The following is a 104,078-nucleotide window of genomic DNA, read 5'->3' on the forward strand; positions in this document are numbered from 1 at the left end:
GGAATCACGGCGCCAAAGCGCGTAATTCGAGTGAGGACACAATCATGCTTTACACAATCGCTGTCATTCTGATCGTCCTGTGGCTGCTCGGCCTGGTGACCTCGTACACCATCGGCGGCTTCATCCACATCCTGCTGGTCGTCGCCGTGATCATGATCCTGGTGCGCCTGATCAGCGGACGGGGCATATAGCCCTTGCCACAATTTCGTACTATCCGATCCGTTTCGCAGTCGCGCCCTGGCGGGTGCGATTCCGAAACGGATTTTTGCTTGTTTCGTAAGGAGAACATCATGCATACCAAACTCACCAAATCGGCGATTGCCGCCACCATCGTCCTCATGACCGCCACCGGTTGCGCCGACATGAGCCCCACCCAGCGCGGCACCGCACAGGGCGCCGGCATCGGCGCAGGCCTGGGCGCCATCCTGGGCGCCACTACCAGCGGCGGCGGCGGCGGCCGTGCCACTCGCGGCGCCGTGATCGGCGGCGCCCTTGGCGCGGTCGCCGGCAACGTCTGGTCCAAGCGCATGGAGCAGCAGAAGCAGGCCATGGAACAGGCCACCCGCGGCACCGGCGTCCAGGTCAGCCAGACCTCCGACAACCGCCTGAAGCTCGAGATCCCGAGCGACGTCTCGTTCGACACCGGCCGCTCGGACATCAAGTCCAACTTCCAGCCTGTGCTCGACCGCTTCGCCTCCACGCTGCAGGAAAACCCGGCCACCCTTGTTACCATCATCGGCCACACCGACAGCACCGGCACCCCGGACATCAACCAGCCGCTGTCGGTCGACCGCGCGGCGCGCACCCGCGACTACCTGTCCAACCGCGGCGTGAACCCGAACCGCATCACGATCGAAGGCCGCGGCGAGCGCGAGCCGATCGCCTCGAACAGCGATGCGTCGAACCGCGCGCGCAACCGCCGTGTCGAGATCTATGTTGCGGAGCGCGGCCAGGGTTAAGCACACCGTTCCCGCCCGTCTGCATCAAAGGCCGGCCTTGCCGGTAATGCCGTTCAGTCAAGCTAGTTTCTTGACCTTTCGGACGGCATAGCGCTGTGGCGTTGCCTTGACGGCCCGGTCGCATTTGCGACCGGGCCGTTCGTCTTTCAGGAGGCTGACCAGCCTTTCCCGGAGGTGCTTCATCGAGGCAGGCAATTTGCCGTAGGACCTGGTGACGCCAGCCCAGTGCAGTTCGAACTGAATCATCGGCAGCCTGGCCGGCGGCGACATCGGCCTGGCCTTTGGTCGCCTGCCGCTACGACAAGTACCCGACTGAATCGAGCTTCGTGCCGAAGGTTGGCGCCAAGTTCATCGTCAGCGACAAGCTGACCTTCCGTTCGTCCTGCGCCGAAGGCTTCCGCGCCCCGGCCCTGTCGCAGATCGCCGAAGGCGGCGTGCAGTCGTTCTCGACCGTCGTCGACACCAGCCGATAAACCCCCCTACGGAGCCCGGCAACGCTGCGATTAACTCGCTTTGGTGAACGCCAGGTACAATTCCCGCGCACGGCGCGCCACCGGCCCCGCGTCCATCGTATGTTCTTCGAACCGCGTGCACGGCGTCACCTTGCCGTAATTCCCGGTGCTGAAAATTTCGCGCGCCGTCAAGAGTTCTTCCGGCTTCACGATGCGCTCTTCCACCGTCACGCCCTCTTGCGCCAGCAGCGCAATCACACGCGACCGCGTGATCCCGGCCAGGAAGCTGCCATTGAGCTTCGGCGTCACCACCGCGCCATCTGCCGCCACGATGAACAGGTTGGACGACGCGAATTCCGCCACATTGCCATCGGCATCGAGCACGATCGCCTGGTCGAAGCCGCGCGCCTTGGCTTCGCGCATGGCGCGGGTCGAGTTGGCGTACAGGGCCGAGGCCTTGGCGTCGGTCGGGGCCATGGTCGGCTGCGGGCGCAGCAGGGTCGACAGGCAGGCGGAGAAGCCGGCAAACGGCGGCAGCGGCGCATCGAACAGCGTCAAGGCGAACTGGCTGGCCTCGGGGACGGGAATCAGGAAACCGTCGGTGCCGAACACCAGCGGGCGGATATACAGTTCGGCATCAAGCGGGAATTTGGCCACGCCTTCGCGCACCAGCGCTTCCATCTCGTCGGCACTCAGGGGGCAGCGCAGGCCAAGCTTTTCAGCGGACGTGATGACGCGTTCCAGGTGCGGGCGCAGGTCCGGCAGCTTGCCGGCCATGGCACGGGCGCCGTCGAATACCGACGAGCCAAGCCAAAGGCTGTGGTCCATCGCGCCATAGAGCGGAACGTTACCCTCGTTCCAGTTGCCGTTGAAGTAAGTCAGGTACATGGGTTCCCCAAAAGTTCGCGTATTGCACAGCGCACCAGTGTAACCGAGAGGCCAATCCATTGTTCGGTGGCGTACAAAGTTTCATTGATGAGTCGCGTACACTAGGGCTTTCTCGGCCAACATTGCCTATGCTCGACATTCTCGAACGGATCGATCCCGACAGCGAACGTATTGACCTGCTGGTCGACCTGGTCGATTGCCTGCGCCCGCGTCACCGCTGGGTGTGGCAAACACCGGACGATCCTGCCCAGGCCGTGCGTACGCTGACCCAGCTGCTCAAGGGTAATCCGGAACAGGCCTGGTCGCTGCGCCACTACATCACGGTGCTGCTCGAGAAGCGCCGCCATACAAGCCTGTACAGCGACATCGGTATCCTGTCCAACGACGGCTTCGTCACCGAACTCAAACGCCGCATCACCTACCGCTTCCTGCCGCCGGCGCTCAACGACCTCTACCTGTCGGACGCGCTCAACCAGGTCCTGTACGCGGAGAACGACTACGAGTGGATCCGCGCGGTGCCCAACGCCGACTGGATGGAACTGTTCGACGTCATCGCCGACGCCCCGCCCCCGCTGGACGCAACGCCCGACCGCGCGCGCCACGTCACCGTGGTGGGCATTTTAGACGCGATCCGCACCCTGTCCTGCCGCGTCTGCGCCCTGGGCCTGGAGCCGCGCCTGGTGCACAGCTACAGCGAGATCGAAGACTTCGACTCGCCCTTCCTGATGCAGAACATCGAGGTCAACCACTACCTCGACGAATACGGGCGCTTCCTCGACGGCAAATGCAGCGAGCCCGAGCCGGCGCGCCACCTTTTGGTCATGCTGGACCAGTGCGAAGACGTGGTGCTCAAGATCCGGCGCGGCGCGCAAAGCAGCGGCACCAGCGTGGCGCTGACCTACCTGCTGGTAGCACTACAGCAGAGCATCGACCGCCTGCACAAGCTGCTCTACCTGGTGGACGTCAGCGGCGCGCTGCCCTCCGCCCCGACCGTGGACCTGGACGCAGTGGCCAGCACGGTCGCTACGGCCGACGGCGCAGTGGCCAGCGACCGGCGCCTGGCGGCGATTGCGCTGGCCGAAGAACTGATCGAAGCCCACAACACCAAGTACCAGGTGCGCGGCCTGATGCGCGCGAATGTCGACCTGCTGGCGCGCAACGTCACCGAAAACGCCAGCCGCACCGGCGAGCACTACATCGCCGAAACCCGGCGCGACCTGCGCCACATGTTTACGGCTGCCGCCGGCGCCGGCTTCATCGTCGGCTTCATGGCGATGTTCAAGATCATGCTGGGCTACCTGCGCACCGCGCCGCTGGTCGAGGCCTTCCTGTTCAGCATGAATTATTCGCTGGGCTTCATCCTGATCTACGTGCTGCACTTCACGGTGGCGACCAAGCAGCCGGCCATGACGGCCCAGCACATCGCCGCCTCGCTGCACAATGCCGAGAACGGGCGCGGGATCGACGTCGACAGCCTCGCCATCCTGGTCAACAAGGTGTTCCGTACCCAGATCGTGGCCGTGCTCGGGAACGTGGCGCTGGCCTTCCCGGTGGCCTGGGCCATCGCGGTAGGCTACAAGGCCATCAGCGGCCAGCACATGGTCGACCCGGCCAAGGCCCATCACCTGCTGGCGGACATCGATCCCCTCCATGGCCCGGCGCTGTTCTACGCGGCCATCGCCGGCATCTGGCTGTTCGTGGCCGGCCTGATCTCGGGCTACTACGACAACAAGGCGCTCTATACCCGCATCGGCCAGCGCGTGCGCCAGCTGCGCCGGCTGCGCCGCCTGCTCGGCGAGGCGCGCCTGGGGCGCTTCGCCGACTATGTCGAGGACAACCTCGGCGGCCTGATGGGTAATTTCTTCTTCGGCTTCATGCTCGGCATGACCGGCACCATCGGCTACCTGCTGGGCCTGCCGCTCGACATCCGCCACGTGACCTTCTCGACGGCCAATTTCGCCACCGCCCTGGTCGGCCTGGAGTACCAGCTGCCGGTCGACGCCATGCTCAATGCGGCGGCCGGGGTGGCGCTGATCGGCACCGTCAACCTGATCGTCAGCTTCGGGCTGGCGCTGTGGGTGGCCATGCGCGCCCGCAAGATCCGCTTCAAGCGCGGCATCCTGCTGGTGCAGGCCCTGGGGCGGCGCCTGCTGGCCGCACCGCTCGACTTTTTCCTCGGTCCAAAAGACCTTCCTCAAAGTATCGAACAACGCAGCGAACTCATCGTGAGGGACACGAAATGAACAACCTACGCCCGGCCAGAATGCTTGCCTTCCTCGCCTTCGTCTGCGCCCTTGCTTCGTGCAAGTCGCTGCCCGATGCCGAATCCCTGCCGGACGCGCCCATCAAGCGCACGCCCACGCTGGCGACCCAGCGCGGCATGCTCGACGCCAAGCAGGCTTCGCAGCTGCTGTCCAAGCGCTGGTCGAACGCGACGGCCGACCTCAAGCAGCTCGCCGTGCTCGAGGAACAGGCCACCGGCGCCCCGCTCATCCCCGGCAACAAGGTGACCTTGCTGTTCGACGGCCCGGCCACCATGCGCGACATGATGAATGCGGCGCGCGAGGCGAAAAGCTCGATCAACCTGGAAACCTATATCTTCGACCAGGACCCGGTCGGCCTCGAATTCGCCGAGGTCCTGATCGAGAAGCAGCGCCAGGGCGTGGTGGTCAACATCATGGCCGACGGCGTCGGCACCCTGGCCACGCCGAAGGAGTTCTTCGAGCGCCTGCGCGCGGCCGGCATCAATGTCCTGATCTTCAACCCGGTCGATCCCACCAAGCGTCCCGGCAACTGGCAGCTGAACAACCGCGACCACCGCAAGATCATGATCGTCGACGGCAAGGTCGGCTTCACCGGCGGCATCAACATCAGCGAGACCTATGCCAACAGCTCGCTGTTCCGTTCGAAGAAGAAGGCCAGCACGGCCGACAGCAAGAAGGTAGGCTGGCGCGACACCCATATCCGCATCGAGGGCCCGGCCGTGGCCACGCTGCAGTGGGCCTTCATCGACAACTGGGTGCGCCAGGATGGGGGCGAGCTGCCCCAGGTCGACTACTTCCCGCGCCTGGCCCCGATCGGCGACAAGATGCTGCGCGTGCTGGCCACGACCCCGGACCGCGATTCGGAAATCTACAAGTCCCTGATGATCGCGATGAACGAGGCGAAAAAATCGATCCACATCACCTCGGCCTATTTCGTGCCGGACCAGCAGATCGTCGACGCCCTTATCGCGGCGGCGAAACGCGGCGTGGACGTCAAGCTGGTGCTGCCGGGCGTGTCGGACCACGACCTGATCAAGTACGCCGGCCAGGCCTTCTACGACCAGCTCCTGGCGGGCGGCGTGAAGATCTTCCAGCTGCAGGTGGCGGTGCTGCATGCGAAGACCGCGGTGATCGACGGCATCTGGTCGACCATCGGCTCGGCGAATATCGACCGCCGCAGCTTCATCCACAACTATGAGTTGAACGTGGTGGTGCTCGACCCGGCCTTCGGGCAGGATATGGAGAGTGCGTTCAATGAGGATTTGCGCGACTCGAAAGAGATCACGCTGGAGCAGTGGAAGCACCGGCCGTGGAAGGACCGCTTGCGCGAGTGGATGGGGCGCCTGGCCGAGTACTGGATCTAGTCCGGGACTCGTAGCGTGGGCGGGTAATTTCGGGCAATGTCCGGAATGACGCCCACGCGGTCAACCAACGCATGCACGTCGAAACCTGCGTTTGCCCGCCGGCGCGCTACAACCCCGCCGCCATCAATCCATCGTTATGCGCCGTCCACACATTCCCGCTGCGCAGGAATTTGTCGGTATCCACCAGCTCGAAATGACCGTGCACCGAATCCCACCCGTAGCGGTCGATCTCCACCTTCTCCGATTCCACCCGTACCACGTTGAATGAATTCACCTCCCCACGCCCGCGGGTCGAAGTTGCCGTGCCGGCCTGGATCACCAGCGCCGCATACTCGCTGATCTGGTAGCGCTCTGCCGTGCTGCCCGCGTGGCTGGCGTGCATGTGTCCGCCCATCAGGATGTCCACGCCGCTTTCCGCAAACGCCTTCATCGCCCGCGGCGCCCGGTCCACCAGGTCCTGATCCGCGAAGTGGTCGGGAAGATCGAAGGGGTGGTGCCCCACCACGATGCGCGTGACCGAGGCCGCCACCCCGGCCAGCTGCTGCCGGATCACGGCCAGCTGCTCGCGGCTCACCCGGCCATCCTTGATGGTCAGCGAGCGCGCCGTATTCACGCCCACCACCGCAATCTCATCGTCGATATACACCGGGTCGAGGTCGTCGGTGATGTAGCGCTTGTAGCGCGCGAGGGGTTTGACGAAGCGGCGGAACACGTTGTACAGCGAAATGTCATGGTTGCCCGGCACGATGATCTGCGGCCCGGGCAAGGTGTCCAGGTAGGCCCGCGCTTCCTCGAACTGCTCGGCCTTGGCGCGCTGGGTCAGGTCGCCCGAGACCACCAGCACGTCCGGGTCGATCCGCTCGATGAGCGTGCGCAAGGGGTCGAGCAGGGTGTGGTCGACGCGTCCGAAATGCAGGTCCGACAGGTGTACGAGTGTGCGCATCCGTTTTCCTCAATGGTTCAAATATCCTGGGGCTCGACCGGCTCCCCTTCGCGCCGTGCCCGCGCGCGGCAGCGCCGGTTGAAGGTGGCGGCGCAGGCGACGCAGATCGCCAGCCAGCCGCAGCCCTCGGCGGCGGCGGCCAGCACGTCGGACAGATAATGGACTCCAAGATACATCCTTGAGAACGCGACCGTCGCCACGATGAGCAGCGCCAGCACGAAAGGCAGCACCCTGCCCGCCCAGCTGCGCGCGTGGCGCGATGCGTAGCAGGCGATGAAGCCGTACAGCACGGTGGCCGCCATCGTATGCCCGCTGGGGAAGCTGTAGGTACTCAGTTCCAGCAGGGGCTCGGCGAAATGGGGGCGCGCGCGCTCGAAGGTGTGCTTCAGCACCACGTTCAGCACCAGCCCGCCCGGGACGGCACTGGCCAGCGCAATCACCCAGTAACGATGGCCGCGCCGGACCAGCCAGATGCCGGCAATGAGCGCCAGCACCAGGATGCCCGGCGTGCTGTGCACGTGCGTCACCGCCATCAGGAACTGGCGCGGGCCGCCATTGGCGCGGGCATGTGCGTGCAGCCAGTTGGCCACTTCCGCATCTAACTGGGTGATGGGCGCGCCGGCGACGACGGCGCCGGCAAGCTGGGCGAAAACGGCAGTGGCGATGACCAGCATCGCGATGCCGAGGGTCAGGTGCAGGCCGTATTCGCCTTCGGGCGAGAAGCGGTCGGCGGCGAAGCGTTGAAGTCGGAGGCGGAGTTTGGTCGGCATAAGCCTCGATATAGAGCCAGTTTGCGAAAAAACTACAGAAATAAATTTTTACTGTACATCCGAACAGTAACTGTGGATTCATACAGTAGCTGTGCTATTCTTTAGTTACTCCAACGAATTTAATAAAAGGAAAACGCAACATGACCACTCTGAACAGCTCCTTCGGCCTGGAATATGCCCCTGTCCCTTTTATGCTGCGCATTGGCCAGCGTGAACTCCTGATCACCCGCGACTTCCGCAAGCGCTTCTATGCGGTGAACCCGGTCATTGAATGCGATACCGGCATCGAAGCTGGCCATGTGGAAATCCTTCTGTTCCGCCGGTGGTTGCTGATCCTGTCGAAGGCGCACTAAGCGGCAAGATTCAAAAAACGAGTATTGTTAAGCGAATAAATTCGTTCCTTCAGGGGGAACTGAGCCGTAGTCTACAGGTTCCAAACTGCCCTCTGAAAGAACGACATGCTCCGCAAAACTTTCCTGCACTCGCTGGCCGCAACTGCGCTGCTGGCACCGTTGCTTGCTGCACACCCAGCCTTTGCCGCGGACGTCACCCTGCTCAACGTGTCCTACGACCCGACCCGTGAGCTCTACCAGGATGTCGACGCCGCTTTTGCCCGCCACTGGAAAGCCAGGACCGGCGACAGCGTCACGGTCAAGCAATCTCACGGCGGCTCGGGCAAGCAGGCGCGCGCCGTGATCGACGGCCTGCCGGCCGACGTGGTCACCCTGGCGCTGGCCTACGACATCGACGCCATCAGCGAAAAAGGTCTGATCGCGCAAAACTGGCAACAGCGCCTGGCGCACCGCAGCGCGCCCTACACCTCGACCATCGTGTTCCTGGTCCGCAAGGGCAACCCGAAGGGCATCCGCGACTGGGCCGACCTGGTCAAGCCGGGCGTCGCCGTCATCACGCCGAACCCGAAGACTTCCGGCGGCGCCCGCTGGAACCACCTCGCGGCCTACGGTTATGCCCTGCGCAGGCCGGGCGGCTCGCCCGCCACCGCCAAGGATTTCCTGGGCAAACTGTACAAGAACGTGCCGGTGCTCGATTCGGGCGCCCGCGGCGCCACCACCACGTTTGTGGAGCGCGGCATCGGCGACGTGTTGCTGGCCTGGGAAAACGAAGCCCTGCTCGCCCTGCGCGAACTGGGTCCGGGCAAGTTCGAGATCGTGGCGCCTTCGATCAGCATCCTGGCCGAGCCGCCGGTGGCCGTGGTCGACAAGACCGTGGACAAGCGCGGCACCCGTCCGGTGGCGCAGGCTTACCTCGAGTTCCTGTACAGCGACGAGGGACAGGAGATCGTTGCCAAGAACTACTACCGCCCGGTGGTCGAGCGCTTCGCCAGGAAGTACGCGTCGCAATTCCCGAACATCAAGCTGTTCCCGATCACCGAACTTGGTGGCTGGACGCAGGCGCAGAAGGCCCACTTCGCGGATGGCGGGCTGTTTGACCAGATTTACGCGCCCGGGAAGTAAGGACCTAGACAGGATCGCAAACGTCGCATCACATTAGCCCGTAGGGTAGGCGTAAAACAGTCCACCGGACTGTTTTGCCTACCCACGCGTTCAAACCGACAGATCCACCGGCAACAGTTCGACGGATCCTATTTGCGGCCTTCACCCTGTCCGGGCGGCTGGCTCGCCAGGAAGTCGGTGTCTTCCTCGGTCAGCGGCAGGTCGGGGATGGAGATGATCTGGTCGGTGTCGATATCGGCACCATCCCTGGACACCGTATCGCGGCCGGCCGAGGCACGTTCGCCGGTGCCGCCCATGTCGCTGTCGCTCGAGAAATTGGCATCGCCAACGTCAGGGCCGGCGGTGCCGTCGGCGTGGCTCGCTTCCATGTCGGACGTGGTGCCGCCGTCGAAGTCGAGGATCTGGTCGGGGTCGAGCGCATCGGCAAAGCCGGGGCCGCCTACGACGTCGCTGCCGGTATCGGAAATATCGCTCGGGCCCAGGGCGCCGATGCCATGGCCCTTGCCGAGACTGCGGTCCGGGCCTTCCGGGAAGTTGTCCGGATCAAGTGTGCTGCTGCCTGTCATGCTGCCTCCAGAACGTTAATGAGCCATGGTGTCAGGCTACCGTTTTTTGCAACATTGCGTCGCCGCGCACGGCTGGTGAACGCGTCAGGCGCACGGCTCAGAAACCGCGCCGCATCCCGACGTTGATCGCCCCGCCGCCGCCCGCGCGGATGCCGGCGTCCTGCAGGCCGGCGGTATGCCGGATGTGCGAGTAGGCCGCGTAGAAATCCATCCGGCGCGAGACCGCATAGGTGGCGCCAATGGCCAGCTGGCGCGCGTCGCGGTTGGCCGGGTCGCGGTCGTTCTTGCGGATGAAGGAAGCCAGCAGCGTGGTGGCGTGGCCGAGCGGCACGGCGACGCCCGCCAGCACGTCGCGGCTATTGGTCGACAGGGTCGTGGAGATCACGCCGGCGCCGTAGGGATTGTCGGGATTGAACAGCGGCGAGCTGCCCCAGCCGCGGTTGGCGCTGTAGGCGGCGTAGGCCGTGCCCCGGCCGAGCCGCAGGTTGGCGGCGATGATGGAATTCTTGGCCGCCATGCTGATGCCGGTCTGGTCGTAGCGGGTGATCTTGGCCACGTTGCGGTTCTGGTGCGCCGCGCGGATCGTGAACGGGCCGGCGTTGAAGCCGACCGTCATGCCCCAGGCGCGTCCGGAAGGCGAGCCGTCGATGTCGCCCTTGCCCCAGGACGAACCGGCCATGAAATTGCTGTATCTGCCTTCGTACTTGACGCTGTCGTCGGTGCGGCGGGCGCCCGCGGCACCGGTGGCGCTGCCGGCCAGGCCGCCGTGAAAGGGGTCGCCGACGTCGTTCAGTGCCTCGTAGTCGAGCGTGTACTGGCGCCCGACCGTCAGGATCGAGGCTCCGTTTGCGCGCCGGGTTTCGGCTTCCTGCGCCGTTTCCCGCATGAAGATGGCCGGCGCCTCGCTCGGAATATTTCTCACGGCCTGGGCAGGCACGGTCTTGCTGCTGGCTCCAGCAGGCGGCGCACACCCTGTGCTGCAATCAGCTTCTCTGGCGACCCCGGCACTAGCGCTCGCGTCAAGCGCGGCAACATTCTGGGCCGAGGCGCATGCCGCACTCGCTCCGAGTACGGCGCATGCGACGATGGACATCTTCATGGCGTCATTCCCTCTCTGAAGCTCAGTTATCCGCTTCTTCGACGAACTGATCTGTCTAATACCGCACATAAAACAGCACCAGGCAGGTAAAACCGGTGCAGCGTGCATGGCTGAGCAGAACTTTCCCAGCCATGCCTTGTTCTACACCGTAGAATGAGCGGGCACAAGAGGCTTTCACAAAATTCGAGGAGACCGATGAAGACAATTTCCCTTTCCCTGTCCGCCCTGGCGCTGTGCGCCACGCTGGCGCCCCTGCCCTCGCTGGCCCAGCAACCCGCCAAGAGCGCCTCGATGACGCATGCCGCCTGGTCGAGGAACGCGAACATCTACGAAGTCAATATCCGCCAATACACCAAGGAAGGTAGCTTCAACGCTTTCGCCGCCCACCTGCCGCGCCTGCGCAAGATGGGTGTCGACGTTCTGTGGCTGATGCCGGTGCAGCCGATCGGCGTGAAGAACCGCAAGGGCACGCTCGGCAGCTATTACGCAGTACGCGACTACACCGCCGTCAATCCCGAATTCGGCACGATGGACGACTTCAAGCGCCTCGTGAAGCAGGCCCAGGGCCTGGGCATGCGCGTGATCATCGACTGGGTCGCCAACCACACCGCGTTCGACAATCCCTGGACCGTCCAGCACAAGGACTGGTACCTGAAGGATGCGAAGGGCGAGATCTTCCCGGTGACCTACACGGAAGGGGCGGAGCCGGAATACTGGACCGACGTCACGGGCCTGGACTGGAAGCAGCCGGGCCTGTGGAAAGGCATGAGCGACGCGATGGCCTTCTGGGTGCGCGAGGCCGGCATCGACGGCTTCCGCTGCGACGTCGCGGCCAAGGTGCCGACCGCGTTCTGGGAACAGACCCGCGTGGAACTGGAGAGAATCAAGCCGGTCTTCATGCTGGCGGAAGCCTGGCAGCCCGAGCTGCACACCAAGGCCTTCGACATGACCTATGGCTGGGATACGGTGACCATCTTCAAGGACATCGCCAAGGGCAAGGCCGATGCCAAAGCCCTGCGCGCGCTGCTGGAAAAGCCGCCGGTAGCCTATCCGGACCACGCTTACCGCATGCGCTTTACCAGCAATCACGACGAGAACTCCTGGCACGGCAGCGACAAGGAGCATTACGGCCCGGCCTTCAAGGCGATGGCGGTGCTGGCGGCCACGCTGCCGGGCATGCCCCTGATTTACGGCGGCCAGGAAGCGGGCCTGGACAAGCGCATCGAATTCTTCGAGAAGGACCCGATCGAATGGAAGGGCTATCCGCTGGCGCCCTTCTATGCGGGCCTGCTCAAGCTCAAGCACGACAACCGCGCGCTGTGGAACGGGCAGTATGGCGGGCCGGCCGAGGTGCTCGATACCGGCAACGACAAGGTGTTCGCCTTCCGGCGCGAGAAGGATGGCAATCGGGTGCGGGTGACGGTCAATTTGACCGGGGCGCAGCAGCAGTACAGCCTGCCGGGGGGCGGGTCGAAGCGTTCGCTGGGGGCGTGGGAGTATGTGGTTGATGCGGCGGTGAAGTGAGGCGGGTCGCTGCGCTCTGCGGGTTCGAGGGGGCGCAGCGAACTTGGGTTACCGCGAAGGCGGGAACCCAATTTGCACGCGTTGGAGTTTGCCCCACACGCAGCCACGCAAAACCCTCACCTCCTCAACCCCGCAAACACCGCCGGCTCCCACTCGCGCAGCGCCAGCAGCAGCCCGGTCCCGCGCCGCTGCGGCAAGGGCGCAGCCAGGCTCTCGTCGTGCAGCTGCGCGAAGCGCGCGCGTAACTGCCGCAACTCCAGCTGCAGCTTGGCCCGGGCGCTTTCCGTCAGCATCCCGTGCGCGAAGTCCAGCGCATCGCCTTCCCCGCCGAACGTGCTGCCGATGAAATCCGGCATGCCCTGCTCGCGGAAATAGCGGCGGATCGGCCCATCCACCAGCCAGTCGAAATCGCGCGCCACGTTCAGACGGATGCGGTTGCCCGGCAACAGGGTGATCAAGGCCAGCCGGTCCAGGCGCAGCAGCTGCTGCACGCACTCGGCCTCGGTGAGCCGGTAGGCCTGCAGCATCTCGGCCATCGTCCAGTGGTTCAGCGCGCACACCGCCACCAGCAGCAGGCGCGCATCCGAGACCAGCTCGCGCTCCTGGGCGGCCGTGAGGGTGCGCAGCCGCTGCTGCACCTGCCCTGCTTCCTGCGCCAGCTCGGCCAGTGTCAGACCCAGAAGGCTGCAGATCTCGACCAGGCGCTCGAGCGTGAACTGTTCTGTGGCGAACAGCCGCTTGACGCTCGGTTCCGACAGGCCGAGCGCCGCGCCGACGTCGCGGTAGGTTTTGCCCTGCTGTTTGAGCTCGCGCTTGAGCGTGGTGATGAGTTGGGTGATCTCGGACATGCGGCGCCAGTCGAATGGAGGTGCGCCGATGGTAGCAGCCGGGCCGCCCGGCGGGCAAGACGCGATCCTACGCCGATGCCGCCAGCGCGACCCCGTTCTTGCCGGTGCGCTTGACCGCATACATCGCATGGTCGGCGCGCGCCAGCCAGGCATCGAGGTCCGGCTTGTCTTGCGGCGCGTGCAGCGCCACGCCGATGCTGGCGCCCACCGTCACGGTGGCGGTGCGCAGCACGAAGGGTTCCTTCAGTCGCGCCAGCAGCTTGCGCGCGGTGTCCTCGCCGTGCGCAGCGTCGGTCAGCATCTCCAGCACCACGACGAATTCATCGCCGGCCGGGCGCGCCACCATGTCGGTCTTGCGCACGCCCTGCAGCAGGCGCCCGCCGAACTGGCGCAGCAGCTCGTCGCCCTCTTCGTGGCCGTGGTTGTCGTTGACGGCCTTGAAGCCGTCCATGTCGAGGAACAGCAGCGCACTCGGACGTTCCACGCGCCGCGCGCGGCTCATGGTCTCGGGCAGCGCCTCGAGCAGCGCGCGCCGGTTCGGCAGGCCGGTGAGCACGTCGCGCAGCAGCAGCGCCTGCAGCTCGGCGGTGCGCTCGGCCACCGCGGCCTCGAGCCGCCCGTTCAGGGCAATCAGGGCTTCGCGGTGGGTGGTTTCGCTGCGCACCAGGTCGCGCAGGGTGCTCGACAAGATCTGCGCTTCCAGGAAGCCGTCGATCTGCGGAATCGGCGGCTGCTCCTTGCCGGCATCGGTGGCGGCGGTCACGCGCTCGATCGCTTCGCGCAACACCGCCATCGGGCGCGTCAGGCGGCGCGCGAGCACGACTGCGGCGCAGGCCAGCACGAGGCCCAGCAGCGCGCTCCATCCGAGCATGCGCGCCTTCAGGTCGACCGCGCTTTCCAGCGCCTTGTCCTCGGTCTGGCGCACCAGCACGGTCCAGCGCAGCGAGGACGGGTCGAGCATGTCGCCGGTCTGGCTGTAGCCGGTCAGGTAGGCGCGGCCGTCCGGCCAGACTTCGCGCAGCGAGCCGGTCATGCCCTTCTGCGCCAGGCGCAGGCTGGTGGTATTGAGCTTGTGCTCGACCAGCGACTGTGGGCCGAGCATGACGGTGCCGTCGTCGCGGATGACCAGGATCTCAGCCCCGTATTCGCGCAGCGCCGGCGTGAGAAGCGTGCGTGCATGGCGGCGCGCCCAGTCCCAGCTCAGGTGCATGCCCAGCACGCCCACCGTCTTGCCCTTGCCGTCGAGGATGGGGCCGGACACGTCCACGAAGCGCCACGGATCTGGCGTCCTGGGCAGGATTTTTTCGAGCAGGACGGCGGGATGGTAATCGGTGGCGTGCACGCCCTGGATGCCGGCCACGAACCAGGGCCGCTTGCCCACATTGGCGCCTTCCAGCATGCTGCCGGTGGCGGCCGTGACGGCGCCGTCGATGTCGGCAATGCCGATCCAGGCGTAGTCGGGAAAGGTGCCCTGCAGGCTTTCCAGCACGGCGCGCGCTTCTTCGGGATTCTTGGCGTGCCGCACCTGCGGCAGCTGGGTCAGCAGCCTGGCGTCGCCGGTGGCTTGCTCTATCACGCGGTTGAGCGAGTCGCGCATCTGCCAGGACAGCTGCTGCAGGCGCAGCTCGGCTTCCTCGGACGACTGGCGCACGGCGAAGTGATTGACCAGCGTCAGCTGCAAGGCGACGGTCAGGGCCACGGTCGCGCATACCGCCAGGGTCATCAGGCTGGACAGCCGCAGTTTGCCGAAGAAGCTGTTCATGGACGAAAAATTAACTTGAAGAGTTTAATTGTCGCACATTGTAACTAACTTCCTGCCTTGAAATAAATACACACAGGCATCAATTGTTGCCGAACTAGCCATTTTCGGCATGCTTACAACAGGCCACTCGGGTTCGGGCATCGCAGCCCCGCGGACGAAGCGCCACGAGCAAAAAGCGGCTCAGTTGCCGAAGTAGCGGCCCGGGCGATGCCAGGCCATGACCATGCTGCTCATGGCGATTGCGCTAAGGCACGACCAGCCTACCAATTCCGGCGTGACGATCGCCAGCGCTGCCAGCAGGATGACGGCATCGATCAGCACCTGGGTGCGGCCGGCATTGATGGCGTATTTCTTCTGCAGCCAGAGCGTGACAATACCAGTGCCGCCCACGCCGGCGCCATGGCGCGCGAGAGCCAGGATGCCCATGCCGCAGAAAGTTCCGCCACCCAGGGCTGCCAGCATCGGGTTCACGTGTCCGATGACCAGGCCATAGGGCACGAGCTTGAGCATCGTCATGATGAGCACGCTGACCGCGAGCGACTTGATGGTGAAGCGCGCACCCATGAACAGATAGCCGAACAGGAAGAACGGCAGGTTAATAAGCATGAACAGCAGGCCGACCGCATAGCCGGTGGTGTAGGAAAGCAGCAGCGAAATACCCGCCACGCCGCCCGTGATCAGCCCGGCAGCCTGCAGCAGCAGGACGCCCATGACGACAAACAGCACGCCCACGGCAATCCCGTAGAGATCGTCCAGGAAGGAATGCGGCTTGACGGACACCGGACGGTTCGCCTGCACCCGTGACGATGGCAAGGTGCCCTGCATCATCGCACCACCGCTGCAGGCAAGACAGAGGCTCGAACGGCGTCCGTAGCGCGAGGAGAAGACAGGGAGCCGGACAGCAGATGGTAATTCATTTTCCTCATGGTTCTCAGAGTGGCTGCCGCAATGCTGAAGATGGCACGTGCGATAACAAAAGACGGGAACGTGGATGGTACTACCAGGTATATCCACCCATTATTACCCATGTTGCAGCGCAATGTAAGACGACGAAACCGTATGTCGGTCATTCGGAAAACGAATAACCGTGACTGGTGGGGTATGGGATGGGAGTTCGATTCGTGACGTCAAACCAGCTGTGACTCGTAGCGTGGGCGGGTCCTCCCGCCCACGCGGCGATCGCCATCGGCTCCGCTTTGATGCCCGGTGATCTGGCTGATAACGATCACCGCGTGGGCAAAGAATTTGCCCACGCTATGTGTCAGACAGATCTTACTTGTACAACACACCCGGCAGCCACAGGCCGATTGCCGGGAAGGTGTACAACAACACAATCCCCACGACCTGGATCGCCATGAAGGGCAGCATGCCCATGAAGATCTGGTTCAGGGTGACATGCGGCGGCGCCACGCCCTTCAGGTAGAAGGCCGACATCGCCACCGGCGGCGACAGGAAAGCCGTCTGCAGGTTCATCGCTACCAGCAGGCCGAAGAACAGCGGGTCGATATTGAAGTGGGCCAGCAGCGGCACGAAGATCGGCATGAAGATGACGATGATCTCGGTCCATTCGAGCGGCCAGCCGAGCAGGAAGATGATCACCTGCGCCAGCAGCATGAACTGTACCGGCGTCAGGTTCATCCCCAGCACCCAGGCATTGATGATCTCCTGCCCTCCCAGCAGCGCGAAGGCGGCCGAGAAGATGCTCGATCCGACGAACAGCCAGCACACCATGGCCGTGGTCTTGGTGGCCAGGTGGGCCGACTCGCGCAGCAGATTGAAGTTGAAGCGGCGGTAGGCAATCGCCAGGATCAGCCCCCCGAACGCGCCCATCGCCGCCGCCTCGGTGGGCGTGGCCAGCCCGAACACGATGCTTCCCAACACCGCCAGGATCATGATCGCCAGCGGGAACAGGGACCCGAGCAGCATCTTGAAGATCTCGAGCCGCGCGAAGCTGAAGAAGATATAAAACACGAGCATGGCGGCAGCGCCGACCGCCAGCACGATCCAGAAGGTGGTGGAGGCCGGCCTGGCCAGCGGCTCTTGCGCCGGGATGCTAGCCGCGGCCTCCAGCGCCTCGGGGCCAGCGGGGGCGGAAGGCGCGGACACCGTCGGCGGCGTTGCGGCGGCGCCGTCGCCTGGGGGCTCGGCCAGGGCGCCTTCGCTTGGCGGCTCGGCCAGCCCCCCCTCCGCGGGCGGCTCCTGCAAGCCCCCGCTGTCGCCGCTCGACGACGCCTCGACGTCCTGTTGCGCGCCCATCTCGACCAGTTCGGTGGGCGCTGCTACCGGCGCCGTGAGCAGCCGGTAGCTCACGCCCATGACCAGGGCGAAGGCCAGTGCCGGCAGCAAGGCGATGAACAGGTTCGAAACCAGGGTGCGGCTTGGCACGTTCGCGGCGAGCGGCCCCTTGATTGCGCCTACCAGGCCGCGCACCGCGCCCTTGTGGTAGGCGCCGGGAATGGCCTGCGTATAGGCGGGCAGCGCGACGATCCGCTCCGCCGCCGGCAGCGGCGGCGCCCAGGCGGGTTTGAGCTTGGCGACGATCAGCACATAGGCCACGTACAGCCCGGCCAGCATGATCCCCGGGAAGAGCGCGCCTGCATACAGCTTGACCACCGAGACCCCGGCCGTCGCACCGTACACGATCAGGAGCACCGAGGGCGGAATGAGGATACCCAGGCAGCCGCCTGCCGTGATGCAGCCGGCGGACAGCTGGGTGCTGTAGCCGGCCTTGAGCATCGCCGGCAGCGCCAGCAGGCCCATGAGCGTGACCACCGCGCCGACGATGCCGGTGGCGGTGGCGAAGATGGCGCAGGTGACGATGGTGGCCACCGCCAGCGAGCCGGGCACGCGGGCCATGGCGATATGCAGGCTCTTGAACAGCCGCTCGATCAGGTTCGCGCGCTCGACCAGGTAGCCCATGAAGATGAACAGCGGGATCGAGATCAGGACGTCGTTGGCCATCACCGAATACGCGCGCTGCACCATCAGGTCGAGCGTGAGCTGGATCGCCTGGCCCGGGTCACTGCTGTGGAAGGCGAACCACGCGAACATCATGCCCATGCCCATCAGGGTAAAGGCGGTCGGGAAGCCAAGCATGATGGCCACCACCACCAGCGCCAGCATCAGCAGGCCCAGGTGGCCGTTGGTCATGTCGGCGGGCGCCGGCATCAGGATGAACAGGCTGACGACGATCGCCAGCAGGATCGACAGGCCGAACCAGATTTCCTTCCTCATGGCGTTCTCCCCTCGTCCACATGCACCATGGCTTTCAGTTTGTCGACGTCGACTTCTTCGACATCGGGCTCGCGCGGCGGCCAGTCGCCATTGCGCAGGCAGACCACGCAGCGCACGATCTCCACGAAACCCTGCAGCAGCAGCAGGATGCCGGCGAAAGGAATCACCATCTTGAAGGGATACAGCGGCGGGCCGTTGGCGGTGAGCGTGGAATGCTCGCGGATCGCGAACGACTCGGCGGCATAGGTGTAGCCGGCCCAGCACAGGGCGACCACACCGGGAATGAAGAAGACGATGTAGAGCAGCAGGTCCAGCCCGGCCTGGAGGCGCGGCGGGAAGAAGCTGTACAGCACGTCCCCGCGCACGTGGCCGTTCTTGGCCAGCGTGTAGGCGCCAGCCATCATGAAGGCGGCCCCGTACATCATGATCATCAAATCAAACGCCCAGGGGTTGGGCGTGTTCAGCGCATAGCGCGAGAATACTTCCCAGGTGATGAGGAAGGTCAGCGCCACGATCAGCCAGGAGAAGGCCTGGCCCACCAAACTGCTGACCCGGTCGACGAAAAACAAAACGTTCTGCATGAAGCTGCTCCGGTCGCGAGAAACAGCCACCGCGTTTGGTACGGGGTGGCGCATGACTACTCGGGATCTGGTTGAATGTTTGGGTCGCGCACATGCGGGTTTCACACGACGAGTCCCGCGGCCCCTGAACCGTCGTCCCGGCGACGTGCTGAGGGCGCCGGACTCACGTGCGAAGTGCGCGGGATCACGTGCGAAAGGCAAGAGACCCACCTGCGACGCAGATCTCAGCGCAAGTCCCGCCCTATCAATCAGACCCTGCCAAACGCTTACGCCTTCTTGGCCGGCGGTCCCTTGCGACCGAAGTAGTGGTTGTAGGCCATGCGGCGCGGGTTGTTGGTATCCATGTCCCACTTCATCGCGCGCTCGGCGAAGGCGCGCATCGACGCCTCGACTTTCTTGAACAGCGGGTTGTCGGCGCCCTTTTTGGCCACCACCTGGTCCCAGATGGCGAGCTGCTGCTGCAGGATCGCGTCCGGCGTCTTGTAGAACTTGACGCCATCCTTGGCCTGCATGTCGCGGTAGTCCTTCGAATAGCGGTCGACCGCTTTCCACGACATGTCGGACGATGCCGCTTCGACGGCGTTCTCGATGATCGACTTTATCTTGGCCGGCAGCGCGTTGTACTTGGCCTTGTTGAAGGTGATCTCGAAGGTCTCGGAGCTCTGGTGGAAACTTTGCAGCATGCAGACCTTCGACACGTCCGGGAAGCCGAGCAGGCGGTCGGAGCTGGCGTTGTTGAATTCGGCGCCATCGAGCAGGCCGCGGTCCATGGCCGGCACGATCTCGCCGCCCGGCAGCGCATTGACCGCCGCGCCCATGGCCGTGAACAGATCGATCGCGAGGCCGTTGGTGCGGAACTTCATGCCCTTCAGGTCGTCCGCCTTGCTGATCGGCTTCTTGAACCAGCCCAGCGGCTGGGTGGGCATCGGGCCGGTAAGGAAGGACACGACATTGGCGCCGATCCCGTTATACAGTTCCGCCAGCAGCTCCTTGCCGCCGCCGTATTTGTGCCAGGCGAGGACCATGTTGGCATCCATGCCGAAGGCCGGGCCCGAGGTCCATAGCGCGATCGCGCTCTGCTTGCCGTAGTTGTAGCCCATGACGCCATGGCCGCCATCCAGCGTCCCTTTCGAGACCGCGTCCAGCAGGCCGAAGGCGGGAACCACGGCGCCGGCAGGCAGTACCTCGATTTTCAGTTCGCCGCCGGTCATGTCATTGACCTTCTTGGCGAAGTCCAGCGCGTACTCGTGGAAGATGTCCTTGCTCGGCCAGGTGCTCTGGAAGCGCATCTGCTTCGGCGTCTGCGCATTGGCGATCATCGGGAAGGCCAGCGTGGCGCCGGCAGTGCCGGCGGCTGCGTTGCCCAGGAACTTACGACGGCTAGGAACTGACTGCTTCGACTCTTTATCACCCTTTTTCATGCTTATGTCTCCTGTCTAGTTTTTAAATACATGGACTGAATCGATACACGCACAAATTCTGGCTTCGAGAAAAAAGACCCTCCTCGATACGACGCCTGCACATACGTGTGGAGAATGTGCCTGTTTCCTTACGGATTGCTTACGCAGTACATACTCAGCATCTTATCGTTTTAATGTTGTGTCAAGAACATGTTTGCGGGTCACGCCCCGCACGCGGCGCGGAGGCGCATCTAAGGAACCAGCAGGTGGGGGCCGATCTCTTCAACCGACTTCACGCCGGTGAGGACCATGTTGGTGCGCAGGTCCTTTTCCATGATGGCCAGCAGCCGCTCGACGCCGGCCTGGCCCTGCACCGCCAGGGCGTAGACGAAGGCGCGCCCAAGCAGCACGCCATCGGCACCGAGCGCCAGCATGCGGAATACGTCGGTACCGGTGCGCACGCCGCCGTCGGCGAAGATCGTCATCTTGCCCTTCACGGCTTCCGCAATCGACGGCAGCGCCCGGGCAGTGGACAAGGCGCCGTCGAGCTGGCGGCCGCCGTGGTTGGAGACCACGATGCCGTCGGCGCCAAAACCGAGTGCAGCGTAGGCGTCGTCGGCGTCGAGGATGCCTTTCAGGATCAGTTTTCCCTTCCACTCGTCGCGGATCCATTGGAGGTCTTGCCAGGCGATGTCGGGGTCAAAGTTCTCGCCCAGCCAGCCAATGTAGTCTTCCAGGCCGGTGGCGTGACCGCGGTAGGCCGAGATATTCCCGAGGTCGTGCGGGCGGCCATGCAGGCCGACGTCCCAGGCCCAGCGCGGATGCAGCATGGCTTGCATCATGCGGCGCAGCGGACCGTTCGGGCCGCTCATGCCGCTGTGGGCGTCGCGGTAGCGGTTGCCGGGAACGGGCATGTCGACCGTGAAGACCAGGGTGGTCGCGCCCAGTTCCCAGGCGCGCCGCATCACGTCGCGCATGAAGGCGCGGTCTTTCAGGACGTAGAGCTGGAACCAGATGGGTTTGGATGCCTGGGCGGCGACTTCGGACAAGGGGCAGACCGAGACGGTGGACTGGATGAAGGGGATGTTTGTCTTGCACGCTGCCCGTACCGCCTGCACCTCGCCGCGGCGGGCGAACATGCCGGTCAGGCCGATGGGGGCCAGGGCGATGGGTAGGTCGTAGTGTTGGCCGAACCAGTTGGTGGTGAGGTCGAGATGGGACGAGCCGCGTAATACCTTTTGCCGCAGCTTGACTGACTGCAGGTCGTCGACGTTGGCGCGCAGGGTTTGTTCGGCGCCGGCACCGCCGTCCAGGTAGTGAAACAGGAAGGGAGGCAGCCGGCGGCGGGCGGCTTCTCGGAAGTCGGTGGCGGAGGAGATGATCATGGGAAGGTCAATCCTTGAGCAGCCATGTAGGCTGATGGGTGAGAGACGCTGGCCGGCAGCAGGCGGCGCGATCTCGCCGCATCTGTTGGCAGTTTGCATCCTGGTTCGCCAGGTGGAAAGTCACGCGATGTCGACACCCAGCCTGGCGATTTGCGCCGCCACGGTGACGTCCCAATCTTGCAGCCAGTCCGGGCGCAGTCCACATGCTAAATGAACCCGAGCGTCAAGCCTTTGAGCGTTGCAGCCGTCCTGGTCGAGCAATCCAGTTTGCGGAAAATGCTCTCGACATGGGTGCGCACCGTAGAAGGGCTGATCTGTAGCTCGCGCGCCACTTCCTTGTTGCTTTCGCCGAGGCTCAACCGGCGCAGCACGGCCGTCTCGCGCTCGGATAGCAGCGACTTGCGCTTGGCCGCCGTGTCGCCCGCCGCGAGCAGGCTGCCGTCCGCCGCACCCAGCACCGCGTTCACGGCCTGCAGGTCGAACCTGCCCGCTGCCGCTTCTGCAGTCAGCAATGCCGCCGCTTCCGGTGCCGTCAAGGCCGCGCGCCAGGGGCGCGGCATGTGCAGGGCCGCATACGCCGCAGCCGCGGCCAGGATCCGGTGCGGCATGGTGAGCGTGTCGGCATCGAGGTCGCGGTAGTAGCCGCTGCCATCGAGCCGCTCGTAGACATGCGAGGCCAGCGCCGCCTCCGCCCGCAGCGACGGAACCTGGACGCCGGCACGCGCGGTCCAGTAGGGCACCAGGCGCAGCTTCTCCCAGTCTGCCGCATCGAGCTTTCCGCTGCGCTGCCAGATGGCGTTCGGCACGGCCGCGCGGCCGATCCCGTGGATCAGGGCGGCGCGTCCCAGGCAATGCTGCTGCTCCGGCGCCAGGCCCGCCAGCAGCGCAGCGCGCTCGGCCAGCTCGGCGACCCGGCGCGAATAGCCGAGCAGCCAGGGCAGCTTCAGCTCGATCATGTCGGCCACGATGGTCAAGGGCACGCGCGCGGCCAGGGCCGGGACCGGCGCCGGGCAAGGCGGGGCCTCGCCTGCCGCCAGCCACTCCTGTGCGTGCGCGGCCAGCAGACGCACCAGCACGGCCGGATATTTTTTGTCCGAGCGCGCGGCGATCATGCGCAAGGCTTCGTCGATGCCGTGGGCGCGCGCCAGGATGTCGAGGTCCCCTGCCAGGTTGGCGTAGTACACCATGCGCGGAATCTGCGGAGCCTGCAAGCCTTCCGGCATGCCCCCGCCATCATGGTGCTCCCACACGCGCCGCAGCCCGGTTTCGACTTCGATCGGCAGGCCCATTGCCTCGGCGATCGCGCCCGACACTTCGCAATGGATGCGGGCCAGCGGCGCCACGCTGGTAAAGCTCATGCGGGTGCCCGGCGGCAGGGTGTGGGTGAGCATGGCGTCGCGCCCGCCCACGTCGTCGCCCAGCAGGGCGGAAAAGCCGCTGGCGTTGGCGGTGCAGCCTGACCAGCGCAGCAGCGTGACCAGCCGCGCATGGGCGCAGGCGCGTTCTTCCGCGCCATCGGCCAGCGCCAGCCGCTCGGCCAGGCGCGCCGAGCGGATCGAGCCGTCGGTCGGCTGGCCCATGCTCAGGTCGCCCACCATGGCCAGCACCTGGACGGCTTCCTCGACAGTGACAGTGTGATCTAGTTGCATTTTTGCACTGTAATGGAGAAGCACGCGTCGGGCAAGACCGGGCCGCCGGCGCCCGGCCGGCTTACAGTCCGTGCCTGGCCTTGACGAGGTCCGCCGCGCGCTCGCCGATGACCACGCAGGGCGCCATCGTGTTGCCGGTGGTGATGCGCGGCATGATCGAGGCGTCGGCGATGCGCAGCCTGTCGATGCCGTACACCTGCAGGCTCGCGTCGACCACCGACATGGCGTCGCGGCCCATCTTGGCGGTACAGGACTGGTGCCAGTAGGTGACCGCGGCGCTGCGCACCCAGGCCTGCATCTGTTCGCGCCCCAGCTTGCCAGGCATGGCCTCGCCTGTCACCAGTTGCTTAAAGGCGCCGGCATTGCCCAGCGCCCGGCACATCTCGACGCTGGCCAGCGCCGCCCCCATGTCCGCGGGATCGGACAGCGTATTGGCGCGAATGATCATGGCATCGTGCACGCCGGGCCCTGACAGCAGCAGCTCGCCGCGGCTCTTCGGGTGCGCCAGGCCGGCGAACATGGTCCAGCCGTGGGCCGGCACGCCGCGCGCCGCGGTCTCGGCGCTCGGCACCGGGAACTCGACCTGGCAATGCAGCATGTCGGGGGCGTCCAGCGCGGGATTGCTCTTCCAGTACAGCGTCGCTTCGGACCCGCCATTGCCCACCTGCTGGGGCTGGGCATACTCCCAGATGCAGCCGAAGGACACATGGTCCTGGTGGTTCTGGCCCACGCCCGGCAGGTGCTGACGCACGGGGATGCCGTGCCGCCCGAGTTCCTGCTCCGGACCGATCCCCGACTGCATCAGCACCTTGGGCGTGTTCACCGCGCCCAGCGACAGGATCACTTCGCGGCTAGCGCCGAACCAGCGCGGCTGTCCGTCGACCAGGGCCTCGACGCCGGTCACCTGGCGGCCATCGAAGCTCAGCTTCGCCACCAGCGCGCCGGTGAGCACCGTCAGGTTCGGCTGCGCCATGCGCGAGTAGGTGTAGGAGCGGAATACCGACAGTCGTTTGCCGTCGCGGATGCGCAAGTCGTTGATGGCGGCGCCGCCGTCGCCTTCCATCATGGCGCCGTTCGGGCTGTCGAAAGTCGGCACGCCCAGCGAGCGCGCAGCCTCGAGCATGAGGGTGGCGGCGGGCTGCGGCGCGTGCGCCGGCGCCACGTACACCGGCCCGCCCTGCCCGCGCCGTTCGGGATCGCGCGGGCCGTGCCAGTCCTCGATGCGGCGGTAGATCTTCAGGACGGATTCGTAGTTCCAGCCGTCGTCGCCGGCCTGCGCAGCAAAATAATTCCAGTCGCTGCGGTGCCCGCGCGCCCACAGCATCACGTTGATGCTGGAGCCGCCACCGAGCACCCTGCCCATGTTCATCGGCAGCGCGCGGCCGCCCAGGTGCGGATTGGGCTCGGCCATGAAACCCCAGTCGCGCTCGGACCCCAGGTTGAGGGGCCACTGCGCCGGATCGATGACGCTGGCGACCTCGTCGCTGCCGCCCGCCTCCAGCAGCAAGACCTTTACGTCCGGATTGTCGGCCAGGCGCGCCGCGACGACGCAGCCCGACGAGCCTGCGCCGCAGACGATGAAGTCGTAATGGGTATCGAGCGCCGCGCGCAGGGCCGCCTGGTTGCGGCGCACTGCTCCCGCGAAGGCGTGTTCATTGGTTTCGGTGTCGTGCATGTGCTGTTTGTCTCAAGTTGAAAATGCCGCCGCCCGATGGACGGCGGCAGGGTAAAAAAGCTAGACGGTGGGAAGCGTGCCGCCGTCGATCACTAGCTCGGCGCCGTGGATCGACGCTGCCAGCGGCGAGAGCAGGAAGGCCACCAGCTCGGCCACTTCCTCCGGCCTGCCGGGACGCCCGATCGGGATGCCGCCCAGTGAATCCATGAGCTGCTGCATTGCCTCGTCCTCGCTGCCATTGCGGTGCGCCGCCATGCGCCGGACCAGCGCCTGGGCGGCCGTGGTCTCGATGAAGCCCGGTGCGACGCTGTTGACGCGGATGCCGCGCGGCCCGAATTCATTGGCCAGCGATTTGCTGTAGTTGGTCAGCGCCGCCTTGGCGGCGGCATAGGCCACGGTCGACTCGAACAGCGGCAGGCGGCGCTGGATCGACGTTATATGGACGATGGCGCCGCTGCCGCGCTCGAGCATGGCCGGCAGGAAGGCGCGGTCCATCCGCACCGCCGACATCAGGTTGACCTGCAGCGCCGACTCCCACATGGCGTCGCTCAAGGCCAGCGCCCCGCCGCTCGGTGCGGACGACGCCCCGACGTTGTTGACGAGATAATCGAGGTGGCCGAATTCGCACCCCACGACCTCGGCCACATGCGCCGCGCCTTCCGGCGTGCCGATGTCTGCCTCGATGTAGCGCACCGTGGCGACCGGATCCTGCGGCAGGCTGCGCGCCGTCGTGATCACCGAGGCGCCGCGTGCGGCAAGCAGCCGCACGATCGCTTCGCCCATGCCCTTGGTGCCGCCGGTGACCAGCGCATGCTTGCCTGCGAAGGCCGCGCCGCTCATGGCTTGATCTCCAGCGCGGCGATGGCGCCTGCGCGCAGCACGAACTGGAAGTCCAGCTCGATCGGGCTGCCCGGGAAGTTTCCGCGCACGGTGGCGCGCAACAGGTGCGCCTCGTCTGCCATGCTCAGCCCGAGGGGCTTGATCGTGGCCTGGTAGCGCGCGCTGCTTTCGGCAGCCCATTCCTGGATCTGCGCACGGCCCTGGTGCACATGGCCTTCATCGACCACCTTCGCATCCGGATGGAAGCAGGCGGCGACCCGATCGGGGGCCTGCGCGTTGGCGGCGTCGATATAGGCCGAAATGGCCTGCGGTAGTGTGCTCATTGCGGTTCTCCTTAAAAGTTGTGTAACCAGTGTAGGTTCAGGCATCATGTTTAAAAACTAAGGAAATGGACATGCGCTATGAACCAACAGTTCACAATGAGGTGAGATGAGTTCGCTCGATCTGATCCGGCTGTTCCTGGCAGTGGCGGAGGAACGCAGTTTTACCCAGGCCGCCAGGCGCCTGAACATCACCCCGACGGCGGTGAGCAAGGGCGTGCGCGCCCTCGAAAAAAAGCACGGCGTCCAGCTGCTGGTGCGTACGACCCGCAGCGTCTCGCTGACCGAAGCCGGCACCGCGCTGCTGGGCGTGCTCAAGCCGGCCGTGAGCCAGATCGAGCAGGCCTTCTCCGAGCTGGCGCACTACCAGACCCGCCCGTCGGGCCACCTGCGCATCACCGCGCCGCGCAGCTTCGGCTTCCTGCTGGCGCGCTTGCTGGTACCCCGCATGCGCGCGGCTTATCCGGAGGTGAGCTTCGACCTGTCGCTCGACGACGGCCTGGTCGACTTGGTGGCCTCCGGCTACGACGCCGGCATCCGGCTCGGACAGGCGATTGCACAGGACATGGTGGCCATTCGCTTGAGCCGGCCCTTGTCATGGTCGCTCGTGTCCGCCCCCGCCTACTTCCAGCGCGAAGGCATCCCCGCGCATCCCCAGGACCTGCTGCGCCACCGCACGCTGCGCTACCGCTTCTCGACCTCCGGCCTGCTGCCGCCGTGGCGCATGCGCAGCCCCGAGGGCGATGTCCTGCTCGACGCCAAGGCCGCCCTCACTGCCGACGACACCCAGATGCTGGCCGAATGGGCGCGCCAGGGCCTGGGCATCGCCTACCTGCCGGACCTGGAAATCGCCGACGACGTGCGCAGCGGGCGCCTGCAGCGGGTGCTGGAGCAGGACGTGCCCGAGACCTCGGCGCTGTTCCTGTATTTCCCGGTGCGCACCCAGAACCAGCCGAAGATGCGCGCCCTGATCGAACAGGCGAACCGGCTGGCCGAGGAAGGCGCGCTCGATATCCGCTGCGGCGGCTAGGCATTGCCGGATGTGCTTAGCGGGTTGCGGCGACGGCGTCGAGGATCACCTTGGCCACCTCGGCCGGGCGCGACTGCTGCGGCACATGGCTGGCCGGCAGTTCGGTGGTCTTCGCACCGATCTTGGCCGCCATCGCGCGCAGCAGGCCCGGGTCGATCATGCGGTCGCGCGAGCTGACGATGAACCAGGAGGGCTTGGTCTTCCAGGCCGCGACGCTGACCTTGTCGCTGAAGGCCTTGGCCTGGATCGGACCCTGGGTGGCGGTCATGACGGCGGCTTGCGCCTTCGAGACGTCCTGCGCGAAGTCTTCGCGCATCGCCGCTTCCGGCAGGCTCAGGAAGCCTTCGGCGTCGGCAACAAGGCGCTTGATGCCGGGCGCCGTCGGGTAGCCCTCGCCCGTCTCAGCGGTCGATTTGCCGGCATCCGGGGCAAAGGCGGCCACGTACACCAAGCTGCCGACCTTGTCGTGCTGGCCGGCGGCGGTGATCACGGTGCCGCCCCACGAATGCCCCACCAGCACCACCTTGCCCGGCTGGGCCGCGATCGCGCGGCGGGTGGCGGCAACGTCGTCGGCCAGGGAGGTCAGCGGGTTCTGCACCGCGGTGACCTTGATGCCCTTGGCTTGCAGCAGCGGGATGACTTTGGCCCAGTCGGAGCCGTCGGCGAAGGCGCCGTGAACGATCACGACGGAAGGCTTGGCGCTTGGCTCGGCGGGTGCGGCATTTGCGTTCGCGTGGGTTGCGGTGGAGGCAGCGGCGAAGGCGGCGGCGATGGCGATCTGGCGGAGCGTGGTTTTGGTGGCGGTCATGGTGTTCTCCTTCTGGTGTGGTGGGTTAATGAGACCAGTGTAGGGAGATCGGGGATGGGGCGGTATCGGTTGAATGACCGATACGGATGGTGGCCCGGTCCGCGCACAGCATCCCGTGCGACTTACCTGCGATCGCAGACCAGATCGATTGCCCTACAGCAGCACACTTCGGCTTACAATTGATAAGTCGACAAACCATACCGAAGCTCACGTGCAGACCATTCCTCACTACGATCGGAACGCCGAGCAGCTTGTCTCCCAGTACGAATCACTGACTTTCGAACATGTGCACCCTGCCCTGCTGGATCTGCTGCCGGCGCCCGGCGCGACGATTCTGGACGTCGGTGCCGGCTCCGGAAGAGATGCCGCCTGGCTTGCGGCCAAAGGATACGATGTCGTCGCCGTTGAGCCCTCGGAAGCGATGCGCTCCCTTGCGCGCCAACGCCATCGTTCGCCACGCATCCACTGGGTGGCGGACAGCCTGCCAGACTTGGCCCAGGCACGCCGGCTGGGACTTACCTTCGATCTGATCCTGCTCTCAGCGGTCTGGATGCACTTGCCGCCGGCTTCACGCCAGCGTGCCCTGCGAAAACTGGCAACGCTGCTGTCGCCAAATGGACGTATTGCCATCAGCCTTCGCATCGGTCCACCCGATACCGATCGGGCGATGTACGAGGTGACCCTGCCTGAGCTGACGGCGATGGCCCAGCAGTTCGGCCTCAGGCTGGTACGCACCGACGACAGCCCCGACAAGCTGGGCCGGCCAGGCATTTCGTGGACGACTGCGGTCCTTGGGCTACCCGATGATGGCTTGGGCGCACTCCCGCTGCTGCGCCACCTGATCCTCACTGACGGAAAGTCATCGACCTACAAAATTGCACTGCTTCGCATTCTCGCCAGGATCGCCGATACCGCGGCGGGCGCGGCACGCCATGAGTCGGAGTCCGTTGTCCTGCCAATGGGCTTGGTGGCGCTCTTCTGGCTACGCATGTACAAGCCCCTCATCGAGGGCGGGCTCCCTCAGATGCCACCCAACCGGGCCGGAAAAACGCCGGGCTTCGTGACCAATGACTTTACCGGCTTGCGTCCCATTCGCCCAGTGGACCTTCGTGTGGGGATGGCGCTCGACGACGACATGGCGCGGCACCTTCACGGCAGCTTGTGGGATATTTCGAGGCTAATCCGCGAAATGCCGGTCAAGTACCTGCGCTGGCCAGCGAGCAACGAGAACATCTTCCACATTCGGCACCAGCGTCGCACGTCGACACCGTCTAGCCTGCGGATCGATGACGCTTTCCTGTGGAGCTTCGGCGAGTTCCACGTTCCGCTCCAGATCTGGGATGCGCTCAGCCACTACAACGTGTGGGTCGAACCGGTCCTCGTGGCGGAATGGGTTCGCCTGATGGAGTCCTACGCCGGACAGCTCGGCCCAGTGATCAGTCAGACCGCCTATTCCCTGCTTGCGTGGGCAGATCCCGAACGCGACACGAGCTTCGCGCGTGCCGCCGTCGAACGGCTTCGCACCCAAGGCAAGTCCATCTACTGCGTCTGGTCGGGCCAGCGACTGCGGGATGACTACGATATCGATCACTGCTTTCCCTTCGCTGCATGGCCTTGTGGCGACGCCTGGAACCTGTTGCCCGCATCAAAGCGAATCAACAACGAGAAGTCGAACCGCCTGGTGACGCAAATAGCTCTGGAGCGTGCAAGCGACCGGATCACCGAATGGTGGGAAGAAGCGTTCCTGTCAGCGGGAAGCGGTGCGCGCGAACGCTTCTTCCTTGAAGCCGAGCAAACGCTTCCGATGCTGGAGAACTCCGCTTCTCCGATGGAGCTCATCGATGCGATGAAAGTGCAACGCATCCGCCTGGCTAAGGATCAGGGCCTGCGCCCGTGGGAGCCAGTGCCACCCGACAGGAAAATGGCGCCTGACTCTACGTTTGTCTGACTGCACTACCACCGACGAAAAAAAGCCCCAACAAGTGGGGCTCTCCTTCAGGAACTTTGGCGGAAGCGGTGAGATTCGAACTCACGAACGGGTTCCCCCGTCGGCAGTTTTCAAGACTGCTGCCTTCAACCACTCGGCCACGCTTCCTTGAGGAACCGGCATTATACATAAATCATCCCCGCAGGACAGGACAAATCCGCCGCCGCGCCGCGCGCCCTCAGCTCACCAGCAACCAGTTCTCCCGCAAGCTCCGCTCGAAATCAAACGCCGGCACCGGCTTGCTGTACAAGTAGCCCTGCACCTCATCACACCCCGCCTCGCGCAGGAACTCGAGCTGCTCCAGGGTCTCGACGCCCTCCGCAATCACCCGCAAATTCAGCTGGCGCGCCATGCTGACGATGGTCCCCGCAATCGCGCAGTCGCTCGGGTCTGACGGAATCCCGGTCGTAAAGGACCGATCGATCTTAAGCGTATGGATCGGGAAGCGCTTCAGGTAAGACAGGCTCGAATAGCCGGTTCCGAAATCGTCCAGCGACAGCGACACGCCCAGTTCCGTGATGCGGTCCATGATGGTGGTCACGCGCTCGAAGTCGTGCATCAGCGTGCTCTCGGTGATCTCCAGCTCCAGCCACGACGCATCCAGTTGGTAGCGCAGCAGCGTGTCGGCCACGCGCGCCGGCAGGGTTGGGGTGAATTCGCGCGCCGAGACGTTCACCGCCAGGCGGAACGGCGGCACGCCGCCGCGCTGCCAGATCGCGGCCTGGGCGCAGGCCTGCTCCAGCACCCACTCGCCCACCTGCACGATCAGGCCCGTGGTTTCGGCCAGCGGGATGAAGTCGCACGGCGGCACCAGGCCGCGGGTCGGGTGCAGCCAGCGCACCAGGGCTTCGGCGCCGACGATGCGTCCGCTGCCGATCTCGAACTTCGGCTGGTAGTACAGGATCAGTTCACCGTTGCCCAGACCGTGGCGCAGCTCCGATTCGATGCGCATGCGCTCCTGCATGCCCTGGTTCATGTCCTGGCTGAAGAAGGCGACGCTGCGGTCCGGGTTGTCGGCAGCCTGCTTGGCCCGTTCCATGGCGATGTCGGCCAGGCCCAGCAGGGTCTCGGCGTCGCCGCCGTCTTGCGGATAGACGCTGATGCCGATACTGGCGCCGACGCGCAGGTCATGGCCGGCGATCAGGAAGGGCGCGTCGAGCGAAGCCTGCAGCTTTTGCGCCACCGTGGTCGCTTCGAAGTGCTGGCGGATGTCGAACAGGCCGACGGCGAATTCGTCGCCGGACAGGCGCGCCACGACGTCTTCGTCGCGCAGGGTGCTGCGCAGGCGCTGAGCGACCTGGCGCAGCAGTTCGTCGCCGATGCGGCGTCCCAGGGTGTCGTTGATGCGCTTGAAGCGGTTCAGGTCGACGAACAGCACGCAGCCGGTGGCCTCGTTGCGTTGGGCGACCATCAGGGCCTGGTCGACCAGGCGCCCGAACAGGGTGCGGTTCGGCAGGCCGGTGAGTTCGTCGTAATAGGCCAGGTGGTGGAGCTGCTCCTCGGCCTGTTTGCGTTCGGTGATGTCGGTAAGGTAGGCGATCAGGCCGATCGGGCGCTCGGCCACGTCGCGCAGCAGCGACAGGGACAGGCTGGCCCAGAACACCTCGCCCGACTTCTTGCGTCGCTTGACTTCCATCATGCGCCCGCCCTGCTCCGCGAACACGTCGTGGAAGCCCTCGTCCTCGTCGGCGTACAGGAACAGGATGTTGCGGCCGATGGCTTCCAGCGCGGTGTAGCCGAACAGCTCTTCGGCGCCGCGGTTCCAGCTGGTGATATAGCCCGTCTGGTCCATCGTCAGCACCGATTCGTGGATCTGGTCGAGAATTTGCGACTGGTGCGCGAGCTGGGCTTCCATCTGCGCGTAGGCGTGGGTGGAGCGCTGGGCCAGCGAGTGCACCTGCATCAGCGATGCGGTCAGCTGGGCCAGGCCCGCGAGCTGCTGCGCGTCTTCCTGGGAATAGCTGGCCCGCCCTGCCACTTCATAAATACCGAACTGCTCCGACACGCCTGCCACGACCTGACGCAATACGGGGCTGGCGCCGATCGGTGCGCCGACGCCGGCGCCGGGCAGGAAGTGGCCCAGGGGGCTGGCCAGGAGGCCTGCCGCGATCCGGCCCAGCGTCTCGTGCAGGGCGGCGCCGCGCAGGCGCATGACAGCCTCGCATACGGCGTTCGAGCCGCCGATGAAGTCGGGCGATGCGTCGAGGGAGAGGGCTTCGGGCATGTCAGACATTCCGGCCGACCTGGATTGCCCAGTGATAGGCATTCAACTGGCTGGCCCACCAATCGGCGGGGGCGATGCCTGCCGCTTCGAGCGCGTCGCCGGACGGATGGGATTCGGTCATGCGCAGCCAGGCGCCCAGCTTGCCGCTACGCGCGAGCAGCGCGCCGGCGACGTGCTGCGGCAGGTGGAGTTCGGCGACGATGTCCGTCATCGGCATGTGCAGCAGCCGGTCGAGCAGCGAGAACACGCCGGTCATGAAGGCCAGGTCGCAGGCGTCGCGCTGGCCGCCGTCCATCTTGCACAAGGCCTCTAACTGCGCGCCGCGGCGCGCGGCCAGCGGCAGCAGCAGGTTCGGCAAGCCGTCCGGCTGCTGGCGCGCGTACAGCAGCAGTTGCAGCCAGCGCTGAAGCTGGCGCCGTCCGAGCAGGCTGATGGCCTGGTTGAAGCTGGTAATCTGGGTACTCACCGCAAAGGCCGCCGAATTCACCAGCTTGAGCAGGTGGAAGGACAGCGCCGGGTCCTGCTTGAGCTGCAGTTCGATCTCGCGCGAATCGGCGTCGCGCGACAGGAGGCCGAGCAGCGCCAGGATGCGGCGGCGCGAGGTGCCGTCGTGGGTTTCGCTGCCGGCGAGCAGCGGGTCGTAGGGATAATCGCCGCTGAACCAGTCGAAGCCGGCGGCTGCGCATGCCTCGAAACGCTGGGCGCTGTCGACACGGCGCGCCAGGTGCGGGCCGAACAGCGCCATCAGCCGGCCCGGCGGTGGCGCATCGAGGGCGCAATCGCGCGCGCTGCTGCGCAACGAGGAAGGCAGCGCCACAGCTGCGGGCGCTGCGCCGTCGAGCCAGATGCGGTAGCCAATCTCGTGCAGCTCGGCCAGGCGGCGCGGCACCCCCTCCTCCACCAATGCGCTTGCGGCGATGACGAAGCCGATGCGGTTGGCCGGCATCAATGCCAGCACCGGCGGCGTCAGGGCGGATGGATGGTCGAGCATGACCAGGCCGTCGAGCGGCGCGATCGCGGCCAGCAGGTCGGGCGTGCCGAACAGGGCCTGCAGGTGCTGCGACGGATCGCCCTCGCCTGAAACGTGCAGGCATAGCGCGACCCATTCGTTCTGACCATTGGCGACCGGATCGACTGCTACCAGCGGAAATGGGTGGGGGTCCAGCTCGGCCATGTATGGGCTCTCAGTGATATTCAGTCAATCTTATTGCACCGATTATCAGAAAGCAACACCTTTTGTTTCCATACGGATACATTTCACGACAAGTTGTTGCATACTCAGGCAGATTCATCGAATCCGGCTCGCTGGACCGCGAAACGGATGAGCTCCGCCTGCCCTTCGATGCCCAGTTTGCGCTTGATGTTGAGTCGGTGGGTTTCCACCGTGCGCACCGACAGGTCGAGGTCGCGTGCGATCTGCTTGTTCGACTGGCCGGTGGCGATGTGGCGCAGGACTTCCTGCTCGCGCAGGGTCAGGCTGCCGGGTGCGGAGCTCGAGACTGGCGCCAGCGGGCCGGCGAGCTGGCGCGCCAGCGCGGCACTGTAATAGATGCCGCCGCCCATCACGGTGTCGATCGCCAGCACGATGTCCTTGCCCGGTGCGTCCTTGAGCACGTAGCCGCGCGCGCCGGCCCCCATCGCCTGGGTCACGTATTCCGGCTTGTCGTGCATCGAGAGGATCAGCACCGCGATGCCGGGATAGCGCCCGGTCAGCAGCGCGCTGGCCTCGATGCCGCTGCCGCCGCGCATGTTCACGTCCATCAGCACCAGGTCGGGCCGGCACAGGCCCACCTGTGCCAGGGCCTCCTGGCTTGATCCGGCCTCGCCCACCACGCGCAGGTGCGGCGCCGCTTCCAGGCGGGCGCGCAGGCCGTCGCGCACCAGGGGATGGTCGTCCACCAGCAGGATGGTGGTCTCGTGCTGGTTCATGCGTGTTCCTTCAGGTCGATGCTGGCCACCACGCGGGTGCCCTGGGGCGACGAGTCGATGGTCAGAATGCCGCCGATCGCCTCCATGCGTTCCATCATGTTGCGCAGGCCGATGCCGCGCTGGGGGTGCACGGCCACGCTGTCGGCGTCGAAACCGGCGCCGTCGTCCGCCACGGTGAGGCTCAAGCAGCGGCGATTGCGGCTCAAGCTCATTTCGATGCGGCGCGCGCCGGCGTGGCGTTCGGCATTCGTCAGCGCCTCCTGCGCGATGCGAAACAGCACCGTGCCGGCCATCTCGGGCAGCGCGTCGACCGCGCCTTCCACGTGAAAGCGCACCGGGGTGCCGCTGTGCTGGCCGAATTCGCCGGCCAGGTGTTCGAGCGCCGGCGCCAGCCCCAGGTCGTCGAGCAGCGCCGGGCGCAGGTCGTGCGAAATGCGGCGCACTTCGCCCAACACCGATTTGACCTGCTCGACGGTGCGGTCCAGATTGGTGCGGGCGGCCAGTTGCTGCTGCTCGTTGCCGGCCAGGCGGATGATGCCGGCTTCCAGCTGCAGCTTGACCGAGACCAGCGCCTGGCTGATCCCGTCGTGCAGGTCGCGCGACAGGCGTGCCCGTTCTTCTTCCTGCGATTCGACCACGCGCTGGGCCAGGGCTTTCAGTTTGGCGTCGGCCACGCGCAGCTCGCGCAAGTTCAGGGCCAGGCCGGCGCCGGCCACCGCGCATGACGCCAGGATGGCGAGCCCGGCGATCCACAGCAGGGTTTCTTCGATGTTGCGCGACTGCTGGGCGTCGACCTGGGCGAGCGCGGCTTCCACGTCGTCCAGGTAGATACCGGTGCCCATCACCCAGCCCCAGTTCGCCACCGGCACCACGTAGCCGAGCTTTGGCGCCTGGGCGTTCGAGGATGGCTTGGCCCAGGTATAGCGGTGAAAGCCGCCGCCGGCGCGGGCGCGCTCGATCAGGCGCTGGATGGTGGGAGTGCCGCTGGCGTCGACCCAGTTCCACATCTCGGTGCCGACCAGCTCGGGCTGGCGCGGATGCATCAGGTTGCGGCCCTGCATGTCATACACGAAAAAATAGCCGTCGCCGCCGAAGCTCAGGGAACCCAGGATGCGCTTGGCCTCGTCCAGGGTGGCGGGATCGCTGCGGCCCGAGCCCACCAGGTGGCCGATCGACTGGCTGGCCAGCGCCACGTAATGGCGCAGTTCGGCCTCCTTGCTGGCCAGGTAGGCGCGCTGGATGGTGGCGCGCTGCTGCTGGGCCAGCTCGGCGGCCTGCTGGCGCACGAACAGGGCGATCGCGCACAAGGCCACGATCAGCGGCGCGATCGCCAGCACGATGACCTTTTGCCTCAGCCGCATGTTTCCCGCTCCCATTACCCTAAGCCATCTATTCTAAGACGGATCGGGCCGGGCGGACTGCGTACTACTACGCAGCCACTGCGTAATCTTGCGCTTGTGGCGCTAATAATCGTGAAACATACTTCAAGGTACGCTGTCAAAAAACCGCCGGCCGTCGTGACGCATCAGCTCGTGTTGCCGGTCAAAACAAGAATCATTCCATCTTCGGAGGAGCACCATGAAACGAATGTCGAGCACGCTCGGCTGGGCCGCGCTTGCGGTCCTCGGCGCCTTTTCGCTCGGATTCATCGCAGTCAAGCGCGGTGAAACCATCAATGCGATCTGGATCGTCGCCGCCGCCGTCTGCGTCTACCTGATTGCCTACCGCTTCTACAGCCGGTTCATCGCCTACAAGGCGCTGGGCCTGGATGCCACGCGCCAGACCCCGGCCTACAAGTACAACGACGGTTTGGACTATGTCCCGACCAATAAATACGTGCTGTTCGGCCACCACTTCGCCGCGATTGCCGGCGCCGGCCCGCTGGTCGGCCCCGTGCTGGCGGCCCAGATGGGCTATTTGCCGGGCATGATGTGGATCCTGGCAGGCGTCGTCTTTGCCGGCGCCGTCCAGGACTTCATCGTGCTGTTCATGTCCACCCGCCGCGACGGCCGCTCGCTGGGCGACCTGATCAAGTCCGAAATGGGCGAGATCCCGGGCCTGATCGCGCTGCTGGGCACCTTCATGATCATGGTGATCATCCTGGCGGTGCTGGCGCTGATCGTCGTGAAGGCGCTCACCGGCTCGCCGTGGGGCACCTTCACCGTGATGGCGACCATCCCGATCGCGCTGTTCATGGGCCTGTACTCGCGCTATGTGCGCGTGGGCCGCATCGGCGAGATCTCGATCATCGGCTTCGTGTTGCTGATGCTGGCCATCATCGGCGGCCAGTGGGTGCACGAATCGCCGACCATGGGCCCGATGTTCACCTTCACCGGCACCGAACTGACCTGGATGCTGATCGGCTACGGCTTCGTCGCCTCGGTCATTCCCGTGTGGCTGCTGCTGGCGCCGCGCGACTACCTGTCGACGTTCCTGAAGATCGGCACCATCGTGGCGCTGGCGATCGGCATCCTGATCGTCGCCCCGGACCTGCGCATGCCGTCCGTGACCAAGTTCATCGACGGCTCCGGCCCGGTCTGGTCGGGCAACATGTTCCCCTTCCTGTTCATCACCATCGCCTGCGGCGCGGTGTCTGGCTTCCACGCGCTGATCTCGTCGGGCACCACGCCCAAGATGATCGAGAACGAAACCCATGCGCGCCTGATCGGCTATGGCGGCATGCTGATGGAATCGTTCGTGGCGATTATGGCCCTGGTAGCCGCGTCGACCATCGACCCGGGCATCTACTTCGCCATGAACAGCCCGGCCGCCGTGCTGGGCACTACCGCGCAGACCGCTGCCGCGGCCGTGTCGCAGATGGGCTTCGTGATCACGCCTGAACTGCTCGAGCAGATGGCGAAAGACGTCGGCGAGCACACCATCATCTCGCGCGCCGGTGGCGCACCGACCCTGGCCGTGGGCATGGCCCACATCCTGTCGAACGTGGTCGGCGGCCAGGCCATGATGGCCTTCTGGTACCACTTCGCGATCCTGTTCGAGGCGCTGTTCATCCTGACCGCCGTCGATGCCGGCACCCGCGCGGGCCGCTTCATGCTGCAGGATTTGCTGGGCGCCTTTGCCCCGTCGCTCAAGCGCACCGAATCGCTGCCGGCCAACCTGCTGGCCACCTGCCTGTGCGTCGCGGCCTGGGGTTACTTCCTGTACCAGGGCGTGGTCGATCCGCTGGGCGGCATCAACACCCTGTGGCCGCTGTTCGGCATCGCCAACCAGATGCTGGCCGGTATCGCGCTGATGCTGGGTACCTGCGTGCTGTTCAAGATGAAGCGCGCACAGTATGCCTGGATCACGGTCGTGCCGACCCTGTGGCTGCTGGCCTGCACCCTCACCGCCGGCTGGCAGAAGATCTTCGACGCCAACCCGAAGGTCGGCTTCATGGCCCACGCCAACAAGTTCCAGGCCGCGCACGACGCCGGTACGGTGCTGGCGCCGGCCAAGTCGCTCGAGCAGATGGAACGGGTGATCTTCAACGACTACGTCAACGCGACGCTGGCGGGCTTCTTCATGTTCGTGGTGCTGGCAGTGCTGGTCTACGGTGTCCGTACCGTGCTGGCCGCCCGTAACACCAACGGCCCGACCGCGAAAGAAACCGCCTACGTCGCCGTGCCCACCCCGCAGGTCCAGTGATGTTCAGCGACCTGGTAGATGCCGGAGTCCAGGCAACCAAGCAGGCAGGCAAATACCTGGGGCAGAGCATGCGCCTGATGGTCGGCCTGCCCGAGTACGACACCTACCTGGCGCACATGGAACGTACCCATCCGGACCAGACGCCGATGAGCTACGAGGAGTTTTTCCGCGAGCGCCAGGAGGCCAGGTATGGGGGGAAGCGGGCTACCTGTTGTTGAGGGCCTGCTGATAGGTAAATGAGGAGGGACGCTGTGGCGTCCCTTCTTTTTTCTGCACGTATTGCGCTTCCATCATTTTTTCTACCAACCGAAAAACCGTCATACGCGCCACTGGCGCCTACGACTCCCGGCGCAGGCCGGGATGACGGTCTTTAAGCTGGTGGGGTCAAAACGCACGGAGCGGATGGCCTCGCGCGACAACACTTCGGCAACGCCCTTCACCCTCCCTACGTTGACTTCCATCAACGCCCCCCTCCCCCCTTAAACGTATATTTTTTTCTTGCGGGAATTTGCATTCCGCAAAGGAGGTTCTGTTTCGTCCGAAGCAGGACCGCTCCGCCGTGCCTGCGGGATCAGAATGCCGAACTTCGAGCGCTCCAGCCTGAACCAGAAGCTGACCATCATCTCGCTGCTCTCGACGGCGACCGCGCTGCTGTGCGTGTTCGTTGCGTTTGCCGCGACCTCGGTGGCCAGTCATCGCAAGACCGAGGCCATGCAGCTGGCGACCTTTGCCAAGGTGATCGGGGCCACCAGTGCCGACGACCTGCTGCTGCGCGACCGCAAGCGCGCCACCGCCGCCCTGGCCGCCCTGGGCGCCAAGCGCGAGATCTCGTCCGCCGTGCTCTACGACCGCCACGGCCAGCCCTTCGCCTGGTACCCGGTCGACACGGACGCCAAGCCGGACGGCCTGGAGGGCAGCGACAGCGCTGCCCTGGACGGCGCCAACGCGCAGGGCCAGCAGCTGGTGTCGCGCAAGCTCAGCCTGTACCAGCCGGTGCTCGACGGCGAGCTGCAGGTGGGCGTGATCATGATCGAGACCGACCTGGTCTCGACCTGGATCGACATCCTGGCCGGGCTGGCGGTCATGGGCCTGGCCATGCTGGCGTCGCTGCTGGTGTCGATCGCGATGGCGGGCCGCTTCAAGCGCGCCATCGCCGAGCCGGTGACCAAGCTGATTCAGGCAGCGCAAAAGGTCTCCACCAGCCAGAACTACAGCCTGCGCATCGCCCACCAGCGCACCGACGAGCTGGGCCAGCTGATCGACAGTTTCAACACCATGATGGCCCAGATCGAGGATCGCGGCGCGGCCCTGCTGCACCACCGCGACGAGCTGGAACGCCAGGTCGGCGTGCGCACCGAGCAGCTGGAAAGAGCGAAAAATGCCGCCGAAGCCGCGAGCCGCGCCAAGAGCGCTTTTCTCGCCACCATGAGCCACGAGATCCGCACCCCGATGAACGGCGTGCTCGGGATGACGGAAATGCTGCTCGCCACGCCGCTCACCGACGCCCAGCGCAACTACACCACCCTGGTCAAGCGCTCGGGCGAGCACCTGCTCGTGATCATCAACGACATCCTGGACTTCTCGAAGATCGAGGCCGGCAAGCTCACCATCGAGTACATCAACTTCAACCTGTGGGACCTGCTGGACGACATCCACAACGTCTACACCCCGCAGGCGGCTTGCAAGGGCATCGGCTTCGACTTCGACATCGCCAACGACATCCCGGTGGCGATCTGCGGCGACCCGAACCGGCTGCGCCAGATCATGGCCAATTTGCTCGGCAACGCCATCAAGTTCACCGACCAGGGCCGGATCCTGGCGCGGGTGCGCGTGGCGGGCGAAGACACGCAGTCGGTGGTGCTGCGCTTCGAGGTGCACGATACCGGCATCGGCATCTCGCGCGAGGCGCGCGCGCGCCTGTTCGAAGCGTTCTCGCAGGCCGACGATTCCACCACCCGGCGCTATGGCGGCACCGGCCTGGGGCTGGCGATTTCGAAGCAGCTGGTGGAGCTGATGAAAGGCGCCATCGGTGTGGACAACGCGCCCACGCGCGGCTCGATCTTCTGGTTCACGGTCAGCTTCGACAAGCGCCGCGTCGATCCCGACGCACCAGGCCACCGCCAGCACACCCTGGAAAACCTGCGCGTGCTGATCGTCGACGAAGACGAATCGAGCCGCCTCGACGTGGTCCAGCAGCTGCAGGCGTGGCGCGCAACCGCCGACGGCGCGGCCACCGCAGCCGGAGCCTGCGAGCGCCTGCAAAATGCCGCCAAGGCTGGCCGGCCCTACGACGCGGCGGTCCTCGACATGGAACTGACGCACACCAGCGGCCTGGCGCTGGCCGCCTCGATCAAGGCCGAAGCGGCGGTGCGCGCCACCCACCTGGTGCTGATCAGCCCCGAACGCCAGGCGGCCGACCCGGTGCAGCGACGCAACGCCGGTGTGGCCTACCAGCTGGTCAAGCCGGCTAGAGGCGCCGACCTGTATGCCTGCCTGGCAGCCTGCGCGGCGCGCCTGCACGCACCGTCGGCGCCCGCGCAGGCCGACGGGCCGGCGTGGTCGGTCGCGCCGGCCACCAGCGCCCACCTGCAGCGCGCCGCGCCCCCTGAAGGCACCGCCGCACGTCCGGCCAAGCGCGCACGCGCGCGGCGCGTTCTGCTGGCCGAGGACAACCCGGTCAACGTCGAAGTGGCCAAGGCCATGCTGGAGAGCCTGGGCATGGAGGCGCATTGCGCGCGCAACGGCCAGGAAGCGCTCCAGGCGGTGCGCGACGCCAGCTGGGATGCGGTGCTGATGGATTGCCAGATGCCCGTCATGGACGGCTTTGCCGCCACTGCCGCGATCCGCCGCCACGAGCGCGAAGCGGGCCGCGCGCGCACGCTGCCGGTGATCGCGATCACGGCCAACGCTCTGCAGGGCGACCGCGAGGCCTGCCTGGCCGCCGGCATGGACGACTACCTGTCCAAGCCCTTCACCCAGCAGCAGCTGGCGGCCGTGATCGGCCGCTGGCTGGCGGTGCCGCTGGCAGCCACCACCCACCACGACGACCTCCCGCCGCGCCTGCCGCCGGAAAGCGTCGAGGTGATCCAGCGCGAAGCGGTCAACCGCGCGGCGCTGGAAAACATCCGGGCGCTGAGCCGCGACGGCGGCGACGCGCTGGTGCAGAAGGTGATTGCCGCCTACATGGGCGACACGCCCAGGCACCTGGCGACGCTGCGCCAGGCCGTCGCCGGGGATGACGCCGGCAGCGTGCGCCGCGTGGCCCATGGCCTTAAGTCGTCCAGCGCCAACATCGGCGCCGCGCGGCTGGCGACGCTGTGCAAGGAACTCGAACGACTCGGGCGCGCCGAGACTGTCGATGGGGCCGACCGCATCCTCGCCGACATGGAGCACGAATTCCAGTCGGTACGCCATTCGCTTCACGCCATGCTTGAAAAGGAAACCTGAGATGCGATCCTCCTCTCCCCTGAAGCGCGGAACGGTACTGGTCGCAGACGACGATCCGGTCATGCGCCTGCTGATGCTCGAGATGCTGGCCCAGGTCGGGCTGGACGCGATCGAGGCGCCCGACGGCGCGGCGGCGGTCGAGCTGGCGCAAAGCCGCTCGCCGGACTTGATTTTGATGGACGTCGAGATGCCGCGCATGGACGGCTTTGCCGCCTGCGAAGCGATCCGTTGCAACGAGGCTGCCATCGGCGGTGACGGCGCCAGCGTGCCGATCGTGATGGTCACGGGCGGCGACGACCTGGAAGCGGTCACGCGCGCCTACGAGATGGGTGCGACCGACTTCGTCTCCAAGCCGATCAACTGGCCGATCCTCGGGCACCGCGTACTCTACGTGCTACGCGCGAGCGACGCCATTGCGCGCCTGCGCATTGCCGACGCCCAGAACCGCGCGGTGCTGGCCGCCATTCCCGACACCTTCTTCCGGCTCGATCGCGACGGTTTCTACCTCGATTACGAGCCGGGGCAGGAGCGGCCCGGGCGCGGGCGCGCTCCGGCCCAGCGGCAGGCGCAGCACTGCATCGGCAAGCATATCGGCGACGTGCTGCCAGCCGATATCGCCACCCGGATGCTCGAGCAGATGCGCGCCGTGCTGACCACCCAGCAGGTGCGCTCGGTGGAATATGAACTCGAACATTGCGGCGAGTCCCAGCATTTCGAGGCGCGGCTGGTCGCCACCAGCACTTCGCAGGTACTGGGCCTGGTGCGCGACATCAGCGAGCGCAAACGCGCCGAAGAGCAGATCCGGCGCCTGGCCTATTGCGACAGCCTGACCGGCATCCCGAACCGCCAGGCCTTCCTGGAGACGCTCGAGCGCGAGCTGCAACGCTCGAAGATCGGCAACAAGAAGTTCGCGGTGCTGTTCATGGACCTCGACGCCTTCAAGCGCATCAACGACACGCTCGGCCACAATGCGGGGGACGCGCTGCTCAAGATGGTGTCGGAGCGCCTGCGCGAGACCACCCGCCCCAGCGACCTGGTCTCGCGCGGCGAAAGTGCGGCAAACAGCGCCTCGAACCTGGCGCGCCTGGGCGGCGACGAGTTCACCATCCTGATCCCCGACCTGGAGCGGGTCGAGCACGCGTTGAACGTGGCTACCCGCGTCAAGGAAGCGATGCGCCGGCCCTTCCTCATCGAGGGCAACGAGATTTTTGTGACCGCCAGCATCGGCATCTCGCTGTTCCCGGAAGACGGCGACGATTGCGGTTCGCTCCTCAAGTTCGCCGACACCGCGATGTACCACGCAAAGAACTGCGGCAAGAACAACGCCAAGTTGTACAGCTCTTCGCTGACGATGCAGATCATGAGCCACGTGAAGCTCGAAGTGGGCTTGCGCCGCGCGCTGCAGAACGACGAGCTGTACCTGGTCTACCAGCCGCAGCGCGACGTGCGCACTTCCGAGATCGTCGGCGTGGAAGCCTTGGTGCGCTGGCGCCATCCCGAGCGCGGGCTGGTGCCGCCGACCGAGTTCATCCCGCTGGCCGAGGAGACCGGCCTGATCGTGCCGATCGGCGAATGGGTGCTGCGTACCGCCTGCCGCCAGGCCCGCACCTGGCAGCGCCTGTCGCAGCGCACGCTGCGCATGGCGGTGAATCTGTCGGCGCGCCAGTTCAAGGACGAGAACCTGTCGCAGATGGTGCACTCGGCGCTGCTGGATGCGGGGCTGGAACCGCGCCTGCTGGAGCTGGAGCTGACCGAGGGCACGCTGATGGATGACGCGCGCGCCACCATGGTCACGCTGGAACGCCTGCGCGGGATCGGCGTCTACCTGTCGATCGACGATTTCGGCACCGGCTACTCGTCGATGAACTACCTGAAGCGCTTCGACGTGCGCGCTTTAAAAATCGACCGCAGCTTCATCAACGGCCTGCCGCAGGATTCGGAGAACGCGGCCATCACGCGCGCCATCATCGCCATGGCCCACGGGTTGAAGATGGTGGTGGTGGCCGAGGGGGTGGAGACCGGCGAACAGCTGCTGATGCTGGAGCAGTATGGCTGCGATATGGTGCAGGGCTACTTCCTGGGGCACCCGTCGAATGCGGATGACATCACCGGGATGTTGAAAACGCCCTTGTTGCTGCCGGAAAGGCTGGCGCTGCCGGCGAAATAGTTAGCTCGTAGCGTGGGCGGCTTCGCCGCCCACGCGTTCAAATCACGGTACTGCTGCCCGCGCAGCTGTTCAGCCTCTGACTATCACCGCGTGGGGTAATCCGGGCCAGTGGCCCGGATTACGGGCCGCCCACCCTACGGGATGAGCCGCAAGGTATACCGCGCCTCCCCCGGCAACAGCGGCACCGGCTTCGCCGCCGCCCATTCCTTATGCCCCGCCAAAAAGAACGGCGACAGCGGATGCCCGCTCTGCCCACCCGGCATGTTGTACAGCCCCTCCTCTTCGCGCCCCGGCGACACCGTCATCCGCTCCGATTGCCCGAAGGTCGGCCCCGCCACGCGCGGCATGTTGGCGTCCCCCGCAAGCTGGTCGGCCGGCGCGGACAACCAGGATTTCAGCACCGGCACCGCCATTCCGATCGGGTGCCCGATCGACGCCGTATTGCGCGCGCCCCAGGTGGCCTCGGACAGGGGCTTGCCGTCCTTGGTCAGGTCGCGGATCACCCGGTCCACCGCCGCCAGCTCCACCGCGCGCCAGTCGGCATACCCCGACGGCAGCCAGCCGGCCGGACGCGCCTCCAACAGGCGCGCAATGACGTCCGGCCAGCGGCTCGATGCCGACACCGGCGTGACCATGCGGCCGAGCTCACGCATCGCCTTGCCGGCGCCGCCGTAGAAGACGTCGTGCAGCCCCCACATATAGCCGCGCGCCAGGCGGAAGCCCACGGAATCGACGCTGGCGCGGCCGTCCCAGCTGGTCTCCAGCAGGCGGCGGAATTCGGCGCGCGCCGGATGGCCGTTCAGCGCCTGCGGGTCGAGCGCGGCCAGGGCCCGGTCGCGCCAGCGCGTCACGAACAGCGCGCGGTCGTCGAGCGCCACGTCGAACACCTGGCGCACGCCGGTTTTGGGCCCGAGCGCGCGCAGGGCTTCGAGCAGCTGGCGGTTGCGGGCGCCGATGTCGAAGCCGCCGTCGCCGATCAGGGCCGCGCCCTCGTTCATCAGCTGGCGGCTGTTGGCGGTCGAGAGCTGGCCGTCGGCGGGGTTCACCACGCGCGGATAGCGCGCGGGCGGCAGCAAGGCATTCCAGGTCGCGACGGGTCCGTCGGCAGCCAGCGGGAAGGTCGTGTCCAAGGGCGCGGTCACGCGCTGCGGCAGCAGGCCGGCGATGGTCCAGCCGATGTTTCCGAGCGCGTCGCCAGCCACGAAATTCTGCGCCGGGATGCCGTCGATGGCGGCGATCGACAGGGCCTCGTCGACGCTGGCGGCGGTTTCCAGCTTCAGGTGGTTGAGGTTGAGCGCGGCCGGATCGTGCGCGATCCAGTGCAGCGCGTACTGGCGGGCGCCCACCTCCCGGATGGGACCGAGCGAGGTGTCGCGCACCACGAAGCGCTCCGCCGGCGCGCCCTTTACGGCGATCATCTCGGCGTGAACGGCCGGGGTCTCCCAGCCGTTTGGCGTGCGCACCTGGCCGGGACGCGCCGCGTCGAGGCCCAGCGCCACCAGGTCGACCAGGTCGGCATAGCTGTTGGTGAAGGCCCAGGCGACCTGCCCGTTGCTGCCGACGATGACCGCCGGCGGCGCGCCCGCCAGGCTGACGCCCACGATGCGGCGCTGCCTGCCCTGGGCATCCGGGTAGCGCAGCGCGACGCGGTACCAGATGTTGGGCAGCTGCAGGCCCAGGTGCATGTCGTCGGACACGATGGCCGCGCCGCTGGCGCTGCGGCTGCCCGCCACCGCATAGTTGTTGCTGCCGACGGAGTCCACATACGTGGCGCCGGCAAGCTGCTGCGATGCATCGAGTGCGGCGGCCTTTCCCCACCAGGCCGGGGCGCGGGCGGGAATCGGGGCCGGCGCGGGCGCGGCGCCACCGTCGAGCGTGGCGTCCCAGCTGCTGGCCTCGGGCAGCAGGAAGGCCAGCTGGGCCGCATCGCTGTGCTCGCGCAGCCAGCCGCGCGCCAGCTCGCGTGGCTCCTGGTTGTTCTGCAGGTCGAGATACATCGCCCACACCACCAGCAGCGAATCGGCCGCGCTCCAGGGGCGCAGCCCGGCGCCGGTCAGGGCGTATTCGAAGGGCCGGGCGCCCAGCGCCTTCACGCCGTCATTGACGCCGGCGACATAGCGCTCCAGCAGAGCGCGTTCGGCTGCCGGCAGGCGCGCCAGGGCGAGCTGCGCACGGGCGCGAAAGCGGTGCAGGCGATGTCCGCGGTCCATCGGGACCGCGCGCGGGCCGAACAGCTCGGCCAGCTCGCCGGCCGCCGTGCGCCGCAGCAAGTCCATCTGGAAGAAGCGCTCCTGCCCGTGCACGAAGCCGGTGGCATAGGCGACGTCCGCACGGCTGGCGCCGCTGATCAAGGGCACGCCGGCGGCGTCGCGCGCGATCGTCACTTGAGCGGACAGACCGGGGACGCGGCGCTCGCCCTCTAACTGGGCCAGGCTGGCGCGCAGGTAGAGCCAGGCGCCGGCGGCCGCCAGCAGCGCGAGCAGCAGCAGGCCGGCCAGGGTGCGCAGGGTCCAGGTCTTCCATCGGCGCTGACGCATGCGTGTTCTCCATGTTTTAGGGGGAATATCTTGCCAGAAAATCCCTTGTCCGGGCGGACAGAGAGCGTCACCAAGGCCGTGCACGATTGATTTACCCGCGACGGGTCACGGCCCGCAGCCCTATACTTGAATCGCATCGCCAGGACGGCGGGCAAAGGAGGCAATCATGCGATTTTCGACAATCCCCGTATTGGCTTTGACGCTTGCGTTGGCGGCATGCACCACGCCGCAACAGCGTGCTGAACGCATGCAGGCGGAGATGGCCCAGATGATGGCAATTTACGGTCCGGCCTGTTCGGGCCTTGGCTATGCGCCCAGCAGCGACCCATGGCGCCAGTGCGTACTGCAGCTCAGTACGCGCGAGGAATTGCGCCAGATCGGCAATAGTCCGTCCTTTTATGGCGGATGGGGCTCGCGTCACTGGCGTGGCGGTGGCTATTGGGGACCGTGGTAAGACATCCCTGGGCAAAAGCAGCCTTGGTCATGGCGGATCGCCCCGCCAGCAGGCGCGCGACCGTGGCCTGGGCATGGCGCAGCAGGCGCGGATAGCGCACATCCGGCGGATGCAGGCCCAAGCGGATCAGCGGCTGCCCGGCCAGGGCGAAGGCCAGCAAGTCGGCCAGCACGGGCGAGGCCATCCGCCCGCCGCGGTTGCGCGCGGCGTAGACCAGCGAGGGGGACAGCACTGATGGCGGCAGCGGCAGTTGGCGTGCCTGCGATTGTGGCTGCTGCGCTTGCGAAGCCACCGGAGCGGTTTCCGGCCGATGCTGCAGCAGGTGGAAGCGCCTGAAGGTCGTCGTGTAATCGAAGTCGAAGCCGCGCAGGGCTTCCCAGGCGCCCTCCCCCATCAGCCAGGCCGGCGGCACGAATCCGCGCACCGGCCAGCCGCGCTCGGCGAACCAGTCCAGGCCAAGCCCGATGCGGCGCGCCGCTTCACCGGCGTCGAGGGCGGCGAACTCGCCTTCGTGGGTATAGGCACCGCGGAAAAACCGCTCGGCCACGCCATGGCCACGCGGTGCCGTGTCGAGATGGGTGTAGCCGTGCAGCGCCAGCTCGTCACCAAGTGCCAGCATGCGTTCCAGTCCTGCCTCCATCCGCGCCAGCTCGCCGCCGGCGCGGTGGTAATGCGGCACCACCAGCCAGGTCAGCGGGATGTCGGCAACTTCGCGGAGGGCGCCGGCCAGGCGGGCACACTCGTCCCAGGTAGCCGGGGCCACATCGTGGATCGACACGCACAGCGCCCTCAGGCCGGCGCCAGCTGCTGCATGGGTATGCGCAGCTGCATAGGTATCGACCCCGCCGTGCATCTTCGTATGCATGGCAGCAATCACCTGCGGATCCCGGCTTTCAGTCGCTGACACAGAAGCGCTCCACGGCCTGCGGCGCACCCGGACGCGCCGCCAGCAGGCTGCCGTAGCGGTGCATCAGTTGCGGGAAGATCTGTTTCCAGTCGTAGTGTTCGTGCGCCTTGCGCCTTGCGTTGGCGCCGAGGCGCGCCATGTCGCGCCCGTAGATGGCTTCGATCGCGCCGGCCAGGCTGTCAGTGTCGTTGGGGCGCGCCAGGATGCCGGTGTCGTCATCGACCAGCTCGGCCACCCCGCCGGCACGGGTGCCCACCACCGGCAGGCCGCAGGCCATGGCCTCCAGCACGATCAGGCCGAAGGTTTCGCAGTCGCCCGGATGGACCAGCAGGTCGCAGCTGGCCAGCATCCGCGCCAGCGCGCGCTGGTCGCGCTTGAAGGGCAGGATGCTCAGCTGTGGACGCGCCGGCAGCGGCGCCCCGCCCCCGACCAGCAGCAGGTGATAAGGCTGGCCGAGCTTGCCCACGGCCTCGACCAGCAGCGGCAGCTTCTTGTCGGCGGTGAAGCGCCCCGCGTAGACCAGCAGCCGCGTGTCTTCGGGCAGGCCGAGTTCGGCGCGCAGGGTCTCGCTGCGGCGCTTCGGGTGGAAAATCTCGCTGTCGATGCCCAGGGGCTGGTGCAGCGCATGGGTCACGCCCATGTCGGCCAGCTGGTGCACCATCAGCAAGCTCGGGGCGAGCACGGTGTCGAACTCGCGGTAGAGGTGGGCCAGGTATTTGCAGCTGCCCTGGGAAATGGTGTCGCCGAAACGGTTCTGCATCAGGCGCGGCAGGTCGGAATGATAGAAGGCGATGGCCGGGATGCCGAGTTCCTGGCGCAGGCGCAGCGCCGCCCAGGCACTGTGGCCGGCGTCGCCCGCTTCGATCAGGTCTGGCCTGGCCGCGCGCAGGCGGCGCGCCGCGGCCGCCACCGACACCGGCATGCGGTAGCCGTTGATGCCGGGCAATGACACCGCCGGCACCCGCACCAGCTTGGGCAGGCCGCAGCCGTCGTCGTCGTCGCTGACGTTGGGACTGCAGATGGTGTGCCGCGCCCAGCCATAGCGCGCCAGCCAGCGTGCCTTGGCGTTCAGGTAGGTGCTGACGCCGCCGCCTTCGGCCGCATAGAACATCGTGATATCGACAAGATGCATGGTGGGTCCGCTGAAAGTGCCAAGATAGCAGCGGTCCGATGGCCAGGCTTGCGCGCACGCAGGCACGAAGTCGCGCTACCCAGGTGCGGCAGCTGCAAGCGGGGTTCAGCGGTCCCTGCTACCGGGTCGTCATGCAGTGGATTATGCGCTGCGGCGATCGAGCATGGCGCGCGCTATCGTGCCGGCGTCGACATACTCGAGCTCGCCACCGACGGGCACCCCGCGGGCCAGGCGGCTCACCTTGAGTCCGCGCGCCTTGAGCATCTCGCTGATGTAATGGGCGGTCGCTTCGCCCTCGTTGGTGAAATTCGTGGCCAGCACGACCTCCGTCACGACGCCGTCGGTGGCGCGCCCGACCAGCTTGTCGAGGTGGAGGTCGCGCGGACCGATGCCGTCGAGCGGCGAGAGCCGTCCCATCAGGACGAAGTACAGGCCCTTGAAGGTCATGGTCTGCTCGATCATGAGCTGGTCGGCAGGCGTTTCGACGACGCACAGCAGCGCACGGTCGCGCGCTTCGTCGGCGCACAGCTCGCACACTTCGGTGTCGGAGAAGGTATTGCACATGGCGCAGTGGTGCACGGTGTCCACTGCCTGGTAGAGCGCGCGCGACAGCATGGCCGCGCCTTCGCGGTCATGCTGCAACAGGTGGAAAGCCATGCGCTGCGCCGACTTCGGACCGATGCCCGGCAGGCGCCGCAATGCCTCGGTCAGGAAGTCGAGCGACTTGGACATGGATGCTCGTGCCCGCTCAGAACGGCATCTTGAAGCCCGGCGGCATCGGCATGCCGGCGGTCAGGCCGCTCATCTTTTCGGCGGAGGTTGCCTCGGCCTTGCGCACCGCGTCGTTGAAGGCGGCCGCGACCAGGTCTTCCAGCATGTCACGGTCGTCGCCCAGCAGCGACGGGTCAATGGTGACGCGCTTGACGTCGTTCTTGCAGGTCATGACGACCTTCACCAGGCCGGCGCCCGACTGGCCTTCGACTTCGATCAGGGCCAGCTGCTCCTGGGCTTTCTTCATGTTGTCCTGCATGGCCTGCGCCTGTTTCATCAAGCCTGCGAGCTGGTTTTTCATCATGGTCTAGGTCTCCAAAAAGTTCCGGATGGGTTGAATAAGGTAGGTCTGAATGGGATCAGGGCGCGGGCGCGGCCGGCTTCACCGAGCCGGGCACGACGAAGGCGCCGAAGGCTTGTTCCATGGCCTGCACGAAGGGCTCGGCGGCGACGCTGGCTTCGGCCTGGCGCTGGCGCTCTTCGCGGTCAGCCTTGGCTTCGGCCGCGGCCGTGTACCAGGTCGGGCCGATCTCGGTATCGAGCGCCACGCGCACTGAAGGGAAATGTTCCTGCAACGCCGCGGCCAGCTTCTCGCTGTTGCCGCTGGCGCGCAGGGTGTCGACCGGCACGCGCAGGCGGAAGGTCGCCGCGTTGTCGTGGGTGACGCATTCGATCAGCTCGGTCTGCAAGGCCAGTTGCTGCGAGACGCCCCGCAGCGGCAGGCTGGCGGCCAGGGCTGGCCAGTTGCCATCCCAGCCGATCGCCGGGACCGGGGTGACGACATAGGCATGCGGCGCCTTGGCCGGGGTGCGCACCGGCGCCGCCGATTGCACGGGTGCTGCGGCCACTGCCTGCGCATCGGCGGCCAGCGCCGTATCGTCGGAAAACTCGGTGACCCAGGACGGCGGCTCGTCTTCGGCGGGCACGGTGCCCATGCGGGCCTGGGGCTGCATTGGTGCGGCAGCTTGCGGCTGGCCGCTGTCCCATGGAGGCGCGGCAGCCGGGACCGCGCTGGCGGCCGGGGCCTGCGGCATGCCTGCCGACGGGCCGGTCGCCGATGGCGGCGCGCCTGGGGCCGGCGCGGCAGCAGGCGCCGGCGCCGGCGCTTCCGGCGCAGGACGGCGCGCGCCGCCACCGCCACCGGGACGCCCGGAGGCGGCGCGGGCCGCTTCCAGCGCCGCATTGATCGCGGCGCGGGCCGAGGTCATGGCGGGCGCCGCGCTCGAGCCTGGGGCCGCAGGCGGCGCCGATGGCGTTGCCGGTGCCGGACGAACTGGTGTCGGCGCCTGCGCCGCAGGCGGCGCGACCGAGGCCGGCGCCGGCCTTGCCGGCGCGACGGCCGCGTGGCTGGCTGCGGCGACTGCCGCCGCGCGTGCCGCCGGCGCGGGGGCCGGTGCGGCTACCGCGGGCGGCTCGCCGCCGCCCTGACCCGGACGGAAGGCCAGCATGCGCAGCAGCGTCATGGTAAAGCCCGCGTATTCGTCCGGCGCCAGGCCGATCTCGTTGCGGCCATGGACGGCGATCTGGTAATACAGCTGCACTTCCTGGGCGTCAAAGCTACCCGCCAGGCGCAGGATATCGGCGAGTTCCGGCAAATCTTGCGGCACCGCCGCGGGCACCGATTGGGCCAGCGCGATCCGGTGCAGCAGGGTGCCGAGGTCTTGCAGGGCGCCGTTGTACGACAGGCTGCGGCTGGCCATTTCGTCGGCAACCGCCATCAGGTCGGCGCCGTCCTGCGCCAGTAGCGCGTCCAGCAGGCGCACCAGGTAGGACTGGTCGAGCGCGCCGAGCATGCCCTGCACCGCTTCAAGCGTGACCTGGCCGGCCGCATAGGCGATGGCCTGGTCGGTGAGCGAGAGCGCGTCGCGCATCGAGCCGTGGGCGCCTTGCGCCAGCAGGCGCAGCGCCGGCTGCTCGAAGCTCACGTCTTCTTGCCCGAGGATGTACTCGAGGTGGCCGACGATATGGCCTGGCGGCATTTGCTTGAGGTTGAACTGGAGACAGCGCGACAGCACCGTGACCGGGATTTTCTGCGGGTCGGTGGTGGCCAGGATGAACTTGACGTGCGGCGGCGGTTCCTCGAGCGTCTTGAGCATCGAGTTGAACGCGTGGTTGGTGAGCATGTGCACCTCGTCGATCATATAGACCTTGAAGCGTGCATTGCTCGGCGCGTATACCGCCTGTTCCAGCAACTGGGCCATCTCGTCGACGCCGCGGTTGGACGCCGCATCCATCTCGATATAGTCCACAAAACGCCCGGCGTCGATCGCGCGGCAGGCTTCGCAGGCGCCGCAGGGCTCGGGCGTGATGCCGCCCTGCCCGTCCGGGCCGACGCAATTGAGCGATTTGGCCAGGATGCGCGACAGCGTGGTCTTGCCGACCCCGCGCGTGCCCGTGAACAGATAGGCGTGGTGGAGGCGGCCGGTTTTCAACGCATGGGTCAGGGCACGCACGACGTGCTCCTGGCCAACCAGCGTGTCAAAGTTCCTGGGACGGTATTTGCGGGCGAGGACTTGATAGGACATGCCGGGATTTTACCGCAGTTGGCGGCCGCCGCGGACAATCCGCGGCGTGCCCGGCAACAACATCAAGGGTGCTTCAGCGGATCGCCAGTGCCGCACTGGCGTCCAGCCCATTGAGGCGGAATACGCTGACCACCTCGGCCAGGTGGCGCGCCTGCTCTTCCAGCGAATCGGCCGAGCTGGCCGCCTGCTCGACCAGGCGCGCATTGTCGCGGGTCGAGGCGTCCATCGCATTGATGGCGTCGCCGATGGCGGCGATGCCGCCCGCCTGCTCGCGGCTGGCATTGCTGATGCCGGCGATCAGCGCCGACACCTGGCGCACGCTGCCGACCACCTGCTCCATGGTGGCGCCGGCCTGGCGTACCAGCTCGCTGCCGGACTCGACCTCGGAGACCGATTCGCCGATCAAGGCCTTGATTTCGCGCGCCGCGGTAGCCGAGCGCTGCGCCAGGTTGCGCACTTCGCTGGCGACGACGGCAAAGCCGCGCCCCTGCTCGCCGGCGCGGGCTGCCTCGACCGCGGCGTTCAGGGCCAGGATATTGGTCTGGAAGGCAATGCCGTCGATGACCGCGATGATGTCGGCGATCTTGCGCGAAGATGCGTCGATGGCCGCCATGCGTTCGACGGCGCGGGAGACGGCGTCGCCGCCCTGTGCGGCAACCGCGGCGGCGGCGCCGGCCAGTTCGTTCGCCGCCAGGGCGCGGTCGGCGTTCTCGCGGACGGTGCCGGTCAGCTCGGCCATGGAGCGGACGGTCGCATGGATGGACGCGGCCTGGGCCGTCGTGCGTTCCGCCAGCTCGGCATTGCCTGCGGCGATCTCCACCGATGCCGCGGCCGTCGTCCGGACACTGTGCTGGACGCTCGACATTGCCCTCTCGAGCAGGCCAACGACGTCACGCAGGGCGCGCCCGCTGTCGCTGGCTGCCGGCAGCGCGCCGGGACGCAGGTCGATCTTTCCGCCTGCGTTGGACATGGCGGCCACGCTGACCCGAAGCTCGGCCGATTGCAGTGCCTCGCGCTGGAGCACCAGGGCCAGGAAACACAGCGCCGCGCTTTCGGCAACGACGTAGGCAGCATGCGCGAACACCAGGCCGAAGCCGGGCTCGCTCAGGCAACGTACGCCGAAGCCGAGCTCTTGCAGGTAATTAAAAGAGAAGTGGTGCACGGCGATGATCGCGGCGGCCGCCACGATCACCGTCCAGTCGCGGTAGCACAGCAGGAAAGCGAGCAGCACGAAGATCCCGAAATGCAGCTCGGTGCGTCCGGCCGCCTGGTGAATGTGCAGCGCGCAAAACACCATCATCGCCACCGCCACCGCGATACGCGACAGCCGCGAGCCGCCATGCAGGACGATGGCCAGCGTTGGAAGCAGCGCCGCCGGCAAGCCCACCAGCAGCGCCCACTGCATGGTGTCATGCATGCCGGACAATCCGAGGGCCAGGGCAAACAGCGCCCAGAGGATCCCGCACATGAAGCGGTCCGCACGGCAGTACCCCGCCTTCAGTACCTGCCCGACGCTGTGTTCTTGCACGCTAGTCTCCTGATGAAGTCGCAAAGATACGTATTCAATCAGATTCGACAATTTCCATGTGGAAATTTATTGAAATCGTCGAAACAAAACCGGTTCGCGTCGTCGAAGCACAACGAACATGGCGGGAGAAATAGACAGCTACGTGGACACCGCCTCGGCAGAAAAGCCGGGCGCATGCAAAAGGAAAGGGTAAAGCAGGAAGAAAGGGAAAGAGGCGAGCCTGATCTGCGGCACTTGCGGTGAACGGCTTTGGCTGCTTCGTTCCCGACCTGACCAGGTTAACCATGCCACAATGCGCAGGGGCCCGCCAGCCGCCATTATACCGCACGGCGGAGAATATGGGGGGCCACCGCCGTGGGGTGATTTACGGCCGAATCATTTCGTGAACGACCAACATATGGTTGACCTTGAAACCGTCATCCCGGCGAAGGCCGGGATCCAAGTTCGACGCGCAACAGCAGCGGCAGCGGCGGCGGGGCGGCAGCGGCATCAAATCCCCAACTCCCCCCACAGCCCATCGATCCGCGCCTTCACCTCCGGCGTCATCACGATCGGCGTACCCCACTCCCGGTTGGTCTCGCCCGGCCACTTGTTGGTGGCGTCGATCCCCATCTTGCTGCCCAGCCCGCTGATCGGCGAGGCGAAGTCGAGGTAATCGATCGGCGTGTTGTCGACCATGACCGTGTCGCGGGTCGGGTCGACCCGGGTCGTGATGGCCCAGATGACTTCCTTCCAGTCGCGCACGTCCACGTCCTCGTCGACCACCACGATGAACTTCGTATACATGAACTGGCGCAGGAAACTCCAGACCCCGAACATGACGCGCTTGGCGTGACCCGCGTACTGCTTCTTCATCTGCACCACCGCCATGCGGTAGCTGCAGCCTTCCGGCGGCAGGTAGAAGTCGGTGATCTCGCTGAACTGCTTCTGGAGCAGCGGGATGAAGACTTCGTTCAGCGCCACGCCCAGTACGGCCGGCTCGTCCGGCGGCTTGCCGGTATAGGTCGAGTGGTAAACGGGATCGCGCCGCATCGTGATGCGGTCGACCGTGAAGACCGGGAAGCTGTCCTGCTCGTTGTAATAGCCGGTGTGGTCGCCATACGGGCCTTCGAGTGCATGCTCGAAGCCGGAGGGGTGGTTCGCATCCGGGTAGATATGCCCTTCCAGCACGATCTCGGCGGAGGCGGGCACGCGCAATTCGCTGCCGATTGCCTTGGTGAGCACGGTGCGCTGGCCGCGCAGCAGGCCGGCGAACTGGTATTCGGACAGGCTGTCCGGCACCGGCGTGACCGCGCCCAGGATGGTGGCCGGGTCGGCGCCGAGCGCCACCGCGACCGGGTAAGGCTGGCCCGGGTTGGCCAGCGCGTGCTCGCGGAAGTCGAGCGCGCCGCCACGGTGGGCCAGCCAGCGCATGATCAGCTTGTTCGGCCCCAGCACCTGCTGGCGGTAGATGCCGAGGTTCTGGCGCTTCTTGTGCGGCCCCTTGGTAATCACCAGCCCCCAGGTAATCAAGGGCGCGATGTCGCCCGGCCAGCAATGCTGGATCGGCAACCTGGCCAGGTCGACGTCCTGCCCTTCCCAGACGATGTCATGGCAGGGGGCCCCGCGCACTTCTTTCGGCGCCATGTCCCACACCGCCTTGACCAGCGAGCCCATGCCCATGATGTCCTTGAAGCCCTTGGGCGGCTCGGGTTCCTTCAGGCGCGCCAGCACGTGGCCGATCTTGCGCAATTCGCTGACGTCGTCCGCCCCCATGCCCAGCGCCACCCGGCGCGGGGTGCCGAACAGGTTGCCCAGCACGGGAATCGTGTGGCCCGTCGGGTTTTCGAACAGCAGCGCAGGCCCGCCGACGCGCAGCGTACGGTCGCAGACCTCGGTCATGTCGAGATGGGGCGATACCGGAATGCCAACACGCTTGAGCTCGCCCATTTTCTCGAGCTGAGCCATAAAGTCCCGCAAATCTGAATATTTCATCAAGTTTTGATCGTTATCTCGACCGTATAAGGTTGTTCAAGGCACCATCACAAGTGACTGATTTGACAAGCATTTTCAAAATTTTGGCCAGACAATCAGATCTAAAAGTAATAAGAGCGGATCGTGCTAGGGTTGACTTGGTATAAGCGAGCCCCTACAATCCGTCCTACTTGATGAGGCAGGCAAAACGTTTCGACATGATTTTAGCTTGTTCTCATGCATTCACGGGGTCGGGGCCCCACATGACATTTTAAGGAGTGTTCTCACTGGGCGTCTGCCCAATCCCCGAGACAGTTGTTGAGCCACTGGATCTGCCACCTCCCTTCGGGCCTGGTGACCAGCTGAAGCAAAGCAATGACGGCGTTAGTCGGCCGCTACGCGGCGACCTACGATATTTCTGATGCACGGCAATCAGTCCAGACACAGCGCGAATTTCTATGAGCGCCGTGACGGGAATCTTTTTGCCGCGACAAGGGGAATTCGATGATCCATCGTTTCATCACGAGCGCAAGGCTCGTGCAATCCATGGCCACCCAGCCAATGAGCTGGTCTTCCATGGGCAAGGCAGTACGCGGCGCAGCAAATGCCGCACGTAACACCCTGACCGTATTCGGTCTCTCGGCAATCGCGATGCTCGCGCTGCTCTATACCAACGAAGGCGTGGCCAAGCACGTCTCGGACGTGCTGGATCCCCAGCCTGACATCGTTGCCGTCGCGCCTGCTGCGCCGATGGCTGCCTCGACCGCCGAAGTCGCGGCCGAAGCGCCCGTCCCGGTTACCGCCCAGAACGCGGCCCGTAACAGCAAGCAGCAGCAATTTGTCACCTCCTGGCTGAGCAAGCGCTACCGTGTTGCCAGCGATGCCGCCAACATGCTGGTCTCGACTGCCTACACGACGGCGCACGAGGTCAAGATCGACCCACTGTTGATCCTGGCGGTGATGGCGATCGAATCGGGCCTGAACCCGTTCGCGGAGAGCCCGGTGGGCGCCAAGGGCCTGATGCAGGTCATGGCCAAGGTCCACCACGACAAGTTCGAGCAGGTGGGCGGCCAGAAAGCAGCCCTCGATCCGGCCGCCAACATCCGTGTCGGCGCCCTGATCCTGAAGGATTACGTCAAGCGTACCGGTTCGGTCGAAGGCGGCCTCAAGACCTATGTCGGCGCCGCCGACATGGAGAGCGACCAGGGCTATGGCTCCAAGGTGCTGGCTGAGTACCACCGTCTCAAGCAAGTGGCGCGTGGCCAGAATGTGCCGACCCGCACCCCGCCGTCGCTGCCGGCACCGATCATGGTGAAGCAGGCGCCAGCTAGCGCTCCTACGGCGGCTCCGGTGGAAGCACCGGCTGCTGCGCCGGCCGCGGCTGAGAGCCACACGGCGGAGACGCTGGCGACGCTGTAAGAAAGCTGTACTGGATTATCAAAGACCACTGCCTCGGCAGTGGTTTTTTTTTCGCCAGTCGAGACCTGAGCGCCGTTGCCCACACGATCAACCAGCGCTGGTGCAACCGGGATGTTGCCTGCCCAGCGAAAACTGCAGTGAGAAATCCCGTCGAGTCTGTCCAAATACTGTGTGAACGCGCGGGCGGGAAACCCGCCCGCGCTACGGGGCTCGGCTAAGCACGCGCTAACAAAAAAGCCACCGGGACAAGGCCCTGGTGGCTTCTCTCTACTGTATATGGAGGGCTGCCGCAATCAACGCCGCGTATCGCTTCCCACCTCATCCGGGCGCATTGTCGAGGCCAGCTTGTCCAGCACGCCGTTGACGTACTTGTGGCCGTCGATGCCGCCGAAGGACTTGGTCAGCTCGACCGCTTCGTTGATCACGACGCGGTACGGGATTTCCGGGTGGTTCTTCAGCTCGTAGGCGCCCAGCAGCAGCACGCCGTGCTCGATCGGCGACAGGTCGGCGACGTTGCGGTCGATCAGCGGGGAGATCGATTCGCGCAGCTCGACCGAGGTGCTGATGGCGCCGTTGAGCAGGTCGGCGAAGTACTCGCCGTCGGCCTTTTCGAAGCCGTGTGCACCGCGGATGTTGGTGACGATGGTGCGGGCCGCTTCATTGTTGAGCAGCCACTGGTACAGCCCCTGCAGCGCGAACTCGCGCGCGCGGTGGCGCGGGGTGCGGTTCTTGCTCGGGTTGGCGTGCAAAGTCTTGTCGTTCATGTGCGTGTTTCCTTATTCTTCTTCAGCCTGCAGCTCTTCCAGCGCGAACAGCAGGTTCGACATCTCGACCGCCACGCGCGCCGCTTCCAGGCCCTTCTCGGCCATGCGGGCTTCGGCCTGCTCGTCGTTCTCGGTGGTCAGCACGGCATTGGCCACGGGGATGCCGTAGTCCAGGCCGATGCGGGTGATGCCGGCGCCCGACTCGTTCGAGACCAGCTCGAAGTGGTAGGTCTCGCCGCGGATCACGGCGCCCAGGGCGACCAGCGCGTCGAATTGCTGGGTCTCAGCCATCTTCTGCAGCGCCAGCGGGATTTCCAGCGCACCCGGCACGGTGATGTGGAGGATATCTTCATCCGCCACGCCCAGGCGCTTGAGTTCGGCCAGGCACGAGGACAGCAGGCCGTGGCCGACGTCGGCGTTGAAGCGTGCCTGCACGATGCCGATGCGCAGGCCTTCACCTGCCATATTGCTTTCAAAAGTTCCTACCGTCATGGCTGACCTCTTTCTCTTTGTATGGTTCTATATTAGTGTGTGTTCGGTTCAGGCGGCGCGCTACGCGGCGCGCTGGCCGGCCGGCTGCGGCAGGTAGCCCGTCACTTCCAGGTCGAAGCCCGTCATCGACGGCATCTTGCGCGGGTTGGCCAGCAGCTGCATCTTGCCCACGCCCAGGTTGCGCAGGATCTGCGCGCCGATGCCGTAGGTGCGCAGGTCCATCGAGGCGGCGCGGGCGCTGCGCGGGCTGGAATCGCGCGGGGCGAACTGCGCGAACAGCTCGTCGGCCGTTTCGCCCGCATTGAGCAGCACGATCACGCCGCAGTCGCTATTGCGGATCGTCTTCATGGCCGAGGCCAGGTCCCAGGAGTGGGTCGAGGCGCAGTTGCCGAGCACGTCGAGGATCGAGACCGGCTGGTGCACGCGCACCAGGGCTTCCCGCTCGCGCGCCAGCTCGCCGTGCACCAGCGCCAGGTGGGCGGCGCCGCTCGGCTTGTCGCGGAAGGCGACCAGCTTGAACTCGCCGTAAGGCGTGGACAGCTCCCGCTCGGCCACGCGCTCGACCAGGCTTTCGTTCTGGCTGCGGTAATGGATCAGGTCGGCGATGGTGCCGATCTTGAGATTGTGTTCCTTGGCGAACTCGATCAGATCGGGCAGGCGCGCCATGGTGCCGTCTTCCTTGATGATCTCGCAGATCACCGAGGCCGGACTCAGGCCCGCCATTGCGGTCAGGTCGCAGCCCGCTTCCGTGTGCCCGGCGCGCATCAGGACGCCGCCGTTCTGGGCGCGCAGCGGGAAGATGTGGCCCGGCTGCACCAGGTCGTCGGGGGTCGTGCCCTTGTTCACCGCCACCTGGATGGTGCGGGCGCGGTCGGCCGCCGAGATGCCGGTGGTCACGCCCTCGGCCGCTTCGATCGAGACCGTGAAATTGGTGCCGAAGGAGGTGCCGTTCTTCGAGGTCATCATCGGCAGCGCCAGCTCGTCGCAGCGTTCTTCGGTCAGCGTCAGGCAGACCAGGCCGCGCGCGTGGCGGATCATGAAATTGATCGCTTCCGGGGTGACGAAGTCGGCGGCAAGCACCAAATCGCCCTCGTTCTCGCGATCTTCTTCGTCGACGAGAATGACCATGCGCCCTGCGCGCAGTTCGGCAACGATTTCTTCGGTGCTGGAAATAGACATGCGGATTCCTTGAAACGGGAGGAGTTTTGCGTAATCCGTTATTTTAAAGGATTTACCGCCTTTCAACCTGACTCCCTCTGCCAGCCCATCGGTGGGCATGGTGCTGCGATGTCGTCAATGACCGTTGCTGATATGCAACATGCAATAGTTCGCGTATATCTGTGAGATCTTAATTGTTAAGCTTTACATTCCTGCACGCAACAAGATGGCATGTCCATGCTTGACTAGATTATGATTAAGACATTGCGGCCAATGATGTCGCCGAGGGCTCTCCCCGGCAACGCCGGTCCCCTTCGCGGAGTTGCCATGGCGGTAGTTCCATCATCTTGCAGTCGCTTCGGCGCTTCTCCAGGAGAGCGCTGCTGATGGCCACGATTCTGATCGTCGACGACCGGCCCAGCAACCGCGCCTTCCTCAATGCCCTGCTTGGCTATACCGGCCACCGCCTGTTCGAGGCCGAAGACGGCGCCCAGGCCCTGGCCCTGACCCGCACCCACCATCCCGACCTGGTCATCACCGACATCCTGATGCCGATCATGGACGGCTACGAGCTGGTCCAGCAGATCCGCCAGGATCGAGCGCTGCAGGCCACCCGCATCATCTTTTTCTCCGCCGTCTACGCCGAGCGCGAGACCCAGGCCATGGCGGCGCGCTGCGGCGTGGCCACCGTGCTGCCCAAGCCATCCGACCCGCACCAGATCCTCGAAGCCGTCAATGCCGAACTCGGCGTGATCGAAGGCGCAGCACCGGTGCCGCCCGCCGCGCTTGAAGAACGTGACCGCGGCCTGCCCTTCGATTTGTGCGCGCGCCTGACTGAACTGGAGCGCATGTGCCTGTCCCTGATCGGCGAGCGCCGGGTCGAGACCCTGGCCGCCTCCTTCCTCGACGCCGCCCGCCGCGTGCTGCACGCCGACTGCGCCGCGCTCTGCCTGCTCGACCGCGGCGAGCGCAACGTGCGCCACCTCGCGACCTGGGCGCTCGCGCCCTCGTCGCTCGAACTGGACCTGCTGGCCGGCCATGCCCAGGACGAGACCCGGCTGCCCGGTATGCTGCTGCGCGCCCGGGCCCCGCTGCGCCTGGTCGAGGGCGACGCCTACCTGGCGACCCTCCCCACCTGCCACCCGGGCCTGGGCAGCTTCCTCGGCCTGCAGGTGCACGACCTGCAGCACCCGCACGGCTGGCTGTACTGCGCTCGCCACCCCGGCGCGCCGGCCTTCACCGAAGAAGAAGAGCGCTGGGCCACGGCCCTGGCCGCCCAGCTGGCGGTGGCCTACGAAAACCTGAACCTGTACGACGTGGTGCAGCGCCACGCGGCCCAGCTCCAGCTCGAAGCCCTGGCCCGCGCCGACGCCGACGTCGCCCTGCGCGAGAGCCAGCACCGGCTCGAGCTGAACCGCCAGGTCTTCGACAGTACCCAGGAAGGCATCATGATGACCGATGCCGAGGCGAATATCGTGGCCGTCAACCCGGCCTTCGAGCAGATCACGGGCTATCGCGAAGCCGACGTGCTGGGAATGAACCCGCGCATCCTGCGCTCCGGGCGGCATGACTCCGCCTTCTACCGCAGCATGTGGCATTGCCTCGAAAACGACGGCCAGTGGCGCGGCGAGATCTGGAACCGCCGCAAGAACGGCGAAGTCTATCCCGAGCGCACCAGCATCAGCGCGGTGCGCGACGAATCCGGCCGTCTGACCGCCTACGTGTCGGTCTCGACCGACCTGTCGGCGCTCAAGGCCGCGCACCACCAGTTAGATTTCCTGTCCAACCACGACGCCCTGACCCTGCTGCCGAACCGCTCGCTGTTCAACGACCGCCTGCAGCAGGCGATCGCCGCGGCGCGCCAGGGCGACGGCCAGCTGGCCCTGCTGCTATTCAACGTCGACCGCCTCTCGCGCATCAACGACAGCCTCGGCCACGCCGCCGGCGATGCCGTACTGCGCGAGGTCGCGCGCCGGGTCGGCGAGATCGCCGGCCCCACCGATACGCTGGCGCGGCTGTCGGGCGACGAATTCGTCCTGCTGCTCACCGCCTGCCACGACAACGAAGACATCATCCTGGCCGCGCGCCGCCTGATCGACGCCATCGCCCAGCCGCATGCCGTGGGCGGGCACGACGTGGTGGTCACCGGCAGCGTCGGGATCAGCATCTTCCCGCGCGACGGCAACGCGGCGGGCGACCTGCTCAAGTCGGCCGACGCGGCCCTGACCGACATGAAGCAGTCGGGGCGCAACGGCTTCCGCTTCTTCAAGGGCGAGATGAATGCCCAGGCGCTGCGCTGGCTAGCGCTGGAATCCCGGCTGCGGCGCGCCATCGAGCGCAGCGAGCTGGCCCTGCACTACCAGCCGCAGATCTCGCGCCTGGACGGCAGCGTGGTCGGCATGGAAGCCCTGCTGCGCTGGCGCAGCGAAGAAATCGGCATGGTGCCGCCGGGCGACTTCATCCCGCTGGCCGAAGATACCGGCCTGATCCACCCGATCGGCGAATGGGTGATCCGCCAGGCCTGCTTCCAGAACAAGGCCTGGCAAGACGCCGGCTTGAACCCGGTGCGGGTCGCGGTCAATGTCTCGGCCAACCAGTTCAAGGCCGGCTCGGTGAGCGGCGTCGTGCGCGCCGCGCTGGAGGAAAGCGGCTTGGCGCCGCGCTACCTGGAGGTGGAATTGACCGAAAGCGTGATGATGGGCGACAGCTCGGTGGCCGAAGCGCAGATGGCCGAATTGCGCGCAATGGGCGTGTCGCTGTCGCTGGACGACTTCGGCACCGGCTATTCCTCGCTCGGCTACCTGTCGCGCTTCCCGCTCGACAAGCTCAAGATCGACCAGACTTTTGTCCGCAACATTACCACTGAGCAGCGTAGCGCGGCGATTGCCCAGGCCACCATCGCGCTGGCCCAGGGACTGTCGCTGTCGGTCGTTGCCGAGGGCGTGGAAACGGTCGGCCAGCGCGACTTCCTGGGCCTGATCGGCTGCGATGTGATGCAGGGCTATCTGTACAGCCGGCCCCTGCCCTCCCACGAGATGGCGCAATTGCTGGCCAAGGGACGCGTTGCCATCTAAATACTGCTGCCTGTACGCAACACCAGCTTTCCAACACGTGCCCGCGCGATATTTCGCCGGGTGCGCGCGGTAGAATGCGTGCTCTTCTATAAAAAAGTTCCCTAAATGAGCAAGAATTTCGTGCGCGGCCTGTTGTTGGCCGCCGTGCTGTGCGCGCACTTGCCGGCCACTGTTGCGCATGCAGCTGCCACGGTCCCGGCGGCCGCGCCCCGGGACGCTGGAGCGCTGCGCCTGGACGCCCCGATCCCGGTCGGCCCCCAAGTCAAGGTCGGCAAACTGGCTAACGGGCTCACCTATTACATCCAGCGCAATGCCCGTCCGGAGCGCAAGCTCGAGCTGCGCCTGGTGGTCAAGGCCGGCTCGATCCTGGAAGACGAAGACCAGCGCGGGCTGGCCCATTTCGTCGAGCACATGGCCTTCAATGGCTCGACCCATTTCCGCAAACACGAACTGGTGTCCTACCTGCAGTCGATCGGCGTAGGCTTCGGCGCCGACCTGAATGCCTATACGGCCTTCGACGAGACCGTCTACATCCTGCCGATCCCGACCGACAAGCCGGAACACGTCGGCAAGGCCTTCCAGGTGCTGGAAGACTGGGCCCACGGCGTGAGTTTTGATCCGGCCGACATCGACAAGGAACGCGGCATCATCCTGGAAGAGCTGCGCCTGGGCAAAGGCGCCTCGGACCGCATGAGCAAGCAGATCATGCCGAAGATCTTCAATGGCTCGAAGTATGCCGAGCGCCTGCCGATCGGCACCGAGGACGTGCTGCGCAATTTCACGCCGGATGCGCTGCGCCGCTTTTACCGCGACTGGTACCGTCCCGACCTGATGGCGGTGGTCGTGGTGGGCGACATCGACCCGGCGCGGGCCGAGCAACTGGTCAAGCAGCATTTCGCCAAGCTGAAGAATCCGCAGCCCGCGCGTCCACGCGCCTATGCCGAGATCCCGGCGCGCCAGGCCACCGAAGCGCTGGTCGTCACGGACCAGGAAGCCACCGGCAACGCCATCCTGATCCGCTACCCGGTCCAGCCGGTGCATGAGGCCGGCACCATCCGCGCCTACCGCGACGACCTGGTGCAGGCGCTGTTTTCCGCCATGCTCAACCAGCGCCTGCAGGAACTGGCCCAGCTGCCCGAACCACCCTTCATGGGCGCGAACAGCTCGCTCGGCAAGCTGACCCCGCGCTACCGCTCGTATAATGCCTCGGCCGCGCTGGGGCCGCGCGGCGCCGATGCCGCCCTCACCGCCCTGGTCGAGGAAAACGAGCGTGCGCGCCGCCACGGCTTCGGTGCGACCGAGCTCGAGCAAATGAAGAAGAACATGATGCGGACCTACGAGCAGGCCTGGAACGAGCGCGCCAAGAGCGATTCGGGCACCTATGCGGCCGAATACATCCGCAATTTCCTGCAGCAGGAAGCCATTCCCGGGATCGACACCGAATACCGCTACATCAAGCAACTGGTGCCCGGCATCACGCTCGAAGAAATGAATGCCTATGCGCGCCGCACGATTCCCGCCGACTCGGGCAAGCTGGTGCTGTACACGGGCGTGACCCGCCCCGACACCCCGCGCGGCGAACAGCTGCTGGCCACGGTAGCCGCGGCCCAGCGCGCCGAGGTGCAGGCGCGCGACGAAAAAGCGGTGGCCGCACGCCTGATGGAGCGCCCCTCGAAACCCGGCACGATCGTGTCCCAGACCCAGGACAAGTCGCTCGGCCTGACCCGCTTGACCCTGTCGAACGGCGTCAAGGTGATCCTGAAACCGACCGATTTCCGCAACGACCAGGTGATGATGAGCGCGGCCCGCTTCGGCGGCCAGAGCCTGTTCCCGGACAAGGACGTGCTCAACGCGCGCTTTGCCAATGCGATCGTGGCCAGCATGGGCGTGAAGGATTTCACGCCGCTGGACATGAACAAGATCCTGGCGGGCAAGGCGGCCCAGGTGAACGTGGGCCTGGCCAACTACACCGACGTGGTGGTCGGCGCCTCGGGCGCGACCGACATCGAAACCATGCTGCAGCTGGCCTGGCTGAAGTTCCACGGCGTGCGCCGCGACGAGGCCTTGTTCCGCTCCTATGTCGGCAAGCAGGCCGAGCAGGCTCGCAACCAGACCTCGCAACCGGGCGTGCATTTCGGCGACGCCGTGATGGCCGCGCTCTACAACAACCACCCGCGCGCGCCGCGCACCCTGCGCCCCGAAGAATACGAGCAGATCGACCTGGACCGCAGCATCGACATCTTCCAGCAGCGCTTCTCGAGCGCGAAGGACCTGACCTTCATCCTGGTCGGCAGCTTCGACCTGAATACCATCAAGCCGCTGCTGGCCGCCTACCTCGGCAGCCTGCCGACCCCGGACCTGCCGGTCGCTTACCGCGACGTCGGCATGCGCCCGGCCACGGGCGTGGTCAAGCGCGAAGTACGCAGCGGCTCGGAGCCGAAGAGCACGATCTCGCTCACCTTCACCGGCGCGGCCGAATTCACGGAAGCCGAGCAGCTGCGCCTGTCGGCCTTGCTGGAGGTGACCAACCTGCGCATCATCGAGGTGCTGCGCGAGCAGATGGCCCTGATCTATGGCGGCGGCGCCAACGGTGTACTGAGCAAGATCCCCTACGGGAACTACTCGATCGGCGTGACCCTGCCGACCGGACCCGAGCACGTCGACAAGGTGATCGCCACGACGTTTGCCGAAATCCGCCGCCTGCAGGCGCAGGGACCGGATGCGGCCGACCTGGAAAAAGTGAAGAGCAACTGGATCCAGAACCACCGCCGCTCGCTGCGCGAGAACGGCTATTGGCTGGGGCATTTGCAGACGGCGCTGAGCGAAGGCACCGACCCGGCCTCGATCCTGGAGATCGAAAAGCAGGTCGCGGCCCTGACCGCGGAGGATATCCGCACGGCAGCGAAGCGCTATTTCAACGACCAGAATTATGTACAGGTGGTGCTCAATCCGGAGACGCAGGCGCCGGCCACGGTGGCGGTGTCAAACAGCAAGGCGATGGCGCCGGGCGGCTAGCGTCAGTCTGGCGACACTTTCCGCTAACTGCATGACCCTCGCACCGGCGCAGGCCGATGCCCAATTTCGTCGCTTGGCCAAACGCATGCAAACCTCGGGTTCCGGCCTTCGCCGGAACGACGGATTCACGTTTCGGGACTACCGTGCAGCAGTGATCGCTTCGGTCTGAACAGCGGCGCGGGCAGCAGCACCGTGATGTGAACGCATGGGCAGGAAACCTGCCCACGCTACGAGCCGGCGGCTCCTTCACGAGCCGGGCGCATGCGCGGCGGCTAGTTCAGGCGCGGAAAACCGGCCATCGCCAGCAGCTCGGCGCCCATCGGCGACAGCAGCCAGGCCAGCGCGGCGCAATTGAGGATGACGGTCGTCCAGAACCCTGTGCGGAATGCGAGCTTCTGGGATTTGTGGCGCAGCACCTGGCGCGCCACCAGCGCCCCCGGCCAGCCGCCGACCAGCCCGAGCAGGTGCAGGACCGATTCCTCGGTGCGCCAGCGCCCGTTGCGGGCAGCTGATTTGTCTTGGGCATAGACCAGGAAGGCAAGCATGCTCAGGCCCAGGTAGGCATACATGACTTGCAGCGGCAGTTGCCCGGCCAGCACGCAGGCGCCCACAAGAGCCAGGAACAGGACCGCCACGCTCCAGGCAGTGGCAATCGAGGGGCGCATGCCCTTGCGGCGCACGAAATTGACGTTCTCGGCACGCGGCTGCCCCTTGTCGGTCGTGAACAGGGCATAGGTGACGTTTTCGCCGCCTGCCGGACGGCCACCATGGCCGTTGAAGGACTTAATGTGCAGGAAGACGTCGGGGCCGCCACCGTTGGGCGTGATGAAGCCGAATCCCTGCTCGTCCTTCCAGCTGGTGATCTTGCCTTGGTACCGGGGCGGTTTGTGCGCGCTCATCTCGCCATTCTCGTTGTATTGTTGAGAATAGTGTAATGCGAGACTTACACTGAGGCAATAACCCTTTGCGGGTCAAGATGGGGCCGGGAGGCCATCGGCCTCCCGGAACCGCCCCGCCGGCCTCAGCCTTGCCTCGACAGCATGCGCTCGACGTAGCGCGCGATCAGGTCGATTTCCAGGTTTACTTTCGAGCCGGCGCACAGGTGCTTGAGCGTCGTGACCTCGATCGTGTGCGGAATCAGGTTGATCGAGAAGCGGCAGACCTTGCCCGTTGCCGCGTCCAGGTCCTCGACCCGGTTCACGGTCAGCGACACGCCGTTGACCACCACCGAACCCTTGTAGGCCAGGAATTTGGCCAGTTCCTGCGGCGCGTCGATCACCAGTTCGCGCGACTCGCCCACCGGCTCGAAGCTGTGCACGGTGCCCAGACCGTCGACGTGGCCGGAGACCAGGTGGCCGCCCAGGCGTTCGGCCAGCGTCAGCGCCTTTTCCAGGTTGACTTCACCAGGCGCATCCAGGCCGGCCGTCTTGCTCAGGCTTTCGCGCGACACGTCGACGCTGAAGCTGTTGCCGGTCTTGGCCACGACGGTCATGCAGGCGCCGTTGAGCGCGATCGAGTCACCCATGGCGACGTCGCCAAGGGGCAGCGGGCCGGCGTCGACGTCAAGCCGCACGCCGGCGAACGAGCCACCCTCGAGCGGGGTGACCGAGGTGATGTTGCCGACAGCGGCGACGATTCCTGTAAACATACGATCTTATTCCTCAGTAATATTTAATCTTGCCAGGATGCGCAGGTCGTCGCCGACCCGCGTCACCTCGTGGAAGCGCAATTGCCGCTTGTCGCTCAACTGGGCCAGCGGCTGCAGGGCGAACATGCCCTGCCCCGGCCCGACCAGGGTGGGCGCCAGGTAGACCAGCAGTTCGTCGACGCAGCCTTCGCGCAGCATCGAGGCGTTCAGCTTCGAGCCGGCTTCGACATGCACTTCGTTGATCTCGCGCCGGCCCAATTCGCGCATCAGCGGCGGCAGGTCGACCTTGCCCCCGGCATTCGGCAGCACGATCACCTCGTGGCCGGCCGCGCGCAAGGCCGCGGCTTTCTCCGGCACTTCGCCAGCCGCCACGATCCAGCACGGCTCGCCCTGCAGGATACGCGCGTCGAGCCTGATCTCGAGCCGGCTGTCGACGATCACGCGGCGCGGCGGCAAGGGCGTGTCGATGCCGCGCACGTTCAGCTGCGGGTCGTCCGCCATGACCGTGCCGATGCCGGTCAGGATCGCCTGTGCCCTGGCGCGCCATGCGTGGCCGTCGGCGCGGGCCTCCGGCCCGGTAATCCACTGGCTCTCGCCGCTGTCCAGCGCGGTGGCGCCATCCAGGCTGGCCGCGACTTTCAGGCGCACCCAGGGCAGGCCGCGCCGCATGCGCGAGAAGAAACCGATGTTCAGTTCATGGGCGGCATCGGCCAGCACGCCGGACGCGACGGCAATGCCTGCCGCTTCCAGCTGCGCCAGCCCGCGGCCCGCGACCAGCGGGTTGGGATCAAGCATCGCCGCCACCACGCGCCCCAGGCCGGCTTCGACCAGGGCATTCGAGCAGGGCGGCGTGCGTCCGTAATGGCTGCATGGCTCCAGTGTCACGTAGGCAGTCGCGCCGCGCACGTCGTGGCCGCGCGCCTGTGCATCGCGCATGGCCTGGATCTCGGCATGCGCCTGCCCCGCCGGCTGGGTGTGGCCGGCGCCGATCACGACACCGTCACGCACGATCACGCAGCCGACCCGCGGGTTGGGCGCCGTGATGTACATGCCTTTCGCGGCCCAAGCCAGGGCCAGCGCCATGCCGTCGGTATCATTGAGAATCTGGTCGCTGTCGTGTGCCACGTGGTGTCCTGCCGTTGCGTCCTGCCGTTGCGTCCTGCCGTTGCGTCCTGCAGCTCGTGCTGCCATGCCCTCTGCCGGCGCTACTGCGGCGCTTGCGCGCCCTCGCAGCCTTCGTCGCGCTCCGGATTGCACATCCGCACGCGTCCCAGCATGTTGATTTTAATACGTCGGACATGCTCGCCGTGAAACAGCGACAGCGTACCGAGCCGGGAAGAATTGGCATTGGTATCGCTGCAGCTGCGCCCGGCGCCATTGTAGGCGATGTAGTGCGGCGGCGCTGACTGGGTGAAGGAAAAATCGACCCGCAGGCCAGGGTCGAGGGGTCCGTGGACGGACAGGATCTCGTCTCCCTCGCCGGGCTCGCGGTCGCCGTCGCGGTCCACAAAGATGGTCCAGCCCCGGGTCCAGTCGGCGCCCAGGGGATCGCGCGGCATCAGCTTGACCCGTCCGTTGCGCGCGATGGCCTGGGCCCGGGTATGGGCGATGGCGCCCAGCAGCTCGCTCGATGCGGCGCGCATCTGCTGGGCCGTGACGAGGGCGTGCAGGTCGGGGCCGGCGACCGCGAGGACGACAGCCGAGATGCCGAGCACGACGACCAGTTCGGCGAGCGTGGCGCCTGCGGCGTGCCGGCGTTCATGCTTGCGCCTCGGGTCGCGCATCATGCCGCACCCTATGTTCCCGCCTGTGCTGCGCTTGTCGACTGTCCGCATGACCCTGATAGGCTTCATGGCCAGCAGCGCCGCCCGTTCCCGCTCGCTCCCTGCGCACCGGTGCTGTCGAACGTGAGCGTGCCGCAGTCCTGGTCGTCGAAGCCGGCATCGACATTCGCCGTCCCGGGCTGGGCGCGCAGCTCGATGCACTGGCTGATGTCCTGGCCTTCGCAGGCATGGCCGTCGACTTCGTAGGCGCTGGTTTCCGGCTGCGACCCGAGCCACCAGCGGAACTGGCGGCTGCCTGGGTTTTCGGTATCGATTGAGAACGCGACATAGGTATGGTGCCGGGCGCGGTAGGCTTCCTGGCGCTGCATGGCGTCGACCAGTGCCAGCTGCGCCTCCACCCGCCGGGCCTTGACCAGGTGGGCCGCATAGCCGGGATAGGCAATCGCCGCCAGGATCGCCACGATCCCGAGCACGACCATCAGCTCGACCAGCGTGAAGCCGCAGCGTTTTCGCGCGCCTGCTGTCGTCATGGCAGGCCTCATCCCGGCTCCGTTGCTGCAGCCGCGCCGGCCGCGGCGACGCCGTCGTGCCAGTTGGCGATCTCCCGCCAGCTCACGCGCATGCCGGGGCCGCCCGGCGTGCCCGGTGCAGGGGGTGCCGCACCTGTTTCGGGGCTGCCCGGCGCGGCGGGCGTACCGGGTGACGACGGTCCGGACGGCGCAGCCACGACCAACAACTTGCGGTAATACGCCTGCACTCCAACCTGGGTCGTGCCGGCGCTTCCGAAGCCCAGTGCCGTGATCCGGTACAGCAGCGCATCCGGCACCGACGGCATGCGTTCGATCAAATAGCGCGGCGCATGCGCGGCCAGCGCCCCGATCCCGGACGGGATCCGCGCGCCCGTGATGGCACCGAATACGATGCCGGGCCCGCCCCCGTCGGCCAGCGCCAGGTGGATGTCGCTCACGTCGACGGCGTGGGTGCACAGCCCCTGGTACGGGGCGCCGCCGCGGCATCCGTCGGCAAAGGCCGCAGGCGCGGCGCTGGCCAAGGCGGCGGCGCGCGCTGAGGCCGGGTCGGCACCGCCATCGATGTCCTGCTCGGCATCGGCCAGCGCGGCCATGGCGCCATGCAGTGCCAGCATGCGGTCGCGCTCGTTGGCGGCGGCCAGCGCGCCATGCAGCGCGCTGCGGGCCGAGGCGATCCCTGTCAACAGGATCGCCAGCATCAGCAGCAGGACGGTCAGCAGCGCCACGCCACCTTCCCTGCTCCGGCGAGCGCACATCGATTTGCTCATGAGCATGCCGTCCTCACCCGCCCCGCGCCGGCAGCGCGATGGTGGTGGCAAACACCTTGCGGTGCCGCGGCGGCTCGCGCCCGGCCAGCGTCGTCTCCAGCAGGCGGGTACCGGCGTCCAGCACGCCCGCCATGTCGCCATACTGCGGCCCGAACAGGTCGTAGGTGGCGCTCCCGGCATCCGCCAGCCGGCTGGGCGCCCCATGCAGCAGCAGGGCCACCCGAACGCTGGCCAGCTTCTTCCAGTGGGTGCGCCGGCGCAGATCGGCATCGCGCTCGGCCGCCGTCATGCCCGCCAGCACCAAGGCGGCATCAAGCGCATGCAGTGCGCTGGCATTGACGTAGCGCTCGGGCGCGCCGTCGGCGTCGAGATCGAGCCCGTAGAGCACCTGGAAACTGTCCACGGCGCCGACCACCGCATCGGCCGACCAGTTGCTGGCGCCCCGGTACTTGCAGCGCAGTTCTGCGTCGCCCTGGGCATTGCGCGCGACATAAAAGATGCTCCAGCCCTCCTCATCGCGGTGTACCGAAAAGCCCGCGCAGTCGAGCGTGGTGCCGTCGCCGGAAGGCGGCGCGCCGCTGCCGGGATAGCGCACCGCCAGCACGTCGCTGCCGTGTACGACGGCATTGGCGATCGGGTTGTCGACGGCGAAGCCGGTCTGCGTCACCCGGCGCGCGTCCAGGCCGGCGAGCGCCGCCGGCGCCGCCGCATCCGGCCCGCCGCTATGCGTCTCCCAATCGACGGCAGCCGACTGGCGCACCGCGCGCGCCACCACATCGAGCGCGTAGCGTCCCGCATCATCCATCGTCGCCGTCTCCACCTGGGAGGCAAAGGCGCGGGTGGACCAGACGAACAGGCTACCGGCGGCCAGCAGCACGCCCAGGCCCACCGCCATGGCGACCAGCAGTTCGGCCATCGTCATGCCGCTTTGGCGGCGAAGACAAACCCTCATCGCAGCACCGTCACGTAAGCGGGCGCGTCGTCCGTGCCCTGCCAGCCGAGTTTGACGACCGGCAGCGCACCGGGGGCGCCGTCGCAGCTCCAGCGAAAGCTGTTGGTGGCGCTGTTCCAGGGCGAACCGTCGCGGCAGACCTCGACGCGCCCGGCGGGGAATTGCGCATGCACGGCTTGGCGGATCTCGTGCAGGTCGAACTCGGCCAGCTGCTGGGGGCTGCATGCGGTGCTGCCGAAGCATGGCAGCGGCGCGATGGGCGCGCCGTCCGCCGCGTCATACTGGAAGCTGAGGTAGGGATTGGCGGCATCAGGCAAGCCGGCCACCGGGGGATTGGCCCGCATGCGCGAAGCCAGCGAGGCCGCCAGCTGCGCCGCTTCGGATGTGCGGGCCGCGTGCTGGCGCAGCCGCTCGGCCGTCAGCTGCGTGGCGCCGGCGCCGACGATGCCCACCGCGAGCACGAACAGCGCGACCAGCACTTCGACCAGCGTGAATCCTGGCATTCCCCCATGCGCCTGCACACCCACCTCCCCTCGTCAGCGTCGAGAAACCGGCAAGGCCAGGCAACAGGCCTGCCGGCTGCGAACTGCAAAGTTATCAGGCGAGCACCTGCCGGCCATGAGCTGGCCCAATCGTTTTCGGGGAACCGATGAGCGGTTTTACTTACGCGGGTGGCCGACTTCAGCCAGCGCTTCCTGGAACTCGGCCAGGTCTTCGAAATTCTTGTAGACCGAGGCGAAACGGATATAGGCGATCTTGTCGAGGCGCTTGAGTTCCTGCATCACCAGTTCGCCCACATAGCCGGTATCTACTTCGCGGCGGCCGCTGGTCAGGAGCTTTTCCTCGATGGTGGCAACGGCGGTGTCGATCGCTTCGGCGGCCACGGGGCGCTTGCGCAAGGCCAGCATCAGGCTGCCGCGCAGCTTGGCTGGCGCGAACTCGGTGCGGCTGCCGTTCTTCTTGACGATGATCGGCATCGACAGCTCGATGCGCTCATAGGTGGTGAAGCGCTTGTCGCACTTCGCGCAGCGCCGGCGCCGGCGAATGGCGTCCCCTTCCTCGGACACGCGCGTGTCGAGGACCTGGGTATCTTCATGCTGGCAGAACGGACATTTCATGGGCGCCGGGATGCTTGTTGGGGCCAGCAAGCGCCGGCCCCGGGGTTGTGCTACTTAGGCTGCGTAGACCGGGTACTTGTCGGTCAGCAGCTTGACTTCAGCCTTCACGCGCTCAATGGTCGCGGCGTCGTGCGGGTTGTCCAGCACGTCGGCGATCAGGTGGCCCACCTTGACCGCATCTTCTTCCTTGAAGCCGCGGGTGGTAAAGGCCGGGCTGCCCAGGCGGATGCCCGAGGTGACGAAGGGCTTCTGCGGGTCGTTCGGGATACCGTTCTTGTTGCAGGTCATGTGCGCCTGGCCCAGGATCGCTTCGGCTTCCTTGCCGGTCAGGCCCTTCGAGCGCAGGTCGACCAGCATCACGTGCGATTCGGTCCGGCCCGACACGATGCGCAGTCCGCGCGCGATCAAGGTCTCGGCCAGCACCTTGGCGTTCTTGACGACCTGCCGCTGGTACTCCTTGAACTCCGGCGACAGCGCTTCTTTGAAGGCCACGGCCTTGCCGGCGATGACGTGCATCAGCGGACCGCCCTGGATGCCCGGGAAGATCGCCGAATTGATCTGCTTCTCGAACTCGGCCTTCATCAGGATGATGCCGCCGCGCGGGCCGCGCAGCGACTTGTGCGTCGTGGACGTAACAAAGTCGGCATGCGGCACCGGGTTCGGGTATTCGCCCGCGGCGATCAGGCCGGCGTAGTGGGCCATGTCGACCATGAAATAGGCGCCGACTTCCTTGGCGACTTTTGCGAATCGTTCGAAGTCGATGCGCAGGGCGAAGGCCGACGCACCGGCGATGATCATCTTCGGCTTGTGCTCGCGCGCCAGGGCTTCCATGGCGTCGTAGTCAATGTCTTCTTCCGGCGTCAGGCCGTAGGAAACGACGTTGAACCACTTGCCCGACATGTTCAGTGCCATGCCGTGGGTCAGGTGGCCGCCTTCGGCCAGCGACATGCCCATGATGGTATCGCCCGGCTTGAGCATGGCGAAGAACACGCCCTGGTTGGCCTGCGAGCCCGAATTAGGCTGCACGTTGGCTGCTTCCGCACCGAACAGTTGCTTGAGGCGGTCGATCGCCAGCTGCTCGGCGACGTCGACGTATTCGCAGCCGCCGTAATAGCGCTTGCCTGGATAGCCTTCAGCGTACTTGTTGGTCAGCTGCGAGCCCTGCGCTTCCATGACGGCCGGCGAGGTATAGTTCTCGGACGCGATCAGTTCGATGTGGTCCTGCTGGCGAACGTTTTCCTTCTGGATGGCATCCCACAGTTCCGGGTCGACATTGGCGAGCGTATGATTCTTTGCAAACATGTAAAACTCCAATCGAGAGAAATACCAGGCAACGGGCAGCGCAGAATGGGCGGCCGGGCGGGTGCGAGGCAGCCGCGAGGCCGCGCGCGACACGACGCGGTCCAGTTGGTGGCTGCCCAGGCGAACGGCGTTGACATCTCACGTTCCCCGGTGGGTGCCCACCTTTACCGTGCTGGGCGCATGCGAACGCGGCGGCACGGTGTTTCGCCAGTTACGTGAGACGTAAATGACTCCAGATTGTATGTGATCCGAGCCCCTTAGGGCAAGGAAACTGCTGTCGTCCTAACAAGTGCAGGGGCAGCAGCAGGCTTGTGGCTATTTCGGCTACAATTTTCCCTTCCTTCCACTTCGCCGCCACCAGGACCCACCCATGATCGTCTTCATTACCGGCGCCTCGGCCGGCTTCGGCGCCGCGATGGCCCGCGTTTTCGTTCGCAATGGCCACAAGGCCATCCTGGCGGCCCGCCGCACCGACCGCATCGCCGACCTGGCAAGCGAACTGGGCGAGGCCGCCTTGCCAGTCACGCTCGACGTGACCAGCCGCGCCTCGATCGATGCGGCCATCGCCGGCCTGCCCGTGGGCTGGCGCGACATCGACGTGCTCGTCAATAACGCGGGACTGGCGCTCAACACCCTGCCAGCGCACGAGGTGCCGCTGGACGATTGGGACACGATGATCGCCACCAATTGCCAGGGACTGGTGACGATGACCCGCGCGGTGCTGCCCGGCATGGTGGCGCGTGGCAGCGGGCTGGTGATCAACCTGGGGTCGGTGGCAGGCCACTACCCTTACCCGGGCGGCAATGTGTATGGCGCGACCAAGGCCTTCGTCGAGCAATTCACCCTGAACCTGCGGGCCGACCTGGTCGGCACCGGCGTGCGCGCGACCAACCTCGCGCCGGGACTGTGCGGCGGGACCGAGTTCTCGAACGTACGCTTCAAGGGCGACGATGCGGCGGCGGCCAAGGTGTATGAAGGCACCACGCCGCTGAGCGCGGAGGATATTGCGAATACCGCCTACTGGATCGCGACCCTGCCGCCGCATGTGAATGTGAACAGTATCGAGTTGATGCCGACTTGCCAGGGGTTTTCGCCGTTCACGATCAAGCGCACGTAATACGGGTTTCCGTCAGGCGCCATGAAGCGGGCTTGGTGTCTGCTCCTGGGGTGGGCAAGTTCCTCGCCCACCCTGCCACGGCAGGCATGATCGTATGGTTGAACAGGCTCGTCGACCGTCCGTGTCGCGCGCTCTGCAATTGTTAGAAAGTGTTACAGTCATTGGCCTTTCGGCCATGTTTCACGTCTACTACTGCCGCGGCTTAGTCTCTTGAACGGAAGGCACGTCCGACCTTTTTCCGAGCCCTATGTTCTATAGCGTACATAGGATCGGCAAAAATCGCGTAAAATGTTTCCTATTTACATTTAAATGGCAGGAGAAATGCCTTCAGCTTTTGACTGGACAGTCAGGGTCTATTACGAAGATACCGACGCCGGTGGCATCGTGTTTTACGCCAATTACCTGAAATTCTTTGAACGTGCCCGCACCGAATGGCTGCGTGCTCTAGGTGTCGGCCAGCAGGAACTGCTCGACGCCGATGGCGCCGCTTTCGTCGTCAAGAGCGCCTCCCTGGATTACCATGCGCCGGCCCGGCTCGACGACGTGCTGACCATTCGCACGACGGTCGAAAAGCTCGGCCGCGCCTCCGTCCAGTTCGCCCAGCAAGCCTGGAAAGGCGACCTGCTTCTGACCAGCGCCCACGTGAAAGTGGGCTGCGTCGATACCGCGACGATGCGCCCACGGTCGCTTCCCGACAGCGCTGCTGATAAAATGCGCGCCGCGTGAGTTGGCAAATCATTAGCACATGCCTGCCTGAATAATCCGACAACAGAACCCACCCGATGACCGCAACCCAAGACCTTTCGTTTATCCACCTGATCAGCAACGCCCACATCCTGGTGCAGCTGATCATGGCCCTGCTGTTGATCCTGTCGGTGGTGAGCTGGACCTATATCTTCCGCAAGGTGTTCGCGCTCAAAGCCGCAAGGAACCAGACCGAGCAGTTCGAGCGCAGTTTCTGGGCCGGCGGCAACCTCAATACCCTGCACCAAAGCGCCAGCAGCCAGCGCGACCAGAGCGGCCCGCTGGCCCGCATCTTCGAGGCCGGCATGGGCGAATTCATCAAGGGCAAGCAGGCCGCACGCGACGCCGCCGACATGGGCCCGGCGCTCGACGGCGCCCGCCGCGCCATGCGCGCCGCCTTCCAGCGCGAGCTCGACGCCCTCGACATCCACCTGAACTTCCTGGCCTCGGTCGGCTCGGTCTCGCCTTACATCGGCCTGCTCGGCACCGTCTGGGGCATCATGAACGCCTTCCGCGGCCTGGCCAGCGTCCAGCAAGCCACGCTTGCCATCGTCGCGCCTGGCATTGCCGAAGCCCTGATCGCCACCGCGATCGGCCTGTTCGCAGCGATCCCTGCAGTAGTGGCCTACAACCGCTTCACCCACGACATCGACCGCCTGGCGATCCGCTTCGAGAGCTTCGTCGAGGAATTCTCGAACATCCTGCAGCGCCAGGCGCGCTAAGCACAGCGGAGAATTCTTCAATGGCCTTTTCCAGCAGCCTGCGCAGCGGACGCAAACGCAGCTTCAAATCCGAGATCAACGTCGTGCCCTACATCGACGTGATGCTGGTGCTGCTTATCATCTTCATGGCCGTGCCGGCCAACGAAGCGCCGAGCGTGATCAACCTGCCGAGCGCGGAAAAATCGGCGCTGCCGCCGGACACCTATATCCAGATCTCGATCAAGCCGGAGAACAAGCTGTCGATCGGCGTCGGCGGCAAGCAAAAGGTCGCGGCCGAAGAAGTGGCCGACCGCACTGCCCTGCTTGAACGCCTGCGCGCCCTGCACGAAGAAAATCCGGACTATCCGGTCTTGATTGCCGGTGACCGCGACAGCAAATATGACGATGTGATTTCGCTGATTTCCGAAGCGAAGAAGATGGGCATCAACCGGGTGGGACTGGCCACCAAGTGATGAATCCCGAGACGCATCCATGCCAGCTTTGAACCCTGCTACCAGCGGCGCGCCCTATCGCGTGCCGCCCGAACCGAGCCGCCTGCCCGCTTTCCTGCTGGCGGTGGCGGTGCACGCCGTGCTGGTAAGTTTCCTGTGGTTCGGCATCAACTGGCAGAACAACGAACCGGTCGCGGTCGAGGCCGAAGTCTGGGACATGTCGGTCCAGACCGCAGCCGCGCCCGCACTGCCGCCCCCGCCCGCGCCGAAGCCCGAGCCGCAACCTGAACCCGCCCCGCCGCCGCCACGCGCGGCCGAGCCGCCCCCAGTCGAGCGCCCTGCCCCGACGCCGCCCGACATCAACCTTCAACGCGAAAAGAAACTGAAGGAAGATGCGCGCAAGCAGGAGCTGGCCGAAAAACGCGAACTCGAGCGCAAGGAAGAAGCGCGCAAGGAGCTGGCCGAGCAGAAGAAGCGCGACGAGGCCGAGCGCAAGGAAAAGGAACTGGCCAAGAAGGAAGCGGACGACAAAAAGAAGCTCGAGAAGCAGGCCGCCGAGAAAAAACTCGCCGCCGAAAAGGCCGCCAGGGACAAGGCCGAGAAGGCCGAAGCCGCCAAGCTGGACAAGCTTCGCCAGGACGACCTGAAACGCATGGCCGGCGCCATGGGCAGCACTGGCACCGCAGCCAAGTCCACCGCGCCAAAGGCCGATGCCGGCTATGTGGCCGCGATCACCGCCGCGATCAAGAGCGCCACGGCCTATGCCGGCAGCACCAGCATGCCGGGCAACCCGAAGGCCGTGTTCAAGGTCGACCAGTTGCCGACCGGCGAAATCATGTCGGTGCGCCTGGTGAAAAGCAGCGGTGTGCCTGAGTTCGACCGGGCAGTTCAAAATGGTATCAGGAATGCTTCTCCTCTCCCGAAGAAAAAAGACGGGACGGTGGAGCGCACGCTCGACGTCAATTTCTCGATGAAGGATTACGACTGACCCGCTTAGTCCAATCAAACGAAACTATGAAAAAACTCCATTTCCTGCTGTTTAGCGCTACCGTCCTGATGGGCTCCGCCCAGGCCCAGCTCAAGGTTGAAATCGCCGGCGTCGGCAGCAACCAGATCCCGGTTGCCGTCGCGGCCTTCGCCGATGAATCGGTGGCTCCAGAACAAGTGTCCGCCATCATCCGCGCCGACTTGGAGCGCAGCGGCCTGTTCAAGGTCACCGATGCCGGCCAGGCCATCAGCGACAGCGCCAGCGTCGACCTCGCCGCCTTCAAGGCGCGCGGCGTCCAGGCACTGGTGGTGGGCAGCGTGGCGCGCCAGCCGGATGGCCGCCTGGCCGTGCGCTACAAGCTGCACGACACCGTCGGCGGCACCCAGCTGTCCCAGCTTGGCGGCGAAGTCCAGCCGAAATACACCCGCCTGCAGGCCCACCGCATCGCCGACGACGTCTACGAAAAGCTGACCGGCACCCGCGGCATCTTCTCGACCCGCATCGCCTACGTGAAGGAAGACCGCGCCAACCGCAACTACACGCTGGCCGTGGCCGATGCCGACGGCGAGAACGAAATCGTCGCCACCCGCGGCCGCGAGCCGATCATCTCGCCGGCCTGGTCGCCGGATGGCAGCAAGGTCGCGTATGTCTCGATGGAAGACCGCAAGCCCGTGGTCTACCTGCAAGACCTGATGACCGGCCGCCGCAACGTGATCTCCAACGTCAAAGGCAACAACTCGGCCCCAAGCTGGGCGCCGGACGGCCGCATGCTGGCCGTGGCCCTGTCGAAAGACGGCAATACCGAAGTCTATACCGTCGGCTCGGATGGCACCGGCCACCGCCGCCTGACCAACAGCCCCTCGATCGACACCGAGCCGCAGTTCTCGGCCGACGGCCAGACCATTTATTTCACCAGCGACCGCAGCGGCGGCCCGCAGATCTACAAGATGAGCGTCTCGGGCGGCAATCCGACCCGGGTTACTTTCAACGGCAACTACAACATCAGCCCGCGCGTGTCTTCGGACGGCAAGACCCTGGCATGGATCTCCCAGCGCGGCGGCGGTTTCTCCCTTTATGCGATGGACCTGGCCAGCGGCCAGGAGCTGCGCCTGGCCGACGGGGCCACCGAACCGAGTTTTTCGCCTAACGGCAAGTACATCATGTATGCGACCAAGGGCGGCGGGCGCGTCTCGCTGGCCGTGGTCTCGGTGGACGGACGGGTAAAGCAGCGCTTGACTACCAAAGCGGGAAACATTCGGGAGCCCAGCTGGGGTCCCTTCATGAAGTAAAGAAGTAAAACAAAGCAGCACCCTTTTATTAGACAAGGAGAAAAACCATGCGCCACTTCCAGAAAGTAGCCCTCATCGCTTCGGCCGCCCTGCTGACCGCTTGCTCGTCGCCGACCAAACTGAACGAGACCCCGGTGGTCGAGAAGAGCCCGACCCCGGTCGCCCAGCCAGACGCGCGCGACATCCGTCCAGTCGAGACCGGCAGTGTCGATCCGCTGAACGATCCAAAAGGCGTGCTGGCCAACCGCAGCGTCTACTTCGACTACGACAGCTTCGTCGTGCGCGAAGACGGCAAGCCGGTCGTCGCCAACCACTCGGGCTACCTGACCAAGAACACCGGCCGCAAGGTCCTAATCCAGGGCAACACCGACGAACGCGGCGGCACCGAGTACAACCTGGCCCTGGGCCAGAAGCGTGCCGAGGCCGTGCGCCGCTCGATGGCCTCGCTGGGCGTGTCGGACAACCAGATGGAAGCCGTGTCGCTGGGCGAAGAAAAACCGAAAGCTACCGGCAGCGACGAAGCTGCATGGACTGAAAACCGCCGCGCTGATATCGTTTACCAGTAATCGTTTGATACTGTAGGAGCGCCTGAGACCCCCCCCATGGGGGAATTATCAGGCGCTCTTAAGGTAAGGCTGATTGACAGCGGGGCGGATGACAGTGCAGACTGCATCCGCCCCGTTTTACTCTGCAACCGGAAAGATCCCTGCCATGATGAAACTGTCCCCGTCCCGCCTCGCCTGCCTCGTCCTGATGGCCTGGATGCCATTGCAGGCCTCCGCCGGCCTGCTCGACGACGACGAAGCGCGCAAGGCCATCCTCGACCTGCGCACCAAGGTCGATGCCATTGCCCGCGACCTGAACGCCCGCATCGACACCAAGTCGGACAAGACCGTCCAGCTCGACATGCTGAACCAGCACGAGCAGACCATGCAGGAAATCTCGCGCCTGCGCGGCCAGATCGAAGTGCTGGCCAACGAGATCAGCAAGGCGCAGAACAGCCAGAAGCAGCTGTACGCCGACCTCGACGCGCGCATCAAGAAGATCGAGCCGCAGCAGGAAACCATCGACGGCCAGGCCGCCGAGGTGCTGCCGTCCGAGAAGTCCGCCTACGAGAGCGCCACCGCCATGTTCCAGTCGGGCGACTACAAGGGCGCCGCCACCGCGCTGCAGGACTTCGTGCGCCGCTACCCGGAATCGCCCTACGCCTCGAACGCCCAGTACTGGCTCGGCAACGCCTATTACGCAATGGGCGACTACAAGAAGGCCATCGCAGCCCAGGAAGTCGTCACCAGCACCTACGCCAGCAGCAACAAGGTGCCGGACGCCATGCTGAACATCGCCAGCAGCTATGCCCTGCTCAAGGACAGCAAGAATGCCAAGAAGGCGCTGCAGCAGCTGGTGTCGAAGTATCCTGGATCGAGCGCGGGCAAGACGGCGAAAGACCGGCTGGCTTCGCTGAAATAAGTTCCCGGCGCAGTTGCCTTTACCGGACGGGGGTTTGACAGGATGCTCATCGCATCCTATAATCTCGCTTCTTCGGGTCGTTAGCTCAGCTGGTAGAGCAGCGGACTTTTAATCCGTTGGTCGCAGGTTCGAATCCCGCACGGCCTACCACGAATTAGCAGCACCAAATCAAGGCGTTACGAGCAATCGTGACGCCTTTTTTTGTATCCGCAGCAGACCGCTCTTTAACCTGCTGTGCCGTACTTGTGATGCGCAGCAGTCCGTCTACCGCCGCCGCGTGACGCGCCATGTACGCCGACGCCAGGTGCACGTACCGCCGCAGCATCGCCGGCGGCTTCCAGCCGCCCATCTCCTGCAGGTCTTACAACGGCACGCCCTTCTGGATCAGCCAGTTCGCCTGGGTGTGCTGCAAGTCGTGCCAACGGAAGTCGGCGCTTCCTGCGCGCTCGAGGGCATTGCGCCAAGCCTTCGTGTCCACCTGCCTGACCGGTTTTTTCCTTCATAGGGTCTGAGTCTTGATATCCAGGCGACCTTACTTTTCCTTTCGTTTCGTTCGCCGCGGCAGGGGGAACACGTCTGCTACCATCGTGCTGTCGCCGATTTGGCGGCTGGGCGAGGCAGTGTCATAAACCACCATCAGCCGGTCCTCGCTACCTTTCTCGCCAGCGAACAGAGTCATGCCTTCGGGATGGTCGACACCCTCCCCATAAGGAACAGCCAGAACGCGTTCGATTCCATCTGCCGGCATGACTGTCTCCTTGTCGGGCTGCGCGCCGCCCACCCAGCGATACACGTACACCGGGCCATCCAAATCCATGGTTGGCCCGGCAAGGATCAGAAGATCCTTGTCCTGAACGCACAAATCGCGGATGCCCAAGCCGCCCAGGTCCAAGAAATGCTTGCGCAGCATCTGCCCGTTAGAATCAACGGGCGCCAGCCGCATCCATCCGGCCTCGTCGTCATCAACAAGGGCAAGCTCGATGATCGCCGCCCAGCCGCGCAGTACCGGGCCACGCAGTCCTAACAGAAGGTGCTTACCAGCAACAGCGATTCCTTCGATGTCGAAACCGTTGTCCTTGCCAGGCAGGGCCATGAATGGGCCGAAATGCTCGTCGTTCCTCAGCAGCGCCGTCAACTCATTGCCGTGCTCATCGCCACGCAGCATGGCGGCCGTGCGCTGCCTTCGCTTCTGCTCGGTGTTCTTGAGCAGCGTGTACTCACCGTCCTGCAGGACGACAGGAATGCGTGCCAACAGGTAGCGGTTGCCGTCCGCGCTGATCGAGCACAGCCGCTTGTGCGCCTTCTTCACGCTGTCGCCGGGCCCGGGCTGCTTGCGCCGCAGGCTGTGCGATCCGGTCAGCCACAGGTACTTGCCGTCGGAGGCCAAACCTTCGATGTCAGCCTCGTTGATGTCCTCAGGCGTCTCGCCATCCGGCGGTAGCGGGAGCGGCAGGAAATCGTGTAGCGCAAACTGCTTGTGGTCCCGCGCGATGCCGCTTCTTCCCACGCTGTCCTTCTCGGAGAGAGTAAGGCGTTCGAGAGTGACCGACTCGTCGTTCGCCACCCAGAGCGTACGCCCCATGCGCAGGGCGACCGAGAGTCCGTCGCGTAGCTCCTTGTCATGCGTCAGGTTGTCGTGTTCAGGTTTAAATTCGAGCAAGAGGATATTTGTCGGATGCATACGTTCTCCATGATTGACCATAGCAGCATATTGTTATTGCTCACCTTGCGCGAGTAATACAGGTTTCTCGTCGCTCACCCCACAGGTCGACGCGGTTTACCGCACGGTTGCGCACGTCGTGCCATACTCATTGCCGCTCGCTCGCTGCCGCTATCCGCACCTGCAAAGGCGCATGACACGTTGCTCGACAGAACACAGTATTTTCTCACCGGCTCGACAGCGCATGCGACGCGGTCACGCTACATTGCTTTTACAAAGGAAAGTACTCAATGGAAACGTCAAATGATCGTCGCACCACTGGACCTTTGCCAAGGCCTACCTCCTACGAAACGAATGCAACAAGAATTGTTCAGCGGGCGATATTATTGCGCGCTTGCCTGGGCACGGTCGGTGCGTTAGAGTATCTGAAAACATTTGACGTCGACAGCAAGCTTATCACCCGCGTGCTGACTGGTGATTGCGTTCGCGGCGAAGACAAGGCGACGCTGGCACAATGCAGGGCAAGTCTACAACTGCGAGGTTAAGACTTCGATTCGATACACCAGCGCCGCTGGCGCTAGTCATACGCGCGTCGTCTATGTTGGTTAGCGTCGTCTCGTCTGCCCGTCGATGCGACGCGGTGGCAGCTTCAGTCCCGTCAGCTCAAGCACCGGCACCAATATTAGTGCGCATTGGTACTTGCCAGGCCTCGGGCAAGCGCAGCGGAACGGCGGTTTCAGCGTACAGGTCCTCTACGGGTGCTGCGCATGGTCACACGCCCTTCATATTTATCCGCCATACTGGCGCTCCCGCATGACTTCGCGCCGAAAATGGATAAGAAGGTGAAAACCGCCGAGGCGTATTCAGCGCCCGCGCTCGAGCACGCTGCCAAGTTTCTCAACCGTGAACTTTCGCTGCTTGAATTTAACCGCCGCGTTCTGGCCCAGGCCGAAGACCGGCATTTGCCCTTGCTTGAACGGCTGCGCTTCCTGTGCATCGTCAGCAGCAATCTCGATGAGTTCTTTGAAGTACGCGTCGCCAGCATGCTGGCCCAGCACACGATCGAGCGCAGCATGGAAGACATGCCGGAACCTGTTTCCGCTACCTTGATGCGCGCGAGCGACGAATGCCGGCACATCATCAAACGCCAGTACGCTCTGCTCAACGACGACATCCTGCCGCGCCTGTCGGAAAACGGCATCCACATGCTGCGCCGGGGCGACCGCAACGCAGCTCAGAAGGCTTGGGTCAAGCAATATTTTGACAAGGAAGTGCGGCCGCTGCTGACGCCGATCGGACTCGATCCGGCCCATCCGTTCCCGCGTGTCGTCAATAAAAGCCTGAACTTCATTGTCGAGCTGTCGGGCAAGGATGCGTTCGGGCGCGGGACGGCAATCGCCATCATGAAGGCGCCGCGCGTGCTGCCGCGTGTCATCCGTCTGCCCGACGAGCTCTCGGACCGGCCCGGCGCATCGTACTGCCTGTTGTCGTCGGTAATCCAGGCGCACATGCCTGACCTGTTCACCGGGCGCGAAGTGATCGCCTTCTCTCAGTTCCGGGTGACGCGCAACAGCGACCTGTGGGTCGACGAGGAAGAAGTCAAGAATTTGCGCCAAGCGCTGCAAAGCGAACTGCACAGCAGACAATACGGCTTTGCCGTGCGTCTCGAGGTTGGTCGCGACTGCCCGGAACACCTCTCGAACTTCCTGCGCGACCAGTTTTCGGTCGACAACAGCCGTGTGTTTGCCGTCGACGGCCCGGTCAACATGGGCCGCCTGGTCGAAATCGTCAATAGCCCGGCCCGGCCGGAACTGAAGTATCCGCCTTTCTTGCCCGGTTTTCCTGTGAAGTTCAACCCGCTCGACGTATTCGGCATTCTGGCGCGCCAGGACATGTTGCTGCACCATCCGTTCCAGTCGTTCAAGCCGGTCATCGATTTTATCCAGGCGGCGGCGACCGACCCGGCCGTGGTCGCGATCAAACAGACCATCTACCGTGCCGGCATGAATTCGGAGCTGATGGAAGCGCTGATCAGCGCCGCCGAGGGCGGCAAGGAAGTCACCGTCATCGTCGAACTGATGGCGCGCTTCGATGAGGAGGCGAACATCAACTGGGCCGAGCGGCTCGAAGAAGCCGGCGCGCAAGTCGTCTACGGCGTTGTCGGGCTCAAAACGCACGCCAAGATGGCGCTCGTACTGCGGCGCGAACCCTCGGGACTGCGCCGTTACGCCCACCTCGGCACCGGCAACTACAATCCGACCACGGCGCGCCACTACTCCGATATCGGCCTCCTGACCTCGGATGCCAACCTCACCGCCGACATCAACGAGGTCTTCATTCACCTGACCAGCATGACCAGGCCCAAGCAGCTCAGCTGCATGTGGCTGGCGCCATTTTCCCTGCAAAGGGACCTGGTGCGCGTGATCCGCCAGGAAGCAGAGCTTGCGCGTGCAGGCAAAACCGGGCGCATCATCGCGAAGATGAATTCGCTAACCGACGAAACCGTGATCCGCGCGCTGTATGACGCTTCCTGCGACGGTGTGAAGATCGATCTGATCGTGCGTGGCGCCTGCTCCCTGCGCCCTGGCGTATCCGGCCTGTCGAGCAATATCAAGGTGCGTTCCATCGTCGGCCGTTTCCTCGAACACACCCGGATCTTTTACTTCCGCAACAACCTGAAACACGACATCTACCTCAGCAGCGCAGACTGGATGAACCGGAACCTGATGCGGCGGATCGAAGTCGCCTTTCCGGTCCATTCGCCGGCCCTGAAAAAACGGCTGCTGCGCGAAGGCCTGGAGCCCTACCTGAACGACAACGTCAATGCCTGGGAACTGGGCAGCGATGGCCAGTACCGGCGCCGCAAGCTGCGCAAAGGCCAGAAGCAAAACAACGCACAGGAAATGCTGATGGCACTGCTCGGCGACACCGCGCCGGGCGAACCTGCAAAAGGGGAGTGACGATGGACCTGATCTTGTGGCGCCACGCGGAAGCCGAAGACGGCGAACCCGACGCCAAGCGTAAACTCACCGCAAAGGGCAAGCGCCATGCGGCGCGCGTTGGCGAGTGGCTGGCCGGGCAGTTGCCAGAACAATGCCGTATCCTGGCCAGCCCGGCCGTGCGCTGCCTGCAGACGGCGGACGGGCTCGGCCGCCGCTATACGATCCATGAAACCTTGAACACCGACTCGACGCCTGAACGCATGCTGGAGGCCTGCGGCTGGCCGGGAAGCCGCTTTCCCGCCCTGCTGGTCGGTCATCAGCCGCAGTTGGGCGAGCTGGCGGCGCTGATCCTGGCCGGCAGCGCGCAGCCCTGGAAAATCCGCAAGGCCGGCGTATTCTGGATCAAGGGCTCGGATGCCGAAGGCAACTTACCATTCATCCGCCTCGCCGTCGGTCCCGAACTCATCGGAAAACTGCGCTGAGCTTGCCGGCGCAGCAGCGTCTCAGGTCTCTTTGAACTGGAGCACCAGGCCCACGTCCACCCAAGCGTCACGCTCTTTTTCCAGCCAGAAGCGCATCGTCGGGTGTTTCGCCAGCCAGCCCGGCGCCAGGTCGACCTCGATCCGGCCCTTCATGCGCAGCCTGAAACCATCGAGCTCATCGTCGACGCGTGCATGCATGCAGGCCACCGCCAGCCGCAGCGCCAGCACCATCCGCGCCAGCGCCGGCTCGGCCAGCGACTCCCGGATCTTGCGCACGTTGCCCTTGTGCCCAAGCACCAGGGTGGCCATCAGGCGCTGTTCGCGTGTCGTAAATCCCGGCAAGTCCACGTGCTCGACAAGATAGGCGCCGTGCTTGTGTGCGCTCGTATGCGAGACGCTCAAGCCGATTTCATGCAGCATGCAAGCCCACCCAAGGTAGTGCACGCAGCTGCTGTCACTCGCGCCCAACTGGCCATACAAACGCAGTGCGATTGCCGTAGCACGTTGCGCGCGTCCGGGGTCGACGCCGAAACGCGCCATGCAGGCCCCGATCGCCAGGTCGCGCCGGTCGTGGCGCTGGGCGCGCAGCTCGAGGTCGGACAAGGCGCCAAGGCGCAGGCCGGCATTGATCGCGCAAACCCGCTCGATACCGAACTCCTCCAGCGCGCCGATCAGGATGCTCACGCCCCCCAGCACCGCCACCACCCGCTCGCTTTTCAGGCCGGGCAAGTCGACCTGGTCGACCTGCGCGCATTCGATGAGCTTGTCGCGCAGCGCGCAGAGGCTCGACAGCGACAGCCTACCGTCGCCGAGCCCGCCACGCGCGATCGCCCCGGCCATCGCGCGCATCGTGCCCGAGGAGCCATAGACGGCAGTCCAGCCGTGCGCGCGATACGCAGCAGCAGCGTCTTCGAACATTGCACGCGCCATCGTGATGGCGCCGTCGAAGCTGGCATGGTCGATGCGGCCTTCCGGGAAGAAATTCGAGGCCTGGGGCTGGGTGCCGATGCTGAACGAGTCGACCAGCGCGATCGCGTCGCCACGCCCGGCGATCACTTCGGTCGAGCCGCCGCCGATATCGATGACCAGGCGCTCTTCCTCCGGATCGGCCCGTGCGCGCGCCACGCCCATGTAGACCAGCCTGCCCTCTTCTTCGCCGGAAATGATTTCGATCGGATAACCGATTGCCTTTTCCGCCAGGGGCAGCACCTCGGGCGCATTGCGCGCCACGCGCAAGGTGTTGGTGCCGACCACGCGCACGGCGTCGAGCCGGTACTCGCCGAGGATGTCGGCAAATCCGGACAGGCTCTTCAAAGCCGCTGCGATGGCCGATACGGTCAGGTTGCCATCGGGACCGAGGCCGGCGGCCAGGCGCACCGGGTCGCGTGCGCTGCGTACGATGCGCATTTCTCCATCGTCAGGTTCGCCGATATGCAGACGAAAACTGTTCGACCCGAGATCGACTGCTGCAAACATACGCGTGACTTTCCTTAATTTGTTGGACGAAGTATATCGTCCGCGGCGCGACAGCGGGAGCACGGATGGGGTAGGATCGGCCATTGTCATGCTAGGCCGGCCTGCGCCGAACCGCGTTGCCGCTCTGTTACGCTCACGTTGAAAGGACTTCCATGGAAACCGAACTCAAGTTGCAGGTTCCGCCCGCCCAGCTCGAGCGGATACGACTGCACCCGATGCTGGCCGAACTTGCCGCCGACGGCGCGCAGGAACATCACCTGGTCGATACCTATTACGACACTGCCGGGCACGATTTATGGAAACAGGGCCTGACGCTGCGCGTGCGCGAGGACGGCGGCGCCTGGATCCAGGCCGTGAAGACGGCGGCGGCCACGTCCCCCGGGCTGCATGAACGTGGCGAATGGGAATGCGCGCTGCCCGATGCTACGCCACAACCGGCACTGCTGGCGCGCCAGATCAAGCCGGGCGCCCTCTCCGAGCTGATCGGGCGTAAGGAAATCACCGGGCATTTGCTGCCGATCTTTCGCAACGTCACGCGCAGGACCACCTGGGCACTGAAATGGCCAGACGGCGACGAGGTCGAATGCGCGCTCGACAGCGGGCGCATCGAATCGGGCGAACGCAACGCCGAGATTGCCGAACTCGAACTCGAGATCAAGCGCGGCTCCTCGCACCACCTGTTCGAACTGGCGCTGGCGCTGCATGCGGACACTCCGCTGCGCATGTCGAACGGCAGCAAGGCGTCGCGCGGCTTCGCCATGCTCGAAGACAAACCCACGCACCCTATCAAGGCCGAGCCGGTCGGGCTCGACCGCCGCGCCACGCTGGAAGATACCTTCCAGAAGATCGGCCTGAATTGCCTGCGCCAGCTCGAGTCGAACGTGCCGGGCGTACTGAAGCAGGACGTCGAGAGCCTGCACCAGATGCGCGTGGGATTGCGGCGCCTGCGCGCGCTGGTCAATATGTTCGACGAGCTGGCGCCGGCGCCGGCCGAGGTCCAGGAAGGGCTGGAGTGGCTGGCAGGGGCGCTGGGCGCGACCCGCGACTGGGACGTTTTGGCCGATTCGACGCTCGACCGGATCCACGGCATCGATCCGGCTGCGCTACGCCAGGCTGCGCGGGCGCGGGCCGGCAAGCTGCACAAGGAATTGCTGCAGACCTTGCAGGCGCCCCGCTTCACCGAGGTGCTGCTGAACCTGAACGGCTGGCTGCACGGGCGCGGCTGGCGGCTTGGCGCGCCTTTACCGAAGCGCTCGCCGCTGGCCGGGCGCGCGGACAAGGCTTGCCTGCCGCTGCTGCGCAAGGCTGAAAAGCGCCTCAGCAAACGCATCGCCGACTTCGACGGCAAGGAACCGGCCCAGCGCCACCGGATCCGCATCGCCGCCAAGAAAGCGCGCTACGGCGCGGAATTCTTCCGCGACCTGCTGCCTGCGAAAGAGGTCAAGCACTATGTCTCGCAGCTGTCGGACCTGCAGGACCATCTTGGCCTGCTGAACGATTTCGCCGTTGCCGATCACCTCTTGCCGGAACTGCAAAAAGGTAATGGCGAACTGTCGCGCCAGGCCTCGTATGCCCGCGGCTACCTGGTCGCCGCGGGCGAAGCCGACAGCCGCGAACTGGCTGCTTCCCTGAAAGCGGTGGCCAAGCTACGCCTGCCGCGCTAGCACGGCAATGCGCCGATTCAGGCGAGCGCCGGCAACGCGAGGATGCGCGCTGCAATATCAGCTGGAGGGCATGATTGGTTATAGCGTTTGGCTAGCGCTGCAGGTCATTGATTGATAAAGTTTTCCTACTCCGCCCCGGCGACTTTTCATCCGTTGATCGCAGGTTCGAATCCCGCACGGCCTGCCACGATTACCCACAAAGCCCACGAATTCACGTTCCTGGGCGTTTTGCTTTTCCGGCCTGATCCTGAACGCCTCATGGATTCCCGGCCGACCTGACCATCACGGTACCGGCTTCCCACGCTCAGCAGTGCGAGCTCTCCTTGCAAGCGGTCCTCAGCTTATGTAGACCAAGATAAGATTGAGTATGAAGATGATGAGGCGGTTTCCGAACCCGACAAGAGCCGGGCGGCCACGAACATCTATGAAAAACTGGGCGCCGGGAACGAACGACTCTTGGCAGAAGAATCCGACATTCGATCGACAGGCTGGACACAAGAAGCGGTGCGTGAAGCCTTGGCGGGATTGCCGTCGATCATGGCGCAGTTCAGCGAAAAAAGGATGCTCCCGCAAACTGCCGAATCTTTGCTCAGCCCCATTTATGATGTGTCGATCAAGACCTATCAGCCGGTGCAGGGTTTCCAGGTTCCGTTAGAAGGTGCAGATGCGCAGGCTCCGGGCCATGAACCCGGGCCGGGTCGGCTTGATGTGCATGGTCAAGTCTGGGCAAATCTGCATGTCAACAGACCTGCCCTTGCTGTTTGGCGCTGCTGGTCCGCAAGCCGTAAAATACGCCTTTGAACTTTACGCACAGAACACCAGCATGGAAAACATCGACCAGCGTTACCTCGTCCAGCAAAACAAGCTCGCCGACAAAGAAAACAAGGCGCCCGTGTTCGCCAAAGTCATGCGCAGCAAGGAAGGCAAGTTCGAAGGCGTCTCCTTTATCAGGAACAAGGAAAAAGCCACCGTGATGACGGTGGCCGACGCCCAGGAAGTGATCGACTGGGCCACCAAGAAAAAAGGCAGCGCCCACGAATACACGACCAAGATCATTTGCGTCGGGCAGTAATCGCTGCGGTGCAAGGCCTGAAAAAAAACGCCAACCTTCGGGTTGGCGTTCTTCGTTGCAGCTTGAAACTTTCGTTCAGCGCTGCGCCAGCGTCGCCGTCACCACGATCACCTGGGCAACCCTCGAGTCGGCCGGCACATAGCTCATCACCATGTCGTCTCCCTGGTCGCCGCGGTTGAAGACCATTTCCACATTGCCGTCACGGGAGACGAATCTATCCTTGGATAGCGCAACGAGATGGATCGGACGCTGCTTGTCGATGCGCGCGGAAATACCGCTCGCTGCCGGATCGACCTTCAGGTGCCAGCCATTGGACAAGGCGTACTGGCCACGGACGGTGTCGAGGTCTTCCTGGAAAACACGGCGTGCCGGGGCGGTCACCTGCACACTGGACATGGCGCTGTCGGCCGTTACCGGATACTTGCTTGCCTGGGCGCCGGCGTCGGACGCCAGCACCAGCAGGCTGGCAGAAACTGCCAGGGATAGGGAACGCATGATTGCTCCTTCGCGAAAATGGACTAGGCGTTGCCGGGCTGGCGCAGGACGACATCGGGCGCGGTGCCTGGCGGACGGGTAGCGCAATGCTGGCCATGCCAGAAGCGGTTAACCCAGTCTAGGGCGGCGTCTACTGCACGCAAGGACGGTGTGCCAGGCATCACGAAACGGTCTCGAAGCGTCGAAAGTCAGATAGAGACGAAATGATCCATGAATCGCTTTGCATGCCGCTTTTTTGCATTGCGATCCGCCGTCGGCAGCCGATTCCGGCAAGCGCCGATGTTGGTTCTTTCCGACCGACGCAATGCAGTCCGGGCTTGACTTTCTATCGGCGCGGCAGGATATTGTTGATGAGGAGCAATTAGTTGAGCTTGTAACGAATCGTATGCGGTCTTGAATTCGATAGCCCGGCATGTAAAATGAATAACATGTCGTGCAGCTCACCCAACCGGGCGGATCGCAGCACGGGCCGAATGTTGAAGTCGACGCCAAGCGCATGTCCACAACCCTTGCCTGTGCCCACCTGCCTGGAATGATCCAGCCACCGCTGCCCGGCTTGCCTGAGCTCCGCGAGCGCGGCAAGGGCAAGCCCTTCCGCGGACCCGGCCGGGCCCAATTGGCAGCTTGACGACGCTTCGCATCCGGCACACCAACCAGGACCAGTCTCCGGTGGAGACGGCAATAAGGAACCTTCATGAACACCGAACATTCGCATCCAAGCATCCATCCAGCCACGGTCGACCGCAGCAACCCTGCCGCGCCGAAGCGTACCTTTGCCAAGAGCATCGTCTCGAACGGCCGCCGCCTGCGCCAGCGCGTGGGCGTGGCGGCCGGCCTGTGCCTGGGGCTGGCGGCGCTCGTGCTGGTCCTGGAATAAACCGCATTCGTCGTTCAGCCGCAGCTCGTTATCCCAAAGGCCAGGCCGGTTAGCCTGGCCATCCTGAGGCGGCAAGCTGCGCGATGCGGTTTTCTTCCCGAAGTCGTGGCGATCGGTCGACCTGCCTTATCCGCCACGCATATCCACCAAGCTGCACACTCCCCTTGCGCAAAGCCCGCCGTCGCGAAATGCGACGGCTGCGCGTGTCATCGTCAGAACTCTTCCCAGCCCTCCGTTGCCTGGGCCGCGGGCGATGGCGCGCCCTTGCCCGCCGTTTTCGGCGCGGCTGGGGCTTTGGCCGGAGCCGCCGGCTTCTGCACTGCCCGCGTCATAGTGATCGCGGCGCGCTGGGCCGGCGGCCTGGCACGGACCGCCTGAACGGCAGGCGCTGCCTGCGTATCGAGCCTGAACGCACCCACTGTCATGGCCAGCTGGGCCGCTTCATCCTGCAGCGACTGCGCCGCGGCCGAGGCCTCTTCGACCAGCGCTGCGTTCTGCTGGGTCACCTGGTCCATCTGGGTCACGGCGTCGTTGATCTGTTCGATGCCCGCGGTCTGCTCCTGGCTGGCAGCGGTGATCTCCGCCATGATGTCGGTGACGCGGCCCACGCTCTCGACGATCTCGGCCATCGTGGCGCCGGCCTGGTCTACCAGCTCCGAGCCGTGGTTTACCTTCTGGACCGAATCGTCGATCAAGACCTTGATTTCCTTGGCTGCCGACGCGCTGCGGTGCGCCAGGTTGCGCACCTCGCTCGCGACCACGGCAAAGCCGCGGCCCTGCTCGCCCGCGCGTGCGGCTTCCACTGCCGCATTGAGCGCCAGGATATTGGTCTGGAACGCGATGCCGTCGATGACGGCGATGATGTCCACGATGCGCGTGGCCGAGGTATTGATCTCGCCCATGGTGCGCACCACCTGCTCGACCACCGCGCCGCCCTTGCCCGCCACCTGTTGCGCGGACGCCGCCAGCACATTGGCCTGGCGCGCATTGTCGGCATTCTGCTTGACGGTCGAGGTCAGCTCTTCCATCGACGAGGCGGTCTCTTCCAGCGAGCTGGCCTGCTGTTCGGTACGCGACGACAGGTCGAGGTTGCCGGCGGCAATCTGGCCCGATGCGGTGGCGATGGTGTCTGTGCCGCCGCGCACGCGGGTGACGATGTCTACCAGCGAGCCGTTCATGTCCTTCAGCGCCTGCAGCAGGCGGCCGGTTTCGTCGTTCGAGGTGACCTGGATATCCTGGGTCAGGTCGCCGGCGGCGACGGCGCCGGCGATCTTCACTGCGGCCTCGATCGGGCGCACGATGGCGCGCACCAGCATCCAGCCGACCACGGCGGCCATCAACAAGCCGAACGCGAGGCCGGCCAGGCAGACCAGGCGCACGGTTTCATAGGCCGCCAGCGAACGCTCATAATCTGCTTTCGCCACGTTCTGCTGCAGCGCGATCAGTTCGCCGCCGAGGGCGCCGACCGGCTGGAAGCGGCGCGACATCTCGCCCGCCACCAGCTCGCCCGCCAGGGCGCTGTCGTTGGCGCGCAAGGCCGCCACCGCCGGCACCAGGCCTTGCGCGAGGAAGGCTTTGCGGGCCTCGACGAACTTGCCGACCAGAGCGGCTTCCTCGGTGGTCAGCTCGGTCTGTTCGTAGGCCTTCCAGGTGGTGGAGGCGGCAGCGATATTGGTGTCGACTTCCTGCATGAAGGCGCTGCGCTGGGCGTTGTCGCTCATGCCGACGGCTTTCGCGACCAGCAGCTGATTGGTCGTGATCAGTTGCATCACGCGGCTGAGCTGCCCGAGGGCCACCAGGCGGTTGTCGTAGAGGTTCTTCAGCTCGTCGTTGGCCTTGCCAAGGTTATAGATGCCGATCAAGGCTCCAATGACAAGCTCGGCTGCGAGAAAGCTGATGACGAAGATAAGGCGTGACTTGATGGTCAGGTTATTGAACATGGTGCGCTCGAAAAGGGTGGCAAAAGACGATGTGGTGACATCTTAAAATCTAGAAATAGATTCTCATGCGCAACGCATATTGACGAGCGCCTTGGTAGCAATGATGCGGCTCTGTCGCAGCCGCGCCACGGAACGTTGCCAAGAGAGCACCGCCTGTAGCCGTCCTGGCTAGACATCTCCACAAGATCAGACGTGCCCGCCTTCCCACAGCCGGGCACGCCCTCGTAGGCGGCAATGTCGGTTTGCCTATAAAATGCCCTGATAGATTTCCACAGCGCACTAACTGTGCGCGAGTGCTTCACACAAAGGCTCCGAATGAACTTCCCTCTTCTGCTCAACCTGGCAGTGGCGCTGGCGCTCTGCGCCCTGCTCTACCGCATGCAGGCAAGGCATGCCTCGTTCACCACGCGCGTGTTCACGGGCCTGGGCCTGGGCGTGGTGTCCGGCGCGGCGCTGCAGGCGATCTACGGGGTGACCTCGCCCGAGATCGCGGCCACCAATGCCTGGCTGGACGTGATCGGCAGCGGCTATGTGAAGCTGCTGCAGATGATCGTCATCCCCCTGATCATGGTGTCGATCGTGCAGGCCATCCTGAAGCTGCGCAATGCGTCCTCGCTCGGCACCATCAGCACGCTGACGATCGGCATCCTGATCGCCACCACCATCGTGGCGGCCGCGATCGGCATCCTGATGGCCAAGCTGTTCGGCCTGAGCGCGGTCGGCCTGACCGCCTCCAGCGCCGAGCTGGCACGCGGCGAATACCTGCAGGGCAACCTGGCCGCGGCGAAGGATATTTCGCTCCCAAGCATGATTTTGTCCTTCATCCCCGCCAACCCCTTCCTCGACATGACCGGTGCGCGCAAGACCTCGACCATCGCGGTGGTGGTGTTCGCGATCTTCATCGGCATCTCCGCCACGGGGATCGCAGGCAAGAAGCCGGAAGTGTTCCAGTCGTTCAGCGATTTCGTGCACATGGCGCACGTGATCGTGATGCGCATGGTGACCCTGGTGCTGCGCCTGACCCCGTTCGGGGTATTCGCGCTGATGGCCAAGGTGGTGGCCGGCTCCAGCCTGCAAGACATCCTCAGCCTGGCGAACTTCGTGGTCGCCTCTTACTGCGCTCTGGCGTTGATGTTCTGCGTGCACCTGCTGCTCGTTGCAGGCAGCGGCCTGAACCCGCTGCGCTATGTGCAGAAGATCTTCCCGGTACTGGCTTTTGCCTTCAGCTCGCGCACCAGCGCCGGCTCGATCCCGATGAGCGTGGCGACCCAGACCGCCCGCCTGGGCACGCCAGAAGGCATCGCCAATTTCGCGGCCTCGTTCGGCGCGACCATCGGCCAGAACGGCTGCGCCGGCATCTACCCGGCCATGCTGGCGGTGATGATCGCCCCCACCGTCGGCATCGACCCGATGACGGCTTCCTTCCTGCTGCCCCTGCTGGCGATCGTCGCCTTCGGGTCGATTGGCGTGGCCGGCGTCGGCGGCGGCGCGACCTTTGCAGCGCTGATCGTGCTGTCGGCGATGGACTTGCCGGTGGCGCTGGCGGGCCTGTTGATCTCGGTGGAGCCGCTGATCGACATGGGCCGCACCGCCCTGAACGTGAGCGGCTCGATCGCGGCCGGCACGGTCACCAGCCGGGTGCTCGGCCAGACTGACTTGCGCGTGTTTCATAGCGACGCGGAAAACAACCTGGACAGCGAAACACAGGCTGTTTAATCGCTTGAAAGCAAGCTTGTAAGCGCCCTCCGACGCAGCCGCGAGCCACTCTGGAAAGGCTGCAATCGTGCGCTTTGCGCCCGTAGAATCCGTCTATGATGACGCCATGTCAACATCATCGATGGACTGTTAATGGAACAGAAGTGGCCCCAGGAAATCTGGCTGGTCAGGCATGGCCAGAGTGCGGGCAACGTGGCGCGCGACCTGGCGGAAGCAGCCGCCGGACACCGTATCGACATTGCCGACCGCGACGTCGACGTGCCCCTGTCCGAGCTCGGCGAGCGCCAGTCGCAGGCCCTCGGTTCCTGGTTCGCCTCGCTGCCGCCCGAGCAGCAGCCGACCGTCGTGCTGCACTCCCCTTACGTGCGCGCCGCCGAGACCGCCAACATCATGATGCAGCGGCTCGACCGCAACAAGCTGGTGATCGAATCCGACGAGCGCCTGCGTGAAAAAGAATTCGGCATCCTCGACCGGCTCACCACCTACGGCATCGCCCACCATTATCCCGAGCTCTACGAGCAGCGCCAGCACGTCGGCAAGTTCTATTTCCGCCCGCCCGGCGGCGAGAGCTGGTGCGACGTCATCCTGCGCCTGCGCAGCGTGGTCGACACGCTCAACCGCGAATACTGCAAGGAACGCGTCCTGATCGTCGCGCACCAGGTCACGGTCAATTGCTTCCGCTACCTGTTCGAGCGCCTCAGCGAAAAGACCATCCTCGATTTCGACCGCGCCGGCGACGTGCCGAACTGCTCGGTGACCTCCTATCAGTTCGACCCCGACCTCGGCAAGTGCGGCCACCCTGCCCTGCGCCTCGTGAATTTCGTGGCGCCGCTCGAAGCGACCGGCACCCCGGTTACCGCCAGCAAGGACCTGCCAGCCGCCCCGAAGGCATAAGGCCCACTTCCATGGACACACTCATCGATCCGCGCGCCGGCGCGACCGTCCGTACTACTGGCGTCCTGGACGTCGACACAGCCCTGCTGCGCAGCTGGCCGGTGCCGATGCCGTCCGAAGAGGGCGACAAGGAAATCCGCGGGCATGTGCTGGTGCTCGGCGGCTCCTGCGAAATGCCGGGCGCCATCATCCTGGCCGCCACCGCCGCGCTGCGGGCCGGCGCCGGCAAGCTCACCATCGCCACCGGCCAGAGCGTGGCCCAGCTGGTGGCCCTGGCCATGCCCGAGGCGCGCGTCATCGGCCTGCCCGAGCATGCCAGCGCAGGTTTCTGCATCGACGCCATTGCCAGCCTCGACCCGCTGGCCGACCACGTCGATGCCGTGCTGATCGGCCCCGGCATGCAGGACGAAGCGGCCACGGCCGAGCTGGTGCATGCGCTGCTGCCGCGCCTGTTGGATTCGCGCGTTGCCGTGGTACTCGATGCCTGCGCCATGGACGCGCTGCTGCACCCGCCTGCGGGCTGGCCGGAAGGCAGCCCCTGGCGCTTCGCACGCCCGGTGATCGTCACGCCCCATGCGGGCGAGATGGCGCACCTGACCGGTATCGCAAAAGACGACATCAACGCCGAACCAGACCCGAAGGCGCTCGAGGCCGCGCAGGCCTGGAATGCGGTGGTCGCATTAAAAGGTGCGCGCACTGTCATCGCAACGCCGGATGGAACGTTGTACCAGCATGAAGGCGGCAATGTCGGCCTGGCGATTTCCGGTTCCGGTGATGTGCTGGCCGGGATCATCGCAGGCCTGGCGGCGCGCGGTTCGCCGCTTGACCAGGCCGCCTGCTGGGGCGTGGCCCTGCATGCGCGGGCCAGCGAATGCCTGGCGCAGCGCATGGGCACACTCGGGTATCTGGCGCGGGAAATTTCTCAGGAAGTCCCCGCGTTGCTGGAACAGGTCGCCGGCAAAGGTGCCGGCGGCGACGAAACCATCCGGCCACAACCGGTGGGTTGGGGAGTGGGCGTGTAGCACCTGCTCTTCGAGCACTCCGCAGCAGCACCGCGGAAACGAGTACGAGGTGTGCGATCCGGCGAACTGGCAGGCTCACCGCCAGTCTTGTATCACAGCCGGGTTCGTGCGCTGATGGGGCCGCGTATTGCGTCGGTTCCCTGATGGGTCCACTGCTGGGTTCAACCGCCCCTCGGAGGACCTGACCTGGCGCTGCCGGGACTCCACGGCTGACCGGAGCCCGCGGCACAAGATAGACGTGAACGAGGAGTTAAACAATGAAAGCACTGACTCAAGCACCAAAAATCCTGCTGACTGCTGCCGTGTTGGCCTCCCTGCTGGGCGCATGCCGAAAGAACGAGCCGGCAACCGACACCACCACCACCACTGACACGTCGGCGACCGCCCCAAGCAGCACCTCGGGCACCACCGGCACCACGGGTGATACCGGCACTGGCGCAACCGGCACCGGCGCGACCGGCACCACCGGCACCATGACCGATCCGGCCACCACGCCCCCAACCGGCACCACCACCGATCCGTCGATGGCCCCGCCACCGACCGGCACCGGCGCCACCGGCACCGGCGCCACCGGCACGGGCGCGACCGGCACTTCGGGCACTTCGGGCACGACCGGCACCACCGGCACCGGCTCGTCCACCACGCCGCCGCCGACCGGCACCACCCGCCAGTAAGCGTCCGGCTGCAAGACCAGGAACGGGGTCCGCGACGCGGGTCCCGTTCCTGCCGGAAGGCCGGGGTCGTCCCTCGCCTTCGCATGTTCGATCGCCAGCCCGGCAAGGCTGGCTTTTTTGTTTTCGGCGGCCGAAAAAAAACGGCCAGCGCAAGGCTGGCCGTCAGGCGGTAGCTGGAAAGCAGGCGGCCCGCGGGCCGCCCTTCCCCCTTCGGTCAGGCCGGCTGTGCCTTGCCGCGGCCGCGGCCGGTAGCGCGGCGCACCAGGCGCATGATCGAACGGTAGATCAGGCGCACGAACACCAGGGTCAGGATGGCCTCAATGAAGGTCATGAAGAACGCAACGATCACGTTATAGCGCGCTGCACGGCGGTTGAACTTGGCGAACATGCGGTCGCGGGCGATCTCGATGCTGTCGTAGAAGGTCGGTACAACCAGCAGGGTCAGCAGCGTCGAGGTGATGGTGCCGCCGATGATGGCGATCGCCAGAGGCTGGTAGAACTGGCCCGAATCGCCCAGCGCCATGGCCACCGGCAGCATGCCGGCGATCAGGGCGAAGGTGGTCATCAGGATCGGACGCAGGCGTTTGCGGCCGGCCTGCATCAGCGCTTCCTCGCGGTCCATGCCTTCGTGTTCCAGCGCACGGGCTGCGTCGAGCAGCAGGATCGCGTTCTTTGCCACCAGGCCCATCAGCATCAGGACGCCGATCATGCTCATCAGGTTGAGCGTGTTATTGGTAAGGATCAGGGCCAGCACCACGCCGATCAGGGACAGCGGCAACGACAGCATCACGCCCAGCGGCGCGGTGAATGAGCCGAACTGCATCACCAGGATCAGGTACATCAGGCCGATCCCGGCGCCGAGCGCGATCAGCATCTCGGTGAACAGCTCTGCCTGGTCTTCACCCTGGCCGCCCAGCGCCAGGCCATAGCCCGGCGGGAAGTCGAAGGTCCTGGCCAGTTTCATCGCGTCGGCGGTCACTTCGCCCGCCGAACGGCCCTGGGCGTTGGCCGACACGGTGATCATGCGCTCGCCATCCTTGTGGCGGATACCGGCCGGGCCCTTGCCCATGGTGATCGTGGCGATCTGCTCGAGCGGCACCATCATGCCGGTGCCGGCCACCGCGATCGGCAGGCGCTCGATGTTCTCGGTGTTGACGCGGTCTTCCGGATGCAGTCGCACGGCGACGTCGCGGGTCTCGCTGGTCGGGTCGACCCAGTCGCCCACCTCGATGCCGGCGAAGGCCACGCGCAGCGCCTGGGCGGCGTCGTTGACCGAGATGCCCATGGCGTTGGCCAGGCCGCGATCCAACACGATCTGCAGCTCGTTCTTCGGATCCTGCTCCGACAGGGTGACGTCGACCGCACCCGGCACCTGGCGCAGCTTCTCCATGAAGGCGGCGGTGATCTCCATCAGCTTGCGCGAATCCGGACCGGTGAACTCGACCTGGACCGGCTTGCCGCCGCCGTTGAGGTCGTCGATGACCACGTATTCGGCGCCGACCAGCGGGGCGATCTTGTTGCGCAGCTCGGCGCCGATCTCGGTCGCGCTGCGCTTGCGGGTGCTGCGCTTGCCGATGTCGATGTAGACGCGGCCGCCGTTCGGGTTGATCGAGCTGTTGGTGTCCTTGGTTTCCGGGATGGCGCGGGCGATCTCGGCCGCCGCTTCCAGCTTGCGGCGCGCATATTCGACGCTCGACGAGGCCGGGGTGCGCACCTCCACCATCAGGTTGCCGCCATCCGACTTCGGCAGGAAGCTCGATCCACCGAAGAAGTGATGCAGGACAATCGCGCCGATCAGGCTGCCGACAGCGATCGCACCCATCCACTTGCGGTGATGCAGTGCCCAGGCAATGACGTTGCCGTAGCGGTCGGCCTGGTGGTCGAACCAGACGTTGAAGCGTTCCAGCACGCGGCTGATGCCCTTCTTCGGCTGGTGGTGGTAGTCAGGTGGGTCGCCCCAGAAAGCCGACAGCATCGGGTCGAGCGTGAACGAGATGAACAGCGACACGATGACCGAACAGGTCACGGTGAGTGCGAACGGACGGAACCACTCGCCGGAGACGCCCGGCATGAAGGCGACCGGCACGAACACGGCCATGATCGAGAAGGTGGTCGCAGCCACGGCCATGCCGATCTCGGCAGTGCCCTCGAGGGCGGCGGTGCGGCGGTCCGAACCTTTTTCCATGTGGCGCACGATGTTTTCGCGCACCACGATCGCATCGTCGATCAGCACGCCGATCGCCAGCGACAGGCCCAGCAGGGTCATGAAGTTCAGCGTGAAGCCGCACAGCCAGACCGCGATGAAGGCGGCCAGCACCGAGGTCGGCAACGACAGTGCGGTGATCAGGGTCGAGCGCCAGGAATTCAGGAAGGCGTAGACGACGAAGATGGTCAGCACGGCGCCCAGCACCAGCGATTCGATCACGTTGTTCAGGCTGCTTTGGGCTTCCTCGCCGCCATCGCGTACGACGTCCAGCTTGGTGCCTGCAGGCATTTCCTTGTTGGCTTCTTCCACCAGCTTGTGGACTTTCTTGGCCAGGGACACGGTCGAGGCATCGCGCGAGCGGGCAATCTGCAGGCCGACGTTCGGCTTGCCGCTGCGGATCGACAGGTTGTTGACGTCGGCGAAGCCGTCCTTGATCTCGGCGACCTGGTTCAGGCGCACGATCTGGTCGCCATTACGCTTGACCACGACTTGCGAGAAATCTTCCGGACGCTCGATGCGGCCGACCAGGCGGATGCCCTTCTCGTCCAGTTCGCTGCGCAGCTTGCCCACCGGGGCGTTGGTATTCTGGGTGCGCAGCGCGTTGGTCACTTCCGAGACCGACACGTTGAACTCACGCAGCTTCTCGGCGCGCAACAGGACCGACAGCTCGCGGCGCAGGGCGCCGTTCACGTTCACGGTCGAGACGCCTTCGATGGCGCGGAACTTGTCGGCCAGCACGTCTTCGGCATAGCGCGAGATCTCGGCGTGGGTCTGCGAGCTCGAGGACAGCGCCAGCTGCATCACCGGCTCGGAGGCAGGATCCCAGCGCCGCAGCACCGGTTCGCGCATCTCGATCGGCAGCTTGTAGCGCACCGCGGCGATCGCGTTGCGCACGTCGTCCGAGGCTTCGATGACGTTGCGGTCGAAGTCGAACTCCATCCAGATCGACACGCCGCCTTCATACGAGTTGGAATTGAGCTCGGTCACGCCCTGGATCGCCAGCATCTGCTTTTCCAGGCGGTTGGTGATCTCGCGCTCGACTGTCTCGGGCGAGGCGCCCGGATACGGGATGTCGACCACGACGACCGGCACCTCGACGTCCGGGTTCTGGTTGACCTTCAGTTTGGACAGGGCGAGCAGGCCCATGGCCATCATGGCCACGATCAGGACGATCGTGGCAACCGGCCTCTTGACACTGAAATTGGAGAGGAACATGGATTATTTCCCCTGTACTGGTGCTGCGGCGGCCGCACTGGCCACGCGTGCCGGCGGCATCTCGACCTTCTGGCCGTCCTTCAGGTTCGAGGTCGGGGCGCGCAGCACGACGTCGCCGGATACCAGGCCCTGCTTGATCTCGACATTACCGGTACGCGGGTCGCGCGCGCCAACCACCAGCGGAACCTTGTTCAGGGTCTTGTCCTTGATGCGCCAGGTGTAGGCCTTGTCGCCGGCTTTCACCAGCGCCGCTTCCGGCAACATCAACGCGCTGCTGCTCTGGGCATCGACGCGGCCTTCAGCGTACAGGCCGGCCACGCGGGGCTGGGCCTTGTCGGCGAACTCGACCAGCACTTCGACCTGGCGGGTGACGGCATTGGCGGCCGGGTCGATGCGCTTGATGACGCCGGCGAACTGCTGGTCGCCGTAGCCGTTGACGCGGAAATTGACCTTCTGGCCCACTTTCAGGGTCGAGATCGAGTCGGCCGAGACGCGCGCTTCGAAGCGCATGCTGTTCGGATCGATCACCTTGACCAGTTCCTTGCCGATGTTGGCGGTGTCGCCGGCCGAGACTTTACGCTCGGAGACGATGCCATCGAAAGGCGCGCGCACCACGGTGCGGTTGAGCAATTGGCGCGCGCTAGCGGCGCGGCTCTTGGCGGCCGACAATTCGCTCTGGGCGCTGTTGCGGCGCACTTCCGCGTCGTCCAGGCCGACAGCAGAAGCCATGCCGGAAGCGCGCAGGGTCTTCATGCGCTCGAGCTGTCGGTTGGCCTGGTCGAGGGCCTGGCTGGACGAGCGCACGGTCGCTTCGGCCGATACCAGGCTGTCGCGGATGGCGGTTTCGTCCAGGCGCACCAGCACGTCGCCGCGCTTGACCGGCTCGCCGTTGTCTTTCAGGACCTGCAGCACCACGGCCGAGACTTCGGCGCGCAGGTCGGCCTTGCGTTCCGGCTGGATCGAGCCGGTGACCACCGGGCCGCTGGTCAGGGTGTCGCTCTGGATGGTCAGCACGTCTTCCGAGGCGACCTTCAGCTGCGAAGGACGCTTGTCCTTGGGATCTTTACCATCGGCCGTGGCGCTCGTTTCAGCGCCCGGTTTGGCAGGCTCCTTGGCCTCCTTGCTGCAGGCGGCGAGCGCCGTGGCCATGGCAAGGACGAGTAGTGATTTGCGCAGCATTGTGGTTCTCCAGAGAAGGACTCAGTGATCTTGTAAATATTAGAATATGGACAGCCAGCGCGCAGTATCGAGTAGTGACCTGCAGGCGTCAATTGACGACTCTGCATAACGCGGAAATCGTGGGATGAACTGCGATATTTGGCGATGAGCTGCATTCCGGGTGGCTGGAATGCAGCGCTTTTGCGGACGGGCGGACGTCCGCCTGTCCGTCCGCCGGGCCGCGTCAGGCCGCGCCGAATACCGCGTTGATCAGGAAGCCCATCCCGATGCCGGTGGCGATGCCGCCGGTGATCTCGACCAGGGTGTGGCCCATGCGCTCGCGCAGGACGACGTGGCCCACGGTGTCGCACGCCAGCCTGTTGAGGGCCGCCGCCTGGCGGCCGACGTGCTGGCGCAAGCTGTTCGCGTCGATCATCACGATGAACGCCAGCGTCACCGCGACCCCGAACGCCGGGTGGCCCATCCCTTCGCGCAGCGCGATGAGGGTGGCCATGCTGGTAACCACGGAGCTATGGTTGCTGGGGAAGCCGCCATTGCCCACGAGGTTGAAGGCCCAGCGGCGCTGGCGCGCGCTGGTGATCAAAAACTTGATCGGGCCGACCACCATCCAGGTCAGCACGGGAGTAACTAAGTAAACAAAATCCATGTCTCAGTCCAGGTGAATTGATGCCGGCCGGAATTATCTCAGATGCAAGCCTCAGTAGATACACCTTCTGCCTCCGAGCGCGGCATTGCTGCGCCGTCCGCAAGCCTGGAACGGTAATATTCCTCCAACACGACTACACAGGCAAGGGGACGTCATGCGGCACTTTCGGTTGTCGATCGGAGTCACGGTCATCCTGATGGCCCTTGCCGGCTGGTGGGGCTATGAGCACCGGGGCATCGGCGGCCTGCTGCAGGCACTCTGGATCACCGCCGTGCTCGGCGTGCTCGAAGTGTCGCTTTCTTTCGACAATGCCGTCGTCAACGCCTCGGTCCTGCGCGGCTGGAACGAGTTCTGGCGCAAACTGTTCCTCACCGTCGGCATCCTGGTGGCCGTGTTCGGCATGCGGCTGCTGTTCCCGCTCGTGATCGTCTCGGCCGCCACCGGGCTCGGCCTGGTCGAAGTCTGGCAGTTGGCCATCGACAGCCCGCGCGAGTATTCACGCCACCTCACCGAAAAGCATGCCGAGGTCGCGTCTTTTGGCGGCGCCTTCCTGATGCTGGTGTTCCTGAACTTCCTGTTCGACGAAGAAAAAGAATTGCACTGGTTCGGCTGGCTCGAGGAAAAAGTCGGCAAGTACGGCACCGAGGGCCTGGCCATCCTGATCACCCTGTCGGCGGTCTGCGGCACCATGTCGCTGATGAATCCCGCGCGCAAGCTGCCGGTGCTGGTCGCCGGCGTCACAGGCGTGCTCATCTACATCGCCGTGCAATGGCTGAGCCGCCTGCTCGAGAGCGAGGAAAACGACCCGGCAGTGGGCAAGATGATTGCCAAGGGCAGCATCGGCGGCTTCCTCTACCTGGAAGTGCTCGATGCCTCTTTCTCCTTCGACGGCGTGATCGGCGCCTTCGCGATCACCAACGACGTCGTCATCATCATGCTGGGCCTGGCGATCGGCGCCATGTTCGTGCGCTCGATGACCGTGTTCCTGGTCTACAAGGGCACGCTGGACGAATTCGTCTTCCTGGAGCATGGCGCGCACTACGCGATCGGCATCCTGGCGATGATCATGTTCGCCAGCGTCCACTACCACATCCCGGAATGGTTCACCGGGCTGTCGGGGCTGGCCTTCATCCTGGTGTCGCTGCGGTCCTCGGTGCGCTACCGGCGCCGGGTCGAGCGCGAGGAGCACGAGGACGAAGCGCGCCGCACCGCGCTGGGCAAGTCCTGAAGACATGCAGGGGATTTTGTTATTTTGCCAAGCCGTGGCAGAATGGGCGCGGCTGCCCCTTGCCGCCTCCCTCATTCACTTTTACTCCTGACCACTGCCGCCATGCCCAACGCCCTGCCAAAACGCGCCACCGCCCTCCTGCTCTCCGCCATCGCCGCCGTGCTGGTGCTGTTCGCGCTCTACACCTGGTTCACGCTGAGCTGGTCGTATTCGGAAGGCGAACGGGCGGGCTACCTGCAGAAGTTCTCGAAAAAGGGCTGGCTGTGCAAGACCTGGGAAGGCGAGCTCCTGCTCTCGAGCATGCCGGGCGCTATTCCCGAACGCTTCACCTTCACGGTGCGCGACGAGGCGGTGGCCAAGCAATTGCAGGCCGCGATGGGCCAGCGCGTGCAGGTGACCTACGAACAGCACCGCGGGATTCCGACTTCGTGCTTCGGCGAGACGGAGTATTTTGCGACCAAGGCGAGCATGGGGCCGGTCAATCCGGTGGGGGCGAGTCAGGCGGGGCAGTGATACGTTTGGCGACTTGATGAGTGCTGATTGATATGCGTGGCATATCATTAAATTGGGTTCCCGCCTGCGCGCACTGGTGTCCAAGATAATTCGATACCTCTTCACTAGAGTGCCCCCGGCCGCTTCGAGGGCGCTGTTCTAGCTTGTTTTGGACGCGTTCGGGCAGGCTTCGTGTTGATCACGGGAGGCTCGAACAAAGTGGCAGTAATCAGGCTGAGGCAATGCCATAGCGTGTGCTTGATGCCATGCGCCTGCTTGTACAACGCGACCAGCAAGTATGAAATCAAGGCCGTCACAATTTGGATATGCACGGCATTTGGACTGCGTCCGAAGAATGCTTTGATCTTCAGGTGC

Annotated in this window: 86 protein-coding genes, 2 tRNA genes, 1 other RNA gene, 1 pseudogene and 1 riboswitch; of the genes and pseudogenes, 38 read left to right on the top strand and 52 right to left on the bottom strand. The window is 65.4% G+C overall.

Annotated elements, in window-relative coordinates:
* Nucleotides 1–44: 44 nt before the first annotated feature.
* The 3 genes from AC56K1_RS13490 (at nt 45) to AC56K1_RS13500 (ending at nt 1,432) form a co-directional block, all read left to right on the top strand.
* The gene (locus tag AC56K1_RS13490; protein ID WP_020652694.1) at nt 45–191 is read left to right on the top strand and encodes a lmo0937 family membrane protein; all 147 of its coding nucleotides are present in this window, start codon (nt 45–47) and stop codon (nt 189–191) included.
* A 99-nt stretch (nt 192–290) separates the two neighbouring features.
* Nucleotides 291–959: a YiaD family glycine zipper/OmpA-like lipoprotein gene (locus tag AC56K1_RS13495; RefSeq protein ID WP_497158347.1), complete on the top strand. Its 669-nt coding sequence runs from the start codon at nt 291–293 to the stop codon at nt 957–959.
* A gap of 281 nt (nt 960–1,240) precedes the next feature.
* Nucleotides 1,241–1,432 (top strand): TonB-dependent receptor domain-containing protein, encoded by a 192-nt coding sequence (locus AC56K1_RS13500; RefSeq protein WP_497158348.1) that lies wholly within the window; start codon nt 1,241–1,243, stop codon nt 1,430–1,432.
* A gap of 30 nt (nt 1,433–1,462) precedes the next feature.
* Here the strand turns inward: AC56K1_RS13500 and AC56K1_RS13505 are convergent, their stop codons facing one another.
* Nucleotides 1,463–2,299 (bottom strand): branched-chain amino acid aminotransferase, encoded by an 837-nt coding sequence (locus tag AC56K1_RS13505; RefSeq protein ID WP_497158349.1) that lies wholly within the window; start codon nt 2,297–2,299, stop codon nt 1,463–1,465.
* Nucleotides 2,300–2,427: 128 nt separating this feature from the next.
* Between AC56K1_RS13505 and AC56K1_RS13510 the strand changes: the two genes are divergently transcribed.
* On the top strand, nt 2,428–4,542 hold the full coding sequence (locus AC56K1_RS13510) for a site-specific recombinase (protein WP_497158350.1): 2,115 nt from the start codon (nt 2,428–2,430) through the stop codon (nt 4,540–4,542).
* Nucleotides 4,539–5,927, top strand: a complete 1,389-nt coding sequence (gene cls / locus AC56K1_RS13515; protein ID WP_497158351.1) for a cardiolipin synthase — start codon at nt 4,539–4,541, stop codon at nt 5,925–5,927. The genes AC56K1_RS13510 and cls overlap by 4 nt, the downstream gene beginning before the upstream one ends.
* A 106-nt stretch (nt 5,928–6,033) precedes the next feature.
* On the opposite strand, the gene AC56K1_RS13520 is transcribed toward cls, so the two are convergent.
* On the bottom strand, nt 6,034–6,870 hold the full coding sequence (locus tag AC56K1_RS13520) for a metallophosphoesterase family protein (protein ID WP_497158352.1): 837 nt from the start codon (nt 6,868–6,870) through the stop codon (nt 6,034–6,036).
* Between the two features lie 17 nt (nt 6,871–6,887).
* A complete protein-coding gene (locus AC56K1_RS13525; protein ID WP_497158353.1) occupies nt 6,888–7,640 on the bottom strand; it encodes a phosphatase PAP2 family protein in 753 nt (250 codons plus the stop codon).
* Nucleotides 7,641–7,780: 140 nt separating this feature from the next.
* Between AC56K1_RS13525 and AC56K1_RS13530 the strand changes: the two genes are divergently transcribed.
* Nucleotides 7,781–7,993, top strand: a complete 213-nt coding sequence (locus AC56K1_RS13530) for a hypothetical protein (RefSeq protein ID WP_497127683.1) — start codon at nt 7,781–7,783, stop codon at nt 7,991–7,993.
* A gap of 105 nt (nt 7,994–8,098) precedes the next feature.
* Nucleotides 8,099–9,115: a sulfate ABC transporter substrate-binding protein gene (locus AC56K1_RS13535; RefSeq protein ID WP_497158354.1), complete on the top strand. Its 1,017-nt coding sequence runs from the start codon at nt 8,099–8,101 to the stop codon at nt 9,113–9,115.
* Between the two features lie 128 nt (nt 9,116–9,243).
* On the opposite strand, the gene AC56K1_RS13540 is transcribed toward AC56K1_RS13535, so the two are convergent.
* Complete coding sequence (locus AC56K1_RS13540) at nt 9,244–9,681, bottom strand: hypothetical protein (protein ID WP_497158355.1); 438 nt, start codon at nt 9,679–9,681, stop codon at nt 9,244–9,246.
* A 97-nt stretch (nt 9,682–9,778) separates the two neighbouring features.
* Nucleotides 9,779–10,603 carry a porin gene (locus tag AC56K1_RS13545; protein ID WP_497158356.1) on the bottom strand — a complete coding sequence of 275 codons (825 nt, stop codon included), beginning with the start codon at nt 10,601–10,603 and terminating at the stop codon, nt 9,779–9,781.
* Between the two features lie 372 nt (nt 10,604–10,975).
* Between AC56K1_RS13545 and AC56K1_RS13550 the strand changes: the two genes are divergently transcribed.
* Complete coding sequence (locus tag AC56K1_RS13550; RefSeq protein ID WP_497158357.1) at nt 10,976–12,304, top strand: alpha-amylase family glycosyl hydrolase; 1,329 nt, start codon at nt 10,976–10,978, stop codon at nt 12,302–12,304.
* A 116-nt stretch (nt 12,305–12,420) separates the two neighbouring features.
* Here the strand turns inward: AC56K1_RS13550 and AC56K1_RS13555 are convergent, their stop codons facing one another.
* From AC56K1_RS13555 to AC56K1_RS13605, 11 genes are all read right to left on the bottom strand, one after another.
* Nucleotides 12,421–13,152 (bottom strand): helix-turn-helix domain-containing protein, encoded by a 732-nt coding sequence (locus AC56K1_RS13555; protein WP_497158358.1) that lies wholly within the window; start codon nt 13,150–13,152, stop codon nt 12,421–12,423.
* A gap of 67 nt (nt 13,153–13,219) precedes the next feature.
* On the bottom strand, nt 13,220–14,914 hold the full coding sequence (locus AC56K1_RS13560) for a sensor domain-containing diguanylate cyclase (RefSeq protein WP_497158359.1): 1,695 nt from the start codon (nt 14,912–14,914) through the stop codon (nt 13,220–13,222).
* Nucleotides 14,915–15,094: 180 nt separating this feature from the next.
* The gene (locus AC56K1_RS13565) at nt 15,095–15,742 is read right to left on the bottom strand and encodes a YitT family protein (RefSeq protein ID WP_497158360.1); all 648 of its coding nucleotides are present in this window, start codon (nt 15,740–15,742) and stop codon (nt 15,095–15,097) included.
* Between the two features lie 444 nt (nt 15,743–16,186).
* Nucleotides 16,187–18,148 (bottom strand): TRAP transporter large permease, encoded by a 1,962-nt coding sequence (locus AC56K1_RS13570; RefSeq protein ID WP_497158361.1) that lies wholly within the window; start codon nt 18,146–18,148, stop codon nt 16,187–16,189.
* Nucleotides 18,145–18,729, bottom strand: a complete 585-nt coding sequence (locus AC56K1_RS13575; protein WP_497158362.1) for a TRAP transporter small permease subunit — start codon at nt 18,727–18,729, stop codon at nt 18,145–18,147. Before AC56K1_RS13575 ends, AC56K1_RS13570 begins: the two co-directional genes overlap by 4 nt.
* Nucleotides 18,730–18,995: 266 nt before the next feature.
* Nucleotides 18,996–20,150, bottom strand: a complete 1,155-nt coding sequence (locus AC56K1_RS13580; protein ID WP_497158363.1) for a TRAP transporter substrate-binding protein — start codon at nt 20,148–20,150, stop codon at nt 18,996–18,998.
* A gap of 230 nt (nt 20,151–20,380) precedes the next feature.
* Nucleotides 20,381–21,514, bottom strand: a complete 1,134-nt coding sequence (lldD, locus tag AC56K1_RS13585) for an FMN-dependent L-lactate dehydrogenase LldD (protein WP_497158364.1) — start codon at nt 21,512–21,514, stop codon at nt 20,381–20,383.
* 206 nt (nt 21,515–21,720) lie between these two features.
* On the bottom strand, nt 21,721–23,163 hold the full coding sequence (locus AC56K1_RS13590) for an HD domain-containing phosphohydrolase (protein WP_497158365.1): 1,443 nt from the start codon (nt 23,161–23,163) through the stop codon (nt 21,721–21,723).
* 61 nt (nt 23,164–23,224) lie between these two features.
* The gene (locus AC56K1_RS13595; protein WP_497158366.1) at nt 23,225–24,838 is read right to left on the bottom strand and encodes a GMC family oxidoreductase; all 1,614 of its coding nucleotides are present in this window, start codon (nt 24,836–24,838) and stop codon (nt 23,225–23,227) included.
* A gap of 60 nt (nt 24,839–24,898) precedes the next feature.
* Nucleotides 24,899–25,678, bottom strand: a complete 780-nt coding sequence (locus AC56K1_RS13600; RefSeq protein ID WP_497158367.1) for an SDR family oxidoreductase — start codon at nt 25,676–25,678, stop codon at nt 24,899–24,901.
* Entirely contained in the window at nt 25,675–26,001 is a 327-nt protein-coding gene (locus AC56K1_RS13605; protein WP_497158368.1) for a nuclear transport factor 2 family protein, read from the bottom strand. The genes AC56K1_RS13600 and AC56K1_RS13605 overlap by 4 nt, the downstream gene beginning before the upstream one ends.
* 106 nt (nt 26,002–26,107) lie before the next feature.
* Between AC56K1_RS13605 and AC56K1_RS13610 the strand changes: the two genes are divergently transcribed.
* Nucleotides 26,108–27,028 (top strand): LysR family transcriptional regulator, encoded by a 921-nt coding sequence (locus AC56K1_RS13610; RefSeq protein WP_497158369.1) that lies wholly within the window; start codon nt 26,108–26,110, stop codon nt 27,026–27,028.
* Nucleotides 27,029–27,044: 16 nt separating this feature from the next.
* On the opposite strand, the gene AC56K1_RS13615 is transcribed toward AC56K1_RS13610, so the two are convergent.
* Nucleotides 27,045–27,836, bottom strand: coding sequence for an alpha/beta fold hydrolase (locus tag AC56K1_RS13615; RefSeq protein ID WP_497158370.1), 792 nt, complete (start codon nt 27,834–27,836; stop codon nt 27,045–27,047).
* A 211-nt stretch (nt 27,837–28,047) separates the two neighbouring features.
* On the opposite strand from AC56K1_RS13615, the gene AC56K1_RS13620 reads away from it, so the two are divergent.
* On the top strand, nt 28,048–29,784 hold the full coding sequence (locus AC56K1_RS13620; protein ID WP_497158371.1) for a class I SAM-dependent methyltransferase: 1,737 nt from the start codon (nt 28,048–28,050) through the stop codon (nt 29,782–29,784).
* Nucleotides 29,785–29,841: 57 nt separating this feature from the next.
* Here AC56K1_RS13620 and AC56K1_RS13625 read toward each other — a convergent pair.
* The 5 genes from AC56K1_RS13625 to AC56K1_RS13645 form a co-directional block, all read right to left on the bottom strand.
* A tRNA-Ser gene (locus AC56K1_RS13625) sits at nt 29,842–29,931 on the bottom strand.
* 70 nt (nt 29,932–30,001) lie between these two features.
* Complete coding sequence (locus AC56K1_RS13630) at nt 30,002–32,047, bottom strand: putative bifunctional diguanylate cyclase/phosphodiesterase (RefSeq protein WP_497158372.1); 2,046 nt, start codon at nt 32,045–32,047, stop codon at nt 30,002–30,004.
* A gap of 1 nt (nt 32,048) precedes the next feature.
* Nucleotides 32,049–33,221 (bottom strand): EAL and HDOD domain-containing protein, encoded by a 1,173-nt coding sequence (locus AC56K1_RS13635; protein WP_497158373.1) that lies wholly within the window; start codon nt 33,219–33,221, stop codon nt 32,049–32,051.
* Between the two features lie 104 nt (nt 33,222–33,325).
* A complete protein-coding gene (locus AC56K1_RS13640) occupies nt 33,326–33,976 on the bottom strand; it encodes a response regulator (protein WP_497158374.1) in 651 nt (216 codons plus the stop codon).
* Entirely contained in the window at nt 33,973–35,337 is a 1,365-nt protein-coding gene (locus AC56K1_RS13645) for a cache domain-containing protein (RefSeq protein ID WP_497158375.1), read from the bottom strand. The genes AC56K1_RS13640 and AC56K1_RS13645 overlap by 4 nt, the downstream gene beginning before the upstream one ends.
* A 217-nt stretch (nt 35,338–35,554) precedes the next feature.
* On the opposite strand from AC56K1_RS13645, the gene AC56K1_RS13650 reads away from it, so the two are divergent.
* The 4 genes from AC56K1_RS13650 to AC56K1_RS13665 all read left to right on the top strand — a co-directional run bounded on the left by AC56K1_RS13650 (nt 35,555) and on the right by AC56K1_RS13665 (nt 43,235).
* The gene (locus tag AC56K1_RS13650) at nt 35,555–37,621 is read left to right on the top strand and encodes a carbon starvation CstA family protein (RefSeq protein WP_497158376.1); all 2,067 of its coding nucleotides are present in this window, start codon (nt 35,555–35,557) and stop codon (nt 37,619–37,621) included.
* A complete protein-coding gene (locus AC56K1_RS13655) occupies nt 37,621–37,839 on the top strand; it encodes a YbdD/YjiX family protein (protein WP_497127717.1) in 219 nt (72 codons plus the stop codon). Before AC56K1_RS13650 ends, AC56K1_RS13655 begins: the two co-directional genes overlap by 1 nt.
* Before the next feature lie 358 nt (nt 37,840–38,197).
* Nucleotides 38,198–41,068: a response regulator gene (locus tag AC56K1_RS13660; RefSeq protein ID WP_497158377.1), complete on the top strand. Its 2,871-nt coding sequence runs from the start codon at nt 38,198–38,200 to the stop codon at nt 41,066–41,068.
* A 1-nt stretch (nt 41,069) separates the two neighbouring features.
* Nucleotides 41,070–43,235, top strand: coding sequence for a putative bifunctional diguanylate cyclase/phosphodiesterase (locus tag AC56K1_RS13665; RefSeq protein WP_497158378.1), 2,166 nt, complete (start codon nt 41,070–41,072; stop codon nt 43,233–43,235).
* 134 nt (nt 43,236–43,369) lie between these two features.
* Here the strand turns inward: AC56K1_RS13665 and AC56K1_RS13670 are convergent, their stop codons facing one another.
* The 9 genes from AC56K1_RS13670 to ubiD all read right to left on the bottom strand — a co-directional run bounded on the left by AC56K1_RS13670 (nt 43,370) and on the right by ubiD (nt 55,063).
* Nucleotides 43,370–45,772, bottom strand: a complete 2,403-nt coding sequence (locus AC56K1_RS13670; RefSeq protein ID WP_497158379.1) for a penicillin acylase family protein — start codon at nt 45,770–45,772, stop codon at nt 43,370–43,372.
* Nucleotides 45,773–46,122: 350 nt separating this feature from the next.
* Entirely contained in the window at nt 46,123–47,091 is a 969-nt protein-coding gene (locus AC56K1_RS13675) for a DUF2334 domain-containing protein (RefSeq protein WP_497158380.1), read from the bottom strand.
* Between the two features lie 28 nt (nt 47,092–47,119).
* Nucleotides 47,120–48,265 (bottom strand): glycosyltransferase family 4 protein, encoded by a 1,146-nt coding sequence (locus AC56K1_RS13680; RefSeq protein ID WP_497158381.1) that lies wholly within the window; start codon nt 48,263–48,265, stop codon nt 47,120–47,122.
* A 141-nt stretch (nt 48,266–48,406) separates the two neighbouring features.
* Nucleotides 48,407–48,997: a recombination mediator RecR gene (gene recR / locus AC56K1_RS13685; RefSeq protein WP_497158382.1), complete on the bottom strand. Its 591-nt coding sequence runs from the start codon at nt 48,995–48,997 to the stop codon at nt 48,407–48,409.
* 16 nt (nt 48,998–49,013) lie between these two features.
* Complete coding sequence (locus AC56K1_RS13690; RefSeq protein ID WP_171084418.1) at nt 49,014–49,340, bottom strand: YbaB/EbfC family nucleoid-associated protein; 327 nt, start codon at nt 49,338–49,340, stop codon at nt 49,014–49,016.
* A 55-nt stretch (nt 49,341–49,395) separates the two neighbouring features.
* The gene (locus tag AC56K1_RS13695; protein WP_497158383.1) at nt 49,396–51,561 is read right to left on the bottom strand and encodes a DNA polymerase III subunit gamma/tau; all 2,166 of its coding nucleotides are present in this window, start codon (nt 51,559–51,561) and stop codon (nt 49,396–49,398) included.
* A gap of 73 nt (nt 51,562–51,634) precedes the next feature.
* Nucleotides 51,635–53,089 (bottom strand): methyl-accepting chemotaxis protein, encoded by a 1,455-nt coding sequence (locus AC56K1_RS13700; protein ID WP_497158384.1) that lies wholly within the window; start codon nt 53,087–53,089, stop codon nt 51,635–51,637.
* A 210-nt stretch (nt 53,090–53,299) separates the two neighbouring features.
* Nucleotides 53,300–53,398: signal recognition particle sRNA small type (gene ffs / locus AC56K1_RS13705), an RNA gene on the bottom strand.
* A gap of 180 nt (nt 53,399–53,578) precedes the next feature.
* Complete coding sequence (gene ubiD / locus AC56K1_RS13710; RefSeq protein ID WP_497158385.1) at nt 53,579–55,063, bottom strand: 4-hydroxy-3-polyprenylbenzoate decarboxylase; 1,485 nt, start codon at nt 55,061–55,063, stop codon at nt 53,579–53,581.
* Nucleotides 55,064–55,546: 483 nt separating this feature from the next.
* Here ubiD and AC56K1_RS13715 point away from each other — a divergent pair, with 483 nt between their 5' ends.
* Nucleotides 55,547–56,461, top strand: coding sequence for a transglycosylase SLT domain-containing protein (locus AC56K1_RS13715; RefSeq protein WP_497158386.1), 915 nt, complete (start codon nt 55,547–55,549; stop codon nt 56,459–56,461).
* A gap of 293 nt (nt 56,462–56,754) precedes the next feature.
* On the opposite strand, the gene nusB is transcribed toward AC56K1_RS13715, so the two are convergent.
* From nusB to ribBA, 3 genes are read right to left on the bottom strand one after another with little or no spacing between them, the layout of a single operon-like run.
* Nucleotides 56,755–57,225 carry a transcription antitermination factor NusB gene (nusB, locus tag AC56K1_RS13720; RefSeq protein WP_497158387.1) on the bottom strand — a complete coding sequence of 157 codons (471 nt, stop codon included), beginning with the start codon at nt 57,223–57,225 and terminating at the stop codon, nt 56,755–56,757.
* A gap of 12 nt (nt 57,226–57,237) precedes the next feature.
* Nucleotides 57,238–57,717, bottom strand: a complete 480-nt coding sequence (ribH, locus tag AC56K1_RS13725) for a 6,7-dimethyl-8-ribityllumazine synthase (RefSeq protein ID WP_497158388.1) — start codon at nt 57,715–57,717, stop codon at nt 57,238–57,240.
* A gap of 60 nt (nt 57,718–57,777) precedes the next feature.
* The gene (gene ribBA / locus AC56K1_RS13730; protein WP_497158389.1) at nt 57,778–58,896 is read right to left on the bottom strand and encodes a bifunctional 3,4-dihydroxy-2-butanone-4-phosphate synthase/GTP cyclohydrolase II; all 1,119 of its coding nucleotides are present in this window, start codon (nt 58,894–58,896) and stop codon (nt 57,778–57,780) included.
* 365 nt (nt 58,897–59,261) lie between these two features.
* Between ribBA and AC56K1_RS13735 the strand changes: the two genes are divergently transcribed.
* Both AC56K1_RS13735 and AC56K1_RS13740 read left to right on the top strand, forming a co-directional pair.
* Nucleotides 59,262–61,949 (top strand): two-component system response regulator, encoded by a 2,688-nt coding sequence (locus AC56K1_RS13735; protein ID WP_497158390.1) that lies wholly within the window; start codon nt 59,262–59,264, stop codon nt 61,947–61,949.
* A 105-nt stretch (nt 61,950–62,054) separates the two neighbouring features.
* Entirely contained in the window at nt 62,055–64,964 is a 2,910-nt protein-coding gene (locus tag AC56K1_RS13740; RefSeq protein ID WP_497158391.1) for a M16 family metallopeptidase, read from the top strand.
* 272 nt (nt 64,965–65,236) lie between these two features.
* On the opposite strand, the gene AC56K1_RS13745 is transcribed toward AC56K1_RS13740, so the two are convergent.
* The 10 genes from AC56K1_RS13745 to glyA all read right to left on the bottom strand — a co-directional run bounded on the left by AC56K1_RS13745 (nt 65,237) and on the right by glyA (nt 73,065).
* Nucleotides 65,237–65,863 carry a DUF1294 domain-containing protein gene (locus AC56K1_RS13745; protein WP_497158392.1) on the bottom strand — a complete coding sequence of 209 codons (627 nt, stop codon included), beginning with the start codon at nt 65,861–65,863 and terminating at the stop codon, nt 65,237–65,239.
* A 122-nt stretch (nt 65,864–65,985) separates the two neighbouring features.
* Nucleotides 65,986–66,612 (bottom strand): riboflavin synthase, encoded by a 627-nt coding sequence (locus AC56K1_RS13750; RefSeq protein ID WP_497158393.1) that lies wholly within the window; start codon nt 66,610–66,612, stop codon nt 65,986–65,988.
* Between the two features lie 6 nt (nt 66,613–66,618).
* Complete coding sequence (gene ribD / locus AC56K1_RS13755) at nt 66,619–67,695, bottom strand: bifunctional diaminohydroxyphosphoribosylaminopyrimidine deaminase/5-amino-6-(5-phosphoribosylamino)uracil reductase RibD (RefSeq protein WP_497158431.1); 1,077 nt, start codon at nt 67,693–67,695, stop codon at nt 66,619–66,621.
* 122 nt (nt 67,696–67,817) lie between these two features.
* The gene (locus AC56K1_RS13760; RefSeq protein ID WP_497158394.1) at nt 67,818–68,465 is read right to left on the bottom strand and encodes a GspH/FimT family pseudopilin; all 648 of its coding nucleotides are present in this window, start codon (nt 68,463–68,465) and stop codon (nt 67,818–67,820) included.
* A complete protein-coding gene (locus tag AC56K1_RS13765; protein WP_497158395.1) occupies nt 68,462–68,926 on the bottom strand; it encodes a type IV pilin protein in 465 nt (154 codons plus the stop codon). Before AC56K1_RS13765 ends, AC56K1_RS13760 begins: the two co-directional genes overlap by 4 nt.
* A gap of 8 nt (nt 68,927–68,934) precedes the next feature.
* Nucleotides 68,935–69,693 carry a pilus assembly PilX family protein gene (locus AC56K1_RS13770; protein ID WP_497158396.1) on the bottom strand — a complete coding sequence of 253 codons (759 nt, stop codon included), beginning with the start codon at nt 69,691–69,693 and terminating at the stop codon, nt 68,935–68,937.
* A gap of 13 nt (nt 69,694–69,706) precedes the next feature.
* Nucleotides 69,707–70,615: a PilW family protein gene (locus AC56K1_RS13775; protein ID WP_497158397.1), complete on the bottom strand. Its 909-nt coding sequence runs from the start codon at nt 70,613–70,615 to the stop codon at nt 69,707–69,709.
* A 26-nt stretch (nt 70,616–70,641) separates the two neighbouring features.
* Nucleotides 70,642–71,148, bottom strand: coding sequence for a type IV pilus modification protein PilV (pilV, locus tag AC56K1_RS13780; protein ID WP_497158398.1), 507 nt, complete (start codon nt 71,146–71,148; stop codon nt 70,642–70,644).
* A 156-nt stretch (nt 71,149–71,304) separates the two neighbouring features.
* A complete protein-coding gene (gene nrdR / locus AC56K1_RS13785; RefSeq protein ID WP_497158399.1) occupies nt 71,305–71,763 on the bottom strand; it encodes a transcriptional regulator NrdR in 459 nt (152 codons plus the stop codon).
* 54 nt (nt 71,764–71,817) lie between these two features.
* Nucleotides 71,818–73,065: a serine hydroxymethyltransferase gene (gene glyA, locus AC56K1_RS13790; protein ID WP_497158400.1), complete on the bottom strand. Its 1,248-nt coding sequence runs from the start codon at nt 73,063–73,065 to the stop codon at nt 71,818–71,820.
* Between the two features lie 107 nt (nt 73,066–73,172).
* Nucleotides 73,173–73,290, bottom strand: a riboswitch (ZMP/ZTP riboswitch).
* Between the two features lie 145 nt (nt 73,291–73,435).
* On the opposite strand from glyA, the gene AC56K1_RS13795 reads away from it, so the two are divergent.
* From AC56K1_RS13795 to AC56K1_RS13835, 9 genes are all read left to right on the top strand, one after another.
* Nucleotides 73,436–74,182, top strand: coding sequence for an SDR family oxidoreductase (locus AC56K1_RS13795; protein ID WP_497158401.1), 747 nt, complete (start codon nt 73,436–73,438; stop codon nt 74,180–74,182).
* 309 nt (nt 74,183–74,491) lie between these two features.
* Nucleotides 74,492–74,908 carry a tol-pal system-associated acyl-CoA thioesterase gene (ybgC, locus tag AC56K1_RS13800; protein ID WP_497158402.1) on the top strand — a complete coding sequence of 139 codons (417 nt, stop codon included), beginning with the start codon at nt 74,492–74,494 and terminating at the stop codon, nt 74,906–74,908.
* 56 nt (nt 74,909–74,964) lie between these two features.
* On the top strand, nt 74,965–75,648 hold the full coding sequence (tolQ, locus tag AC56K1_RS13805; RefSeq protein WP_171084452.1) for a protein TolQ: 684 nt from the start codon (nt 74,965–74,967) through the stop codon (nt 75,646–75,648).
* 20 nt (nt 75,649–75,668) lie between these two features.
* Nucleotides 75,669–76,100 (top strand): biopolymer transporter ExbD, encoded by a 432-nt coding sequence (locus AC56K1_RS13810; protein ID WP_497158403.1) that lies wholly within the window; start codon nt 75,669–75,671, stop codon nt 76,098–76,100.
* Between the two features lie 19 nt (nt 76,101–76,119).
* The gene (gene tolA, locus AC56K1_RS13815; RefSeq protein ID WP_497158404.1) at nt 76,120–77,067 is read left to right on the top strand and encodes a cell envelope integrity protein TolA; all 948 of its coding nucleotides are present in this window, start codon (nt 76,120–76,122) and stop codon (nt 77,065–77,067) included.
* Nucleotides 77,068–77,093: 26 nt separating this feature from the next.
* On the top strand, nt 77,094–78,356 hold the full coding sequence (gene tolB / locus AC56K1_RS13820) for a Tol-Pal system beta propeller repeat protein TolB (RefSeq protein WP_497158405.1): 1,263 nt from the start codon (nt 77,094–77,096) through the stop codon (nt 78,354–78,356).
* Between the two features lie 47 nt (nt 78,357–78,403).
* Nucleotides 78,404–78,922 carry a peptidoglycan-associated lipoprotein Pal gene (pal, locus tag AC56K1_RS13825; protein ID WP_497158406.1) on the top strand — a complete coding sequence of 173 codons (519 nt, stop codon included), beginning with the start codon at nt 78,404–78,406 and terminating at the stop codon, nt 78,920–78,922.
* A 145-nt stretch (nt 78,923–79,067) separates the two neighbouring features.
* Entirely contained in the window at nt 79,068–79,823 is a 756-nt protein-coding gene (ybgF, locus tag AC56K1_RS13830) for a tol-pal system protein YbgF (protein WP_497158407.1), read from the top strand.
* Between the two features lie 74 nt (nt 79,824–79,897).
* Nucleotides 79,898–79,973, top strand: a tRNA-Lys gene (locus AC56K1_RS13835).
* 382 nt (nt 79,974–80,355) lie between these two features.
* On the opposite strand, the gene AC56K1_RS13840 is transcribed toward AC56K1_RS13835, so the two are convergent.
* Nucleotides 80,356–81,504, bottom strand: coding sequence for a DUF3616 domain-containing protein (locus tag AC56K1_RS13840; protein ID WP_497158408.1), 1,149 nt, complete (start codon nt 81,502–81,504; stop codon nt 80,356–80,358).
* An 809-nt stretch (nt 81,505–82,313) separates the two neighbouring features.
* Between AC56K1_RS13840 and ppk1 the strand changes: the two genes are divergently transcribed.
* Together ppk1 and AC56K1_RS13850 are read left to right on the top strand one after the other, a co-directional pair.
* A complete protein-coding gene (ppk1, locus tag AC56K1_RS13845) occupies nt 82,314–84,443 on the top strand; it encodes a polyphosphate kinase 1 (RefSeq protein ID WP_497158409.1) in 2,130 nt (709 codons plus the stop codon).
* A 2-nt stretch (nt 84,444–84,445) separates the two neighbouring features.
* A complete protein-coding gene (locus tag AC56K1_RS13850) occupies nt 84,446–84,907 on the top strand; it encodes a SixA phosphatase family protein (RefSeq protein ID WP_497158432.1) in 462 nt (153 codons plus the stop codon).
* Between the two features lie 21 nt (nt 84,908–84,928).
* On the opposite strand, the gene AC56K1_RS13855 is transcribed toward AC56K1_RS13850, so the two are convergent.
* Complete coding sequence (locus AC56K1_RS13855) at nt 84,929–86,383, bottom strand: Ppx/GppA phosphatase family protein (protein ID WP_497158410.1); 1,455 nt, start codon at nt 86,381–86,383, stop codon at nt 84,929–84,931.
* Nucleotides 86,384–86,535: 152 nt separating this feature from the next.
* On the opposite strand from AC56K1_RS13855, the gene AC56K1_RS13860 reads away from it, so the two are divergent.
* The 3 genes from AC56K1_RS13860 (at nt 86,536) to AC56K1_RS13870 (ending at nt 89,119) form a co-directional block, all read left to right on the top strand.
* Entirely contained in the window at nt 86,536–88,047 is a 1,512-nt protein-coding gene (locus tag AC56K1_RS13860; RefSeq protein ID WP_497158411.1) for a CYTH and CHAD domain-containing protein, read from the top strand.
* 456 nt (nt 88,048–88,503) lie between these two features.
* The gene (locus AC56K1_RS13865; RefSeq protein WP_497158412.1) at nt 88,504–88,848 is read left to right on the top strand and encodes a hypothetical protein; all 345 of its coding nucleotides are present in this window, start codon (nt 88,504–88,506) and stop codon (nt 88,846–88,848) included.
* Nucleotides 88,849–88,870: 22 nt separating this feature from the next.
* Nucleotides 88,871–89,119, top strand: coding sequence for a hypothetical protein (locus AC56K1_RS13870; protein ID WP_497158413.1), 249 nt, complete (start codon nt 88,871–88,873; stop codon nt 89,117–89,119).
* Between the two features lie 75 nt (nt 89,120–89,194).
* Here AC56K1_RS13870 and AC56K1_RS13875 read toward each other — a convergent pair whose 3' ends face one another.
* Nucleotides 89,195–89,614, bottom strand: a complete 420-nt coding sequence (locus AC56K1_RS13875; protein ID WP_497158414.1) for a hypothetical protein — start codon at nt 89,612–89,614, stop codon at nt 89,195–89,197.
* A 694-nt stretch (nt 89,615–90,308) separates the two neighbouring features.
* Between AC56K1_RS13875 and AC56K1_RS13880 the strand changes: the two genes are divergently transcribed.
* On the top strand, nt 90,309–90,491 hold the full coding sequence (locus AC56K1_RS13880; protein WP_497158415.1) for a hypothetical protein: 183 nt from the start codon (nt 90,309–90,311) through the stop codon (nt 90,489–90,491).
* 212 nt (nt 90,492–90,703) lie between these two features.
* Here AC56K1_RS13880 and AC56K1_RS13885 read toward each other — a convergent pair whose 3' ends face one another.
* The gene (locus AC56K1_RS13885) at nt 90,704–92,431 is read right to left on the bottom strand and encodes a methyl-accepting chemotaxis protein (protein WP_497158416.1); all 1,728 of its coding nucleotides are present in this window, start codon (nt 92,429–92,431) and stop codon (nt 90,704–90,706) included.
* Between the two features lie 315 nt (nt 92,432–92,746).
* On the opposite strand from AC56K1_RS13885, the gene AC56K1_RS13890 reads away from it, so the two are divergent.
* From AC56K1_RS13890 to AC56K1_RS13905, 4 genes are all read left to right on the top strand, one after another.
* Nucleotides 92,747–94,147 (top strand): L-cystine transporter, encoded by a 1,401-nt coding sequence (locus AC56K1_RS13890; RefSeq protein WP_497158417.1) that lies wholly within the window; start codon nt 92,747–92,749, stop codon nt 94,145–94,147.
* 132 nt (nt 94,148–94,279) lie between these two features.
* On the top strand, nt 94,280–95,041 hold the full coding sequence (locus AC56K1_RS13895; RefSeq protein WP_497158418.1) for a histidine phosphatase family protein: 762 nt from the start codon (nt 94,280–94,282) through the stop codon (nt 95,039–95,041).
* Between the two features lie 11 nt (nt 95,042–95,052).
* Nucleotides 95,053–96,063 (top strand): NAD(P)H-hydrate dehydratase, encoded by a 1,011-nt coding sequence (locus tag AC56K1_RS13900; RefSeq protein ID WP_497158419.1) that lies wholly within the window; start codon nt 95,053–95,055, stop codon nt 96,061–96,063.
* Nucleotides 96,064–96,320: 257 nt separating this feature from the next.
* Nucleotides 96,321–96,737: a hypothetical protein gene (locus AC56K1_RS13905; protein WP_497158420.1), complete on the top strand. Its 417-nt coding sequence runs from the start codon at nt 96,321–96,323 to the stop codon at nt 96,735–96,737.
* 214 nt (nt 96,738–96,951) lie between these two features.
* Here AC56K1_RS13905 and AC56K1_RS13910 read toward each other — a convergent pair whose 3' ends face one another.
* The 3 genes from AC56K1_RS13910 to AC56K1_RS13920 all read right to left on the bottom strand — a co-directional run bounded on the left by AC56K1_RS13910 (nt 96,952) and on the right by AC56K1_RS13920 (nt 101,983).
* Entirely contained in the window at nt 96,952–100,158 is a 3,207-nt protein-coding gene (locus tag AC56K1_RS13910; RefSeq protein ID WP_497158421.1) for an efflux RND transporter permease subunit, read from the bottom strand.
* 3 nt (nt 100,159–100,161) lie between these two features.
* Nucleotides 100,162–101,337, bottom strand: coding sequence for an efflux RND transporter periplasmic adaptor subunit (locus AC56K1_RS13915; protein WP_497158422.1), 1,176 nt, complete (start codon nt 101,335–101,337; stop codon nt 100,162–100,164).
* A 223-nt stretch (nt 101,338–101,560) separates the two neighbouring features.
* Nucleotides 101,561–101,983, bottom strand: a complete 423-nt coding sequence (locus tag AC56K1_RS13920) for a divergent PAP2 family protein (protein ID WP_497158423.1) — start codon at nt 101,981–101,983, stop codon at nt 101,561–101,563.
* Between the two features lie 154 nt (nt 101,984–102,137).
* On the opposite strand from AC56K1_RS13920, the gene AC56K1_RS13925 reads away from it, so the two are divergent.
* Entirely contained in the window at nt 102,138–103,211 is a 1,074-nt protein-coding gene (locus AC56K1_RS13925; protein ID WP_497158424.1) for a DUF475 domain-containing protein, read from the top strand.
* A 102-nt stretch (nt 103,212–103,313) separates the two neighbouring features.
* Nucleotides 103,314–103,724 carry a DUF8785 domain-containing protein gene (locus AC56K1_RS13930; RefSeq protein ID WP_497158425.1) on the top strand — a complete coding sequence of 137 codons (411 nt, stop codon included), beginning with the start codon at nt 103,314–103,316 and terminating at the stop codon, nt 103,722–103,724.
* Nucleotides 103,725–103,828: 104 nt separating this feature from the next.
* On the opposite strand, the pseudogene AC56K1_RS13935 reads toward AC56K1_RS13930, so the two are convergent.
* Nucleotides 103,829–104,078: pseudogene (locus tag AC56K1_RS13935) on the bottom strand (hypothetical protein); the annotation flags it as partial.

The organism is Telluria sp. ZB4P37, assembly GCF_059685855.1.

Excerpts from the sequence above, each read along its gene's own strand:
- AC56K1_RS13605 (WP_497158368.1), bottom strand. The coding sequence starts at position 26,001 with ATGAGCACACTACCGCAGGCCATTTCGGCCTATATCGACGCCGCCAAC.
- AC56K1_RS13555 (WP_497158358.1), bottom strand. The coding sequence starts at position 13,152 with ATGTCCGAGATCACCCAACTCATCACCACGCTCAAGCGCGAGCTCAAA.
- AC56K1_RS13795 (WP_497158401.1), top strand. The coding sequence starts at position 73,436 with ATGATCGTCTTCATTACCGGCGCCTCGGCCGGCTTCGGCGCCGCGATG.
- AC56K1_RS13575 (WP_497158362.1), bottom strand. The coding sequence starts at position 18,729 with ATGCAGAACGTTTTGTTTTTCGTCGACCGGGTCAGCAGTTTGGTGGGC.
- ribBA (WP_497158389.1), bottom strand. The coding sequence starts at position 58,896 with ATGTCTATTTCCAGCACCGAAGAAATCGTTGCCGAACTGCGCGCAGGG.
- AC56K1_RS13810 (WP_497158403.1), top strand. The coding sequence starts at position 75,669 with ATGGCCTTTTCCAGCAGCCTGCGCAGCGGACGCAAACGCAGCTTCAAA.
- AC56K1_RS13745 (WP_497158392.1), bottom strand. The coding sequence starts at position 65,863 with ATGAGCGCGCACAAACCGCCCCGGTACCAAGGCAAGATCACCAGCTGG.
- AC56K1_RS13510 (WP_497158350.1), top strand. The coding sequence starts at position 2,428 with ATGCTCGACATTCTCGAACGGATCGATCCCGACAGCGAACGTATTGAC.
- AC56K1_RS13590 (WP_497158365.1), bottom strand. The coding sequence starts at position 23,163 with ATGCAACTAGATCACACTGTCACTGTCGAGGAAGCCGTCCAGGTGCTG.
- tolA (WP_497158404.1), top strand. The coding sequence starts at position 76,120 with ATGCCAGCTTTGAACCCTGCTACCAGCGGCGCGCCCTATCGCGTGCCG.
- AC56K1_RS13855 (WP_497158410.1), bottom strand. The coding sequence starts at position 86,383 with ATGTTTGCAGCAGTCGATCTCGGGTCGAACAGTTTTCGTCTGCATATC.
- AC56K1_RS13860 (WP_497158411.1), top strand. The coding sequence starts at position 86,536 with ATGGAAACCGAACTCAAGTTGCAGGTTCCGCCCGCCCAGCTCGAGCGG.
- ybgF (WP_497158407.1), top strand. The coding sequence starts at position 79,068 with ATGATGAAACTGTCCCCGTCCCGCCTCGCCTGCCTCGTCCTGATGGCC.
- AC56K1_RS13520 (WP_497158352.1), bottom strand. The coding sequence starts at position 6,870 with ATGCGCACACTCGTACACCTGTCGGACCTGCATTTCGGACGCGTCGAC.
- AC56K1_RS13670 (WP_497158379.1), bottom strand. The coding sequence starts at position 45,772 with ATGCGTCAGCGCCGATGGAAGACCTGGACCCTGCGCACCCTGGCCGGC.
- AC56K1_RS13570 (WP_497158361.1), bottom strand. The coding sequence starts at position 18,148 with ATGAGGAAGGAAATCTGGTTCGGCCTGTCGATCCTGCTGGCGATCGTC.
- AC56K1_RS13735 (WP_497158390.1), top strand. The coding sequence starts at position 59,262 with ATGGCCACGATTCTGATCGTCGACGACCGGCCCAGCAACCGCGCCTTC.
- AC56K1_RS13850 (WP_497158432.1), top strand. The coding sequence starts at position 84,446 with ATGGACCTGATCTTGTGGCGCCACGCGGAAGCCGAAGACGGCGAACCC.
- AC56K1_RS13675 (WP_497158380.1), bottom strand. The coding sequence starts at position 47,091 with ATGCATACGAAGATGCACGGCGGGGTCGATACCTATGCAGCTGCGCAT.
- AC56K1_RS13760 (WP_497158394.1), bottom strand. The coding sequence starts at position 68,465 with ATGAAGCCTATCAGGGTCATGCGGACAGTCGACAAGCGCAGCACAGGC.
- nrdR (WP_497158399.1), bottom strand. The coding sequence starts at position 71,763 with ATGAAATGTCCGTTCTGCCAGCATGAAGATACCCAGGTCCTCGACACG.
- AC56K1_RS13880 (WP_497158415.1), top strand. The coding sequence starts at position 90,309 with ATGAACACCGAACATTCGCATCCAAGCATCCATCCAGCCACGGTCGAC.
- AC56K1_RS13595 (WP_497158366.1), bottom strand. The coding sequence starts at position 24,838 with ATGCACGACACCGAAACCAATGAACACGCCTTCGCGGGAGCAGTGCGC.
- AC56K1_RS13565 (WP_497158360.1), bottom strand. The coding sequence starts at position 15,742 with ATGATGCAGGGCACCTTGCCATCGTCACGGGTGCAGGCGAACCGTCCG.
- AC56K1_RS13660 (WP_497158377.1), top strand. The coding sequence starts at position 38,198 with ATGCCGAACTTCGAGCGCTCCAGCCTGAACCAGAAGCTGACCATCATC.
- AC56K1_RS13535 (WP_497158354.1), top strand. The coding sequence starts at position 8,099 with ATGCTCCGCAAAACTTTCCTGCACTCGCTGGCCGCAACTGCGCTGCTG.
- ribD (WP_497158431.1), bottom strand. The coding sequence starts at position 67,695 with ATGGCGCTGGCCCTGGCTTGGGCCGCGAAAGGCATGTACATCACGGCG.
- AC56K1_RS13645 (WP_497158375.1), bottom strand. The coding sequence starts at position 35,337 with ATGCGGCTGAGGCAAAAGGTCATCGTGCTGGCGATCGCGCCGCTGATC.
- AC56K1_RS13895 (WP_497158418.1), top strand. The coding sequence starts at position 94,280 with ATGGAACAGAAGTGGCCCCAGGAAATCTGGCTGGTCAGGCATGGCCAG.
- AC56K1_RS13640 (WP_497158374.1), bottom strand. The coding sequence starts at position 33,976 with ATGAACCAGCACGAGACCACCATCCTGCTGGTGGACGACCATCCCCTG.
- AC56K1_RS13610 (WP_497158369.1), top strand. The coding sequence starts at position 26,108 with ATGAGTTCGCTCGATCTGATCCGGCTGTTCCTGGCAGTGGCGGAGGAA.
- glyA (WP_497158400.1), bottom strand. The coding sequence starts at position 73,065 with ATGTTTGCAAAGAATCATACGCTCGCCAATGTCGACCCGGAACTGTGG.
- ppk1 (WP_497158409.1), top strand. The coding sequence starts at position 82,314 with ATGGATAAGAAGGTGAAAACCGCCGAGGCGTATTCAGCGCCCGCGCTC.
- AC56K1_RS13905 (WP_497158420.1), top strand. The coding sequence starts at position 96,321 with ATGAAAGCACTGACTCAAGCACCAAAAATCCTGCTGACTGCTGCCGTG.
- AC56K1_RS13870 (WP_497158413.1), top strand. The coding sequence starts at position 88,871 with ATGGAAAACATCGACCAGCGTTACCTCGTCCAGCAAAACAAGCTCGCC.
- AC56K1_RS13770 (WP_497158396.1), bottom strand. The coding sequence starts at position 69,693 with ATGAGCAAATCGATGTGCGCTCGCCGGAGCAGGGAAGGTGGCGTGGCG.
- AC56K1_RS13775 (WP_497158397.1), bottom strand. The coding sequence starts at position 70,615 with ATGACGATGGCCGAACTGCTGGTCGCCATGGCGGTGGGCCTGGGCGTG.
- AC56K1_RS13550 (WP_497158357.1), top strand. The coding sequence starts at position 10,976 with ATGAAGACAATTTCCCTTTCCCTGTCCGCCCTGGCGCTGTGCGCCACG.
- AC56K1_RS13525 (WP_497158353.1), bottom strand. The coding sequence starts at position 7,640 with ATGCCGACCAAACTCCGCCTCCGACTTCAACGCTTCGCCGCCGACCGC.
- AC56K1_RS13925 (WP_497158424.1), top strand. The coding sequence starts at position 102,138 with ATGCGGCACTTTCGGTTGTCGATCGGAGTCACGGTCATCCTGATGGCC.
- ubiD (WP_497158385.1), bottom strand. The coding sequence starts at position 55,063 with ATGAAATATTCAGATTTGCGGGACTTTATGGCTCAGCTCGAGAAAATG.
- AC56K1_RS13655 (WP_497127717.1), top strand. The coding sequence starts at position 37,621 with ATGTTCAGCGACCTGGTAGATGCCGGAGTCCAGGCAACCAAGCAGGCA.
- AC56K1_RS13540 (WP_497158355.1), bottom strand. The coding sequence starts at position 9,681 with ATGACAGGCAGCAGCACACTTGATCCGGACAACTTCCCGGAAGGCCCG.
- AC56K1_RS13530 (WP_497127683.1), top strand. The coding sequence starts at position 7,781 with ATGACCACTCTGAACAGCTCCTTCGGCCTGGAATATGCCCCTGTCCCT.
- AC56K1_RS13920 (WP_497158423.1), bottom strand. The coding sequence starts at position 101,983 with ATGGATTTTGTTTACTTAGTTACTCCCGTGCTGACCTGGATGGTGGTC.
- AC56K1_RS13650 (WP_497158376.1), top strand. The coding sequence starts at position 35,555 with ATGAAACGAATGTCGAGCACGCTCGGCTGGGCCGCGCTTGCGGTCCTC.
- AC56K1_RS13890 (WP_497158417.1), top strand. The coding sequence starts at position 92,747 with ATGAACTTCCCTCTTCTGCTCAACCTGGCAGTGGCGCTGGCGCTCTGC.
- cls (WP_497158351.1), top strand. The coding sequence starts at position 4,539 with ATGAACAACCTACGCCCGGCCAGAATGCTTGCCTTCCTCGCCTTCGTC.
- tolQ (WP_171084452.1), top strand. The coding sequence starts at position 74,965 with ATGACCGCAACCCAAGACCTTTCGTTTATCCACCTGATCAGCAACGCC.
- recR (WP_497158382.1), bottom strand. The coding sequence starts at position 48,997 with ATGTCCAAGTCGCTCGACTTCCTGACCGAGGCATTGCGGCGCCTGCCG.
- AC56K1_RS13665 (WP_497158378.1), top strand. The coding sequence starts at position 41,070 with ATGCGATCCTCCTCTCCCCTGAAGCGCGGAACGGTACTGGTCGCAGAC.
- AC56K1_RS13505 (WP_497158349.1), bottom strand. The coding sequence starts at position 2,299 with ATGTACCTGACTTACTTCAACGGCAACTGGAACGAGGGTAACGTTCCG.
- AC56K1_RS13750 (WP_497158393.1), bottom strand. The coding sequence starts at position 66,612 with ATGTTTACAGGAATCGTCGCCGCTGTCGGCAACATCACCTCGGTCACC.
- AC56K1_RS13875 (WP_497158414.1), bottom strand. The coding sequence starts at position 89,614 with ATGCGTTCCCTATCCCTGGCAGTTTCTGCCAGCCTGCTGGTGCTGGCG.
- nusB (WP_497158387.1), bottom strand. The coding sequence starts at position 57,225 with ATGAACGACAAGACTTTGCACGCCAACCCGAGCAAGAACCGCACCCCG.
- AC56K1_RS13630 (WP_497158372.1), bottom strand. The coding sequence starts at position 32,047 with ATGCCCGAAGCCCTCTCCCTCGACGCATCGCCCGACTTCATCGGCGGC.
- AC56K1_RS13560 (WP_497158359.1), bottom strand. The coding sequence starts at position 14,914 with ATGAACAGCTTCTTCGGCAAACTGCGGCTGTCCAGCCTGATGACCCTG.
- AC56K1_RS13635 (WP_497158373.1), bottom strand. The coding sequence starts at position 33,221 with ATGGCCGAGCTGGACCCCCACCCATTTCCGCTGGTAGCAGTCGATCCG.
- AC56K1_RS13840 (WP_497158408.1), bottom strand. The coding sequence starts at position 81,504 with ATGCATCCGACAAATATCCTCTTGCTCGAATTTAAACCTGAACACGAC.
- pilV (WP_497158398.1), bottom strand. The coding sequence starts at position 71,148 with ATGCCAGGATTCACGCTGGTCGAAGTGCTGGTCGCGCTGTTCGTGCTC.
- AC56K1_RS13495 (WP_497158347.1), top strand. The coding sequence starts at position 291 with ATGCATACCAAACTCACCAAATCGGCGATTGCCGCCACCATCGTCCTC.
- AC56K1_RS13910 (WP_497158421.1), bottom strand. The coding sequence starts at position 100,158 with ATGTTCCTCTCCAATTTCAGTGTCAAGAGGCCGGTTGCCACGATCGTC.
- AC56K1_RS13715 (WP_497158386.1), top strand. The coding sequence starts at position 55,547 with ATGATCCATCGTTTCATCACGAGCGCAAGGCTCGTGCAATCCATGGCC.
- AC56K1_RS13915 (WP_497158422.1), bottom strand. The coding sequence starts at position 101,337 with ATGCTGCGCAAATCACTACTCGTCCTTGCCATGGCCACGGCGCTCGCC.
- AC56K1_RS13680 (WP_497158381.1), bottom strand. The coding sequence starts at position 48,265 with ATGCATCTTGTCGATATCACGATGTTCTATGCGGCCGAAGGCGGCGGC.
- AC56K1_RS13615 (WP_497158370.1), bottom strand. The coding sequence starts at position 27,836 with ATGACCGCCACCAAAACCACGCTCCGCCAGATCGCCATCGCCGCCGCC.
- ribH (WP_497158388.1), bottom strand. The coding sequence starts at position 57,717 with ATGACGGTAGGAACTTTTGAAAGCAATATGGCAGGTGAAGGCCTGCGC.
- AC56K1_RS13885 (WP_497158416.1), bottom strand. The coding sequence starts at position 92,431 with ATGTTCAATAACCTGACCATCAAGTCACGCCTTATCTTCGTCATCAGC.
- tolB (WP_497158405.1), top strand. The coding sequence starts at position 77,094 with ATGAAAAAACTCCATTTCCTGCTGTTTAGCGCTACCGTCCTGATGGGC.
- AC56K1_RS13600 (WP_497158367.1), bottom strand. The coding sequence starts at position 25,678 with ATGAGCGGCGCGGCCTTCGCAGGCAAGCATGCGCTGGTCACCGGCGGC.
- AC56K1_RS13580 (WP_497158363.1), bottom strand. The coding sequence starts at position 20,150 with ATGAAAAAGGGTGATAAAGAGTCGAAGCAGTCAGTTCCTAGCCGTCGT.
- lldD (WP_497158364.1), bottom strand. The coding sequence starts at position 21,514 with ATGATCATCTCCTCCGCCACCGACTTCCGAGAAGCCGCCCGCCGCCGG.
- AC56K1_RS13900 (WP_497158419.1), top strand. The coding sequence starts at position 95,053 with ATGGACACACTCATCGATCCGCGCGCCGGCGCGACCGTCCGTACTACT.
- pal (WP_497158406.1), top strand. The coding sequence starts at position 78,404 with ATGCGCCACTTCCAGAAAGTAGCCCTCATCGCTTCGGCCGCCCTGCTG.
- AC56K1_RS13490 (WP_020652694.1), top strand. The coding sequence starts at position 45 with ATGCTTTACACAATCGCTGTCATTCTGATCGTCCTGTGGCTGCTCGGC.
- AC56K1_RS13695 (WP_497158383.1), bottom strand. The coding sequence starts at position 51,561 with ATGTCCTATCAAGTCCTCGCCCGCAAATACCGTCCCAGGAACTTTGAC.
- ybgC (WP_497158402.1), top strand. The coding sequence starts at position 74,492 with ATGGCAGGAGAAATGCCTTCAGCTTTTGACTGGACAGTCAGGGTCTAT.
- AC56K1_RS13930 (WP_497158425.1), top strand. The coding sequence starts at position 103,314 with ATGCCCAACGCCCTGCCAAAACGCGCCACCGCCCTCCTGCTCTCCGCC.
- AC56K1_RS13740 (WP_497158391.1), top strand. The coding sequence starts at position 62,055 with ATGAGCAAGAATTTCGTGCGCGGCCTGTTGTTGGCCGCCGTGCTGTGC.
- AC56K1_RS13765 (WP_497158395.1), bottom strand. The coding sequence starts at position 68,926 with ATGACGACAGCAGGCGCGCGAAAACGCTGCGGCTTCACGCTGGTCGAG.
- AC56K1_RS13690 (WP_171084418.1), bottom strand. The coding sequence starts at position 49,340 with ATGATGAAAAACCAGCTCGCAGGCTTGATGAAACAGGCGCAGGCCATG.